Source organism: Mycobacterium sp. SM3041, from assembly GCF_039668335.1.
Taxonomy (GTDB): domain Bacteria; phylum Actinomycetota; class Actinomycetes; order Mycobacteriales; family Mycobacteriaceae; genus Mycobacterium.
In genome coordinates this window covers 1-115,343 of the sequence record NZ_JAYXBQ010000037.1, presented here as the reverse complement: position 1 = coordinate 115,343, position 115,343 = coordinate 1, and the positions used below count along the sequence as shown (strand labels likewise).

Genomic DNA, 115,343 nt, shown 5'->3' with positions numbered 1-115,343 from the left:
CGGTACGGCGACCGGTACTACCGCCCCCGCGACGACGGGCGGCACGAGCGCCCCCGCGACGACGGGCGGCACGAGCCAGCCGGAACCGGCTGCCGCTACCGGTCCGACGCCCGCGGCCGCAGCCGCGGCCAGCTTCCCCGGGATCCGGCTTCCCAGCCTGACCAGCCTTCCCAACCTGTTGGGTCTGCCCGCCCTCTCCGGCCTGCCCAAGCTGCCCGGCCTGCCGACGGTTCCCACACCGGGGGGCGTCAAGCCGGGAAGCGGTTCGGACAGCCCTGCCGCGCCGGCCACCTCGCCCACCAAGACGCCGGTCAAGGCGACCCCGGCCGGGGCGACCACCAGCATCAACTTGATGGGGCTGACGTTCTCCCTGCCGACCGCGGCCGTCCACACGACGTCGACCGGCGCCGTGCAGAGCATCGATCTGACGAAGATCCCCCTGGCGTCGCTGGTACCGCGACTGCCTCGGTGGGACCAGCTCCCGCAGCTGCCCGACATGTCGAACATCCCGGTGCTGGCGCAGCTCGCCGCGATTCCGGTGTTCGTCCTCGCCCACATCGAGCCGGTCTATGACTTCGTCGCAGGACTCACCAACGCGACGCTCGACGCCGCGACATCACTGCCGTTCATGCAGACGTCGCTTTCGATGCTGAGCGAGCAGGTCGTTCCGACCATGAACCTGAACGTCGGGCGTCCGAACCGCATGCCCACGGTCATGGCGAGCCTGCCGACAGCGCCGGTGCTGGAACCTCCGGCGTTCCCCGCGCTGAAACTGGACAACCCGGTCGTGGTCAGCGCGCCGGCGGAAGTGCCTGCGGTGCGGTCACCGCAGCCGACCACATTCGGCACCAAGAACGAGATCATCGCCGAACCCGCTTTCCGCGCCGGATATCCTGACTACCTGCGTGCGGCCGGTCTCAGTGAGGTGGCGGCGGTGGCCGTCCCCGGCTTCACCGGCATCCTCATCCTGACCGGCGCTGGTGGGTTGGTCGGGTACCGGCAGGCGCGCGCTGGTCACGTGGTCCGCCGCAGCGGCACTGCACGATTTATGACCTGACGGAATGGGTCTGCGGCACAATTGATGGCAACCGTGCCAATCGCAGTGAAAGGGGGTTCGGCATGCCCGCGAGCCGCCGTGTCACACGCGCAGTCAATTCGGTGCTGGATCTTGCCCCGCGACGTGGTGAAGTCTCACTTGCCCGTCTCGTCGAAGCGGTCAGTGAGGATCGTGGTCGCCCGATCGAGGTGACCATGGCCGACCTGCCGCCAGGGGTTTGTGGTCAGTGGCGCCAGTACAACGACCGCGATGTGTTCCTCTTGCAAAAGGGACTCCCGGCCGGGGACCGGACGCTCGCCCACGAGCTCGGCCACCTGGTTCTCGGTCATGAGGGTGTCTCCGTCGTCGAGGCCGCCAGGGACTCCATGGAACTGGCGAGTTCCGATCTCATCGGCTACATGCTGAATCAGCGGACCGGCTGTATGGGCCCGGCCGGCGAGGAAGCCGAACAGGAAGCCGAGGATTTCGCCGCGCTGCTGATCCATCGGCTCGGCCGGCTGCCTTCTGACCGCTCCTCGATCGTTCAGATCCGTCTCGGCGAGGCGTTTGGTTGATCATCTGGGTAATCGCCGGCCTGCTCGGCCTGGCGACCGGCCTTCGTATCGGTTGGGCACTGGTCAACAAGCAGTCGCTCGTCAGCGCGGCGATGATCGTCGCACTCGGCAGTCTGGGCTTGGTCGCGGCACTGAACTGGGAGCCGCTCACGCTGCTGCTCGACACGATCCTGCATTGGCCGAACGTGTCCAGCATGCTCAGCCAGGTCGCGCTGATCGCCTGCGCCGCCGGCAGCTGCGTCATGATCACGTCGGCGTCGTCGAGTCGTAAGCCGCTGGCGATCCGCCGAATTGCCCTGGCGCAGTACAGCGTTGCCGCGGCGATCGCGGCACTGACGCTGGTGCTGTTCTTCTTGACGCCGCGCCAGCCCGAGATGGCGCCCGAGGAGTACCTGCGCCGCAATCTCGGGTCGGGCGGCAACTCGCTGTCCTGGCTGCTGCCGTTGCTGTACGTGCTGCTGGCGCTGACGCTGGTCGCGTGGGCCGGCGTGCGTAACTCGAACCGCACCCGGCGGGGCCGGGCCCTGTTCGTCTTCAGCGTCGGCATCGTGCTGATCGTGTTGGCCAGCGCCTTCATCTTGTTGCGAGCCGTGGGCAGCACCCAGCTGATCGGCGTCGGCGCGGCGGCGACCATCCTCGGCTGCGCGATGCTCGTAGTGGCCAGCGGCTCGCTCCTGCCCAGCGTCGAAGACTGGTTCGGGGCGCGGCGCGAACTGCGGACCATCGCCCCGCTCCTGGCCGAATTGAGCCGTCGTCATCCGAACATCGGGATCGGCGTGCGGCCCCGCGGGCCGCTGCTCTTCCGGGTGGCCGAACAGATGTCACTGATCTCCGACGCGCTGTACCTGGAGGCCACCGCGGTTCTGGACGGTGGCGGCGCCGGTAGCAGTGACCGCGTCGACGTGGCGCCGGATGTGCAGGCGCGGCGGGTGGCCAGCTGGATTTACGACGGCCGCAGCGGCCGGCCGAAGGGCGGATCGCGAACGAAGTTCCCCGGGCCGAGCTGGCTCAGACAGCCCGCGAACTATTCGGACCGAGAGTGGATTCTGGCGATTGCCGCGCAGTACCGCGAACTGGATCGGCAGGGCAAGGCTGAGGCGACCGGAACCGCCGCCAAGGCGTCCGTCGGTCGGGTGAAAGCAGTACGACCAGCGGATTAACGGAATCCGCTGGTCGTAATGTGGTCGAGCCCGGTCGGGCTAACCGGGTCAGCTGTCGAGGTTCTCCTGGCGACGCAGCTCGTCAACCTTGTCGGCGAGGTCCTTCTTGGCTTCAGGGGACAGGCCGACGGTACGAGCGGCAATGCGGCGGATGCCCTCATCGCGCATGTTGGCCAGCCAGGTCAGTTCCTTGTCGAGCTTCTCGTAGTACTCGTCGTCGGTGAAGTAGGCCGGCTTGATCCGGAAGAAGTTGGCAAGCGCCGCCATGGTCGCGACGGACGGGTTGGTCCGGTTGCCCGAACGCAGCTGCGACAGGTAGGGGGCCGACATGGTCACACCCTCGGCCTTGAGTGCGGCGATGACCTCGGCAGATGTGTGAGCACCGCGTCCTGGCGGGTAGACGGTGTCAAACAGCCGGTTCAGCCGAGCGGCGAACGTCATGCTCATCGGTTATTCCTCCACTTAGCGATATCTGCAGGCGTCAGTGTCACTATTTGCTGACTATCGTAGCGAGAGTTGCGCCGAGAGCCAAGTGCAAACCACGGATAACTCGATCCAGCTACCAAATTTGTCGGTTCAAAAGGCTGCGAGCTGCGGTTCTAAGGGTGGATCCCGGCGCCCGCCCACGGCCTGATGAGGCAAATTTTGACGCGTATGCTATTTTGCCCGGACCTCGGCTGCAAGTCGCGTCACAGTCTCTGTCGGGCGGTGGACGATTCAGCAATCCGGGTGCGGGGCGGTCGGTGTCGTCCAAAGTGTTTGCCGTTAGCGTACCGGCCATTAACCGGAGCGGCAGGACACGGCAACCGCCCACGCTGCATGTGGAGCGCCCCGGCCCGCCGCCCGGTGACCTGGCGAAATCGCCTACTTCTTTGCTGTTAACCCACTGTTGGGTCAGGCGGCAAGCAGCATCGCCAGAATGGCGGTATCGGGGTGGCTGATGGGGTCGACGCCGACCCTGCTGACCATCGATGTGATGGTGCCGTCCGCTTCGGCTTCGACCCAGGCGGCCCGGTGATCCAGTCCCAGGTAAGGCAGTCCCGGTAGGAGCAGACATCCGGAGGCGGCGCCCCGGCACTCCGGGAGCGACGGCGTCGTCTCGGCCGGCGGGTGGAGCATCAGCAGTGCCGTCGGCTGGTGATCGGCGAAGTATCCGGGTGTCACTGCCTCTTCGCCAACAACGGGCCCTTCGGCGAGAACGAGACCGACGGTTCCGGGCTGTGGATGTTCTGGCAGTTCTTCACGCGTACCGAAGACGGTGGTCGTTGCCAGCAACCCGGGCAGTGAGGCGACCCGGACAGCGACCATCAGTAGCTGGGCCCATTCCTTGGTGGAGTCCGGCCACCGACCCGACACCACGAACCCCTTCAATGCGCCGCCGGAATGAAACGGTGCAATCTCGACCGCTTGCCCTGACCTCTCCATGGCTGCCCTCCGGTACCTCGATCAGCAATCTGTCGATACGGCAGTGGATCGCTGATTCCAGGGTGCGGCAGTGGCGGGTTAGCACGCAAGATGCCCCGAGTGCCAGAAGTGTCACGTGAGCCGAAAGTTGCTTCCGGCTCGCGCGGTGGGCGCATCGGTGATACGAGAACGGGGCGCCGCGCAGAAGCGCGACGCCCCGTTACCCGGAAAGCGCGAGATCAGCCGAAGATCAGACCGTTGGTCTTGGTGGTCGCCGCGGCGAAGCGCTCCTGGACGTCGGCCCAGTTGACGACGTTCCAGAAAGCCTTGACGTAGTCCGCCTTGACGTTCTTGTACTGCAGGTAGAAGGCGTGCTCCCACATGTCGACCTGCAGCAGCGGGATGATGCCGAGCGGCACGTTGGCCTGCTGGTCGTACAGCTGGAAGGTCAGCAGCCGGCCGCCGAGGCTGTCGTAGCCCAGCACCGCCCAACCCGAGCCCTGCAGGCCGTTGGCGGCGGCGGTGAACTGCGCGCGGAACTTGTCGAACGAGCCGAACTGGTCGTCGATGGCCTGCGCCAGCTCGCCGGTCGGCTTGTCGCCACCGTTGGGGGACAGGTTCTTCCACCAGATCGAGTGGTTGACGTGGCCGCCGAGGTGGAAGGCCAGGTTCTTCTCGTTCAGGAAGATCGCGGCGTGGTCGTCGCCGGCCCGCGCCTCTTCAAGCTTGGCCACCGCATCGTTGACGCCCTTGACGTAGGCCGCGTGGTGCTTGCTGTGGTGGATTTCGTTGATCTGACCGGAGATGTGCGGCTCCAGGGCGCCGTAGTCGTAGTCCAGTTCCGGCAGGGTGTACTCAGCCACAGGATTCCTTCCTTAGATGATCGCGTGCGGGATCAACGACCCTAGTTGGGGTTCGTCCACAGATCCGAGACCACATTGCTCCATCCCTGCGCGCACCGCAAGGACACCCCGTCAACGGCGGTGTGATCTGTGCCTGTTGGGCCTTTAGACCAGAACGATCAGAACGAGCACGACGAGCAGGAACAACGCGATGATGCCGGCGCGGACGCACGCGACGAGTTGGCTGTGGGTGCGCGACGGGAACGCGGAATGCCACTCCGGCGATGCGCCCGATCCCGGACGCAACGGATGTGCCGCCATTGCATACTCCCTGACCTGCCAGAACAATCCTGAGTTCCCGATTTCGAGCGGAGTGAGGATTGTCACAACCGGATGTTGTGACGCCGATCATAACCGTTTGCCAGCGAGACGGGGAAATCGGGCCCCATCGGCCGCGGGTCCGATCCGCGGTCCCAGAACTACTTAGCTCGGCAAGCTTTTTCGCTCACGCCGCGTGTCGCCCTGTTGATCAACGGGGACCAATGGCCCCTTGTTTATCCCCAGTCAATTATGCGTAAGGCGCGCTGTGGCCGGTACGGCCGTCATCGGCCTGCGCCTGGCCCTGTGGATGAACCTGTGGAAACTGTGGATAGTTCTCCGATTGCTGTCATGGCGTGCTGTGGTCGCGCGCACGCCGCCCGTGCCAGCATGTACGCATGGACGATGTGCACGTGCCACAGATTGACGTCGATCAGTTGCCCGCCGAGTTCGACTCGACGGCGGTCCTGCTCGACGTGCGAGAAGACGACGAGTGGGCCCGCGGCCACGCCGCGGGCGCGCAGCACATTCCGATGAGCGAGGTGCCCGCCCGGCTGGGGGAGATCGACGGTGATGCCGCGCTGTACGTCATCTGCCATGCCGGCGGCCGGTCGCTGAAGGTCTCGCACTACCTGGCGCGCAACGGGTTCGAGCCGATCAACGTCAACGGCGGCATGCTGGCCTGGTCCGGGGCCGGCCGCGCGATCGTCACCGACGACGGCGCCCCCGGCGCCGTCTGACGGGCCCGTAGGCTGGTTCCGTGATCCAGGTCTGTTCCCGGTGCTCGACGCGTTGGAACGTACGTGATCGCCAGCGCCAGTGGTGCCCGCGCTGCCGCGGTCCGCTGCTCGCGCCCGTCGCGCAGACGTCGGCCGCCGGGCAGACGAAATCGTCGCGCGGCTATCGCTGGATAGCCGTCCGGCCGGGTCCGGCACCGAAGCCGCGTCGGCACCAGCCGCCGTTGGGGCCGACCCCGCATTACGACCACATCCCGCGCTGGGGCCTGACCGAAGAGTTCGCCCAGGCGCCCGGGCAGCCCGCCGAGTCGGAGCAGACGCATCGCGGACCGTCGACCGCGGTGGTGCAGACGGTCGCGGCCATCACGATGATCGCGCTCGGCGCCGCGGCGCTGATGCACGTCGTGCGCTACATCCTGCTGCTGATCAACCGCACCGTGCTGCTCAACCCGTGGGTGGCGATCGGAGGCAGCTGGCTCGGCGTCGCGTCCAGCGTCGTCGCATTGTTCGCGGTGCTGGCGACGGCGATCGTGTTCACCAACTGGCTGATCGCCCGCCGCGCGGCGGCCTATCACCGTGCCGGCACCACCGAGCCGCGCCGCCGCTGGGTGCTGTGGGTCGGCTGCCTCGTCCCGGTGGTCAACATGTTCCTCGCGCCGGTGTTCGTCACCGAGATGGCCACGGTCGAGAACCGCATGAGCACGTTGCGCCGCCCGATCGGCATCTGGTGGGCGATCTGGGCCGTTTCGGGTCTGGTGGTCGTCTGGTCCATCGTGGGCATGTTCGCGACCGACCCGCAGGGCATCGCCGACAGCACCGAGATCACGATCATCGGGTACCTGATGGGCATGCTGTCGCTGGCGATGGTCCTGCGCGTCTACCACGCCTTCGAACGGACGCAGGCCGACGCACCCGCGCAGCGCTGGGTCGTCGTGGACGCCGAACAAGCCGAAGAATCAGGCGCCCAATCGGCGGTTCCGGTTGAGCCCACGCCGGAGGAACCGGCAGCATAGGACCATGGGCGTGGACGGCACTGGCGGGACGGACGGCACACGCAACAACTCTTTCGTGGTCGCACATCGTGGCGCATCGGCCGAGCGGCCCGAGCACACGCTGGGAGCCTATGAGCTGGCCCTGAGCCAGGGGGCGGACGGCCTCGAATGTGACGTCCGGCTGACGCGGGACGGACACCTCGTGTGTGTGCACGACCGCAAGGTGGACCGCACGTCGAACGGCACCGGGCTGGTCAGTGAGATGAGCCTGGCGCAGCTGCGCGAATTGGATTACGGCGCATGGCATCCCAGCCGGGCCGACGGCGGCCAGAGCTCGGCGGGCCTACTCACCCTCGACGACCTGATCCGGCTGGCGCTCGATTGGGGCCGGCCGGTGAAGCTGTTCATCGAGACCAAGCATCCGGTGCGGTACGGCGCGCTGGTCGAGAGCAAGGTGCTCGCACTGCTGCACCGGTACGGCATCGCGGCACCGGCTTCGGCCGATCTCGCTCGCGCCGTGGTGATGTCGTTCTCGGCCGCCGCGGTGTGGCGTATCCGCCGGGCCGCACCGATGCTGCCGACGGTGCTGCTCGGCGAGACGTCGAGGTACCTGGGCGGCAGCGCGGCGACGACGGTCGGGGCGACGGCAGTGGGCCCGTCCATCACCACGCTGCGTGAGCACCCCGAACTGGTCGACCATGCGGCCGCGCACGGGCGTGCGCTGTACTGCTGGACCGTCGACCATTACGAGGACGTGCGCTACTGCGCCGATCTCGGCGTCGGGTGGGTCGCCACCAATCACCCGCGCCGGACCAAGGACTGGCTGCAGAACGGGTTGACCGGCGCGGGCCGGGACTCCGGCCAGGACGCGGAGGCCTGACGGCTAGAGGTTGCCGCCGGCGGCCTCGGGTGCGGTCGGGTCGGCGGCACCCGTGCCGGCCAGTTCGCGGGCGACGAAATCCTCGAGATTGAACAGGTTTTCGCCGGCGCGGTCGGCGATCTTCACGAGCGTGGTGATGGTTGCGACCTCTTCGACCTGTTCCTTGAGGAACCACTGCATGAACTGCTCGCCGAGGTAGTCGCCCTCTTCGCGGGCGACGCTGGCCAGCCGGCTGATCTGTTCGGTGACCACGCGTTCCTGGGTGAGCGCGAGCTTGAGGGCCTCGGTCGGGGAGGCGAAGCTGTTGCGCACCGGGTCGACGCCCGGGATCTCGACGTCGATGTCCCGGTCGAGCAGATACTTCACCAGCATCATGGCGTGATTGCGTTCTTCGACGGCCTGCGCATAGAAGTGCTTGGCGAGCTGTGGGAGGTCTTCTCCATCGAAGTAGACGGCGACGGCAATGTATTGCTGAGACGCGCCGAATTCGCTCCGAATCTGTTCTTGGAGCAGTTGGTGGAATTTCGTCTCGAGGCGCGTCACGTCGGTCATGAAAATGAAGATAGTGCAGGTCAAATGGCCTTGTCATGCAAGGTCAACCTAATTCAGGAAAGCATATCCTTACCCGCTGTGACGTATGCAATATCCATTAATTCGAATTGCTGAATACGAATAGAGGTAAGGCTTGGCTGCCGTCCGGCGGAATTACGCGGGATGCAGCCAGCCCAAATGGCGGGCGGCCAAGGCATAGCCCACGAACGCCACGGCATCGATCACGCCGTGCCCGATGATCAGCGGCCACAGCCGGCCGGTGCGCCGCCAGGTGTACCCGAACACCAGGCCCATCGCGATGTTGCCCAGTCCGGCGCCGAACCCCTGATACAGGTGATAGGTGCCGCGCAGCAGAGCCGACAGGATGAGTGACTTGGTCGCGGAGACGTCCAGCTGGCGCAGGCGCGTCAGCAGGAACCCGACCACGATGATCTCTTCGGCCCAGGCGTTCGCGAACGCCATCAGCAGCAGGACCGGAATGCGCCACCAGGTGTCGCCCAGCGTGCTGGGGACGACGTCGACGCCGATGCCCAGCGCGCGGCCGGCGACGTAGAGACCGAGACCGGGCAGGCCGATCAGCGCGGCCAGTCCCAGGCCGCCCAGTAGGTCGGGGCGCCACCGGAAGCGCCCCAGGCCTATCGTCGCGGGCCGGAAGCCGCTGCGCCACAACAGGTACAGCGCCAGGAAGCCCCAACCGACCAGGGTGAAGACCGGGCTGAGATTGAGCAGGAAGTCGATGAAGTCGATCGGGGAGCGGCGGTGGTTGAGCGCCACCTTCTGCCCGGACAACCCGAGGATGACGGCCTCGGCCAGGCTGACGACGGCAGTGTAGGCAGACAGGCCGAACGTCACCGCCAGCACCACGACGATCTCGAGGCGCAGCGCGCGACGTTCGGTGTGCTCCTGCTGCGGCCCCGTCATCGCAGCTACGGTAACCGCGCCGGTCTAATGCTCTTCGCGCAAGCGGCTCATCGGCGCCCTCAGAGCTTGCGCGCGCGGAGCCCGTTGAGGAACGGGCAGCCCATCAGGATGCGGATGGCCCGGCTCAGGCTGGTGACATCGTCGACGGGCTTGGTGAACGGCAGCCGGACGTCATGGTCGCCGTCTTCGCGTTCGATGCGCAGCTGGACGCCGTAGCGGTCGAGGCCCAGCGGGCGCACGTGGCCGTGGCGCAGCGTCACCGGCAGCCGGCTGGCGAGCCGGTCGACCATGTCGCGGTGTGCGCTCTCCATGTGCTGCACCCAGTGCGACTCCATGGCGCAGAACGGATCGGGCCGGGCCGCGAGGAGCGCGCCGACGGGCACCGACTCGGCGCCGGTGGCGTCGGCCACCACGACGGACTCGATCTCGAGCCGGACCAGCGTGTGTGGGTCTTCGTGGTCAGCTCCGGCATTCACCTGGAGCAGTGCCGGGTGCGGATTCTCCGACGCGACGAGGTCGAGCATGGCCGGGACGCGTGCCGCGGGCACATCGTGCAGGCGGCCGCGGAACCAGACCAGTGAGCGCACCCGTTCGCGCAGCGGTAGGGCGGCCAGGTCGGTCAGCTCCAGCATGGCGGCGACGCCGCGCGCCCCGGCGGCCGTGACGGTGGCGGCGAGCAGGCCGGACGCCGGCACGGTCAGGACGACGGAGCCGTCGGCCAGCAGGTGGTGGACCGGCGTGGTGGTCGGCGTGACGCCGTCGGCGGCCAGCGTCGCGTCGGCGGCCCGGGCGCATGCGCTGCGGACGCGTTCTGCCGTGGTCGGTGCTGCGATTGTCGTCGTGAGGTCGCGCATGTCCCGCCTTCGCTAGTAAGTGAGGTAAGCCTAAGTTAACTAGTGGATGGTGTTGGCGCAAGGCCTCTCGAAAGGCCCGCGTCGCGGGCCTCGCCGGACCGGCAGCCAGTAGGGTTGCGGCGTGGCACGCATCGCCTACCTCGGGCCGCAGGGAACCTTCACCGAAGCGGCCATGCTGCAGTTGGTCGCCGGCGACCCGGATTTCGAACCGGTCGCCTGTGACAGCTCGAGCGCGGCTGTGGAAGCCGTCCGGGCGGGGGCCGCGGACTACGCGTGCGTGCCGATCGAGAACTCCATCGAGGGCTCGGTGCTGCCGACCATGGACAGCTTGTCGTCCGGCAGCGGGGTGCAGATTTTCGCCGAGCACACGCTCGACGTCGCGTTCAGCATCGTCGTCCGGCCGGGCGTCACCGCCGATGCGGTGTCGACCATCGCGGCGTTCCCGGTGGCCGCGGCCCAGGTGCGCCGCTGGCTGGCCGTACAGCTGCCCCACGCCACCCTCGTGCCCGCGATCTCCAATGCCGGTGCGGCGCAGCAGGTTTCCGAAGGTCTGGTGGACGCCGGCGTCAGTACCGCGCTCGCGGCGGTACGGTGGGAACTGGACTCATTGGCCGACGGTGTGGTCGACGAGCCCAACGCCAGAACACGTTTCGTGCTCGTCGGCCGTCCCGGCCCGCCGCCGCCGCGCACCGGCGCCGACCGGACGTCCGTCGTGCTGCGGTTGCGCAACGAACCGGGTGCCCTGGTGTCTGCGATGACGGAGTTCTCGATTCGGGACATCGACCTGACCCGTATCGAATCTCGGCCCACGAGAACGGAATTGGGCACCTACATCTTCTTCTTGGATTGTGTCGGGCACATCGACGACGCGCCGGTCGCCGAGGCGCTGAAGGCGTTGCACCGGCGAGTGGCCGACGTGCGGTATCTGGGGTCATGGCCGACCGGGGTGGCTGCCGGTGCGGCGCCGCCGGTCACCGATGAAGCGGCGCAGTGGTTGGCGGGGTTGAGAGAGGGGCAACGCGGATGAGTGGCCGTTTGGTTCTGGTGCGGCACGGGCAGTCGGAGGCGAACGTCGCCAAACGGCTGGACACCCGGCCGCCGGGGGCGTCGCTGACCCAACTCGGTCGCCAGCAGGCCCGCGACTTCGGAATCGACTGGGCGCATCCCGTCGGCCTGGTGGTCCATTCGGTCGCGACGCGCGCACAGCAGACCGCCGCCGAGATCGCCGACGGGCTGGGCCTCGATCCGGTCGAGGCACACGGTATCCACGAGGTGCAGGTCGGCGACCTGGAAGACCGTAGCGACACCGACGCCATCGAGCAGTTCGACGCCATCTACGAGGACTGGCAGCGGGGCAAGCTAGATGTCGCGATGCCGGGCGGCGAGACCGGCCGCGAGGTGCTGGACCGGTATGTGCCGGTGCTGACGAACCTGCGGGTGCGCAGCCTCGACGATCACGACTGGTCCGGCGACATCGTCGTGGTGAGTCATGGTGCGGCGATCCGCCTGGTCGCCGCCCACTTGGCCGGTGTGGACGCCGATTTCGCATTGGAACACCATCTGCTCAACGCCGAATGCGTCGTGCTCAGCCCGATCACCGACGGGCGGTGGAGTTGCGTGCAGTGGGGCGTGAAGACGCCGCCGTTCTACCCGGGCCACGACCCACTGGCGCCGCCGGCGCCCGACCCGATGGCCTGACTATCCCGCGGCGCGCAGACCCATCGCGGGTTCTGCGCAGCCACAACCGACCACGTCGCAGTCGATGCGCAGGGTGTGTTCGGATTCGGGCAGCGCGCACGTCTCGTCGGTGCATTCGGCCGGCAGGCCGACGTGCACGATGACCGTGCCGTGGCAGTGCGCCAGCCCATCCACGCAATTGCGGCAGGTGGTGCTCATGAACTCTGTTGTAGCACCGCGGTCCGACAATGCCGCGGTGCCGCGCGGCTCAGCCCCAGCCCAACTCGTGCAGCCGCTCGTCGTCGATGCCGAAGTGGTGGGCGATCTCGTGGATCACGGTGATGGCGACCTCGTCGACAACCTGCTCTTCGGAGTCGCACATGTCGAGCAGGGCGTCACGGTAGATCGTGATGGTGTCGGGCAGCGCGCCCGCGTAGAAGGAATCGCGCTCGGTCAGCGCGACGCCCTCGTACAGCCCCAGGATGTCGGGATCGTCCGGGTTCCGCGGCTGCACCAGCACCACGACGTTGTCGAGCGCCGCGGCGAGCCGGGGCGGGATCAGGTCGAGCGCGTCGGACACCAGTTCCTCGAACCGCTGCCGGCCCATGCGTACCGGCACGGCTACGGCGCGGGCGCCGGCACCACCGGTCCGGGCGGCGCACCCCCACCCACGGGCCCGGCCGGCGGCGGCGCGGGCGCCTCCTCGAGCGGCGGGCCGTCGAGCGGCGCACCCGCCCCGGGCGGCGGTGCGGGAGCCGGCGGCGGGCCGTTGAGGAACGTGTTGCCCTGCTGCTGTTGCGGAGTGCCGGGCGTGCTGCCGTTGGCGTTCTGGTTCGACGTGTCGGTCTGCCCCGGCATGTGCTGGTTGCCCTGTGGCGACTGCGAGGTCTGCTGGCTCCGCTGGTTCTGTCCCGACTGGCTCGACTGACCGGACTGCGAACCCTGCGACGACGACGATGACGACGAAGACGAGCCCTGTGACGACGTGTCCACCGGCGGCTCGACGACCGGGATGGGCGGCAGATTCAGCCGTTCCTCCGGGATGGCCGGCGGCGCGACGGGCGACTGCCCGTTGATCAGCAGCGGGCCCTTGGCGCTGTTGACCAGCGTCGACCAGCCGCCGTTGCCGAGCGAGGAACCGATGCTGCACGACACCTGACGGCTGCCCGCGGTCCAGCTGGGCAGCGCGATGGAGCTGTAGATCAGCGTCAGCGTGGTGGCGCGCAGCTGCACCGGGGCCAGGTACTCGTCGGTGGCCCTGGTGCAGTCGTCCTTGATGTACGCCAGCTGGTCCGGTTCCGCCGGCATGACGTCGTGGTACTTGTCGGCCAGGTTCACCGCGCCGGTGACCTCCATGGCGTGCGGCGCCGAGCAGTCGACCGGGATGTCGATGGGCTGGTTGGTCGCCGGGTCGATGCCGAGGCAGGTGCCGGCCGGCCACACCTTGGACTGGTCGACGTCCGCGACCTTGCCCTTGTAGGCCAGCTGCTGGCTGTTCGGGCCGAGCAGCTGCAGGCCGCACAGCATGCGGCGCTGGCCCTTGGTCTTCCAGGCCTTGTCGCCCGACCAGACCAGGCTCACCGCGAACTTGCCGTTCGGATCGAAGCGCGGGCCGAGGTAGTCGCGCGCCGCGTTCTGGCACTGCTCCTGGCTGATCTGCTTGATCCGGGCGTCCGACGGCGGCGCGGCGTCGGGGCCGTATTCACTGCCCGGGAACGTCCGCATGTCCAGCGACTCGGCGACCTCGAAGCGGTGTTCGTTCTTGCAGTCGACGATCTCGACGGCGTCCGGCGAGCGATCCGGCCAGTTGAGGCACTCGCCGGGCTTGGCGTGGTCGAGGGTGTCACTCACGCGGCCCGCGTTGACGCGGCCGGTGTTGAAGCCGAGCCCGGTCGGGCCCAGCGAGCCGTCCGGGATGACGGTGAGGACACCGGCGATGAGCAGTCCGCCGAGCGCGGTGAGGACGAGCGCGCGCTGCGTCCCGGTGGCATGCATGCCGTGCATGCGCTGCCGCCAGGTGGTCGTCGTCTTCGGCGCGTCTGCGGGCGTGTCCAGGCCCTGTTCGACTGCCGGGGGTGCGTCCAACATCGGTTCCATTGTGACAGCCGCCGTAGGAGCTGTGACAAGAGTTGCAGTTGTACCGTTATGTGGTTGTGGCCGGGCCCCGCTACGGGCCCTCGACATTCCACGGTCCCGGCGAGAAAAGTAGTCTGACGCCCGTGATCGACCTCAAGTTGCTCCGCGAAGATCCGGACCGGGTACGGGCATCGCAACGGTCCCGTGGCGAAGACCCGGCCCTTGTCGATGCGTTGCTCGACGCTGACGCGGCCCGGCGGGCCGCCATCGCCGAGGCCGACACCGCCCGGGCCAACCAGAAGGCGGCGAGCAAGCTCGTCGGCGCGGCCTCGCCGGAGGAGCGGCCCGCACTGCTGGAGAAGGCCAAGGAACTGTCCGAGGCGGTCAAGTCCGCCGAAGCTCGTGCGGGCACGGCCGAAGAGAGGTTCACCGCCGCGCACATGGCGATCGGCAACGTCATCATCGACGGCGTGCCCGCCGGTGGCGAGAGTGATTTCGAGGTGCTCGATGTGATCGGCACACCGACCACCATCGAGGCTCCGAAGGACCACCTGGAACTCGGCGAGGCGCTGGGCCTGCTCGACATGGAGCGCGGCGCCAAGGTGTCGGGCTCGCGGTTCTACTTCCTGACGGGCCAGGGCGCCCTGCTGCAGCTCGGCCTGCTCCAGCTGGCCGTACGGCTGGCCACCGAGAACGGGTTCACGCTGATGATCCCGCCGGTGCTCGTGCGCCCGGAAGTCATGCGCGGCACCGGATTCCTGGGTGCGCACGCCGACGAGATCTACCGCCTCGAAGCCGATGATCTGTACCTCGTCGGAACGTCGGAGGTGCCGCTGGCCGGCTACCACTCCGACGAAATCCTGGACCTGTCCGAAGGCCCGCTGCGGTACGCCGGCTGGTCGTCGTGCTTCCGCCGCGAAGCCGGCAGCTACGGCAAGGACACCCGCGGCATCATCCGGGTGCACCAGTTCGACAAGGTCGAGGCCTTCATCTACTGCAAGCCCGAGGACGCCGAGGTCGAGCACCAGAAGCTGCTCTCCTGGCAGCGTCAGATGCTCGCCATGATCGAGGTGCCCTACCGCGTGATCGACGTCGCCGCAGGCGATCTCGGTTCGTCGGCGGCCCGCAAGTACGACTGCGAGGCCTGGGTGCCGACGCAGCAGGCGTACCGCGAGCTGACGTCGACCTCCAACTGCACGACGTTCCAGGCCCGGCGCCTCTCGACCCGCTACCGCGACGAGAACGGCAAGCCGCAGACGGCGGCGACCCTCAACGGCACGCTCGCCACGACCCGCTGGCTGGTCGCGATCCTGGAGAACCACCAGCAGCCCGACGGCAGCGTCCGGGTACCCGACGCACTCGTGCCGTACGTCGGCACCTCGGTGTTACAGCCCAAGTAGGAACCACGTCGGCGGGGGCATGACGGTGGCACAACCGGTGCGGGTGACGGTGCTCGGTCCGGTGCGCGCGTGGGTCGGTGACGATCCGGTGGACCTGGGCGCGCGCATGCAGCGGGCGCTGCTGGCCCGGTTGGTGGCCGCGCGCGGGCACACGGTGTCCGTCGACCGGCTCATCCACGATCTGTGGGAAGGCGAACCGCCGCCCAAGGCGCTGTCCGCGCTGCAGGTCTACGTCTCGCATCTGCGCCGCGTGCTCGAACCCGGCCGGCAGCGCCGGGCGCCGGCCCGCATCCTGGTCAGCGCCGCGCCCGGATACTGCCTGCGGCTGCCGGACGACGCCGTCGACTCCTGGTCCTTCGAAGCGAAAGTGGCTGCGGCGCAGGATGAATCAGATCCGTTGCGGCGTGCGCAGTTGCTCGACGGCGCGCTCGCCGGCTGGGCCGGCGAGCCGTTCGCGGGAGCCGGTGACGCCTTGTGGGCGGTGCCGGAGGTCTCGCGGCTGACCGAACTCCGGTTGGCCGCGGTGGAAAGTCACGCCGCCGCGCACGTCGAGCTCGGGCGCTACGGCACCGCCGTCGCGGCGCTGGAAGGACACGTCGCCGCGCATCCGGGGCGGGAAGGCGCGGCCGCGGTCCTGGCGACCGCGCTCTACCGCACGGGTCGGCAGGCCGACGCGCTCGAGGTGCTCCGCCGCACTCGCGAGCACCTGATCGACGAGTTGGGGCTGGAGCCGGGCCGCGCCCTGCGCGATCTCGAGCGCGACATCCTGCGTCAGGCCGACCATCTGGAACCGTCACGGCCCGTGCCGCTCCCGTCGACCGCGACCGCGGTCCCGGACGCCGCGCCGCGCGAGCGCACCGGGCAGGCGGCATACGGCCGCGCCGAGGAGCTCGCGACCATCGACGCCGTGGCGCGCCGCGTCGCCGCCGGCGCCAGTGCGGTGCTGTGGGTCGGCGGTGAGGCGGGCTCCGGCAAGACCACACTGGCGGCGACCGCCGCGGCCCGGCTGCGCGCGGCCGGCTGGCGGACCGTGCACGGCCGGTGTCAGGAAGTCCACGGCGCGCCGGCGGGGTGGGCGTGGACCGAGGTGCTCCGCGAGCTGGTCGATGCGACGGATCAGGACCGGCAGGCGCTGGCCCCGCTGCTGCACGACGACGCCGCCACCGACCAGGGCACGTTCTGGCTGGGGCAGGCGGTCGCCGATGCGTTGAACGCCGTCGCCGACCGGCAGCCCCTTGCGGTCATCCTCGACGACCTGCACCGTACCGACGGCCTCACGCTGGAGCTGCTGCGCCTCGTCGCCGACCGGATTCAGGACCGTCGCGTGCTGGTCATCGCGACTTACCGCCCGTCGGAGGATCGCGGCGAACTCGAGGTGGCGCGGGCCGCGCTGACGGTCCACACGTCAGCGCACCTGATCCTGGGCGGCCTGGACGCGGCGGCCACCGCCGCCGTCGCCGCCGACTGCGGCCTGACGACCAGCGGCGAGGCGCTGCGCCTGCTGCGCGAACGGACCGGCGGCAACCCGCTGTTCGTGCGGGAACTGGCCCGGCTGATGGCCGCCGAGGGGCCCGACGCGGTATGGGCATCGGTGCCGGTGGGCGTGCGTGACGTGCTGCGGCGCCGGCTGGCCCGGTTGCCCGGTCCCACGGTGACCGCGCTACGCCAGGCCGCGGTGCTGGGCCGCGACATCGACGTAGACCTGCTGGCCGAGCTGGGCCGCAGTGACCCCGACGATCTGCTCGACGCCCTGGAACCGGCCGTGCTGCTGGGCCTGCTCGACGAGCCGACGCCCGGCCGGCTGCAGTTCGCGCACGGTCTGGTCCGCGACACCCTGTACGAGGACACCTCGAAACTGCGCCGGTCCCGGTTGCATGCCGCGGCGCTGGAGCTGCTGCGCGCACCGGGCCGCTCGGTCGACCCGGCTGCGCTGGCCCACCACGCCGTCGCCTCCGCGACCGCGGAAACCGCTTCGGCGGCAGCCGATTTCGCCACCACCGCGGCTCGCGACGCGAGTTCGGTCGGGGCCCATGCCGAAGCCGCCCGGCAGTGGCGGGCCGCGGTCCAGATGCTCGAACTCGCCGCCAGCCGGCAGCTGGCGCCGAGCGTGGCGATGCTGGATCAGGACATCGAGGTTCGCTGCGGCCTGATCGCCGCGCTCGCGCAGTCCGGCGACGCCGTCACCGCGCGCAGTGAGATGAAATGCGCGCTGCAGCTGGTGTCGGGCCGGTCGCGCGATGACCTGGTGGTGCGCATCCTCACCGCGTGGGACACCCCGCTGGTGTGGCGTGACCGCGAGTACGACGAATCCGACGGCCAGATGATCGGGCTGCTGCGGCACGTGCTGGCCGGCGACGTTTCCGCGGCGGACCGGATCCGGCTGCTCAAGGCGCTCTACGTGGAACTCGAGGGCAACGACCCGGACGGCGCGCTGGCTGCCAGCACCGAGATGCTCGCGCTGGCGCGTCAGGTGTACGCCGACGATCCCGGGGCCGGCCGCCTGTTGTGCACCGCGCTCAACGTCCACGCGTTCTGCGCCCTCGGACCGGACCTCGACGCCGAGCGCGACGCGCTCGCCGCCGAACTGCTGCAGGCCGCCGAAGCCGCCGAACAGGCCGACTATCAGGCGGTGGCGCACTGGCTGCTGTCGCTGGCCGCCGGCAACCGCTCCGACCTGGCGACGGCGAAGCGCCACGTCGATCTCGCGGTGGCGCGCGCGAGCACGGGCCAGCTGGTCCACCTGCTCGGCGTGCTCGGCCTGTTCCAGGCCCGGATGTACCTGCTCGCCGGCCGGCTCGACGAGGCGGTGAGCGCATACACCGACCTGGCCGCGCGGATGGCCGAGAACGGCGCCGCCAATGGCGCGAAGCTGGCGATGGTCGGCCGGGTGACGGGTGAGTTCTGCCTCGGCGACCTGGGCACGCTGGCCGACGAGCTGGTGTTCTTCTACCGCGAGATTTCGGTCGCCGCGTTGGACGCGGCGGTGCTGGCTCTGTTCGCCCGGGGCCGCGAGGCCGAGGCCCGGGCGCTGTGGCCGGACCGCAAACCGATCGAGCGGGCCTATTTCTGGGTGCCGTTCACGGTGTTGCGGGTCAATGCCGCCGTGGCGATGGGTGACCTCGACGAGGTGCGGGCCCGCGCTGCCGAACTCGAGCGCTACTCCGGCAGCATCGCCGGGCTCGGGGTCGACGGGCTGATGGTCGGCCCCGTCGACGACGCGCTGGCCGCGGCCGCCGAGGCGCTGGACCGTCCTGACGACGCCCGCCGGTACCGCAAGGCCGCCGAGACGCTGCGGGCGCGGCTCGCGGCCGAGGCCCGCAGCTTCATCGATTAGCCGGCCAGGGCCTCGAGCCGGCTCTCCGCGAGGTCGCCGAAGACGGTGCGCATCACGCGCCGATGCCGGAACATCAGCACCGCGAGGAACGCGCGCAGCCCGAGGCTCAACTTGCCCGCCATCGAGGCGCGCTCGTCGTCCGTCATCACCGCGAGCGAGCGCGGGCCGTCGAACGACATCCGGCTGCCGGCGCGGGCGGCCGCCTCCACGTCCTCCCAGTCGTCCACCGACACGTGCTCGGTGATCAGGGGGAACAGATCGAGTTCCTCGTCGTTGATGTGCTCGGTCAGCAGCGCGGTGAGTTCGGCCAGTTCGAACGCCATCAGGAACGCGACCTTGCGGTCGCCGTTGGACAGCCGGAACGCCGCGGCGCGGGCCCGCAGCTGATCCAGGCGCGGGTCGAGCGCCGCGTGGTCGTCGGTGAGTTCGCTCAGATCGAGGTGAGCGCCGACGCTGGCCTGGATGACCGGCCACAGCACGGTGTCCTCGGTGCTGTGGTGGTGATGGATCGAGTCGCACAGCAGCTCGATGTACTGAGAGATGGCGCGCGCCCGGGCGGGCGTGCAGATGACGTCGCGGTCGCGCACGGCCTTGGCGAGCTCGGTGAGCCGGACCAGGTCGACGAGCATGGCGCGGTGCGCCAGCGTGATGCCCAGGAGGTCGGGCTCGGGTTCGCCAGGCCGGCGGGGTGCGACGGTGACGGGGTGGACGGAGGTGGGCACGGCAGACTCCTCGTGATCGGTTGTGCACAGCCTGGTGCCCGTGACTTAAGCGCGACTTGGTTGTGGCTTGTCGGTGCTGGTCACGACCGCAGTAGGGTGGCAGCCATGATCGATCTCGACCTCGACGACATGCGTGGCTGGTTCGGCTTCGGGGTGGCGGGCAACTTCGCCGGACACCTCGAACAGGCCGGGGAGGCAGTCGATTTCGTCAACGTCCGGTCCGAGGGCGGGGCGCCGAAGGGCATCTTCCCCTGGTACGCGCCGGGCAGCGACACGTTCCTCGGCGAGTTCCCGCTGTCGACCGACGCGGTGATCCTGCCGGTGAGTGACACCCCGCTGAACCTGCAGATCGAGCCCGAGGTCGGGCTGGCGTGCGAGGTGTCGTGGTCGGGCGACCGGGTTGTCGGGCTGCGGCCGTTCGCGCTGGGCGCGTTCAACGACTGCTCGATCCGCCGGCCGAACGCACCGAAGATCAGCCACAAGAAGAACTGGGGTCCGGCCTCCAAGGGGGTGGCCCCGCGGTTCTTCGCGATCGACGACCTGAGCCCCGACGGACCGACGTCGTCGCTGCGGCTGGCGAGCTTCCTCGACGATGGCAGCGGTGTCGAGCAGGCGTACGGCCAGGACAGCCCGCTGCTGGGCTACTCGTACTACGGGACGCAGCTGCTGGACTGGATCGTCGACCGGCTGGCGAACCAGAAGGGTTCGGACGACACACCTTTGGAGGATGTCGGCGCCCTGATGGTGGCCGCGGGGCACCCGGCGCACCTGCTCGTCGGCATCGGCGCGACGCGCTACACCGAGCTGGGGGAGTCCACCTACCTCAAGCCGGGCGACCGGGCCATCGTGCGCGTGTACGACACCGCGTCCGACGACGTCTCGGAACTCCGGCAGACGGTGCGGGCCGCGGATTAGCCCGGCTCACCGCCCCGATCGAGGCGTACCATTGGGGCACGTCGGGGGCACCGGCCGGAGGTATCCATGATGTTCGACTCGACCCGCTCGCTCGTCCTGACGTCCGCCGCCATTCTGGTGCTGAGCTGCAGCAGTGCGGTGGCCGCAGCCGATCCTCCCGCTCCGGGAACCCCGTGCGGCCAGGACAAGGTGATCACGTCCATCAACACCTGCGAGCCGCTCAACGCGTCGTGCACCGGCTACGACGGCATGCTGATCGGCCGCGTCGCCGCCGACGGACGGTGCGTGATCCCCGGGCTCAGCGGCACCAGCTGGTAGGGGGCAGATCGCGACAAATTTCTGGGGCAATGAGGGTGGAGCGGTCCATGAAGGAGTCGAGTAACTCGGACTTGCAACCGCGGATCGCGCGCAGCTTCGCCCGTTGGATGTCGTAGCAGAGACATAACCTGTCGGCCATGCGAGTCGGCGTATACATCGACGGATTCAATCTGTACTACGGCGGTAAGTTCCTTTGTCGTGACCAGGGTGTATCCGGATGGCGGTGGCTGGACCTCCGAGCCCTCTCCGCGCGCCTGATCGCCCAGCGGTCGCCGTGGACAACTGCCGCCGTGGACCGGATCGTCTACTGCACAGCGCGAATCTCTACCGCCGACAACCAGATTGGCGCCGGCGAGCAAGATGCCTACCTGCGAGCTCTCGACCGAGCCAAAGTGGTTGACCATATCGAGTACGGCACGTATGTCAACCGGCTGAGCCGTGGTCCCCTCGCAACGCCCGGACGCCGCAATCGACCGCTGCTCACCAACCCTGGCGGGCCAGTCATGGTCAAGAACGCAGCCGGCCAAGATGAGCCGCAAGCCACCTTCATGGTCTCGGTCGCCCGACGCGAGGAAAAGGGCAGCGATGTCAATGTTGCCGCTCACCTGCTTTGGGATGTCCTCCGCGGTCAAGCTGGCCAGCAACCGATTGACGCCGCGGTCGTCATCAGCAACGACTCGGATTTGAAGTTGCCGCTCAGGCAGGCTCGCGAGTTAGTCCCCGTCGGATTGGTCAACCCCACCCGCAGCTACACAGCCGGTGCGCTGAGTGCATCGCCGACCAGCGGCGCAGGCAACCACTGGTGGTACCAAATGAACGACGGAGACTTCAGGGCGTGCCAACTCCCCGACCCGGCGGGCGGCGTCCCCAAACCTGCACCTTGGTGACTAGCTGGACTATCGCCCGGAAAAGAAAAACCCGCCCCTGCCGGGGACGGGTGGTATGCACCCAGTATGCAACGGAAGTTGCGGTGGCGCAATTCAAATCTCGTAGGTGTTAGTTCCGGAGGGTGGAACACGGTGACCGACCGAGTGAGTGGCTGCGGGCCGCGATTACTGCTGGGCAGGTGCGCGGTGCACCTGCCCAGCAGAACCAATCCAATCGGCTTAGTCACACCAACCGGCATATTTCCACTACGCCCGGCGGGCGTACGCCGCGAGCGCGTACTTGCGGATCACCACGACCCGGCCGCGGCTGACGCATGACGAAGATCGGGTGCACACCCAGTGCTCCTCGGCCCGTTCGATGTTGTCGCTGGATCTGAATGTCTGGACACACTCACACTTGCCGCAGCAATGGACACACACTGGCGGCGGTGCGCCTTCGCAGCTTGGTAGCACGTAGGGGCCGCAGTACCTCGGCGCGCACGGTCGATACCGACCACACGATTTCGCGCGGGTCGAGGTTGCCGACCGGGCAGGGATTCGCCCGGTAGCTCCGCGGCTCGCGCACGCGACAGCAGCACGATGGTCTGACCGGTGCACTACCTGGCCGATATTCGCCAAAGTGCCTTCTGAGGAACTGCGCATGTTTAGCCATCTCCTTCGCTGGTGGACGAAACAAAAGGTCCCGGTCACCAATCGGTGATCCGGGACGAGCACAACGGTGGCGGCATCGGCATGACGGCCGCTCGGTAAGTGGTGTAGCTGGCCTGCTCCAATCCTTCGAGGGACAGAAACGAAAAGAGAGCCCCCGGCGAGGACCCTCTATACAAGTTGTAGCACGAGATATGTGGAACAGCGGGTTGCTCAGAGATTTCTTAGTTTCGTCATCGCCGACTTGTTCTCGGCGGGGTGGTCGTTGCCGTCGTCTGCCAGTCAGATCAGTGATGAGCCAGCAACAAGATGAATGCCACGACAGTTGGCGTCACGGTGAAGATACAACTGAGCGCAGGCGTCGGCGTGGGTCGGAAACGAGGGCGTTCGGAGGGCGACTGCCGGACATCAGCTACGAGCGTGCAACCCCGCATACGTCGTACCACCACGCGGACGCGGAGGTGAAGTACACCAACGCCCTCGTGGCGGCACAACACGGGCATGGGATATCGGGGCCGCGAAGCCCACGCCGACAGCATTACGTATTCGATTGCGCCCTCGTCATTCGCAGCCGGCCCGCCCGGCCAACAACTGGTCCAACGTCGCCAGAAACTCCTTGGGCCGCAACGGGGTACAGGCCGGCGCGGGAGTGGTGCCGACGACGTCGAGCGTCACCAGCGTCGACTTGATGGGCCGCCAGATGTCCAGCGGCAGCCAGCGGCGTGGGTCGGTGCCGCCCCAGATCAGGAACCGGTCCATGATGAAGCCGAGCGACTCGGACTTGTAGCCACGGACCGCGCTCAGCGGGATGATCTTCGAGGTGCCCGACGGAAAGTGGTACCGGCGCAACGTGATCGCCTGCCGGTCGAGGAAGATCTGACCGTCGTCGTAGTGCGCGTCCGAGCGGGTCTCGCTCACCGCTTGGCGCTCCGCAACTCGTGGCCCTTGGAGGTCAGGCAGCGGCCGTTGTCCAGGTTCCACTGCCACCCGTGCAGGTTGCAGGTCAGGGTGTTGCCCTCGACGATCCCGAACTTCGACAGATCGGCCTTCAGGTGCGGACACCGGCGCTGAATCTCGTAGCCACCCATGTCGATTGACGCCGAGGTGTCGTGCGCCTCGGCGAACCAGCCGTCGGCGTAGGCGATGCGCTCGTCGGTGAGGCACTTGAAGAACGTGTACAGGTACTCGTTGTAGCCACCGACGCGCCACGCCTCGAAACGGGTGGACAGGAAGATGGTGTTGACCCAGTCCGGCTCGTCGTCGCGCAGCACGGTGCGCACCAGTTCGGGTGCTATCCCGAAGCCATAGCGGAACTTCTCGTCCGGAATCGCTTCCCGTACAGCCCGTTTCGGGAAGTCCAGCACCACGGTCTCGGTGCCGATGCGGAGCTCCACGGGATAACCGATGCCGTCGCAGATCTGGTCGCTCGCCGCCATGATCGGCTCGAACTTGGCGCGCAGCGGCTCGAGCAGCGAATCGCCGGAAGCCGTTGCCCACGACGCCTTTTCCGCGGCCAGCACCGGTGCCATGCGCTGCGCGTAGGCCTCGATGTAGGCGGCCTTGCCGGTCGTGAAGATCGCCTCGGCCTCGGCGTCGGGAATCGGGTGCACCAGCGAGTCCAGCGCCGGCCCGGTGAACGTGGCGACCGTGCCGGGGATCATCAGCAGTCCGCCGTCGTGGCCGTGGCTGCGCAGCTGGTCCAGGAACACCGCCTGGTCGGGGAAGATGTTGGCCGGATCGTCATGATCGTCGTTGAGCCAACGCAATTCGGGATCCAGGAAGCATGGCGGGCCGGCCGACGGCACCACCCAGGTGGCGCCGACCTGCGCGATGTACTGGCGACAGCGGTCCATCTGCCGCTGCCGCTTCTGGGTGCCGAAGGCCTCCTTGGCCCGGGCCGGCATGTCGTAGACCATGGGGTACCAGATGGCGCCCGAGTACTGCAGCATGTGCACGTCGACGTCGCCGAACTCGGTGGCCACCATGTCCAGGTCGATCGGGCGGGCGTCGTTCATGTTGAACGCGACGGTCTCGCCGTCGGACACCACGAGGCCCGAGTCGCCGATCGGACCGTCGGCCGGGGCGCGCAGGGCGATGATCATGATGTCGAGGTCGCCCTTGGGCCCGCTGACGCGGTGCTTCACCGAATCGGTGGTCTCGAAGAACGTGTGGAAGCCGAGGGCCTCGAGTTCACGACGCAGGTCGGGCACCGGGTAGTCGGGCAGCAGCACCGTCGCGTCCTTGTTGACGTGGGCGCGCAGGTGCTCCGGGTCGAAGTGATCCTTGTGCAGGTGACTGACGTATAGGTAGTCGCAGTCGCCGAGCGCGTCCCAGTCGAGCTGGCTGTTGTCCGGGAACGGGAACCACGACGCGAAGTAGGCAGGGTTCACCCACGGGTCGCACAGAATGCTGCCCGCGGCGGTATCGATCCGAAATCCGGCGTGCCCAACGCTTGTGACCTGCACAAATGCCCCTTTTGGCGGTGGAGAGTTCGCCAGCGAGTCTAGCCGGATTCCGGAGCGTCCCAGAGCGCGCGGTAGTAGGCGATGCGCTCGTCGTCGCGCGCCACCCCATAGGCGTCCAGCAATACGGCCTCGTAGCCGCCGGGGTGGTTCCAGTCCAGGGACATGGTGGCGATCGCCAGGTCGGCCCACCGGTCGGCCACCCCGAGGTCCCCGATGTCGACGTGCCCGACGAACGCGCCGTCGTCGCTCATCAGGGTGTTCGGCGAGCACGCGTCACCGTGACAGACCACGAGCCGGTCCGGATCGGGGACCGCCCCGACCCAGGAGGGCCGCCCGAACGGGCAGTCCGCGACGGGCAGTGCGTCGTGCATGGCCCGCAGCCCGGCCCCGATCGCGCGGGCCGCGGTCTCGGGATCGTCGGCCCAGAGCGGGTCGACGGCGGAGCGGCCGGGCAGGCCGACGGTGTGCAGCCAGCCCGCGCCCTCGCCGAGGACGGGCGGGACGGCGATGTACCGGCCGGCCCAGCGCAGCCGGACGGCCTCGTCGGTCAGCAACGGCGCGTGCTCGGCGGGATAGGTCTTGACGTACTCGGCGCCGGCGCCGATGGCGAACGTCACGCCGCCGAGTTCGTTCTCCCAGACCGCGGTCACGGGACGGCCGTCCGCCAGCGCGTGGACGACGTCGGGAACGGGGACGGGCCCGCTGGGGAAGGTCACCTGACCGACCTTTCCATGCTCAGTACCGGCGGTCCGCACTAGGCTGATCCCCGTGGAACCGGTATATGGCACCGTGATCAAGCTGGCGCGCACGGTGTGGCGGGCTCAGGGCCTGAAATTCACCGTGACAGGCGCGGAGAACCTGCCTGTCAGCGGCGGCGCGGTGGTCGCGATCAACCACACCAGCTACTTCGACTTCACGTTCGCCGGGTTGCCCGCCGTCATGCAGAAGCGGGGCCGCAAGGTGCGGTTCATGGCGAAGAAGGAAGTCTTCGACAACAAGTACGGCGGCTGGCTGATGCGCAAGATGCGCCACATCGCCGTCGACCGTGGCAGCGGCGCGGACTCGTACGCCGAGGCGGTCAAGCAACTCAAGGCGGGCGAGCTCGTCGGCGTCTACCCCGAGGCCACCATCAGCCGTAGTTTCGAGATCAAGGCGTTCAAGTCGGGCGCGGCCCGCATGGCCATCGAGGCCGACGTGCCGATCGTCCCGCACATCATCTGGGGCGCCCAGCGGATCTGGACCAAGGGCCATCCGCGCAACATGCGCCGCCCCAAGGTGCCGATCTTCATCCACGTCGGTGAGCCCATCTACCCGACGCTGCCCGCCGCCGAGCTGACGGCGCTGTTGCACGCCCGGATGCAGCACCTGCTGTCGGAGGTCCAGGACCGCTATCCCGAACATCCCGCCGGCGAGTTCTGGGTGCCGCATCGGTTGGGCGGCGGGGCGCCGACGCTGGCCGAGGCCGACCAGATGGACCTCGACGAAGCGCGCGAGAAGGCGGCACGCCGCGCGGCGCGGCAGGCGGAAGGTGCGCCGGAGTAGCGCCATGGAGCCAGTTTTCCGCGGCATCGAGATTGCCGCAAAGGCGGCGGTCGCCGCCACGGGAACCCGCATCACTTACCAAGGGCTGGAACATATTCCGGATATCGGCGGTGCGGTGATCGCGATCAACCACACCGCTTACGTCGACTTCCTGCCGGCCGGTCTGGCCGCCACCCATCGCCGCCGCCGGGTCCGCTTCATGCTCAAGGCCGAGGTGCAGCAGGTGCCGATGGGCAACTTCCTGGTCAAGCGGGCCGGGCTCATCCCCGTCGACCGCAGTTCCGGTGGCGACGCGTATCCCGTCGCCGTCGAGCGGCTGCGCGCCGGGGAACTGGTCGGGGTGTACCCGGAGGCCACGATCAGCCGCAGTTTCGAGCTCAAGGAGTTCAAGACCGGCGTGGCGCGGATGGCACTCGACGCGCAGGTGCCGATCATCCCGGTGATCGTCTGGGGTGTGCACCGGATGTGGACCAAGGACCACCCGAAGCGGTTGGGGCGCAAGAAGATTCCGGTCATCGTCCGGGTCGGTGCGCCGATCGCGGCGAACGGTCCGGTGGCCCAGGTGATGGCGATGCTGCAGCAGACCATGACCGATCAGCTCCATGCGGTGCAGGAGGAATACCCGCACCCGGCGGGTGAGTACTGGGTGCCGCGCCGGCTGGGCGGCGGCGCTCCGACGCCTGAGGAGGCCGAAGTGCTGGAGAAGGCCGAGCGGGCCCGTCGGGAAGCCGGGGGCCGGTGATGCTGCCCGCGCTGATCGCCACCGACGTCGACGGCACGCTGCTCGACACCCATGAGCGCGTGACGCCGCGGACCCGCGCCGCCGTGCAGGCCGCCGTCGCGAACGGCGCGAAGTTCGTGCTCGCCACCGGCCGGCCACCGCGCTGGATACCGCCGGTGGTGGACGCCCTGGGGCTGTCGCCGCTCGCGGTGTGCGCCAACGGTGCGGTGCTCTATGACTCCGCGACGGACCGCATCGTCTCGGCCCACACCTTGAGCCCGGATGCGTTGGGCGAGTTGGCCGAGATCGCCACCCGGGTTATCCCGGGCGTCGGGCTGGCGGTCGAACGCGTGGGCCGTACCGCATTCGACGAGTCGATGCCGCAGTTCGCGAGCTCACCCGGCTACGAGCATGCCTGGCACAACCCTGACAACACCGAGGTGTCGGTCGAGGACATGCTCAGCGTGCCGGCGGTGAAGCTGTTGATCCGCAAGGCGGGCGCGCACAGCGCCGATCTGGCCGCGGCGCTGGCCCCGCATGTCGGCGTCACGGGCGACCTGACCTATTCGACCAACAACGGGCTGATCGAGGTGGTGCCGCTGGGCATCAGCAAGGCGACGGGCGTCGCCGAGATCATCCGGCCGTTGGGCCTCACCGCCGAGGACGTCGTGACGTTCGGCGACATGCCCAACGACATCCCGATGCTGACCTGGGCCGGGCTGGGCGTGGCGATGGGCAATGCGCATCCGGGGGCCCTGGCGGCCGCCGACGAGGTCACCACGACCAATAGTGACGACGGGGTGGCCCGGGTCCTCGAACGCTGGTGGCTCTAGTCCGAGTCCGCTAGCTCTGCATCTCGATCCGGCTGAACCGCTCGAGCTGCACCGGCTCCTGCTTCGGCGGCGGCGGAAGTTCTTGCGGCACACCGTCGATGACGCGCGTCACGGTCCCGTTCTCGCGGTCGAAGTTGAGGGTGCCGTGCTGGAAGTTCTGCACGATCCACTGCGGTTCGGCGATCTCGCCGCTGGTGGGCAGTCCGAGGGCGCCGCGCTCGAAACCCAGTGCGCCCCAGGCGTCGTACAGCGCTCCGGTGAGCGGCTGGGCCCCGGTGTTCGGCGACCAGTACATGGCGCCGTGGTCGAAGGTCGCGTAGCGGGTGTGACCGTCGGCCGCGGCTTCCGGTGAGGTGGCGACACCGAGCGGGCCGGACGCCCCGCCCATCGCCTGCCACTTGTCGAAGATGGCGCCGCCGCGCAGCATGTCCATCGCGCTCAGGGCGCCGGGCGGCGCGGTGAAAGAGGCTGCGATGTCCCGCAATTCGCCCATGGCGGCGTAGGCGGCGTTGCCCGGGCAGTCGGTGTTGCCGACGTCGCGGTGGGTGAAGATCGTCGGCAGCGTCGGCGTCGCGCCGGCGGGGAAGTGGGTGAACGAGCCGCCACCCGACGTCAGCACCACGCTGCCGAGGGGGTTGACGTGGTCCAGGCTCAGCCGCCAGCCGATGAGCCGGCCGGTCATCTTGAGCTGCAGCGGCGTCGGGGGCACGGCGTCGAAGTCACCGAGCATGGCCACGCCCCAGGTGTCGACGTTGAAGCCACCGGTGTGCGAGCCCTCCACGGGTCGCGTCATGCCGCCGAACCGGCCCTCGAAGACCTGTCCGTACTTGTCGACCAGGGCGTTGTAAGCGATGTCGCACCAACCCAATTCGCGGGTGTGGTACTCGTAGATCGACCGGACGATGCCCGCGGAATCCTCGGGCGCGTAGTCGTTGCTGCCTGCGGTGTGGTGCACGATGGCCGCGCGCACACCCGGGTCGTAGACCGGTTGTCCGCAGCGGACGCTCTCGTTGGCGCCCCACTGGGCGCGGCTGATGATGTTGGGCGGCTGGTTGGGCGCCGACACCGCGGTCGGCTGGAACTGCACGTCCGCGGGTGCCTCCGGCGGGCTGATGAGCACCGCTTTCATGCTGGGGCCCAAGGGCTTTTCGACGTCGACGGGGCGGTAGCCCAGGCCGGGGCCCTGCGGCCGGTCGCCGGCCGGCGGCGTGGCGGCGGCTTCGGCGGGCCGGGTCACCGCGATCTGGACGGTGTTGGTGCGGCCGACGAACACGGGTTCGGTGCCGCGCGTGGTGGCGCGCGCTTCGCCGACACCGTCGGGCGCCTCGACCTCGTACCAGGGGCCCCAGGATCCGTCGGCCTTCTGGGCGCGCACGCGGGCCGAGGTCCCGGTGAAGTCCGACGCCGTGAGGGCGACCAGGGAGAAGGGGGTGTCCTGGTGGATTTCCCGGACGGTCTGTCCGCCGCCGACGCCGGCCAGCGGCTGCGTGTGGAGTTCGGGCGCGGACGGTTTGTCGTCCGTCAGACCGGGGATGCCGGGGATGCCGCTGACGGCCAGCGGCACCATCACGACGGTCGCCGCCAGGGCGGACAACAGTATTGACGGTGCGGGACGACGGCGCGGCACAGCGCGAATGTTACGTATGTGTCAGGTGTTACCCGTGTTTCGACACGGATTACTGGGCTGTCAATTCTCTGCAAGACGCCGCAACGGCACCGCAGAGCCTTGTGGCTTCTGCGGTGCCGTCTCGGTTACAGGTCTTCAGTTGTGTATGGCAGATGTCACGCGGGGGCCGGCAGTGCCGGTGCGGCCGCAGCGGCTGCCGCGGGGGCGGCCTGGGCGGACTTCACCGCTGACGTGATGGCCGGCACGACCATGCCCTTCAGCAGGTCGATCGCCTGCGTCGCGCCCAGCTGGTTGGCCGCACTGGTCAGGTCGCTGATCAGCCCGCCGCCACCGCTGCTCGGCGCCGCGCCGAGGCCGAGGCCGTCACCGCCACCCAGACCGACCGACGGGTCGCCGAGGATGGGGTAGCTGCCACCGAGGCCCTGGCCCGGGCCGAGGCCCAGGCTCGCGTTGGGATCGGTCATCGGCATGCCTGCGGTGCCGAGGCCCGCCGGGCTCGCGCTGATCGACGGCGTCGTCAGACCCGTGGCGTTCAGGCCGGGAGCGGTCAACCCGGGCGTGCTCACGCTCGGGAGGGTCGCGCCCTGGGTCGTCAGACCTGCGCTGGGCAGCCCGCCCAGGCCCGGGGTCAGCGATGACGGGCTGGTGGCGCCCAGGCCGGCCGGCGGGGTCAGGCCGGGTGCGGTCGCCCCGGTCGGCGGGGTCAGGCCAGGCGCGGTCAGCCCGGTCGACGGGGTGGTGCCCAGGCCCGGGGTCAGGCCGGCCGGCGGAGTGAGCCCACCCGCCGGGGTGAGGCCGGCCGGCGGGGTCAGGCCGGGGGTGGTGCCCAGGCTGGGGCTGGTACCGAGGCCGGGGGTCAGGCCGGTCTGCGGGGTGAGGCCACCGGTCAGCGGGCTGGGGGAGCTCGCGGCTCCGCCCATGAGGTTCGGCAGGTTGACGCCGAACTGGGACAGGCCCTGCGACAGCGCGGACATGACCTCGTTGGGCAGGTCGGTCACGAGCGCGGCCTGGACGAATTCCCGGTGCTGCGGTGTCGGGTTTGCCGGGGTCATCTCGGCGACCGCCACGAGTGCGATCGGACTTGCGACGGCCACGGCGGCGACTGCGCTCATGGCTGTCGAGAGCTTGCGTCGACGTCGGTTAGGCACGGAAGTCTCCTCAATCTGTGGGGTACGGCTCGAGCTGGCTTGCTGAGTCGTCGGTACTGACGCAATCGATGTTAAAGCTGTGATTAGTGGGATTAGAGTGACGATGCGGAATCGTGAGCGAATTGCGACCGGCCCGCGCACTGCCCGACCCGACCGGGTGTTTTCGGGCCGAACGGCCTCTGTCGGATACCCTGAACGCCGATGACCTCCGCTGATTCCCGGGGCGCTGCGACCCAGTCCTCCGGCCCTTATGACCTCATCGTCGTCGGCTCCGGATTCTTCGGACTGACGATTGCCGAGCGCGCGGCAACCCAACTCGACAAGCGGGTGCTGGTCGTCGAGCGCCGTCACCATCTGGGCGGCAACGCCTATTCCGAAGCCGAGCCCGAAACCGGCATCGAGGTGCACAAGTACGGCGCGCACCTGTTCCACAACTCCAATCAGCGGGTGTGGGACTACGTGCGGCAGTTCACCGACTTCACCGGCTACCAGCACCGCGTCTTTGCCATGTACGACGGCCAGGCCTACCAGTTCCCGATGGGACTGGGTCTGGTGTCGCAGTTCTTCGGGCGCTACTTCAGCCCGGACGAGGCCCGCGCCCTGATCGCCGAGCAGTCCGCCGAGATCAACACCGACGACGCGCAGAACCTCGAAGAGAAGGCCATCTCGCTGATCGGCCGGCCGCTCTACGAGGCCTTCGTCAAGGGCTACACCGCCAAGCAGTGGCAGACCGATCCCAAGGACCTGCCCGCGTCGATCATCAGCCGCCTGCCGGTGCGCTACAACTTCGACAACCGCTACTTCAACGACACCTACGAGGGTCTGCCGGTCGACGGGTACACCGCCTGGCTGGAGAACATGGCCGCCGACGAGCGCATCGACGTGGTGCTGAACACCGACTGGTTCGACGTGCGCGACCGGCTGCGGGCCGAGAGCCCCGACGCGCCGGTGTTGTACACCGGCCCGCTCGACCGCTACTTCGACTACTCCGAGGGGCGACTCGGCTGGCGCACCCTGGACTTCGAGATGGAAGTGCTGCCCATCGGGGACTTCCAGGGCACGCCCGTCATGAACTACAACGATCCCGACGTGCCCTTCACCCGCATCCACGAGTTCCGGCACTTCCACCCCGAGCGGGATTACCCGACCGACAAGACCGTCATCATGCGGGAGTACTCGCGCTTCGCCAACGACGACGATGAGCCGTACTACCCGATCAACACCGATTCGGATCGCGCGATCCTGGCGGCCTACCGCGCCAGGGCCAAGGCCGAAACCGAGGAGAACCGGGTGCTGTTCGGGGGCCGGCTGGGCACCTATCAGTACCTCGACATGCACATGGCCATCGCCAGTGCGCTGAACATGTACGACAACGTGCTGATGCCGCATCTTCGTGACGGTGTGGCACTCGCCGGTGCAGAAAGTAGCTGAAAGACCATGAGCGACATCCCATCCGGCGCACTGGCGTCGGGAGAGTCCCGTGCGGTGAGCCTGCTGTCGCGGGTCATCCTGCCCCGTCCGGGTGAGCCCCTCGACGTCCGCAAGCTGTACATCGAGGAGTCGTCCACCAACGCCCGGCGCGCGCACGCCCCGACCCGTACCACGCTGGAAATCGGTGGGGAGTCCGAGGTTTCGTTCGCCACCTACTTCAATGCGTTCCCGGCCAGCTACTGGCGGCGCTGGACGATCCTGACGTCGGTGGTGCTCCGCGTCGAGCTGACCGGCAGCGCCCGTGTCGACGTCTACCGCTCGAAGGCGACCGGCGCGCGAATCACCGTGGGCGGCAGCGAGATCGCCAGTGGCGAGGACGGCCTCCCGGCGGTGGTCGAGTTCGAGATCGGCCTGGAGCCGTTCGAGGACGGCGGCTGGATCTGGTTCGACATCACCACCGACAGCGCGGTGACGGTGCACAACGCCGGGTGGTACGCCCCCGTGGAAGCGCCGGGCCGCGCGAACATCACCGTCGGTATCCCGACCTTCAACCGCCCGGCGGACGCCGTCAACGCCCTCGCGGCGCTGACGTCGGATCCGTTGGTGGACAAGGTGATCGGTGCGGTCATCGTGTCCGACCAGGGTGCCAACAAGGTCAAGGACCACCCCGACTTCGCGGCGGCCGCGGCGCCGCTGGCCGACCGGCTGGCCATCCACAACCAGCCGAACCTCGGTGGCTCCGGCGGCTACAGCCGCGTCATGTACGAAGCGCTGAAACACACTGACTGCGAACAGATTCTGTTCATGGACGACGACATCCGCGTCGAGCCCGACTCGATCCTGCGGGCGCTGGCGTTCAACCGGTTCGCCAAGACGCCGACCCTGGTCGGCGGCCAGATGCTCAATCTGCAGGAGCCCTCGCACCTGCACGTCATGGGCGAGATGGTCGATTCGGCGAACTTCATGTGGACGCACGCCATCAACGCCGAGTACGACCACAACTTCGCGAAGTACCCCCTCGCCGACGAGGAGGAGTACCGCAGCAAGATCCTGCACCGCCGCATCGACGTCGACTACAACGGCTGGTGGATGTGCATGATCCCGCGCGCGGTGGCCGAGGAACTCGGTCAGCCGCTGCCGCTCTTCATCAAGTGGGACGACGCGGACTACGGCCTGCGCGCCGGCGAGCACGGCTACCCGACGGTGACCCTGCCGGGTGCGGCGATCTGGCACATGGCGTGGAGCGACAAGGACGACGCCATCGACTGGCAGGCGTACTTCCACCTGCGCAACCGCCTCGTCGTGGCGGCGCTGCACTGGGACGGCAACATCCGTGGCCTGGTTGCGAGCCACTTCAAGGCGACCATGAAACACCTTCTGTGCCTTGAGTATTCGACGGTGGCCATCCAGAACCGGGCGATGGACGACTTCCTCGCCGGGCCGGACAACCTGTTCACCATCCTCGAGTCCGCGCTGCCCGAGGTGCGCGCCATGCGTGCCGAGTACCCGGACGCGGTGGTGCTGGAGAGCGCGACCTCGTTGCCCGCGCCGTCGGACAAGAAGTGGCGCCGCAAGGTCAAGATTCCCACCAGCTTGCCCGCCATCGCGGTCCGGCTCACCCGCGGCGTCGTGAACCAGCTCAAGCCGCACGACCCGGAACACCATGTGCGGCCGCAGATCAACGTCGCGACGCAGGATGCCCGCTGGTTCTCGCTGTGCATGGTCGACGGTGTCACCGTCACCACCGCCGACGGCCGCGGTGTCGTCTACCGCCAGCGCGACCGCGAGAAGATGTTCGAGTTGCTGCGTGAGTCGCTCAAGCGTCAGGCGCTGCTGGTCCGCAAGTTCAACCGCATGCGGAAGGTGTACCGCAACGCCCTGCCGGAGCTGACGAGCAAGGAGAAGTGGGAGACCGTGCTGCTGGCCTCCCAGCCCGAGTCGGCTGGTGCCCGGTGAGCCTCGAAGGTATCGAGGGTGATGCCATCGCCAGTGCGCCGCGCGGCGAGGACGCCATCCTGGTCGGTGTCCAGTCCGCGCTGACCGGTCGTCCCGGCGTCCTTGCCGGTGCCCGGGCGCTGTCGTACTTCGGTGAACACAGCCTGGGCTGGTTCGCCGTGTGCGGTCTGGGCGCGCTGCTGCAGCCGCAGCGCCGCCGGGCCTGGGTGACGGCCGGTGTCGGCACGTTCTTCGCCCATGCGGCCGCCGTCCTGATCAAGCGGGTGGTGAAGCGCGAACGCCCGCAGCACCCGGCCATCGCCGTCAACGTCGGCACCCCGAGCCGGCTGAGCTTCCCGTCGGCGCACGCGACGTCGACGACCGCCGCCGCGATCCTCATCGGCCGGGCCACGGGCCTGTCGCTGCCGTGGTTCCTGGTACCGCCGATGGCGTTGTCCCGCTTGGTTCTCGGCGTGCACTACCCCAGTGATGTGCTCACCGGTGTCGTGGTGGGAACCGTGGTCGCCGAATCAGTCGGGGCGGTTTCGGAGCGAACTGCCAAGCGCGAACCGAAGGCTGGGGTATGACCGAACAGACGCAGGAGCTGGGGCCGCCGAAGAATCTGGCCGCCGGCATCGTCAAGGCGCTGCGGCCGCGGCAATGGGTGAAGAACGTCCTGGTCCTGGCCGCACCGCTGGCGTCGCTCGGCGTCGGGGCCCACTACAGTTACAGCGAGGTTTTCAAGGCCGTCGGTGTCGCGTTCGTGGTGTTCTGTATGGCCGCGTCGTGTATCTACCTCATCAACGATGCCCGTGACGTCGAGGCCGACCGGGTCCACCCGACCAAGCAGTACCGGCCCATTGCCGCCGGTGTCGTCTCGGTACAGCTGGCCTACTCGCTGGCCGTCGTGCTCGGTGTCGGGTCGCTGGCCATCTCGTGGTGGCTCACGCCCAGCCTGGCCATCGTCATGGCGGTGTACCTCGCGACGCAGCTGGCTTACTGCTTCGGTCTGAAACATCAAGCGGTGCTGGACATCTGCATCAATTCGTCGGGATTCCTGATCCGCGCCATCGCCGGTGGCGCAGCTGCCGGCATCCCGCTGTCGAAGTGGTTCCTGCTGGTGTTCGCGTTCGGCTCGCTGTTCATGTCGGCCGGAAAGCGTTACGCCGAACTGCAACTCGCCGAACGCACCGGCGCCAAGATCCGCAAGGCGCTGGAGTCCTACACCAGCAGCTACCTGCGGTTCGTCTGGACGCTGTCGGCGACCGCCGTGGTGCTCTGCTACGGCCTGTGGGCCTTCGAGGGCAACAAGGGCCCGTGGTTCGCCGTGTCGATGGTGCCGTTCACCGTCGCGATCCTGCGCTACGCCGTCGATGTCGACAGCGGGGCGGCGGGTGAACCCGAGGAGATCGTGCTGAACGACCGCGTGTTGCAGCTGCTGGGCGTCGCCCTGGTCGCAACACTGGTCGCCGCGATTCTGCCCGGACTGGTCCGGTGATCGACTCGCCCGCTCGGCAATTGCTGCGCGGGCCGGTCTTCCCGTATGGCCGGGCCGCGCGGATCAGCCTGTGGTTGAGCGTCGCGGTGTCTGCCGCGTTGTTCGGCTGGGGCGCCTGGCAGCGCCGGTGGATCGCGGACGACGGCCTCATCGTGCTGCGTACGGTGCGAAACCTGTTGGCCGGCAACGGCCCCGTCTTCAACGTCGGTGAGCGCGTCGAGTCCAACACCTCGACGCTGTGGACCTATCTGGTCACCCTCGGGGCGTGGATCGGCGGGTCGGTGCAGCTCGAATACGTGGTCCTGGCATTGGCGCTGACGCTGAGCGTGGCGGGCCTGGTGTTCGCGATGCTCGGCACCGGCCGGCTGTACGCCCCCGGACTGCGGGGGCGTCGCGCGCTGTTGGTGCCGGCCGGCGCCCTCGTCTACATGGCCGTGCCGCCGGCGCGTGACTTCGCGACGTCGGGCCTGGAGAACGGCTTGATCATGGCCTACCTGGGGCTGCTCTGGTGGATGATGGTGTGCTGGTCGCAGGCCTTGGCCGTGGCCCCGCCCGAGGCCCGTGAAGCCGATGCCAACGCCACCAGCGCCCGGTTCGACGGCGCCCTGGCCTGTCTGGCCGGCCTGTCGGTCCTGGTGCGGCCCGAACTCGCCCTGATCGGCGGGGTGGCCCTCGTCATGCAGCTGGTCGCGGCCCGGGGCCGGCGCCGCCGCCTCGTCATCGTGGTGGCCGGCGGCCTGCTCCCGATCGCCTACGAGATCTTCCGGATGGGCTACTACGGCCTGCTGGTGCCCATCACCGCGCTGGCCAAGGACGCCACCGGCTCCAAGTGGCAGCAGGGGTTCGTCTACCTCGGCAACTTCAACCGGCCCTACCTGTTGTGGATCCCCGCGGTGCTGACCGTGGCGCTGGCGATTGTGTTGTTCGTCACTCACAGCCGGCCCTGGTGGGGCCAGACGGCCCCGCGCGGCTACAGCTCGCTGGCCCGCCGGATTCAAAGTCCCACTGCCGTAGTGATTTTCATGGCCGGCAGCGGCCTGGTGCAGGGGCTGTACTGGCTGCGTCAGGGCGGCGACTTCATGCACGGCCGGGTGTTGCTGGTTCCGCTGTTCTGCCTGGTCATCCCGGTTGCAGTGATTCCGATCGTGCTTCCCGACGGCAAGAACATCGCCCGCGAGGTCGGCTACGCGCTGGCCGGCACGACGGCGGCCCTGTGGCTGGCGGTGGTCGGGTGGTCGCTGTGGGCGGCCAACTCGCCGGGCCTCGGATACGACGCCACCCGCGTGACCTACTCGGGAATCGTCGACGAACGGCGCTTCTATTCGCAGGCCACCGGGCATGCGCATCCGCTGACGGCCGCGGACTACCTGGACTACCCGCGCATGCGAGCGGTGCTGGCGGCCATCGACAACACCCCGGTCGGTGCGCTGCTGCTGCCGTCGGGCAACTACGACCAGTGGGACGTGGTTCCGGCCATGCCGCCGCCGGTTCCGGACCCGAAGTCGCCGCCACCACCGAACTGGTTCGAAAAAGGTCCACACACAGTCTTTTTCACCAACCTGGGCATGATGGGCATGAACCTGCCGCTCGAGGTCCGGGTGATCGACCAGATCGGGCTGGCCAACCCGCTGGCCGCGCACACGGCACGGCTGGACGACGCGCGCATCGGTCACGACAAGGATCTGTTCCCGGACTGGGCGGTGGCCGAGGGGCCGTTCCTGCGCAAGCGCCCGTGGATTCCGACGTATCTGGACGAGGACTGGGTGGCCCAAGCAGCGGTCGCGCTGACATGCCCGGAGACCGAGACGATGCTGAGCTCGGTGCGCGCCCCGATGGGCGTTCACCGCTTCATGTCAAATCTGGTACACGCGTTCACATTTACGCGTTACCGGATCGATCGCGTGCCGTTATACGAGTTGTACAGGTGCAAGCTCGATGTGCCTCCGAGGCTGTCGACCCCTTACACTGGCTTACCGGCTACCGGTCCGTAGTTTCAGCGCATGAGCGCTGGCACGGTCTGAAGCGTAGGTAACGCCGGGGAACCATGCGGCGATAACCACTCGGGCGTGTGCGCCCGGCCTGATCGTCACCTCAACGGCAGAGGCGGTGATGAGGGTTGTCCGTACGCCGTCATAGGAAAGATTAGGGAGCGGTATGAGTTTCGTTGGGAAGATGCGGTCGATGGCCAAGGCCATGCCGCGCCGGATGGCGGTTGCGGCCGTTGCCGCGGCAGCGCTGCCCGGTCTTGTCGGGGTCGTCGGTGAAACGGCGACTGCAGGGGCTTTCTCGCGTCCCGGTCTGCCGGTTGAGTACCTGCAGGTTCCGTCCGCGGCCATGGGTCGCGACATCAAGATCCAGTTCCAGAGTGGTGGCGCGGGCTCGCCGGCCGTCTACATGCTGGACGGTCTGCGTGCGCAGGACGACTACAACGGCTGGGACATCAACACCGCCGCCTTCGAGTGGTACAACGGCTCGGGCATCTCGATGGTCATGCCCGTCGGTGGCCAGTCCAGCTTCTACAGCGACTGGTACAAGCCGGCGTGCGGCAAGTCGGGCTGCCAGACCTACAAGTGGGAGACCTTCCTGACCCAGGAGCTGCCCGCTTACCTGCAGGCCAACAAGTCGGTCAAGCCGACCGGTGGCGCTGCTGTCGGTCTGTCGATGGCCGGCTCGGCCGCGATGACCCTCGCCATCTACCACCCGCAGCAGTTCATCTACGCGGGCTCGATGTCGGGCTTCCTGAACCTGTCCGAGGGCTGGTGGCCGTTCCTGGTCAACATCTCGATGGGTGACGCCGGCGGCTACAAGGCCGACGACATGTGGGGCTCCACTGGCGACCCGAACAACGCCTGGAAGCGCAACGACCCGTTCGTGAACATCGGCACCCTGGTGGCGAACAACACCCGTCTGTGGGTCTACTGCGGCGACGGCAACCCGAGCGACCTGGGCGGCGACAACGTGCCGGCCAAGTTCCTGGAGGGCCTGACCATCCGCACCAACCGCACCTTCCAGCAGACCTACCTGGCTGCCGGTGGCACCAACGGTGTGTTCAACTTCCCCAACAGCGGTACCCACGACTGGGGCTACTGGGGCCAGCAGCTGCAGGCCATGAAGCCTGACCTGCAGCGTGTGCTGGGTGCTTCGGGACAGGCGTAACAAGCTCATCCTGAGGTAAATCCTCTGGCAACAACTCGCACTGGCGGCGGCGACCTTCACGGGTCGTCGCCGCCAGTCGTTTACGGCGGCGTAGCCGAACATCACCCCATCCGCTGGCAACGTTCCCTCCCTTTGTCCGGGACAGCTGTCGAGGTGATGTGGTTCACTACAACGCGGGTTCAGGACGCTCGACGATCGCGACAGGTGAGGTTGGTTATGGGGCTGCAGGCAATGTTCCGGACGATGGCCGCGACGGCGGCGGCGGTAGTGCTCGCCGGCGGCCTCCTGACGGGCACCGGAACGGCCCGCGCAGCGGGCGTCGAGACGTTGATGGTGCCCTCGGCCGCGATGGGCCGGGACATCCCGGTGACGTTCCAGGCCGGTGGCCCGCACGCGGTCTATCTGCTCGATGCCTTCAACGCCGGCCCGGATGTGAGCAACTGGGTCACCGCGGGCAACGCCATGGGCACCCTCGCCGGTAAGGGCATCTCGGTGGTCGCCCCGGCCGGCGGCGCGTTCAGCTTCTACACCAACTGGGAGCAGGACGGCAGCAAGCAGTGGGAGACGTTCCTGAGCCAGGAGCTGCCGGACTATCTGGCCGCCACCAAGGGCCTGGCCCCCAACGGCCACGGCGTCGTCGGCGCGGCCCAGGGCGGCACCGCGGCCCTGACGCTGGCCGAGTTCCACCCGGACCGGTTCCGCTTCGCGGGCTCGCTGTCGGGCTTCCTGACCCCGTCGGCGACGACGTTCAACGGCGCCATCACCGCCGGCATGCGCGAGTTCGGCGGCGTGGACACCTACGGCATGTGGGGCGCCCCGCAGCTGGGCCGCTGGAAGTGGCACGACCCGGATGTGCACGTGAGCCTGCTGAACCAGAACAACACCCGGATCTGGGTGTTCAGCCCGTCGACGGTCACCTGCAGTGACCCGGCCGCGATGATCGGCTACTGCGACCAGGCGCAGGGCAGCAACCGCGCCTTCTACGCGCATTACCGCAGCGTGGGCGGCCACAACGGGCACTTCGACTTCCCCGACGGCCCGCAGCACGACTGGGGCAGCTGGAGCGGTCAGCTCGGTGCCATGTCGGGCGAACTGGTGAGCGTCATCCGCTAGCCCAACCGGAGTGATCTTGCCGACGGAAGGCGTCGGCGTGACCAGTCCGTGATGCCTGCTGACTAGATTCGGATGGCAACCGCTTGATTCAGCCCGCAGGAGACCTGACACCACATGGCCACCAACAATCGCCGCCGCCGCCATCGCATCCTCGCCATTGCCGCGGCGGGTGCGGTGGCACTGCTGGTCATCGTGGTCGCGTTCGCGATCGTGGTGTGGCTGCGTCAGCCCGGTGAGATCCCGGGGCCGACGCCGCCCTCGGCGCAGCCGCCGACGTCCGGTCCCAGCGCGAAGCCGTCCAAGCCGCGGCCGGCGTACCAGTCGGCCGACTGCCCCGATGTGCAACTGATCTCGATCCCGGGCACCTGGGAGTCCTCACGGGCGCTCGACCCGCTGAACCCGACGCCGTCGTTCCCGATCGCGCTGCTGCTGAACGTCAGCAACCCGCTCGGCCAGCAGTTCGGCGCCGACCGGTTGGCGCAGTACACGGTGCCCTACACCGCGCAGTTCCATAACCCGCTGGCCGCGGACAACCAGATGTCGTACAACGACAGCCGCGAAGAGGGCAAGAAGAAGGCCGTCGAGGCCATCACGGACATCAACAACCGCTGCCCGCTGACGAGCTTCGTCATCATCGGCTTCTCGCAGGGCGCGGTGATCGCCGGCGACATCGCCAGTGACATCGGCAACGGCCGCGGACCCATCGACCAGGACCTGGTGCTCGGCGTGACGTTGATCGCCGACGGCCGGCGCCAGCCCAACGTCGGCAAGGACATCGGTCCGAACCCGCCGGGACAGGGCGCCGAGATCACGCTGCACGAACTGCCGCTCGGCATGCTCGGGCTGAACATGACGGGACCGCGCGTCGGCGGCTTCGGTGCGCTCAACGACCGGGTCAACGAGATCTGCGGAAAGGGCGACCTGATCTGTGCCGCGCCGACCGAGGCGTTCAACGTCGTCAACCTGCCCAGCACGCTCGCCACGCTGTCGGGCAGCGCCGCGGGACCGGTGCACGCGCTGTACAACACGCCGCAGTTCTGGAGCCTTGACGGGCAGACCTCCACACAGTGGACGCTGAACTGGGCCAAGGACCTCGTCGACAACGCGCCGCACCCCAAACACGGCTGACATCGCTTGTTGGCTACTGGCGAGTACAAAACCGGCGGGGCGATTTGGCCTGCGAATTCGCGTCACCTAACATTAAGAGATAGCTAAGAGCACGGTCTTATCATTGACTGGGCATCTTGGGGTGGCATATCGCTACTGCCCGGTACCATTTGCCGGGATTTGGCGTGACTGGCCGCATACGACGTAACCAGCGCGGCAGGCTGTGAACAGGAGATTTTGATGGCGTTCCACAACCCGTTCGTCAAGAACGGGAAGATCACCTTCCCGGACGGCGCCGGCATCGTGAAGCACGTCGAGCGCTGGGCGAAGGTCCGTGGGGACCGGCTCGCGTTCCGGTTCCTGGACTTCTCCACGGAGCGTGACGGCGAGGCCAAAGACCTGACCTGGTCGCAGTTCAGCGCGCGCAACAAAGCCGTGGCCGCGCGGCTGCAACAGGTGACCCAGGTGGGCGACCGCGTCGCAATCCTGTGCCCGCAGAACCTCGAGTACCTCGTGGCGTTCTACGGCGTCCTGTACTCCGGCCGCATCGCCGTGCCGCTGTTCGATCCGTCGGAGCCCGGCCACGTCGGCCGCCTGCACGCCGTGCTCGACGACTGCAAGCCGTCGGCCATCCTGACCACGACTGCCGCCGCCGAAGGCGTCCGCAAGTTCTTCCGCAGCCGCCCGGCCAATGAACGTCCGCGTGTCATCGCCGTCGACGCCGTGCCGGACGAGGTCGCCGTCACCTGGATCCCATTCGACGACGTCGACGAGCACACCATCGCCTACCTGCAGTACACGTCGGGTTCGACCCGCATCCCGACGGGCGTGCAGATCACCCACCTGAACCTGGCCACCAACGTGGTGCAGGTCGTCGAGGCCCTCGAGGGCGAAGAGGGCGACCGCGGCCTGTCCTGGCTGCCGTTCTTCCACGACATGGGCCTGATCACCGCGCTGCTCGCGCCGATGATCGGCCACAGCTTCACGTTCATGACCCCGGCGGCCTTCGTGCGTCGGCCGGAGCGCTGGATCCGTGAGCTCGCCCGCAAGGAAGGCGACACCGGCGGCACCATCTCCGTGGCCCCGAACTTCGCGTTCGACCACGCCGCCGCCCGTGGCGTGCCCAAGGAGAAGATCGACCTCTCCAACGTCAAGGCCGTGCTGAACGGCAGCGAGCCGATCTCGGCGGCGACGGTGCGGCGGTTCAACGAGGCCTTCGGTCCGTTCGGCTTCCCCGCCAAGGCCATCAAGCCGTCCTACGGCCTGGCCGAGGCGACGCTGTTCGTGTCGACCACGCCGTCGGCCGACGAGCCGACCATCGTGTCGGTGGATCGCGACGCCCTCAACACCGGCACCTTCGTGGTGGTTCCGGACGACTCGCCGAAGGCTGTCGCCCAGGCCGGCGCCGGCAAGGTCGGTGTCGACGAATGGGCCGTCATCGTGGACGCCGAGACCGCCACCGAGCTGCCCGACGGCCAGATCGGCGAGATCTGGATCAGCGGCGCCAACATGGGCACCGGCTACTGGGGCAAGCCCGAGGAGACCGTCGAGACGTTCCAGAACACCCTCAAGTCGCGCACCAGCCCGTCGCACGCCGAGGGCGCGGCCGACGACGCCACCTGGGTGCGCACCGGCGACTACGGCGCCTACCACGACGGCGAGCTGTACATCACCGGCCGCGTCAAGGACCTGGTGATCATCGACGGCCGCAACCACTACCCGCAGGACCTCGAGTACTCGGCGCAGGAGGCCAGCAAGGCGCTGCGCGTCGGTTACGTCGCGGCGTTCTCGGTGCCGGCCAACCAGCTGCCCGACGAGGTCTTCGCCGACGCCCACTCGGGCCTCAAGCGCGATCCCGACGACAGCTCCGAGCAGCTGGTCATCGTCGCCGAGCGCGCCCCGGGCGCGCACAAGCTCGAACCGCAGCCGATCGTCGACGACATCCGGGCCGCCATCGCGGTCCGTCACGGCGTCACCGTGCGCGACGTGCTGCTGACCGCGGCCGGCGCCATCCCGCGCACCTCCAGCGGCAAGATCGGCCGCCGGGCCACCCGTGCGGCGTACCTGGACGGCACGCTGCGCAGCGGCAAGGTGGCCAACGCCTTCCCCGACGATCTGAACTGACCCACACCCGGCTCCCCTGTCCGGCGGCGAAAGTGAACAGTGAAAATGACTGACACCGAAGACAATTCGAACGAAATCGACACTTCGCCGCAGGAGGGGCAGGTTCCCGCTCGGGCTAACGGCATGTCCGTGCCGGAGATGCGGGAGTGGCTGCGCAACTGGGTGGCCAATGCCACCGGTCAGCCCGCGGACTCCATCAATGAGTCGGTGCCGATGGTCGAGCTCGGCCTGGCGTCTCGCGACGCGGTCGCCATGGCGTCCGACATCGAGGACCTCACCGGTGTCACGCTGACCGCGACGGTGGCGTTCCGGCACCCGACCATCGAGTCGCTGGCGCAGGTCATCGTCGAGGGCGAGCCCGAGGAGGACACGGACGCCGCGAACGCCGAGGACTGGTCCCGCGACGCCGACGACGACGCGATGAACATCGCGATTGTCGGCCTGGCCACCCGTTTCCCGGGTGACATGAACACGCCCGACGAGATGTGGCAGGCGCTGGTCGAAGGCCGCGACGCCATCACCGACCTGCCCGAGGGTCGCTGGGAAGAGTTCCTGTCCGAGCCCCGGATCGCCGAGCGCGTGGCCAAGGCCCGCACCCGCGGTGGCTACCTGTCGGACATCAAGGGCTTCGACGCCGAGTTCTTCGCGCTGGCCAAGATGGAAGCCGACAACATCGATCCGCAGCAGCGGATGGCGCTCGAATTGACCTGGGAGGCACTGGAGTTCGCCCGCATCCCGGCGTCGTCGCTGCGCGGCGAGTCGGTCGGCGTGTTCGTCGGTAGCTCGACCAACGACTACAGCTTCCTGTCGGTCTCCGACCCGTCGATCACGCACCCGTACGCCATCACCGGCACCGCGAGCTCCATCATCGCCAACCGGGTGTCGTACTTCTTCGACTTCCGCGGGCCGTCGATGGCCATCGACACCGCGTGTTCGTCGTCGCTGGTCGCGATCCACGAGGGCGTCAAGGCGCTGCGGTCGGGTGAAGCCGACGTCGTGCTCGCCGGTGGCGTCAACGCCCTGGTGACCCCGATGGTGACGGTCGGTTTCGACGAGGTCGGCGGCGTCCTGGCGCCGGACGGCCGCATCAAGTCGTTCAGCTCCGATGCCGACGGCTACGCCCGTTCCGAGGGCGGCGGCATGGTCGTGCTCAAGCGCGTCGCCGACGCCCGTCGCGACGGTGACGAGATCCTCGCGGTGATCGCCGGTTCGGCCATCAACCACGACGGCCGCTCCAACGGCATGCTGGCCCCGAACCCCGACGCGCAGGAAGCGGTGCTGCGCAAGGCGTACAAGGACGCCGGCGTCGACCCGAAGACCGTCGATTACATCGAGGCGCACGGCACCGGCACCATCCTGGGTGACCCGATCGAGGCCGACGCACTCGGCCGCGTCGTGGGCCGTGGCCGCGCCGCCGACAAGCCGGCACTGCTGGGCGCCGTGAAATCCAATGTGGGACACCTGGAGTCGGCTGCCGGTGCGGCCAGCGTCGCGAAGATGACGCTGGCGCTGTACCACGACAAGCTGCCGGCGTCGATCAACTACGCGGGCCCGAACCCGTACATCGACTTCGACAAGGAACACCTCAAGGTCAACGCCGAGCTGTCGGACTGGCCGCGTTACAGCGGTCACGCCATCGCCGGCGTCTCCGGTTTCGGTTTCGGCGGCGCCAACGCGCACATCGTCATGCGTCAGGTGCTGCCCAGCGACCTCGTCGAGCCGGAGCCGAAAGAGGTTGTGGCCGAGGAGAAGCCGGCCTCGGATGCGGGCGCCGTCTACGTCGGTGGCGTCAAGATGGACGAGTACGGCGAGTTCATCGACGACGACAACGACACGCGCGGTGACGCCGAGTTCTACGGCTACGGGACCGACGACGAGCCCGAGCTCCCCGGCCTGACCGAGCGGGCGCTGGAGCTGATCGAGGCCGGCTGCGCTGAACTGGAGGCGGCCGAGCCGGTCAAGCGCATTGTGCCGCTTGCGGTTTCAGGCTTCCTGACCTCGCGCAAGAAGTCGGCTGCCGCTGAGCTGGCGGACTGGATCGACAGCGAGGTGGGCCGGTCCTACTCGCTGGAGTCCATCGGCCGCTCGCTGTCCCGGCGCAACCACGGCCGTTCGCGCGCAGTGATTCTCGCGCACGACCACGATGAAGCGGTCAAGGGTCTGCGGGCCCTGGCCGAGGGCAAGCAGAGCCCGCTGGTGCTGGCCGCCGATGGCCCGGTCACCAACGGCCCGGTGTGGGTGCTCGCCGGTTTCGGTGCGCAGCACCGCAAGATGGGCAAGAGCCTGTACCTGAACGACCCGATCTTCGCGGAGTGGATCAACAAGGTCGACGCGCTCATCCAGGATGAGCGCGGCTACTCGGTCGTCGAGCTGATCCTCGACGACGCCATCGACTACACCAACGAGACCTGCGAATACCCGATCGAGGTCGTCCAGACCGTGATCTTCGCGCTGCAGATCGCGCTCGGCGAGCTGCTGAAGGCGCACGGCGCGAAACCCGGTGCGGTGGTTGGCCAGTCGCTCGGTGAAGCGGCCGCGGCCTACTTCTCCGGTGGCCTGTCGCTGGCCGACGCCACCCGCACGATCTGCTCGCGTGCGCACCTCATGGGTGAGGGCGAGGCCATGCTGTTCGGCGAGTACATCCGCCTGATGGCGCTCGTCGAGTACTCGGCCGAGGAGATCAAGACGGTCTTCGCCGACTTCCCGGGCCTCGAGGTGTGCGTCTACGCCGCCCCGACCCAGACCGTCATCGGCGGTCCGCCGGAGCAGGTCGACGCGATCATCGCCCGCGCCGAATCCGAGGGCAAGTTCGCCCGCAAGATGCAGACCAAGGGCGCCAGCCACACGCAGCAGATGGACCCGCTGCTCGGTGAGCTGTCCGCGGAAATCCAGGGCATCGAACCGCGCCCGCTGCAGACGGCCTACTACTCGACGGTGCACGAGGGTCAGCTGATCCGGGCCGGCGCGGAGCCGATCCACGATGTCGAGTACTGGAAGAAGGGGCTGCGCCACAGCGTCTACTTCACCCACGGCATCCGCAACGCCGTCGACAACGGGCACACCACCTTCCTCGAGCTCGCGCCGAACCCGGTGGCGCTCATGCAGGTTGGGCTCACCACGATGTCGGCCGGCCTGCATGACGGTCAGCTGATCCCGACCCTCGCCCGTAAGCAGGACGAGGTCGACTCGATGACCAACGCCATGGCCCAGCTGTTCGTGCACGGCCACGACCTCGACTTCCGGACGCTGTTCTCGCCGGCCGAGAACCCGGCCGTCGACTACGCGCCCATCCCGCCGACGCGCTTCAAGCGCAAGCCGCACTGGCTGGACGCGCACTTCACCGCCGACAGCTCGGCCATCGAGCCGGGCAGCCACGTCGCGACCCCGGACGGCCGGCACGTGTGGGAGTACGCCCCGCGCGGCGAGGTCGACGCCGCGGCGCTGGCCAAGCTGGTGAAAGCCGCTGCGGCGCAGGTGCTTCCGGATGCGGCGCTGACCGCTTACGAGCAGCGTGCCATCCCGGGTGAGGGCGCGCGCCTGGTCACCACGCTGACCCGGCACCCCGGTGGCGGCACGGTGCAGGTGCACGCCCGCATGGGCGAGTCCTTCACCCTGGTGTACGACGCCGTCGTCACCCGCGGTGGTGACGGTGCGGCCCTGCCGGTCGCCATGGGTGGTACGGCCCTGCCGGCCGCCGTCGGCGCATCGGTGGCCGAAACCGCCGCCGCCGCACCGGAACCCGAAGACGACGCCGCCATCCTGCAGGACAACCTGACCGCGGGCGCCGGGCTGGCCGCCGGTTTCAAGAAGTGGTCGCCGGATTCCGGCGAGACCGTCGCGGACCGGTTGGGTGCCATCGTCGGTGGCGCCATGGGCTACGAGCCCGAGGACCTGCCGTGGGAGGTCCCGCTGATCGAGCTGGGTCTGGACTCGCTGATGGCGGTCCGGATCAAGAACCGCGTCGAGTACGACTTCGACCTGCCGCCGATCCAGCTGACCGCGGTGCGTGACGCCAACCTGTACGCGGTGGAGAAGCTGATCCACTACGCCATCGAGCACCGCGATGAGGTCGGCCAGCTTGCCGAGGCGCAGAAGGGGCAGACGGCCGAGGAGATCGCCGCCGCGCAGGCCGAGTTGATGGGTGGCGCGACGACGGTCGCCGAGCTGGAGGCCAAGCTGGCCGAGGCCGGGCACCCGCTGGCCGACAAGGACGACGACAAGCCGGCGGCGGCCGAGATCGCCACGGACTCCGCTGTCGCGCTGGAGGTTCCGCCGCCCCCGACGAACCCTGCCGGCCCGGCGGCCGTCCCGCCGCCGCCGACCAACCCGTCGGGACCGGCCGGACCGAGCCAGGCGACCGCTGCGGCGGCTGCCGCCAAGGTCCTCACGCAGGAGGCGGTCACCGAGGCGCTCGGCGCCGACGTGCCGCCGCGCGATGCGGCTGAGCGCGTCACCTTCGCGACGTGGGCGATCGTCACCGGCAAGTCGCCGGGTGGCATCTTCAACGAGCTGCCGGCCGTCGACGACGCGACCGCGACCAAGCTGTCCGAGCGGCTCTCCGAGCGCGCCGAGGGCATCGTGACGGTCGAGCAGGTGCGGACGGCCAAGACGATCGAAGAGCTGTCCACGATCGTGCGTGATCAGCTGGAAGACGGCGTGGTGGACGGCTTCGTCCGCACCCTGCGGGCACCGAAAGAAGGTGGGTCGCAGGTACCCCTGTTCGTCTTCCACCCGGCCGGTGGCTCGACGGTGGTCTACGAGCCGCTGTTGAAGCGCCTGCCCGAGGACATCCCGGTCTACGGCATCGAACGCGTCGAAGGCTCCATCGAGGAGCGCGCCGCCGAGTACGTGCCGAAGCTGCTGGAGATGCACAAGGGCCCGTTCGTGCTGGCCGGTTGGTCGCTGGGTGGGGCGCTGGCGTACGCGTGCGCCATCGGGCTCAAGCAGGCCGGTGCCGATGTGCAGTACGTCGGGTTGATCGACTGTGTGCGACCCGGCACGCCGATCGACAAGAGCCAGGCCGGTATGCGAGCCCGCTGGGATCGCTATGCCCGCTTCGCCGAGCGCACCTTCAACGTCGAGATTCCGGAGATTCCGTACGAGGAGCTGGAGAAGCTCGACGACGAGGGCCAGGTGAAGTTCGTTCTGGACATCGTCGCGCAGAGCGGCGTGCAGATCCCGGGCGGCATCATCGAGCACCAGCGCACGTCGTATCTCGACAACCGCGCGCTGGACACCATCGACATCCAGCCGTATGACGGCCACGTCGTGCTCTACATGGCGGACCGTTACCACGACGACGCGATCGTGTTCGAACCTGCGTACGCGACCCGTCAGCCCGACGGCGGTTGGGGTGAGTTCGCGCCCGATCTCGAGGTCGTGAATATCGGCGGCGAGCACATCCAGGCCATCGATGAGCCGTACATTGCCAAGGTCGGGGCGCACATGAGCCAGGCCATCAACCAGATCCAGGCCGGGAAGTAGTAGGAGAACCGTGACTGAAGTTACCGAACAGCGCAGCCCTGCCACGACGGCAGAGAAGCTCGCAGAGCTTCGCCGAAAGCTGGAGCTGGCAGCCGATCCCGGTGACGAGAAGGCCAAGGCGCGGCGCGACAAGAAGGGCATTCCGTCGGCCCGCGCCCGCATCCACGCGCTCGTCGACCCGGGCAGCTTCTTCGAGATCGGCGCGCTCGCCAAGACGCCCGGCGACCCGAACGCGCTGTACGGCGACGGTGTGGTGACCGGCCACGCCACCATCGACGGCCGCCCGGTCGCGGTGTTCAGCCATGACCAGACGGTGTTCCAGGGCTCGGTCGGCGAGATGTTCGGCCGCAAGGTCGCCAAGCTGATGGAGTGGGTGGCCATGGTCGGCTGCCCGATCATCGGCATCAACGACTCCGCCGGCGCCCGCATCCAGGACGCCGTCACCTCGCTGGCCTGGTACGCCGAGCTCGGCCGCCGCCACGAGATGCTGCGCGGCACGGTGCCGGAGATCTCGATCATCCTGGGCAAGTGCGCCGGTGGTGCGGTGTACTCGCCGATCCAGACCGACCTGTTGGTGGCGGTGCGCGACCAGGGCTACATGTTCATCACCGGCCCGGACGTCATCAAGGACGTCACCGGCGAGGACGTGACCTTCGACGAGCTCGGTGGCGCCGACATCCAGGCGCAGCGCGGCAACATCCACAAGGTCGTCGAGGACGAGGCCGCCGCCTTCCAGTACGTCCGTGACTACCTGAGCTTCCTGCCCGCCAACACCTGGGACGACCCGCCGATCGTCAACCCGGGCCTCGAGCCCGAGCTGACGCCGAGTGACTTCGAGCTGGACAAGATCGTGCCGGACGCCGACAACGCCGGCTACGACATGCACGACATCCTGCTGCGCATGTTCGACGACGGCGACATCTTCGAGATCGCCGACCAGCGCGCTCCGGAGATGATCACCGCGTTCGCGCGGGTCGACGGCAGGCCGGTCGGTGTCATTGCCAACCAGCCGCTGTTCATGGCGGGCGCGATCGGCAACGAGGCCTCGGACAAGGCGGCCGGGTTCATCCGGTTCTGCGACTCCTTCAACCTGCCTTTGGTTTTCGTCGTTGACACCCCTGGCGCCCTGCCGGGTGTCGCCGAGGAGACCGGCGGCATCATCAAGCGCGGTGGCCGCTTCTTCAACGCCATCGTCGAGGCCGACGTGCCGAAGGTGACGTTCGTGATCCGCAAGGCCTATGGCGGTGGTTACGCCGTCATGGGCTCGAAGCAGCTGTCGGCCGACCTCAACTTCGCCTGGCCGACCGCACGCATCGCGGTGATCGGTGCCCAGGGTGCGGCGCAGCTGCTGGTGAAGCGCTTCCCCGATCCGAATGCGCCCGAGGTGCAGAAGATCAAGGCGGACTTCATCGAGGGCTACAACGCCAACATGGCGATTCCGTGGACCGCGGCAGAGCGTGGCTACATCGATGCCGTGATCCAGCCGCACGAGTCCCGGCTGCTGCTGCGCAAGTCGCTGAAGTTGTTGCGCGACAAGCAGAAGCACGACCGCATCGCCCGCAAGCACGGCCTGACGCCACTCTGATTCGCGCGAGCTGACTCAAATGTCCCCCGACACACAGTGTTTGGGGGACATTTGCGTCTGGTGGCCGATGTTTGCGATGGGGCCGTCGTGGGTAGTGCCAGACCGTCAGCGACGGTCGTCGCAGGATGACACTCTTCGTACCAAGGTGGTTGACGCATGGCATTGACGGAATCGCGTGCCGGTCAGGCTCGAAGCGGCGAAGCGGTGACCGACACCGATGCCGGTGTGCTCCCGCCGGTCCCGGCCCGAACGCGTCGGGCCTTCTGGTGGCTGGAGCGGTTTGCGCCCGCGATCGGAGCGCGCTGGGCCACCGAATTGTGGTGCACGGTTCCGGACGTCGACCTGAGCACCAAGATGCCGCCCGGTCTGCCGGACAGCGCGCCGTTTGAAGCGTCGTGGGACGGCCACCGCATTGCCGGGCAGTCGTGGGGTTCGGGCCCGTTGGTCTACCTGGTACACGGCTGGGGCGGGTGCCGGGCGCATATGGCGGTTTTCGTCAAACCCCTTGTCGCGGCGGGGTATCGGGTCATCGCGTTCGACCTCCCAAGCCACCACGATTCGGAGCCGGGGGCACTGGCGCCGGGCCGCACCACCATCGTCGAGTGCGCGGAAGCAGTGCGGGCCGTCATCGCTCAGCACGGGCCGGCGCACGCCGTAGTCGGTCATTCGCTGGGTGCAAAGGCGGCGGCGCTGGCCGCGGCGCGCGGTGCGCAGACGGGGCGCTTGGTGTTCCTCGCCCCGATGGGCGACTTCACCTGGTACCTGGACGCTTTCGCCGAACGCCACAACTTCGGGCCGCGGATCCGGGACCGCCTGCACCGGCGCCTGGACCGACGGCTCGGCATGCCGCTGCTGGGCACCGACATCACCGCGTCGGCCAAATACGCCGGCGACCGGCCGCTACTGCTCATCCACGATCCGGATGATCCGGACAGCCCCTACTCGTCCAGTGTCGAGATCGCAGAGGTGTGGCCTGGCGCGCGGCTCGAGACCACGAAGGGCCTGGGCCGGCTGGCCCACTACCGGATTCTGCGGCATCGCCCGGCGATCACCGCCGGCGTCGACTTCATCGGGACACCCTAGGCGCTGCCGAAATTGGCGAGCCGTGATGTTCGCGCGGCGGATGCGAATTCGACCCGCCGCGCGAACATGAGGGCCAGGTTCTCTATTGAGTTGTCAAGGTGCGCAATGCTTTGCGTGTTAGGCGGCTGTGTCGAGGTGCATGGTGCGGCGGTTGTATGCGGGGATGGGTTTTCGGTGTGGGTCGACGGCCGCGGGTGGGATGAGCCAGGGGTGTTTGTCCAGGCCCATGACGACGTCCCAGCCGTCGTGGTGGACGTTGGCGTGGCAGGCTGGGCACAGCAGGCAGCCGTTGGCTAGTGAGGTCTCACCGTGGTGGGTCCAGTGGATGATGTGGTGGGCGTGGGTGCGTCCGGGTGGGGCGCCGCATTTGATGCAGCATTCATCGCGGTGATAGAGCGCTTTGCGTAGGTGCGCCGGGAACAGGCGTTTCTCGCGCCCCATATCGAGGGGTACGTGTTCGCCGTCGACGATCATGGTGGTGACGGTGGTGTCGCAGCAGATTCGTTCCAGGGTCATGGTGCTGATCGATCCGATGAATTCCAGTGTGGCCAGGTCGGGGGCGTCGGCGGGCACGGTGATCAGCAGTTGGGTGCGCGGCGCGGACGCGGTGTCGCCGCCGCGGGCGGCGATGTCCAGCACCGCTTCCAGCGCGTCGGCCCGCCGCCTGCCCGCCGTGCGGGTGTCGGGGGTGCCGTCGGGTTCTGGCCGCGGTGCCGAGTGTTCCTCGATCGCTGCGACCAGCTTGGCGCCCACCTCCACGTCCAAGTCCGCGCGCACCTGCACCCGACCATCGGAGGTGACGCGGTGCTCGACGGTGTTGACCGACCGATCCTCGGCGGCCGGCAGGCCCCCTTCGGCGGCGGCGACCCGGTTGCCCAGCCGGCGGGCGCGTTTGTCGATGTCTGCGGGGGTGGCGCCGGAGAAGAACTGCCCCAACAGATCGGTCACCTGCGCGAACCGGGTCTCCTCGTCCACCTCACCGGGTGCGCGGGCTTGGATGTGGTTGATGCCTTTGACGATCGCATCCACATGCTCACCGGAGATCGCCCCATCGCGAGCGTGCGCAGCGAGGGTCGGCAACATTGGCAACGCGCCGCCGACACGCACCAGTCGCTGTGCCACCGACGGGGCACACCCCAACGCCATCAACACCTCCCGCGACGTCCGTCCCTGCGCGGCCGCGACCCCGCGGCGATCCAGCACCCCGGTCACCATCGCTGCCAGATGATCGATCACATTGCGCAGCTTCACCACGTACGGCAGCGCCTCCAGAATGTCGCCCGCGGGCATGTCGTCGGGGACCTGCACGCCGCGGAGGGTGTCGAGGCTGGTGGTGAGTTCCGGTGCGATTCCCATAACACACTATATCGAACATATGTTCGACTCGCAACGGTGGGTTTTCGCATTTTTGTGGTGAGGTCTCAGGACACCGGCGAGCGCGGCCGACGGTTGCCGGGCGTAGGCCGGGTGCGGGTCGGTGTATTCGGCGAGGACCTCACCGAGTAGGCCGGTGATGATGGTTGACTCGCCCGGCGGTGATGGCCAGAGCCCGTCCGAAGGCGTGGTGTACGTCGATTTTGTAGGCGGCGGAATCGCGCGTGAGGGTTGTCTGTGGAAGGGGATCTACCGTTCCGGGCACCGCCTCCGGTTTGTTACCGCGCTGATAAGAAATCCGGGGCGCACGGCCGCGGCAATGTGACGGGTGACGCACACCGGCTGCTGCGCGTCAGTCCTGACGGGCGAATCTTCGCAGGTAGAAACCACGATGCCGAAATCGCGTCTGTTTCAGGACATGACAGCCCTGTTAACGCGGTCGCACAGGCTCAGAGGGGTTCTGTGCGTTCTTTTGACAGTCGTTCGGCCGGTTCTAGCCTCATGTTTCGACGGCTCGAAAGGAGGGCTTTGTGGCCGAGTTGGCAGGAAGCCCGGCGACGTCCGGCGATGCGTTGTTGCGACTGTCCAAGTACTTTCACCGCGGCGAGATCTCCGGGGACCAGCGCACGATCCACAAGGTCGGCGGGCGCTCGGCGGACGACTTCTATCGCGACCGCTGGGCCCACGACAAGGTGGTGCGCTCCACGCATGGCGTCAACTGCACCGGTTCGTGCTCGTGGAAGATCTACGTCAAGGACGGCGTGATCACCTGGGAGTCGCAACAAACCGACTACCCGTCGATCGGCGCCGACAAGCCCGAATACGAGCCGCGCGGCTGCCCTCGTGGCGCGTCCTTCTCCTGGTACACGTATTCGCCTGCGCGCGTGCGTTATCCGTACGTCCGGGGTCTCCTGCTCGACTACTACCGCGAAGCCAAGGAACGGTTGCAGGACCCGGTGCTGGCCTGGGCCGACGTCGTCGAGGACCCGGTGAAGGCCAAGGCCTACAAGTCGGCGCGCGGCCGCGGCGGCTTCGTCCGCGCCGAGTGGTGGGAGGCCGCCGAGATCGCCGCGGCCGCCCACGTCTACACCGTCAAGACCTACGGCCCGGACCGTGTCGCGGGCTTCTCACCGATTCCCGCCATGTCGATGGTGAGTCATGCCGTTGGGGCACGGTTCATTTCGCTCATGGGCGGGTCGATGCTGTCGTTCTACGACTGGTACGCCGACCTGCCGGTGGCATCGCCGCAGGTGTTCGGTGACCAGACCGACGTCCCCGAATCCGCCGACTGGTTCGACGCCGGCTACCTCATCATGTGGGGCTCGAACGTCCCCGTCACGCGCACGCCCGACGCGCACTACATGACTGAGGCGCGCTACCGCGGCCAGAAAGTCGTTGTGGTGTCGCCGGATTACGCCGACAACACCAAGTTCGCCGACGAATGGCTGCCGGCCCACCCGGGCACCGACGCCGCACTCGCGATGTCGATGGGCCACGTAATCCTCAAGGAGTTCTTCGTCGAGAAGAACACCCCGTACTTCACCGACTACGTCAAGAAGTACACCGACCTGCCGTTCCTGGTCGCTCTGACCGAGCGTGACGGCCGGTTGGTGCCCGGAAAGTTTCTCACCGCAGCGGATCTCGGCGGCGAACACGCGGACACGGAAGCCGCGGTCTCCAAGCCGGTACTGCTCGACGCCGACGGCACCCCGGTGGTGCCGAACGGGTCCCTGGGCCACCGCTTCACCGCCTCCGGTGAAGGAAAATGGAACCTGGACCTGCAGGGGGTCGACCCCCTCCTCACGCTGCACGGTGGCGCCAATGATGTCGCTACCGTTGCACTCCCTCGGTTCGATACCGACCAGCCCGGCGTCCTGGAACGCGGGGTCCCGACCAGAATCGTTGCGGGACAGTGTGTCACCACGGTCTTCGACCTCATGCTGGCCCAGTACGGCGTGGCCCGTGACGGTCTGCCGGGCACTTGGCCCGCCGGCTACGACGACGCCACCGAGCCCTACACCCCGGCGTGGCAGCAGGCCATCACCGGCGTGCCGGCGCAGGCCGCGGAGCGTATCGCGCGCGAATTCGCCGACAACGCAGAGCGTTCCAAGGGCCGCTCGATGATCCTCATGGGTGCCGGCACGAATCACTGGTTCCATTCGGATCAGATCTACCGCTCGTTCCTGTCTCTTGTGATGCTCACCGGCTGTCAGGGCGTCAACGGCGGCGGCTGGGCACACTACGTCGGCCAGGAGAAGTGTCGTCCGGTAACAGGCTGGGGGACACTGGCATTCGGGCTGGACTGGCAGCGCGCACCGCGCCAGATGCAGGGCACCGTTTTCTGGTACCTGGCCACCGACCAGTGGCGCTACGACAGGTTCACCACCGAGCCGATGACCTCACCGCTCGCCACCGGCACGCTGGCGGGCCGCACCGCTGCGGACAACATCGCTCTCGCGAGCCGGCTGGGCTGGATGCCGAGTTACCCGACGTTCAACCGTAATCCGCTGGATCTGGCCGACGAAGCCGAGCGTCAGGGTAAGGACGCGGCGCAGCATGTGCTGGACGGCCTGAAGTCCGGGCACCTGCAGTTCGCCTGCGAGGACCCGGATGCTCCGGAGAATTTCCCGCGCTGCCTGACGGTGTGGCGGTCGAACCTGTTGGGCTCGTCGGCGAAAGGCAACGAGTACTTCCTCAAGCACCTGCTGGGCGCCGACAACAACGTGGCGGCCAGTGATGAGGACGGCGTACATCCGCAGGATGTGCGCTGGCGCGACGAGGCACCGGCAGGGAAGCTGGATCTGTTGCTGTCCTTGGACTTTCGCAACACCAGCACGACGTTGTACTCGGATATCGTGCTCCCGGCCGCGACGTGGTACGAGAAGCACGACCTCTCGAGTACCGACATGCATCCTTTCGTCCACGCCTTCTCGCCGGCCATCTCGCCGCCGTGGGAGACCAAGACCGACTTCGACGCCTTTCACCGGATCGCCCGCGGCTTCTCCTGGCTCGCCGAGAAGCACCTGGGTAAGCGCAAGGACATCGTCGCGATGCCGCTGGCCCACGACAGCTCCGACGCCACCGCCCAGCCCGGCGGAAGGGTCCTGGACTGGAAAGCCGGTGAATGTGAACCAATTCCGGGCAAGACCATGCCGCGCCTGGTGACGGTGGAACGCGACTACCCGGCGTTGGCCGACAAGATGGCCGCGCTCGGCCCCCTCGTCGAAACGCTGGGTCTGACGGTCAAGGGCGTCACCACCCACCCCGATGCCGAAGTCGAGTACCTGGCCGGCGTCAACGGAGTGTCCGATCGTGGCGTCGCGGCGGGACGACCGTCGCTGGCCAAGGACACGCACGCGGCCGAAGCCATCCTCGCGCTGTCCGGCACCACCAACGGCCGCCTGGCGGTGGAGGGCTTCGAGGCGCTGCAGCGTCGGACGGGAACCGAACTCGTCGACCTGGCCGCGGAGAACGAAGGCAAGCGAATCACCTTCGCGGACACCCAGTCCCGGCCCATGCCGGTCAACACCTCGCCGGAGTGGTCGGGGTCCGAAACCGGTGGCCGGCGCTATTCACCTTTCACCATCAACACCGAGCGGCTCAAGCCGTGGCACACCCTCACCGGGCGCCAGCACTTCTATCTCGACCACGACTGGATGGACGAGATGGGGGAGCAGTTGCCGACGTTCCGCCCGCCGTTGGACATGACCGCATTGTTCGACGAGCCGGCCGTCGGTGACACCAGTGGTGGCATCACCGTCCGCTACCTGACACCGCACTCCAAGTGGTCCATCCACTCGGCGTACCAGGACAACCTGTACATGCTCACGCTTTCCCGTGGTGGACAGGCGATCTGGATGTCGGATGTCGACGCCGCCAAGATCGGGGTGAAGGACAACGACTGGATCGAGTGCACCAACCGCAACGGTGTGGTGAACGCCCGCGCGATCGTCAGCCACCGGATGCCCGAGGGCCTGGTCTTCATGTACCACGCCCAGGACAAGGCGGTCGACGTGCCGCGTACCGAGAAGACCGGCAAACGCGGCGGTATTCACAACGCCCTGACCCGCATCATGATCAAGCCCACGCACTTGATCGGCGGCTATGCCCAGCAGTCCTTCGCACTGAACTACCACGGCCCCACGGGTAATCAGCGCGACGAGGTGACGACGATCCGTCGCCGTTCGCAAGAAGTGGAGTACTGACCTATGAGAGTCATGGCGCAACTTGCGATGGTGATGAACCTCGACAAGTGCATCGGCTGTCACACCTGCAGCGTCACCTGCAAGCAGGCGTGGACCAACCGCAGCGGTGTCGAATACGTCTGGTTCAACAATGTGGAAACCCGCCCCGGACAGGGCTATCCGCGCCAGTACCAGGACCAGGAGCGCTGGAAGGGCGGGTGGACGCTCAACAAGCGTGGCAAGCTCACGCTCAGATCGGGCTCGCGGTTCAAGCGGCTGCTGAACATCTTCGCCAATCCGGACCTGCCCACGGTCAGCGACTACTACGACCCGTGGACGTACGACTACGACAACCTGCTGTCGTCGCCATTGATGGACACGACGCCCGTGGCCCGGCCCAAGTCGCTGATCACCGGGCAGGACACCAAGGTCACCTGGGGCGCCAACTGGGACGACGATCTCGGCGGCGGACCCGAGCAGGTGGGCCGGGATCCGTTGCTGGCCAAGGTCGAAGAGGTCACCCAGAAGGTCAAGCTCGAATTCGAGCAGACGTTCATGTTCTACCTGCCGCGGATCTGCGAGCACTGTCTGAACCCGGCGTGTGCCGCGGCGTGCCCGTCGGGCGCCATCTACAAGCGCGCCGAGGACGGCATCGTCCTGGTGGACCAGGACAAGTGCCGCGGCTGGCGCCAGTGCGTCACCGGCTGCCCGTACAAGAAGATCTACTTCAACCACAAGACCGGCAAGGCCGAGAAGTGCACCTTCTGCTATCCCCGTGTCGAGGTGGGTATCCCGACGGTCTGCTCCGAGACGTGCGTCGGCCGGCTGCGGTACATCGGTGTGATGCTCTACGACGCCGACAAGGTGCTGGAAGCGGCGTCGGTCACCGATGACAAGGATCTGTATCCGTCGCAGCTCGGGGTGTTCCTCAACCCGCACGACCCGCGCGTGGTCGCCGAGGCCGAGCGCGCCGGCATCTCGCCCGAATGGATTGAGGCTGCGCAGAATTCACCGGTCTACCGGCTGATCGTCGATTACCAGGTGGCGCTGCCGTTGCACCCGGAATACCGCACCATGCCGATGGTCTGGTACGTCCCGCCGTTGTCGCCGGTGGTGGACATCCTCAAGGAAACCGGCCACGACGGCGAGAACAAGAACAACCTGTTCGGCGCCATAGACACGCTGCGGATCCCGATCGAGTACCTCGCCGAGCTGTTCACCGCGGGGGAGGTCGGGCCCGTCCGGGCGGCCTTGCAGCGACTGGCCGCCATGCGCGCCTACATGCGGTCGGCCAACCTCGGCGAGGAGTTCGACGAGACCATCCCCGAGTCGGTGCGACTCACCGGCGAGGAGATCGAGTCGATGTACCGGCTGCTGGCCATCGCCAAATACCAAGACCGATACGTCATTCCGAGCGGTGCGGGTTCCGACGCGCACCGACTCGACGCGATCGCCACCGGCTGCAGCCTCGACGGTGACGGTGGTCCGGGAATGTCGGCCTTCGACGCGATGGCCGACAAGTTCCACCTCGTCGACACCAACAGTGCTGTGCCGAAGGACGATCCGACACGGGTCAACCTGCTCAACTGGGACGGCCGCAGCCCCGACGGGCTGGTGCCGAGCCGATGAAGCTCCTGTCCCTGGGGCGCCGGACGGCGACCGGTCCGGACCTGTCCGAGCACCAGCAACGGCTGGTATGGCGCATCACGGCGCTGTTGCTCGACTACCCGACCGCCGAAACATGCGCCCTCACCGACGAACTGGCTGCGGCCGCAGGTGAACTGCCGGAGCCGATCCGCACTCACGTGACCGACTTCCTGTGGTACTTCTGCGAGACCAACGCCACCGAGCGCGCCACCCGGTACGTCGAGACGTTCGACATGCGCCGACGGGCGAGCCTGCACCTGACGTATTACGCCTACGGCGACACCCGCAAGAGAGGGATGGCGCTGCTGCGGTTCAAGCACGCCTATCGGCAGGCGGACATCACCATCGGTGACGAAGAGCTGCCCGACTACCTGCCGCTGGTGCTGGAATTCGCCGCCACCGTCGACCAGGCGCGCGGTGAACGACTCCTGGCCGAGCACGTGCCGGTTCTCGAGCTGTTGCGGCTGTCGTTGCAGGACAGCGGTTCTCCGTATGCCGACCTGCTGGCCGCGGTCCTGGCGACCCTGCCGCCGATCAACACCGCCGATCGTCGGCGCATCACTGAACTCGCCGCCGACGGCCCGCCAGAGGAGGACGTCGGCCTGGACCCGTTCGGCATCGATCCGATGATGATGGATCCCGCCATGACTGGAGGCAGACGATGACCAACCTCTTGTGGATGACGTTGCCGTACATCGCCTTCACGTCGTTCGTGTTGGGGCACATCTGGCGCTACCGGACCGACCAATTCGGCTGGACCACAAGGTCATCGCAGATCTACGAGAGCCGACTACTGCGGCTCGGCAGCCCGCTGTTCCACTTCGGCATCCTCGGCGTGCTGGGCGGACACGTCGTCGGCCTGCTCATCCCGGAATCGTGGACTTCGGCTATCGGCATTTCCGAACACACCTATCACTTGATGGCGATCGGGATGGGTGCGCCGGCGGGGTTCGCGGTGATCGCCGGCGCCGCCATCCTGCTGTACCGCCGTACGACGGTGCCCGCCGTACGCGCTGCCACCACCGTCAGTGACAAGCTCATGTACCTGCTGCTGGTCGGCGCACTGGTCACCGGCATGGTCAACACCCTGGGCAACGTGGTGTCGGCATACAACTACCGGGAGACCGTATCCCCTTGGCTGCGGAGTCTTTTCACTCCGCACCCGACGCCCGAATTGATGTCGACAGCGCCCCTGTCCTTTCAGGTGCACGTGCTCATCGTCCTGACGCTGTTCGGCATCTGGCCCTACACGCGGCTGGTGCACATGTTCAGCGCCCCGGTCGGGTACCTGGTGCGGCCGTACGTCGTCTACCGCAGCCGGGACCCGCAGCGCGCCAGCAACAGTCGCTATGCGAAGGCCTGGGTGACGCCGCAGGCGCCGCCTCCTCGCAGTCGCTGGGTCTAGGTCCTGCTGCTGCGTCGACGCCTCACACGATGACACGCCGGCGGGTGAGTGAATTGTCACCGCCGGGTCATCGCTCGGAGCCTCGGGGAAACATGAAAATTCTAGGTTTGCAACATGTTTCGATCTCGAACCATTACTGACTGGGACCCCGAAGACATCGTTGCCTGGGAGGCCGGTAACAAGAATGTCGCCCGGCGGAACCTGATCTGGTCGGTGATCGCGGAGCACATCGGGCTCTCGGTCTGGACCATGTGGTCGGTCATGGTGCTGTTCATGCCGCAGTCCGTGTACGGCTTCACCGCCGGGGACAAGTTCCTGATGGCTGCCACCGCGACTCTCGTGGGTGGCTGCCTGCGCATCCCGTACACGATGGCGACCGCGACCTTCGGTGGCCGCAACTGGACCGTCTTCTCCGCGCTCGTGCTCTTCGTTCCGACGCTGGGCAGCATGTGGCTGCTGGCGCATCCGGGGCTTCCGTTGTGGCCGTATCTCGTGTGTGCGGCACTCGCCGGTCTCGGTGGTGGCAACTTCGCGTCGTCGATGACCAACATCAACGCGTTCTACCCGCAGCGACTCAAGGGCTGGGCGCTCGGAATCAACGCCGGCGGAGGCAATCTCGGTGTGCCGGCCATTCAGGTGGTGGGCCTGCTGGTGATCGCCGTCGCGGGTAACCGCGCACCCCACTGGGTGTGCGCGATCTACCTGGTCCTGTTGGCTGTCGCCGCGATCGGTGCCGCGTTGTTCATGAACAACCTTGCGCAGCACCGAATCGACTCCGGGGCGATGCGTGCCATCCTGACCGAGCCGGACACCTGGAGCATCGCTTTCCTGTACATCGGGACGTTCGGCTCGTTCATCGGCTTCTCGTTCGCCTTCAGCCAGGTCCTGCAGATCAACTTCGTCGCCGGTGGCCAGAGTGCCGCGCAGGCGGCGCTGCACGCGGCTCAGATCGCGTTCGTGGGTCCGCTGCTCGGTTCGGTGGCCCGGGTCTACGGTGGCAAGCTCGCCGACCGCATCGGCGGTGCCCGGGTGACCGTGGCAGCCTTCGCCGGCATGATCGTGTTTGGCGCACTGCTGATTTCGGTGTCGACCTACCACGACCACACCGGCGGTGCCGTCGACGCGGCCAGCCTGACCGGTTTCATCATCGGCTTCGTCGCGCTGTTCATCTTGTCGGGTATCGGCAACGGTTCGGTTTACAAGATGATCCCGTCGATCTTCGAGGCCCGCAGCCACTCGGTGGTGGGCAGCAAGATCGACCGGCAGAACTGGTCCCGCGGGATGTCCGGCGCCCTCATCGGCTTCGCCGGTGCCATCGGCGCGCTGGGAGGTGTGGGCATCAACCTGGCGTTGCGGCAGTCCTACCTGTCGAGTGGTTCTGCCACCGCGGCGTTCTGGGTGTTCGTCACCTTCTACATCGCCGCCCTGACGCTGACCTGGACGCGCTACATCCGGACCCCGCTGCCTGTAATCGAACCCGCCCAGCCGGCCGAAGCGGTCGGCGTGGCCTGAGTCGGCCGTCCGGTCAGTTGCTGTGCGGGTCAGCAGAGTTGAGAACGGCCACCGCATGGTCGTACTCACCGCGCACTTCGGCATAGCGTAAGAACTTGACGTTCTCGACCTGGATCTCATCGGCAGCCGGCTGGTTCTCGAGGATCTCGACGACTTCGGTCACGAACTGCTCGAGCGGCATGGCCCACTCGCTGTCGCGCTGCCCGGGCACCAGGTCGGTCCGGACCGCGGGCGGCTGGAGTTCCTTGAATTCCACCGGGGAACCGGCGAATTGCAGCCGCAGCGTCTCGGTCAGCAGGTGGATGGCAGCTTTGGAGGCGTTGTAGCTCGGAGTCACCTTAAGCGGGGTGAATCCCAGCCCTGACGACACGGTGATGACAGTGGCAGCGGGTTGGGTCTGCAGATGTTCGATGAATGCGGCGATGAGCCGGATCGTGCCCAGCACGTTGGTGTTGATGGTCGATTCTGCTGCAGCCAGGAAGCTCTCCGGTGCGTGCCAGTCTTCGATCTTCATCACCCCGGCCATGGTGATCACCACGTTCAGATCGGGATGCTCGGCCAGCACCTGAGTGGCCACGGCCTGGATGCTGTCGGGGTCCGCGGTGTCGATACGGACCGCATCGATCCCGGGATGTTCGGCGGTGATCTGGCGGAGCAGCTGTTCGCGTCGGCCACCGATGATGACGTTGTTTCCTTTGTCCCGCAGAGCGATTGCCAACGCGAGGCCGATGCCGCTCGTGGCACCCGGGATGAAAATGGTGTTGCCGGAAATCTTCATGGCTCCAAGCCTGCTCGCGCGCCGCCCATTTGTCACATGCATATCTATGATGTTTGGCATGCTCACGACGCATACCGAGCGGGCAGACTTGAATCTGCTGACACCATTGGTCGCACTGCTCGAGGAACGGCAGGTATCGCGCGCGGCGTCCCGAATCGGGCTCAGCCAACCTGCCATGAGCCGCGCCCTGCAGCGGCTGCGCAGACTGCTCGATGACCCGCTGCTGGTTCGCGATCCGGACGGATTCCGGCTGTCGGCCCGTGCCGAGGACATTCACCGCCAGCTCACCACGCTGATACCGCTGCTCGAAACCCTCCTGGCGCCAGCGGAGTTCGATCCCGGCGCGTCAACGCAGCCGGTCCACATCGCCGGGAGTGACTACGCTGTCCACACCTACGGCCCTGCCATCGCACGCTTGATCCGATCGCAGTCACCTGGCACGACAATACGTTTCCGCAGCTGGCGCCCCGACGGGATCGAGGATCAGATCCGCCGTGGCGCGGTCGATCTGGGGCTCTACGGGGGCCACACGCCGGACGATCTGAACGCCACTCAGCTCGTCACCGAGCACTTCAAGTGCGTTGTATCCGAAGGGCATCCGCTGGCGGCGCGAGGCGCGATAACCCTTGAGGAGTATCTCGAGTTCGGCCACGTGGTCGTGGACGTGGCGGATGGGGTGCAGCCCGATATCGATTACCGCATCGCGGAGCTGGGCAGGGTCCGCCGGGCGGTGGTCACGGTGCCGTATCACACCGCGACGCTTCCGATGCTTCATGGAACCGATTTGGTGGCAACACTTCCCGGTCGATTTGTCGACGCTTGGATCGCCGGCTCTGAACTACGCCTGCTGCCCGCGCCGGCCGAGATCGCGACGATGCCCTACCGGATGATCTGGCATCCTGCGTTCGAACTCGATCGTCGCCACCAGTGGCTGCGGGAGTGCGTGCGCAGTGCCGTCACCGACCACGAGTGAGTTCAGTGTTCCCGGCGGTGTGGCGCTATTCCTATTCACCGCTCGCAGCAGCCAGTCCGGCGCGTCGGGCCTCCCGGCGCTTCGACGTACTCAGGTTTCCGGCCGCGCGCGGATCTGAAATACCCAGCGCAGCAAGACGTTCGGATTCAGATACGCCACCCCAGATGCCGTACGGCTCGCCGGACAGCAGTGCAAAGGCGGCGCACGGGGCCTTCACCGGACATTGGCGACAAATCTCTTTGGCGCGTTGTTCGCGTTGTCTACGCGCCCGGCCCCGTTCGTTGTCGGGGTGAAAGAAGACGCTGGAATCCATTGAGCGGCAACGGGCAGACTCCTGCCATTCCCATTCGTCGGCCACCGGCCGGATCGCCGGTGCGGGCAGTGGCAACGCGGTTCGCTTCCCGATCATGTTCTACCTCCTGCTTCCTACTCGGTTGTTGGTCATGCGGTGACCCGTTGGCCTTTACCGACGACCGTCACCCCGCCGTCGGAGATGACGAAGCCGCGTGCCCTGTCATGCTCCTTGTCGACGCCGACCTGGGCGCCGGCCGGAATCACGACGTTCTTGTCGACAATGGCGTTGCGGACCAAGGCATGTGCGCCGATCACGGTGTTGTCCAGGATCACCGAGCGGTCCACCGTGGCGTGCTCCTCGACGCGAACACCAGGTGACAGGACCGATTCTCGGACCAGCGCGCCGGAGATGATCACGCCGTTGGAGATGACGCTGTTGACGGCGCGGCCGACCCGGTCGCCATCATCGTGGACGAACTTCGCCGGTGGGTGGGGCGGAATGTGCGTCAGGATCGGCCACGCGCTGTTGTACAAGTCGAAAGCCGGGACCACGGCGCACAGGTCCATGTGGGAGTCGTAGTAGGAGTCCAACGTTCCGACGTCGCGCCAGTAACCGCTGTTCTCGGCATGGGTGCCCGGGACCTGGTTGCTCTGAAAGTCGTAGACCTGGGCGCGGCCCTGTTCGACCATCATCGGCATGATGTCGCCACCCATGTCGTGCTTGCTGAACTCGTCGGCGGCGTCGGCATGTAGCGCATCGATGAGTACCTCGGTCGAGAAGACATAGTTGCCCATCGAGACGAACGATTCGTCGGGGGCGTCGGGTAGGCCCGGCGGGTCGCTGGGTTTCTCCAGGAACGCCTCGACCTGCCGTCCGTCGCCCGCGGTTTTGATCACGCCGAAGGCACTCGCCTCGCCACGCGGCACCCGGATTCCGGCGACGGTGGCGCCGGCGCCACCGTCGAGGTGCTGCTTGATCATCTGCCGCGGGTCCATGCGGTACACGTGATCGGCGCCGAAAACCGCAACGAGATCGGGCTTTTCGTCGTGAATGAGGTTCAGTGACTGGTGGATGGCGTTGGCCGAACCCGTGTACCACTGCGGGCCCAGACGCTGTTGGGCGGGTACGGGAGTCACGTAGTTGCCGAGCAGGCTGCTCATTCGCCACGTCGTGGTGATGTGGCGATCGAGGCTGTGGCTCTTGTACTGCGTGAGGACGGCGATCCGCAGTACGCCGGCGTTGACCAGATTCGAGAGCGCGAAGTCGACGAGTCGGTACAGTCCGGCGAACGGCACCGCGGGCTTGGCTCGGTCGAGTGTCAGTGGGGACAGCCGTTTGCCTTCGCCTCCGGCCAGGACCAGACCGAGGATTTTCGGATCGGCCATGTGCATTCTCCTTCTGGGCAGCGGGCGACGGCTGGTGAACTCATGGATTGGCGAAAGTTGTTGCGTTGGCGGCAGATATCACGCCTGCTCCACGGTCACGCCGGCGGCGGAAAGCTCGGAGAGTTGCCGGCTGTCGACGCCGGTGTCGGTGATCAGCAGCTGGATGTCTTCCAGCCGGCCGTACTGGGCGCCGCTGACGGCCCCGAACTTGCTGTGGTCGGCGAGCAGGATGCGGCGGTGTGCGCACGCGAGCATGCGTCGTTTCACGGCGGCTTCAGACGGGGCGGGGGTGGTGAGCCCGCGGTCGATGCTGATGCCGTTGGCGCCCAGGAAGGCGACGTCGACGTTGATCTCGGCGAGCGCGCGGGCCGCCCAATCGTCCACCTCGGCAAAGGTCTTCGACCGGACCCGGCCGCCCAATGTGTAGACCGTCAGCAGTGGCCGGTTGAGCAGGGTCAGTGCCTGCGTCAACGAGTTGGTGTACACGGTGAGTTCGCGGTCGCCGGGAAACTGCTCGACCAGCTGCGCGGTGGTGGACCCGGCGTCGATCAGAACCGATCCACGTTCCGGAAGATGTGCGAGCGCGGCCTTGGCGATGCGGGCCTTCTCGGCGAGGAACTCGGTCCGGGTCTCGACGGCAGGTTCGTAGGGGAGGTAGTCGACGCGTACCGCGCCACCGTGCACCCGCCGCAACAGGCCCTGGCGCTCCAGCAGGATGAGGTCCTTGCGGATGGTCTCGCCCGTCACGCCGAGCTCCAACGCCGTCCGGGCGGCGTCGATTCGACCATCGCGGCGAAGCATCTCGAGTAGCTGCTGTTTGCGCTGGTCGGCGTAGAGAGCGCCCGCAGCATCGCGGGAGGCGGGTCCTGTGGATGCCACGACACCTCCCTCGATCTGTGATCTGCAACACTTGGATTTGATTGCTAATGATTGTGTTTTATTGGGAATCTGTCAAGGGCGCCTCGGCGCGCCATCAGACGGGCATACCCACAAACGCCGAATGGCCAGTCATCACAGCTTTCCGACGAAAGCGTGTGACAACTGGCCATCCGGCGCAGTGAGCTAGGGCTTGATCCGCATCTTCCCCGGTGACCACAACCCACTGTGGACCGCGGTGCCCAGGTCCAGCTCGGCCGTCGTCGCGTCGACGACCGTCGTGAACGCCCGCAGCGAGCCCCAGTCCCGGCCCCAGTCGTCGGACAGGTACGTCGACATCACGTGCGCCTTCAGCAGCACATCGGTGATGCCCAGCAGACCGCCGTTGATGCCGTCCTGCCAGGTATCGGTGTCCTGCTTCTTGGCGGTGTAGTCCGGGGTGATGCGGAACTTCGGCACCTCGGTCACGCCGTTGCGCACCAGCATCGGCTGCTGGCACGGGAACGCCAGGCCGACGGCCCAGTCCATCAATACCGGCTGGGTCTTGCCGATGAACTGCTCGATGGTCTTGAGTTCGGGCACCCGCGGCGGGGTGACGGCGATCCAGTCGCCCTCGTTGAGCGAGAGGTTCACGGCCACAACGCGGACGTACGTGGCGTCGGTCGGAATCTGACGACGGTCGAAGCGCAGGTTGCGCCACGACGGCGTCGGGCCGATGTCGTAGGGCACGACGCGCCCGCCCGCCACCGGGCGGCCGTCGGGCCCGGTGCGGCCGTACTCCAGCTCGACGGTCTGCCCCTCGGTGCGGCCCTTCAGCGAGCTGTTCCCGGTGATGGTGCCGGCGGCGGTGACGACGACCAGCGGATGCGCGGCATCAGCGGCGGGCAGGCCGTACCAGGCCGACGTCAGCTTGGCCTGCGAGTGCGGGCCGGTGGTGTACGTCCCGGCGACCGGCACCCGCGCGGGGTCCAAACCGTAGGGCAGCGGCACCGTCGACCCGTTGATGCCCGGGGTCGTCAGCTTGACTGCGGCATCCCAGTCGGCGTCGGTACCCGACACCGGGAAGTCGAGTCGAATTGCTTCGGCCACAATGCGATTCGGCACGCCATTGGGAGTGAAGCCAACGGGACCCACGCCGCCCAACGCGCCCAGCGGCCCGTAGTCACCGGCCTGCGGCGTCAGGAACCCGGCGTTCGAGTCAGGCTCCACCAGGACGTTGTCGGCGAGCCCGCAGCCGCCCTTCAGTGCCCGCAGGTTGCTCGCCAGGTTCGAGTACGTCGGGTATTCGCGTACCGCACCGATGGCCATCGACGCCACGCACACCACGACCATGAACGCGGCGGCCAGCGGAATGGGTGCCGCAGTGACCAACCGGGTGAGCCGGCCCTCTGGGCGGTCACTGTTGAAGTGCAGCCAGAACGCCCACACCGCGGTAATGACGAACAGCACCAAGAAGATCGTGCTGAGCTTGATGCCACCGACGGCGACCATGTCGTTGTTGAACGGCACGCCGTAGCTCGACACGTACCACCAGCCATTGGTGGTGGCCGAGACCAGCGCCAGTAGGAAGAGCACCGCCGAGGTGACGGCCATGCGGTTGCGCGCCGACTTCAGTACCGAACGCGACACCAGCACGGTGGCCACCGCCGCCATCGCGGCGCCCACGGCCGCGAAGAGGCCGAAGTGGTGCACCCACTTGGTCGGGGTGAACATCAGGCAGAACATGGTGGCGAAGATGATGCCCATCAGGCGCCACACCGGGCCGCGCGCGATGCCGGGAACCCGCTTGCGCCGGAGGATCATGAACATCGATGTGAAGAGGCTCAGCGCGGTCAGCAGGAAGCCGAAGCGCCGGGTCATCGAGCCGTCGACCGTCGGCAGGAACAGGTAGTAGTACCGCAGATTCTCGGTGTACCAGGCCTGGCTCGGGCCGATCGCGGTGCGAATCCTGGTGGCCTCCAACACCCCTGCCGCAGTCTGGTTGACGAACACGACCGTCAGGACCACGAAGCCGGCGGCCAGTAGCGGCATGATCAGTGGCCAGGTGCCGACCTCGCGGCGCCGCTTCACCAGGATGCGCAGGATCGGGCGGCCACCGGCGAGCAGGGCCGCCACGGCGATCAGACCGGTGGGCTGGATGCCCAGGGTGAACGCCGCGCTGATGATGGCCAGGGCGGCCGGGGTCAGCCGGCTGGTGCCGATGGCGCGTTCGATCAGGACGTAGGTGATCAGGGCGCCGGTGGCGATCTGGCCCTCGGGGCGCAGGCCGTTGTCGAACGGCATCCACGCAGCCATCAGAACCAGGCCCGCGGCCCACATGGCGGCCTTGCTGCCGGCCACTGCGGGTCCGAGCCTGGGGAGCACCTCGCGGGACAACAGCAGCCAGCAGATCAGCGCACAGATCAAGTCCGGCAGGCGAATCCAGATGCTGGCGTCGCTGACGTGCGTCATCAGGGCCAGCACGTTGTAGTACCAGCCGAACGGGTCCTCGGGGCTGCCGAACCAGCGGAAGTAGTTGATCATGTACTGCGCGTGCGGCGCGACGCGCGCCATCTGCAGGATGTAGCCGTCGTCAGATGACCCGGCGCCCAACACATGCCACAGCAGGAACCCGCCGATCACGACGCCGTCGACGATGTTGAAGGTCCGCCAACGGCTGGGGATCAGGCGCTGCATGCGGCGCCCGTCGAGCCGGTCCAGCCGCCAAAGGGCCAGCAGCGCAACGATGGTCGCCGCGATACCGCCGAACATGGCGGTGTACTTGATGATGGTCGGCCGGTTGATGAACCGGGTGTCGATCGTTGCGGACACCGAAAGCCCCTGCGGTGCAGCGCCCTTCAGGTCGGTGAAGATACCGACGACGGTGGGCCGCAGGTTCGGGTCGGCGAACCCGGTGCGCAGTTCCTTGCCGTCGGTACCGGTCAGGCCGACGAACGTCGCGAACGTCCCGTTCTTGTCTGAGATGATCTCGATGCGCGAACAACCTGGATTACCAATGGCTTTCAGCCGCGGCACGCTGGCGATCACCACATTGCGATCGGTGATGTCGACGCGGCTGCTGGACACGTTGACCAGCAAGCCGTTGAGCGCGGCCTGCTTGCCGTCCTTGGGTACCGTGCCGAACACCAGCCCGCCCGAGGGCGGCAGCGTCCGCAGCACGTCGCACGGGATGGTCGCCGTCATCGTCACCGGCGTCTGCGAGATCAGCGGCGCCGTCACGTTGCCGAACTGGCCCTGTTGCGGCCAGTTCAGCTGCGCTGTCGTCTGCACCACCGGCAGCAGCGGCGTCAGTGCCGACAGCACGAAGCCGATCAGGCCCGCGACGATGGCCACCCAGCGGGTGACCTTGACTTGCTGTGCGTTCATTCCCGTCCCGGTCATCGGAAGACCCTGATCGGGCTTCATGGCAGGGCCCTGATCGGGCCGCGGCGGCTCCAGCCGTTGACGGTCATGGTGCCTTGGTCAATCGCTGCGGGCGGCGCCACTGACGGCGGCACCACCGGGTCGTACCGTTCGATGGAGCCCCAATCTCGGTACCAGTCGTTGCGCAGGTAGGTGGGGATGGTCGACGTCCGCAACAGCGCCTGGATGAACAGGAACGGGCCACCCTTCTGCGCGGACTGCCACATGTTCGACGACACCACGACCTGCTTGGTGTTCGGCAGGATGCGGTACTGCGGCAGCTCCGCGACACCGAGATGCTCGGAGAACGGGCGCTGGCACGGGAAGTTCGCGGCGGTGGCGATGTCCATGAGGATCGGCGTCTGCGAACCCAGGAACTGCTGCGCGGTCTGCAGCGTCGGGACCCGCGGCGGCGTGAACCCGAACCACTGGTCCTCCGACAGGTTCGGATCGTCGGCCACGATGCGGGCGACGTTGGCCTCCGGCGGTGCCCACGCGAGCGGGAATCGCAGGTTGCGCCAAGCATATTGGGCGAAGGTGTCGATGGGCTGCACCTCGGCGAGGGCCTGGTAGCTGCCGTCCGGCCGGTGCACGCCCCACTGGAGCTTGAGCGACTGGCCGTAGTGGAACTCGTGCTCTTCGTCGTAGTACCAGATGGCACCGGCCGCGGCGACGGTCACGAGCGGCCGGTCCGCACTGCGCGGCGGCAGTTGGTACCAGGCGGAGGTGGCCTTGGCGGCGACGCCGTTCTCCTTGAAGCTGCCCATCACCGGGGTGCGGGCGGGGTCCAGGCCGAACGGCAGGAACACGTTGGAGCCGTTGACACCCGTCGGGCCGTAGCCGCCACCGGTGCCGGCCGCGAAGGCGACGCCGACGTTGGGCTTGTTGGGCGACCCGTCGGAGTTCACGGTGCCGGGGTTCGCGACCACCGGATGCGGCGGTGCGAGCGAGTCGCTGATCCCGTTCGGCGTGAAGCCGACGGGGTTCTCGCCGCCCAGCGGTCCGTACTTGCCCCACGTCTGGCCGGGCACCGGCTGCAGCGTGCCGGCATTGGTGTCGGCTTCGACCAGCACGTCGTTGGCCATCGCGCAGCTCTTGTCGGACAACCCGAGCGCATCCAGGTTGGCCCGCGCGGTCGTGTACTGCGGGTAGCGCTGCACGAAGCCCTTGGCCATCGAGCCGACCTCGAGCACGACCATGATCACCGCGACGATCAGCAGCGGCGTCGACGCCAGCGCCCGGTTGCGGCGGGTCTCCGCGACCTCGGTGTGCCCGGCGTAGTCGATGCGGAAGTGCAGCCAGCCCGCAAGCAGGGCGGAGATGATCGCCAGCACCAGGAACATCGAGGTGACGGGGTGGCCGGCCAGCACGGGCTGCCGGTCGAACCACGGCACGCCGTAGTTGCCGACGTAGAACCAGCCGTTGATCCCGGACGTCGCCCAGGCCAGCACGAACAGCAGTGCCGTCACGTACAGCGCCAGGTTCCGCCGGCTGTGCAGCCCGACCGTCGCGAACGCGAAGGCGATGATCGCCCCGAACGCACCGGAGAGGCCCGCGAACGCACCGAACTGCACGGCCCACTTGGTCGGGGTGAAGTGCAGGAGCAGCAGGCCGAGCATGGTGCTGCCGAGCAGGCGCCACACCGGACCGCTGGCCAGGCCGGGGACCCGGCCTTTGCGCAGCAGGAGGGCGAGGGTGGCGAACAGGCACAGCAGCAGGATCAGCACGGAGAAGCGGCGGGTCATGGAGCTGTCGACGCTGTCTTCGACCGTGAGGAAGTAGTAGCGCAGGAATTCCTGGTACCAGGAGATGGTCGGGCCGACGGTGTACTTGATGCGCGCCGACTCGGCCACGGTCGCCAGGGTCTGGTTCCGGAAGATCACCGTCAGGATCAGCGACGCCGAGGCGGCCAGCGTCGCGATCGGGGCCAGCAGGCCCGTCCCGGCCCGGCGGCTGCGGACCGTGCGGACCAGCGCGCGGGCGCCGACGAGCAGCGGGGCCAGCGCGATCAGGCCCTGCGGCGCCGTCGTCGCGGTGAACGCCGCCACGATGATCGCGACCGCCGCGGGCGCCAGGCGCCGGGTGGCGATGGCGTACTCGATGAGAACCCAGGTCGCGATGACACCGAAGGCGATCAGCGGCTCGGGGCGCAGGCCGTTGTTGAACGGGTACCAGGCCGCCAGGAAGACAGCCGCCGCGGTCCAGATCGCGATTGCGTTCGACGACACCCCGCGGGCGCCGGGGCCGAGCCGCGGCAGCACCCAGCGAGACAGCAGCGTCCAGGTCGCGATGCCGGCCAGCAGTGCGGGCAGCCGCATCCACACGCCGGCGGTGCTGATGCTCGCCATATGGGCGAGCACCGACTGGTACCAGTCGAACGGCGCCTCGGAGGTGCCGAAGTAGCGGTAGTAGTTGGCGACATAGCCGGCCTGGCTGGAGACCCGCGCGATGGTCAGGTTGTAGCCGTCGTCGGAGGAGATGGCGCCGATCAGGTGCCAGCCTCCGAGGCCGGCGAACACCGCGATGTCCGCGAGCCAGTGCCAGCGGCTGACCTTCCAGAAGCGCTGCCAGCCGTCGTGCACACGGCGGCCGTCCAGGCGGTCCAGCAGTGCCAGCGCGGCGATCGAGACCAGCGTCAGCAGCACACCGAGCGCCATGGCGGCCGACTTCACGAACGTCGGGACCACGATGAACCGGGTGTCGACGTCGACGCGCGCGGACAAGCCGGGCTGTGCGGGCACCTTGAGGCCGGTGAAGATGCCGGCCACCTGGGGCTTCTTCTCCACACTGCCGGTGCCGGCGGCTCCCGGCAGGCCGATGAAGTCGGCGCCGACGCCGCCGTTGGTCGCCCAGAGATGCAGGTTGCTGCACTTCCCGGCGGCGATGTCGGACCGCTTGGCGACCGCGGCGACGGTGTCCCGGAAAGCGACGACGACGTCCGCGGCGTTGGCGCGCACGAACAGGCCGTTGCGGCTGGCGTCGATGCCGTCCGGTGGGATCGTCGAGAACACCAGACCACCGGCCGCCGGCACGGTGGCGATGGCCGAGCACGGGATGGAGACATCCAGCGCCAGCGGCGCACCCGACACCAGCGGGGCGGTGAGATCGGAGACGTTTCCGCTGGCACCGGGGGCCTGGGGCCACAAGATGGTCGCGGTCGTCTGCTTGACGGGCAGCAGTGGGGTCAGCGCGCAGAGCAGCAGACCGGCAAGGCCCGCGATGATCGCGACGAGACGGGCAGTCCTGGCAGGCACGAGGCTCAAGACTAGGCGACAGTTATATGTGGCCTGGGCCACTGACGGGGAATGTCGAGCTAGTTGGCCGGAATGTGACCCTCAATAGAGCTTGCTGCCCTGGGCAGACAGCCGGACGGCGTACTTGTCGTGCGCCACTTCCGGGTGCGCACGATCGCGACAAATATGTCGGCGGCGAGACTGACGGCACGGCGATTTCTGGGCCGGTTCACCGCCACCTGGTCAGGAATGGCGTGCTCGCTCCCGGGACAGCTCAAACATGTGGCAGCAGAGCCGACACGCCCGGCGGCCATCCGGCGGCCACTGACTACGAGTGCCGCAGCGGCGCCGGGGCCCACAGCCCGCTGCGCGTGGCCTTCCCGAGGTCGATCTGGGCCGGCTGCGCGTCGGGGTAGTACTGCGTGAACTGCTGCAGCGAGCCCCAGTCCCGGAACCAGTCGTCCTTCAGATACGTCGGCACCGGGGTGGCCTTGAACAGCAGCTCGGTGATGCCGAGCGGCCCGCCGCCGAGGTAGTCCATGACGGGCGAGTTGGCCTCGGCGCCGAAGCGGTCCGGCAGGATGCGCCACTTGGGCACCTCGGTGACGCCGTTGTTGTGACCGAACGGCCGCTGGCACGGGAACGCCAGGCCGACGAGCCAGTCCAGCATCACCGGGTCCTTCGAGCCGACGACGTCCTGCAACGTGCGCAGCTTCGGGATGCGCGGCGGGGTCAGGGCGATCCAGTGCTGCGGCGCGAGGTCGTCGTCGGTGGCGACGATGCGGATCAGGGTGGCGTCGGCCGGGATGGCGGCCATCGGGGCGCGCAGATTGCGCCAGGCGGGTGCGGCACCGACATCGGCGAAGCCGACCGCGCCGGCGATCTTGCCGGCCGCGGCCTGGGCGTCGGTGGCGTACTCGACGCGTACCTCGCCCTGATTGAAACGGCCCGCAGCGGCGACGACGAGCAGCGGTCCGGCCTGATCGCGCGGCGGCAGTTTGTACCAGCCCGAGCGCATCCGCGCCGGGATCTGTACGCCGGGGCGCCAACTGCCGAGCACCGGGGTGGTGGCCGGATCGAGGTTGTAGGGCAGCCGGGCCTTTGAACCGTTCACTCCGGCCGCAAAGGTGGTGCCGCCTTCGGTACCCGGTTCCGCACCGCTGACGGGGCCGCCGTCGTTGTCGGCGAAGTTGGTGCCGCCGGGCGGTTCCATGACCGGGTCCGCGGAGACGTCGGCGGGAATTCCGTTGGGGGTGAAGCCTTCTGCGCTGCCCGCGCCGAGGGCGTCGCCGACCGTCCCGGACTGCGGCACGAGCTTGCCCGCGTTGGTGTCCTGTTCGACCATGACGTCGTCGGCCAGGCCGCAGGTCTTACCGGTCAGCGCCTGGAGGTTCGAACGACCCACCGACCAGGCCGGCCACTGCTGCGTCATGCCCAGGGTCAGTGACAGCACCTCGAAGAACACCACGATCCACGACGCAATTGCCAAGGGCGCCTGGGGAATCCGGCGACTGACCGGGCGCTCGGGATCGTGGTCGTAGAAGTGCAGCCACGCCGCCCACAGGAGCGTCAGGAACGACAGCCCGAACAGGAACGTGGTGAAGCCGAAGTGCCACTCGGGGAACTGATTCGACCACGGCACACCGAAGTTGGACACGTACCACCAGCCGTTCACCGTGGCGAACGACAGGGCCATGACGAACAGGACCGTCGCGGCGAACATCGCGCGGTTGCGGCGTGAGCGCATGGCCACGGTGCCGACCGCGATGGCGGCCAGTGCGCCCAGCGAACCGGCCAGCCCGGCGAACACGCCGAAGTGGTGTGTCCACTTGGTGGGCGTGAACATCATCGCCAGGAACGAGATGATCGTGATGCCGACGATGCGGCGGGCCGGCCCGGCGGCAGTGCCCGGAATTCGCCCCTTGCGCAACGACATTGCGAGCGATACCGCCAATGCCAGCAGCAGCGTCAGCACCGCGAAGCGGCGGGCCACCGAGCCGTCGGGGCTGGTGGTGAACAGCCGCTCGTAGCGGATGTGCTCGTCGAACCAGCTCAGCGCGGGGCCGACGGTGGTCTTGAAGGAGCTGGCGTCGAGCTCGGCGGCCAGCGTCTGGTCACGGAAGATCAGGATCGCCGTCACCGTGCCCGCGGCGAGGATCGGCGCCAGCAGAGCCAGATAACCGAAGCGCGAAGTATGCCGCGCCACAATCGTTTTCAGCGGGCCGACAGCGACCAGCAGGGCACCGATCGCGGCGATGCCCGTCGGGCCGGAGAACAACGTCAGGGCACCGATGATGATGGCGATGGCCACCGGCAGCAGCCGGCTGGTCGCGACGCCGCGTTCCACCGAGCACCAGGTCAGGAGGATGCCGAGCGCGATGATGGGCTCCGGCCGGATGCCGTTGTTGAGCGGCAGCCAGAACGCCAGGAACATCCCGGCGGCCGTCCAGGCGGCGGCGCGGCTGTTCTTGACCGCGTGGCCGAGCCGGGGGAGCACCTCGCGGCTGATCACCCACCAGCACGCCAGGGCCATCAGGAGCGTGGGCAGGCGCATCCAGATGCTCGATGTGGAGACGTGCGCCCACAGCGCCAGCAGGTCGTAGTACCAGCCGAACGGCGCTTCGGGGGTGCCGAACCAGCGGTAGTAGTTGGCCATGTAGCCGGCGTGTTCGGAGACGCGGGCCATGGTGAGGATGTAGCCGTCGTCCGAGGTGTTGGCGCCGACGAAATGCCACCACACCAACGTCGTGATCACGACGCCGTCCAGCGGCTTCACCGACCACCAGCGCGATGGCAGGAAACGTTTGTGCGGGACGCCGTCGGCGCGGTCCAGCACGTGCAGGGCGCTGAGTGCGACGACGGTGAGCACCACGCCGAAGATCATCGCCAGCATCTTCAGCAGGGTCGGGGCCGTGCTGTAGCGCGAGTCGACGGTCGCCGAGAACGTCAGCCCCGGCGGCGCCGCACCGGACAGGTCGGTGAAGACGCCGACGATCTGCGGGCGGAAGTCGTAGCCGGTGAGCTCACCGCGCAGTGGCTTGCCGGGGTTCTTGTCCTTCGGTCCCTGCACGAGGCCGACGATCTCGCCGGTGACCTTGTCGGCATGCGCAGTGAATCGCAGTTCCTTGCACGCGGGGCTGAGCACCTGGGTCAGCGGTGCGCTGACGACCGGGGTGTTGCGGACGATCACCAGCAGGTCGCCGCCGACGCGCTCGATCAGCAGGCCACGGTCGACGGCCTTGGGTGCCTGCTTGGGCACGGTGGACAGCAGCGTGGTGGCCGGGCCGGTGAGGCCGGCCGCCGCCGAACACGGGATGGTGATGTCGAGGTCGGTGGCCACATAGCCGATCAGCGGCGCGTCGACGCTCTTGAGGACGCCCGCCTGCGGCCAATTCAGCTGCGCCGTGGTCTGGGTGACCGGCAGCAGCGGCGTCGCCATCGCCAGGAACGCGCCGAGCAGTCCGGCCACGATCGCGATCCACCGCGCTGTGCGGTGATTGCGCTCTACCTCAGGTTCCCCGGCCACGGGCCTAGATGTTAGTGGCCGCTACGGATGGCCAGCACAAACGGGCCGATATCGGTGACCTGCCAGTGCTTGCTGTCGAACAGCCGCTCGTCGAGGGCCACCTGGTAGCGCCGCACGTTGGGCTGGTTGGGGTAGACGTCCTCGGCCAGGCGCAGCGTGTAGGTGCCGGTGCCGCCATGGCGCATCAGGAACACCGTCGGCGCCGGCCACGGCAGCGTGTCGAGCGCCTTGGCGAAGGCGTCGGGGTTGGTCATGGTCGCCCAGCTCTCGATGGCGCCGGAGCGTTCCTTGAATTGCGCCAGCGGGTTCGCGTAGTGCGACGTCAGGCCCTGGAACCCGTAGTAGGGGTAATAGGACAGGAAGCTGTAGTCGGCGGTCATCACGACGGTCTCGTTGCGGGGCCTGCCCGTCGCCGCGGTGATCTTGCGGTCGATCTCCTGGTAGTACCGCTCGGAGCCCGGGGGACGACGGTCGGCGCGCTGGCCGGAGCCGTCGGTGTCGGTGTAGGCGACGGCGATGTCGGCCCGCAGGATGTCCGGGATCGCCTGACTGAACGACACCGCGCCGATCGCGCCGATGACGGCGGCCACCGCGATGATCCGGTTGGTGGTCGGCTGCGCGTAGCGGTTCGCCAGCGCGCGGGCGGCCTCCAGGAAGCCGAAGGTGCCGGCCGCGACGAGCAGCACCAGCAGGGTGGGCTGCAGCCGGAATGACAGCAGCGTGGTGCGGGCCAGGGTGGCCAGCATCGACAGCAGCGACCACGCGTACACCGACACGACCGCCATGCCCAGCGCGGCAGCGCGTGTCGAGCTGCGGCCCTTGACCACCAGCCACAGCGTGCCGACGAGGCACATGACGCCCAGCAGGGTGGCGTCGAGCATCGGGAAGGTCAGCTGCGCGCCGGCCATCGGCAGGTAGTGCTGCGCGGTGCCCTTGTCGGCGGGGTGCCCCTTGAGCAAGGCGAGGTAGTACGGCGCCCAGTGGATGGCGGCGATGACGCCGGAGATCACGGCGATGACGGCCACCCGGATCAGCGGCTGCAGTTGGCGCCGGGACACCGCGAGCAGCAGCGCCATCAGCGTGAGAGTGAACGCCGCGTAGCCGAACAACAAGGTGTAGAACAGCGCGGCGATGCCGAGGAAAATCCCCGTGCCGATGATCGCGGCCCAGCCGCGGCGTCCGCCATCGCTCGCCTCCGGCGAGGAAGCCTTGAGCCCCGACCACGCCAGCACGAACACCGGCGGCAGCATGACGACGAGGACGGCCGAGTAGGGCTCGGTGGAGGAGTACGCCAGCGTGACGGCCGCGGTGGCCGTCGTCACCGCCAGGGCGTACTCGAAGCGAATCATGGCCGTCCACAACACGAATGCGGCCACGATCGCCGCGGTGATCGTGACGATCGCCCACGGCTTGAACATCTCCCACGCCGGCGTGCCGGTCAGCGCGGCCGCCCGGCCGCCGAGCCAGAACCAGCCCGACGGGTAGTACGGCGGCAGACCCAGGTACGTCATGTCGTGCGGCACAGCGGTATCCGTGAGCCGCGTCAGGTACTCGGTGCGGAACTGCTGGTCGACCGAGATGCCGAACAGGTACAGCTTCGTCGCGCCCAACGGCATGCCGAGGGTGACGACCGAGAACGCCGCCAGGAGCGACGTGGCCGCGACCTTGGCGCTCTTGCGCCAGCCGCGGCGCCACGCCCACCCCGCGAGCAGTAGCCCGATGAGCACGGCGCACTGGCCGGCGGTGGTCAGGGCATGCAACTGGTTCGACGAGTTGAACGCCGGCCATTGCACGCGCGCGATTGCTTGCAGCGCAATGACCGCGATGATCACCGCCAGTGCCATGGCGGCCAGCATCTGGCCGCTCACCCTGGCGCTTGCGGCCAGCGCGCTGCGCATCAGAGCGGGAGTTTGCGGAAGATCGACCGGGGGATGTGCCGGATGACGGCCATCAGGTAGCGCACCGGATTGGGCGCCCAGATGAGCTCCTTGCCCTTGGCGGCGGCAGCGACGGCCTGGTTGGCGACGTCCTCCTTGTCGACCGTGAACGGCGCCTCCTTGGCGCCGGTGGCCTTCCAGTGCTCCAGCGTCGTGGTGGTGCGCACCTGGCCGGGGCGGATGACCAGAACGCGAACCCCGAACTCCCGCAACGCTTCTCCGAGGCCCAGGTAGAAGCCGTCGAGGCCGGCCTTGGTGGAGCCGTACACGAAGTTGGAGCGGCGAACCCGTTCGCCGGCGACCGACGACATGGCGATGATCTGCCCGAAGCCCTGCGCCTTCATCTTGTCGCCGACCAGCACGCCGACGGAAACCGCTGCGGTGTAGTTGATCTGGGCGGTCAGCACGGCCTTGGACTGGTTCTGCCACAGTTCCTCGGCGTCGCCCAGGACACCGAACGCGACGATGGCGACGTCGACATCGCCCTGTTCCCAAGCGGATTCGATGACGGCCGGGTGCGACTTGGTGTCCAGCGCGTCGAAGTCGAGGTAGACAACCTCCTTGGCGCCGGCCGCCTCGATCTGGGCGATGGCCGCGTCGCGCTTGGGGGCGTTGGGCAGGTCGGCGAGGATCACGCGGGCCTTGGCGTTCTTGAGGTAGCGCTCGACGATGGCCAGGCCGATCTCCGAGGTACCGCCGAACAGCAGAATGGTCTGCGGGTTGCCGGTTGCGTCAATCACTGAGTCTCCTAGAGAAGTTCGAGGCGGCGGGCCATGTCGGAGGCGAACACGCCGTTCGGGTCGGCTTTGCGGCGGGTGGCGATCCACTCGTCGATCCGCGGGTACATCTTGTGGAAGCTCTCGGCGCTGACGCGGGAGTCCTTGGCGGTGTACACCCGACCGCCGAATTCCATTGCGCGCTTGTCGAGTTCGTTGAGGAACTCGTTGACGCCCGGCCGGTTCGGGAAGTCGAGGGCGACGTTCCAGCCCTGCATGGGGAAGCTCAGCGGCGCCTTGTTGCCCGGGCCGAACAGCTTGAAGACGTTCAGCGCCGAGTACTGCTTCTGCGTGTGCATCCAGCGGATGATGCCCTTGAACTCTTCGAGCGCGTCGGGCGGAACCAGGAACTGGTGCTGCGCGAAACCCGCTGGGCCATAGGCATATTGCCAGCCCGAGGTGATGTCGAGCATGTGGTAGAACTGCGTCAGGTTGACGATCTTGCCCTGGTAGTTGCCGCTCATGCGGTAGAACGCCTCGCCGATCATGGACAGCGAGAGCTTGTTCATGAAGCTGACCGGGAACAGGTTCGGGATCGCCGGCAGTTGGGGCGCGGTGAACTTCAGCGGGTCCTTGGCCAGCTTGGCGGGCAGCTGATCCACCTTGGCCAGGCTGCCGCGGCTCACCGCGGCGCGGCCGAGCTTGGGCTCCGGGCTGATGAGGTCGAACCACGCGCTCGAGTACGTGTAGTTGTCCTCGCTGCCGTCCTGGTGCACGGCGACGGTCTCTTCGAGATCGTGCGTCGCGATGCCGTCGGCGATGAAGTAGGCGCTCTCGGTGCGCGTCATCTTGATGCGCGCCCGGATCACGATGCCCGTCAGCCCGTTGCCGGCGACGGTGGCCCAGAACAGCTCGCTGTCCGGTCCGTCGGGCGTGATGGTGTGCACCTCGCCGTCGGCCATCAGCAGGTCCAGTGACAGCACGTGGTTGCCGAAGCTGCCCGCGCTGTGGTGGTTCTTGCCGTGGATGTCGGAGGCGATCGCACCGCCGACCGTGACCTGCCGGGTGCCCGGCAGCACCGGAACCCACAGCCCGAACGGCAGCGCGGCCTTCATCAGCTGATCGAGGCTGACCCCGGCGTCGACGTCGGCGATGGCGGTCTCGGAGCTGATCGAATGGATCCGGTTGAGCGCCGTCATGTCGACGACGATGCCGCCGCCGTTGCACGCCTGGTCGCCATAGGACCGGCCGAGACCGCGGCCGAGGATGCCTCGCCGCAGGTGGGCGGGGCTGGAAGAGTTTGCGTCCGCGACCCGCTTGACCGCCTCGGCGATCACTGACACATCGGGTGTGGACAGCACGTTTGCCACGGACGGTGCCGTGCGGCCGAACCCGGTGAGGGCGCGGCGCGTCAGGGGCAGCGTGGCGTCAGGCTGGGTAGACATAACGGTCAAAGGGTACCGGCCAACCTCACTTCAGCCGGAAAATCACGGTTCGCTGCACCACGAAGTTGATGACGGTCGCCGTCCCCTGGGCAATGACAAAGGCCACAGGCCGCCGCCAGGACTCGCCGGCGAATTGCAGATAGAACAGCTGATTGATGCCGACCTGCAGTCCGAAGGTGACTGCGTACAAGATCACAACGGCGATGAAGCGCGCCCGGCTCGGTTCGGCCTGGAAGGTCCAGCGCCGGTTGATCAGATAGGCCGTCGTCGTGCCGGCGATGAAGCTGAGTGTCTTCGCGATGAGGGTCGCCCGGGCATCGGGCATGCCGTTGGCGACGAAAACGGCACTGAGCAGCGCGTACAGCCCGTAGTCGACGACCGCGGACAGACCACCCGTGACGACGAACCGCCACGCCTGTGTCACCAGGCCTAGAGACGCCTCGACGGCCTTCTCGGCACTGTGTTCGGCGTTGTGTTCGGCGGGGATGTCCACTGGCTCGGCCACGCGGGCAGCTTACGTGCACCATGGACACGTGACCGATTTGCTCCAGGCATGGCACACCCTGTTGGCGCGGCATTCGTCGTCGCCGCGAGTCGACGACGTCGGGGCGGCGCTGCTGGGCCGGTGGGCCGAGCCGCACCGCAGTTACCACGACCTGAGTCACCTGCGTGGCATCCTGGCCGGAGTGGACGCCCTGGAGGAGTACGCGGACGATCCGGACGCCGTGCGTCTGGCGGCCTGGTACCACGACGCGGTCTATGCCGGGCAGTCCGACGACGAGGAGAACAGCGCGCGGCTCGCGGAGTCGGACCTCACCGATCTGGGTGTGGCCCAGGAGTTCGTGGTGGAGGTGGGCCGCCTGGTGCGGGTGACCATCACCCACGATCCCGCAACCGACGACCACAACGGCCAGGTGTTGTCCGACGCCGACCTGGCGGTGCTGGCGGTGCCGCCGGTCGATTACCAGCACAACACCGCCCGGGTGCGGGCCGAGTACGGCCACGTCAGCGATGCGGATTTCGCGCTGTGGCGTGGCCGGATGATCGCGGCGATGCTCGCCGGGCCGTCGCTGTACCGCACGGAGGCGGGGCGGCGGCTGTGGGAGGACGCGGCGCGGACCAATCTGCAGGCAGAGCTCGCGGCGCTCAGCGGCTGACGGCCCTCAGCACGTCGTGCAATGCGTCGAGCGCCGCGGTGAACTCGTGGTCCGCGGGCGTGCCGAAACTGACCACCACGCCGTCCTGCTGTGGCGTGTCGAGTGCGGCATCCGGATGGCGCAGCAGTGCCAGTCCGGACAGTGCGATCCCGGCGTCGGCCGCGCGCCGCATGACCTCGTGTTCGGTACCGTCCGGCAGCCGGATCAGCGCGTGCAGTCCGGCGGACAGTCCACTGATCTCGACATCGAGCCCGGATAGCTTGGCCGCCAATGCGTCGCGCCGGCGCCGGTAGCTGTTGCGCATCCGGCGAATGTGTTTGTCGTACTGGCCGGATTCGATGAAGTCGGCCATGGTCAGCTGGTCGATGGCGTTGACGTAGAACTGTTGCCCGCCCGCCGCCGCCAGTACCGGATCGATCAGGTTGTCGGGCAACACCATCCAGCCCAGCCGGAGCACCGGTGCCAGGCTCTTGCTGACCGAGCCGAGATAGGCCACCCGGTCGGGATCCAGCCCCTGCATCGAGCCGATCGGCTGCCGGTCGTAGCGGAATTCGCCGTCGTAATCGTCTTCCAGGACATAGCTTTTCGTACGGACGGCCCATTCGAGGGCGCGGGTGCGCCGCGTGGGATGCAGTGGTACGCCGTGCGGGAAGTGGTGTGCCGGGGTGAGCAGAACCGCTGCAGCGCTGGTCTTTTCGAGGTCATCGATGATGGCGCCGTGGTCATCGATCCGGATGGGCACGGTGCCGGCGCCGCTGCCGGCGATGGCGTCCCGGAACAGGAACAGACCGTAGTTCTCGACCGCAATGGTGCCCGGCGCAAAAACTTTCGACAGCAATTCGACGGCGTGCCGGGTCCCGGCGCAGATGACGATCGATTCGGCCGTGGTGCGCACGCCGCGGGCGCGGGCCAGATAGGTGGCCAGCGCGGTGCGCAGTTCGTGGCGGCCACGGGCGTCGCCCGTTCGCAGCGCTTCGGTCGGCGCGTTGGTCAGGGCCCGTCGGGCCGACGCCAGCCAGGCCTGCCGCGGGAAGGCCGCGACGTTTCCCGAACCGGGCATGAGGTTGTGAGTGGCGGTGCCCGGTTTGGCGCGCTGGGTGGCGGGCGCCGATTCGGTGTGCGAGCCGACGACCCACGTGCCCGCGCCCTGGCGCGAGCCCAGCCAGCCCTCGGCGACCAGTTCGGCGTAGGCCTCGGCGACGGTGTTGCGAGCCAATCCCAGGTCGATCGCCAGGGATCGGGAGGGCGGCAGCATGGTGCCGGCGGGCAGTCGGCCCGATCGGACCGCGTCTCGTACGGCCTGGATCAGCTGGTCACGGGCACCGCGCCGGCCCGGTTTGACGGTCTGGCCGAGATCCAGATGCAAGTCCAGCCCAGCGCTGCTCGCCGCAGAATTGGCCCATGAAACCACGCCCAAATTGAACCATGTTCACGGGCTTTTGGTGGCTAGCGTGGACGCCATGACCGAGACACTGAACGCACCGACCACCACCGACCACGCCAAGCGGATCGACATCTATGGCGTCGCTCCCGAGCTCTACGCGGGGATGATGGCCTTCAGCAATGCCGCGTCCAAGGAACTTGATTCGACCATCGGCGAGCTGATCAAGATTCGCGCCTCGCAGATCAACCACTGCGCCTTCTGCCTGGACATGCACATCCACGACGCGCGCCGGTCCGGTGAGACCGAGCAGCGCCTGGCCCTGGTTGCGGCATGGGAAGAGGCCGGTGATCTGTTCACCGAGCGCGAGCGGGCCGCGCTGGCCATCACCGAGGCCATCACCGACCTGAGTCAACGGTCGGTTCCCGACGACGTGTACGCCCGTGCTGCAGCCGTGTTCACCGAGCGCGAGCTTGCGCACGTCATCGGCATGGCCGCCGTCATCAACTCCTGGAACCGGCTGAATGTGGCTACGAAGAAGGCCGTCCCGCGCCGCCGCTGAATGTGCGGATCGCAGAAGCGAATTCGTCGGGGGCGTCGGACTCGACATAGGTTCCGGCGCCCTCGACGATGACGGTCGTGTGGTCGGGGAACGTCGCCTCCAGCCGTTCGCGCTCCTGGGTGCGGAAGGCGATGTCGGCGTCGCCCCAGACGATCAGGGTCGGTAGGTGGGCGATGTCCGGCAGCCCGCGCTCGACCTCCGCGAAGAAGTCCCGGCTCGCCAGCACGCGGCCGGGAAGCACGGCCGACGCCTGGCGCCGGTCCGCGGTGTCCAGCGCCCGCCGGTAGTGGTCCATCTCGGCGTCGGTGAGCTTCCGTCTCCGGTGGCCGGTGGGGATGAACGCGTTGACCAGCAGATTGAACTGGCGGACCAGGAAGCGCGTCGGCGGCCCGCCCATGATGCGGCCGAACGCTTCGAAGTGCAGCTCGCCGTTGACCGGCCAGGCCCAGGTATTCGCCAGCACCAGCCGATGGAAGACCCCCGGCCGCCGCTGGGCCACCGCAAGGCCGATCATGCCGCCCCAGTCCTGTCCGACCAGCGTGACGTCCTTCAGATCGAGAGCGTCGACGAACGTGGTGACGACATCCGCGTGCTCCTCGGGCAGGTAGCGATAACCGGGCCTGGGCGTCGACAGTCCGAAGCCGGGGTAATCGAGGGCAATGCACCGAAAGTCCTTGCGCAGCAAGCTGATCACGTCGCGGAAGAGGAATGACCAGGTCGGGTTGCCGTGCAGCATCAACAGCGTGGGGCCGGCTCCCTCGTCGACGTGGTGGACGGTGTGGCCGTCGATCTCGATGAAGTGGCTCTCGAACGGGAACAGTTCGTCGTCGACCCAGGCGGGCCGTGTGGTCTGTGCGGTGTTGGTCATGGCAACCCCTGTTGGATCGGCTTTCCCGGTATGCTTGAACATCTCACAGTCACTTGAGAAATTCAAGCAGAAGGATGGCGATGCGGAGCTACGACCAATACTGTGGGCTCGCCCGTTCGCTCGAAATCGTCGGCGACAGATGGAATCTGCTGATCGTCCGGGAATTGCTCATCGCACCCGCCCGCTATCGCGACCTGATCGACCATCTCCCCGGTATTGCAACCAACCTGCTCGCGGATCGGCTCCGGGACCTCGAGGCGGCGGGCGTCGTCGAGCGGCGGTTGGCCGGCGAGGGGAGTGCGGTCGAGTACACCCTCACCCCGTGGGGCGCGCAGCTGCGCCAGCCGATCGAGAGCCTGCTCCGCTGGTCCACGCCGCTGATGATCAGCGGTCCCGCGGGCGGTGACTCCTTCCGGCCCGAGTGGCTGACCCTCGCTGTCCCGGCTCTGCTCAACGGCCGGGTCAAGGTCCGCTCCGCCGTGACGATCGGCCTCGTGGTCGACGACCGGACCCTGCAACTCCGCGCGACGCGCTCCGGCTTCGAGGTCGGTCCGCACGACGGCCGCAAGCTCGATGCCACCGTGACGGCGATCCCCGCCTGCATCCTCGGTCTCGCTGCGGGCGCACTCAGCCTCGGTGATGCGCGTGCGCTCGGGCTGGTCGAAGTCGACGGCGATGAGGCTGTCGCCCGATCGGTCCTCGGTGCGTGAGTGGTGGGTCGGGCTGACCCGGTAGCAACTCTCATGCCCGGGGCCCGGCGGTGCCGCTGGGCTCGGGAACGCGCCTCGCGGGGAGCGTGGGCCCGGGACGCCGACGCGGCGTAGTCGGCGAATCGCGGCCATCTGCGAGCGCCGAGCCGAGCAGTAGCTTGCGCAATATTTCCAATTGGCAGCAATTGGCGCGGCGGCGGCCGGAGCCAGAGAAAAATAGACGTAATAGTCAATTATGAATGCATCTAACTCTGGTTTTCGAACGCCAAATCTCGGCTGACCAGCTAATAACCTAGGCGTAAATGGGCGCTCCGGGTGGCCATTTCGCGGAAAATGAAACACGTTCCATCCGTCGATTTCCGGCAACTGCGCGGCAATATGGATTTATGGTGCTGTGGTCAATATCACATCTACCTTCGGGGAAGCACCATGCAAATTGCTGTTCGCTCCAGCCTCACGACGGGCGTCGCACTGATGGGTGCCGGGGTCATCGCTCTGGCTCCGGTCACCCACCAGCCGGCGCCGGATCTGCACCTGCCGGCACTGCATGCAAGTGCGGTACAACTCGCCGCGCAGGTGAACCCGATCACCCAATGGGGACAGATCATCACCGAGGCGCTGCAGAACACCAAGGGCATCGTCACCGGCGTGATCGCAGACCCGGCGCCCGTCCTCGGCCAGGTGGTGCGGAACCAGATCGCCAGTGCCGTCGCGGTCGGTGGATCCGTGCGGGACTATCTGGTTGCGGTCGGGCAGCAGTTGGGCACGACGCCGGAGTCCTTGAAGCAGGCGTTCCAGCAGCTCGCCGCCGGGCATGTCGCTGACGCGGTGCAGACGTTGTACAGCGCGGTGCTCACGCCCTTTGTCCTGCCGATCCTGACCACGAGCATCCTCACCGATGTGCAAGCGGCATTCCGTAAGCCGGTGCAGAACATGCTGAACGTGATCGACACGGCGATCACCTCACCGACCGGCATGGGCTGGGTTCTGACGGCCGGATTGCCATTGCTTGCGGTGATGAGTGACGTCGTGACCGCCACCGGCGACGGACTGCAGAACGTGGTCAACGCGTTCAGCGCGAAGAATCTGGGTGCTGTCGTGAACGCGATCGTTGCGATGCCCGGATCCATCACCGGTGCCTTGCTCAACGGTTACAACGGCGACGGCGCGGGCATTCTCGGGCCGAACGGCATCGTGCAAGGGCTGCGAAATGCGTTGGGCATCATCGCAACCGCGATCAAGCCGGTGACCCCGCCGCCCGCCGCCGCAGTCAGTGTTCCGTCGCCGGCGTCGGCGACGGTCTCCGTCTCGATTGACGCGAAGGCGGCGCTGACTGCCAAGCCGGCCGCGGCGGCAAGTCCGCTCGCGGTGGCTCCGGCCGCGTCGCCGGACAAGACGGCCTCCGAGAAGACCGGTGCGGACAAGACCGGAGCCGACAAGACCGCGGCCGACAAGACCGGGGCTGACAAGACCGGTGCCGACAAGACCGCGGCGGGCGCTGACGACAACGCTGCGGCGCCCGCGGCCGGTGCCGGTGACGACTCCGCGTCGGAGACCAAGCCGGCCGCGTCCGACAAGGGCGAGGCTCCGGCGGCTGATTCGGGTACCGACTCCGCCGCGGCCGCGGTGAAGCAGGATCGCCGGACGCGCGGTGCCAAGTCGTCGAGCAGCGCTACCGGAGCGTCCACCGCAGACGGGACCAAGAGTGCCGACGACGGGACGACGACCCCCACGCGCAAGAGCACCCCGAAAACCAAGCGGGACGCGAAGGCGAAGGGCGCGGACAACGCCGCGTCGGGCTCCGGTACCAACAGTGGTCACTCGCGTGATGCGGCCGGCAAGTCACAGGGTGCCGGCAAGAGCGATCATGGTTCGGCCAAGGGCGGCGGTGAGTAACAGCCGACTGGTGCCCTGAATCTGGACGCGCTGGTGCTCGGGATCGGCCCGCACTCCGACCGATCCCGAGCGTCGCGGTGAATCAAGCAGTGGTGTCGAAAGCGTCCCGGATGCTCTCGCGAGAGGCCGAGACCTGCGCTTCGATGGCCTCGCGGGCCGACGACGCGGTGGTGCGCAGCTCGCCCCACTCGCGCGAGGCGACCTCGCGGACGTCCTCGACGCCCTGGGCCGCGGTCCCGGCCACGGTGAACAGGCCGTCCACCGCGGTCGCGGTCAGGGCGCCCTGGGCGCGGACCAGCGAGCCGGCCACCTGCGACGCACCGGCGATGATGGCGTTGGGGCCGACGGCGTTACGGCCGACGTATTCGCCGACGGCGCTGCGGATGTCGCGTCCCGACTCGGCCAGGACGTCCTGGACAGCCGAACCGGTCTCGCTCACCGCATCCGGCAGGGTGGCGCCGTCACGGATGGAGGAGATCACCTTGGCGGGCGACTCGACGACCGCCTCGGTGGCGGCGGAGGTCGCGCTGACCAGTTGACGGGTGAGGCTGTGGCCGGCGTCGAGCTGACGCTCCAGCACGCCGCTCAGCACCTCGCGGATGGCCAGGCCGGTGTTGGTCGCCTCTTCGGCGGCGGCCTTGGTGGTCTCGACGAGCTCGGCCTCGATGACCTGCCCGTTCGCGGTGTCGTTGGTGGTGGGAGTTTCGGTGATGGTCATGGTTGCTCCTGTTGGAACGCGGAAAGCCGGTCGCCCCAATTGAACTCCGCGCCACCGAACCCGAGGTGACGCTCAGGTGACCGGCCGGATCCGTGGGGACAACCAGCTAATCCCGGCGCAGTGACCTGCGCGACACGCGGCCGGTGGATAACGCCGCGCCGGATCGGCGAGGTGGCGAACTACACCCAGTACGGCACGCGCGCGCGGTACTGCCGCATCGCCAGCGCGGCGACGATCCAGCCCGCAACGGTCAAGGTGATCACCACGAGCCAGTGCCGCAATTCCTGGGGTTCACCGAGCAGCGGCGCCCGCACGATGTCCACGTAGTGCAGAAGTGGGTTCAGCTCAATGATTTTCGACCAGGTGCCCGCACCCTGAAGGCGCAGTGTCTGGTCGTTCCAGATGATGGGCGTGATGTAGAAAAGCAGCTGCACCAGGCTCGCCAGCAGCGGACTGATGTCCCGGTACCGCGTCGCCAGGATGCCGAAACACAACGCGACCCAGACGCAGTTGGCCACGATCAGCGCCAGCGCGGGGATCACCGACAGGTCGGCCCACGACCACGGCTTGGGGAAGATGATCGCGATGATCACGAAGATGATGATGTTGTGCGCGAACAGCAGCACCTGCCGCCACACCAACCGGTAGACGTGCACCGACAGCGGCGTCGGAAGTTGTTTGATGAGGCCCTCATTGGCGATGAACACGTCAGCGCCTTCGAGGATCGACGCGTTGATCAGGTTCCAGATGATCAGGCCCAACGTCACGTAGGGCAGGTGCTCGGCCAGCGGTAGGTGGAACAGCTGCGAGTACAGGCCACCCAGTGCCACAGCCATGGTGCCGGTGGCGATGGTGATCCAGATGGGGCCGAGTACCGAGCGCCGGTAGCGTTGCTTGATGTCCTGCCAGCCCAGGTGCAGCCAGAGCTCGCGCTTGCCGAAGCCGGTCACCAGGTCGCCCCAGGCGCGGCGCAGCGTCTTGGACTGCGCGGCCGCGTCGGTGAACGTCATCGCTGTCCTCCTGTCGTGGGTCCGCCCGCACCGGGCCTGCTGAACTTCTCGTCTCGTCCCAAGCGGCGCAACCGCATCCACTCACGCAACCCGGCCGGATCACGCCGGGTGATCAGGAAGTACCACCCGAATCGCACCCATTCCTGGGGAACCAGCTTGCGCAGACCTGGTTGGGACTGCAGGTAGCCGCGGTTGCGGTACGTGAAATAGCGCTTGGTGGCGTCGTCGGGGTACTGCGTGTGCATGCGGCCGCCGAGGATCGGCTTGAACTCGTCGGACCCCTGCGGGTGCAGGTACACCGCGTTCAGGCACGTCCCGAACGGCAGGCCGGAGCGGACGAGCCGGCGGTGCACCTCGACCTCGTCACCGCGGACGAACAGCCGGATGTCCGGTACGCCAACGGCTTCCAGCGTCGCGGCCCGGAACAGTGCGCCGTTGAACAACGACGCGATGCCGGGCAGCAGGTCGACGCCGGCATTCTTGTCGACCTGCAACTCGGACACATAACGCCGCCACACCAACCCGCGGCGCAACGGAAAGGCCAGGCGGGCAGGTTCATTCAGGTCGCACACCATGGGGGACACCTCGGCCAGGTCGTGCTTGGCCGCACAGTCCAGCAGCGTCGCGAGTATGGACGAGTCGGCGGGGCGTCCGTCGTCGTCGGCCAGCCAGACCCACTCGGCGCCGAGGGCCAGGGCATGCAGGATGCCCAGCGCGAAACCGCCTGCGCCACCGAGGTTCCGGACCGAACCGAGGTACGTCGTCGCGACCGGCTGCGATTCGACGAGAACCCGCACCGCCGGGTCGTTGTCGTTGTCGACGACGACGACGTGATCGGGCAGTCGCGTCTGCGAGCACACCACGGCAAGGGATTTCGCCAACAACTCCGGCCGCCGGTGGGTGACGATCACCGCGCACAACATGTCGGTCACGCCTGGCGCTCGCGCTCGTTCTCTTCGAGCACCTCGCGCACGTGCCGCGCCGCGTCTTCGCCCTCATAGGCGCGCACGACTTCCTCGATGCCGCCGGTCATGCGGATGGTGCCGTGGTCGACCCACATCGCGGTCTGACACAGCCGGGCCAGGAATTCGTTGGAATGGCTTGCGAACACCAGGATTCCGGAGCGTTCCACCAGGGCTTGCAGCCGGGTGCGCGCCTTCTTCAGGAACTCCGCGTCGACCGCGCCGATGCCCTCGTCGAGCAGCAGGATCTCGGGGTCGATGCTGGTGACGACGCCCATGGCCAGGCGCACGCGCATACCCGTGGAGTACGTGCGCAGCGGCATCGACAGGTACTCCCCGAGTTCGGTGAACTCGGCGATCTCGTCGACCTTGGCCAGCATCTGCTTGCGGGTCTGCCCGAGGAACAGGCCACGGATGATGATGTTCTCGAAACCGGAGATCTCGGGATCCATGCCGACACCCAGATCGAAGACCGGGGCCACCCGGCCGCGGACGGTCGCCGAACCGCGCGTCGGTTCGTAGATGCCCGACAGCAGGCGCAGCAGCGTCGACTTGCCGGCGCCGTTGTGCCCGACCAAGCCCACCCGGTCACCCATGTTGAGCGACATCGTGATGTCCCGAAGCGCTTCGATCACAACGACATTCGATTCGTTGCGGTTGATCCCGCCGCCGGCCTTGCCCAGGAAGGCCTTCTTGAGCGAACGGGACTTCGCGTCGAAGATCGGGAATTCGACCCACGCGTTCTGCGTGGAGATGTGCGGTTCCGACACGGTCTACAGGTACTGACCGGTGCCGGACTGGAACGGGCCGCGGCCGCCGTCGGCGCCGGGGGGCAGGGCGCCCTGGCGCATCTGCTCGAGCTGTGCACGGGCCGCCATCTGCTGCGCGAACAGGGCCGTCTGGATGCCGTGGAACAGGCCTTCGAGCCAGCCCACCAGCTGGGCCTGCGCGATGCGCAGCTCGGCCGCCGACGGCACCTTCTCCTCGGAGAACGGCAACGACAGCCGCTCCAGCTCCTCGGTCAGTTCCGGGGCCAGGCCGTCCTCGAGCTCCTGGATGCTCGACCGGTGGATGTCGCGCAGTCGGTTCCGGCTGGCTTCGTCGAGCGGCGCGGAGCGCACTTCTTCCAGCAGCTGCTTGATCATGGTGCCGATGCGCATGACCTTGGCCGGCTGCTCGACCAGGTCGGTCAGCGACTTGCCTTCGTCGCCATGGTCGGGGTCCTGTCCTGATTCCCCGCCCAACGCCAGGTCTCCGCCGATGACCTCGATGTTGTCGTCGTCGTCTTCTGGTTTCAGCGTCATGCCTGCACTGTTCCTATCTGTTCGCCGGCGCGGCGTCGCCGCGCCACTCGTAGATACGGGACCGCCCGTTGTCGTAGATCTTCGCCCACGACTTCGACCTATCCAGCGACACTAGTCCGTCGGGCATCACGAACCCCTTGACGATGGTCGAGCTGGTGATCACGTACCTGATGTTCAGGGCGTGCACGGCCTCCGCGATGCGCCGGTCGGTGTCGGCGTCGTCGGCGTACGCCCAGAAGATGAAGCGGTGGTAGCCCGGGCCCTGCTGCTGCGGATAGTCGTAGTGGGTCCACAGCGGGTGCAGCCCGGCGACCGCGTACATCCATGACGTGCCGTCGGTGTTCGCGTTGCCGATCAAGGTGTCCTTGGCGCCCGGCAGCGTCGCCAGATAGGCGAAGGCCTCGAGGTTCTTGTCGTTGACCATGATCTGGTCGTACTTCTGGCCGATCAGGTAGCGGTGCCGCGGGAAGTAGTGCCAGGCCAGTCCGACCGTCGAGAAGGCGAGCAGGGCCACCGTCACCACGGCCCAGAACCGTTCGGTGCGGGGTGCCCGCTTCCGCAGCCAGTCGACGACGAACTTGATCATCGCGAACAGCGCGATGCCGGCGAAGGGCGTGATCAGCAGGGTGACCACGGCAGACAGCCGGCGTGGGTCGCTGTAGTAGAGGTCGGCGTACGGCCCGATCAGCGCGCCGATCGGGCCGCCGAACGGCGCACCGGAATGCACGATCGCGACCATCAGCACCACCCAGACCAACGCCGGCCACCAGACGCGCTTGATCAGCAGGATCAGGCCGCCGATGCCACCGAGCGCGATCAGCATGTTCTGAATCGGATAGTCGTTGAGGTGACGGGTGTGCTGCACGATGGCGTTGAACAGCACCCGAAGCCGGGTCTGATGGGTGACGAAGGCGTGCCCGACGATGATGTCGGCCTGCGCGAGCACCCCGATGAACTGGGGAAGCAACAGCACCAGCGACGGCACGGCGACGGACAGCAGGGTCAGGAAGTCGGCGAGCCGGCCGCGCACCGGATTGCGCAGGGTGTCGCACAGCCACCACGCGCCGACGAACGTGACGACCACGACGCCGCCGGTGATGTGGGTGGAGAACACCCCGATCAGGGCAATGACGGCCACCGGGATCCGGTCGCGGTGCCGCAGGCACGACATGATCAGCACGGTCGTCGGCCCGGCGAGACCGTAGGCCACCAGGTTGGGGACGGCGGCGACGTCGAACTCGACGTAGGGGACCGCGGTGAACGACGCCGCCAGCGCACCCGCCGCGGCCGCGGCTCCGGCGCTCCAGCGCTGGCAGGCGTGGGGTCGGACCATGGCCCACGTCAGGCTTGCCGCGCTGACGGGGAACAGCCAGATCGAGGCCGCCAGGGAGTGCAGGGTGTAGGCCGTCGCGGGGGCGGCGCCCGTGAGCTGGCAGAAGACGGCGGCCAGGGCGTGAAAGGTCGACGGGTAGTACAGCAACGCGTGCGTCTCGACGTTACGAAGCTCACCCATGTGCGTCGGCGAGGCCTGACCGACGTCGAGGATCCAGCGGATGGTGTTGCCGTGCCAGACCGAGTCCCAGGTGCTTGGAATGGATTGCCAATGCGGCATGCCGAGGATTGCTGAAATTGCAATCGCCGTCGCACCGATGAGAATGCCCGCGGCGACGAACAGGGCCGGGCCGCGGGTGATCGCGAGGGCTTCGGCCGCGGTGTCCCGGTAGCGCCGCAGCGCACGACGAAGCCCGGCCACCACTGCGACCACGATGACGAACGCCAGCAACGCCGTCCAGCCGTTCCACGGGACGCCGATGGCCCCGAGTGGAATGACGGCCAAAGCTACGATGCCGTAGGTCACTGCGGGGCCGACTGCGACGGCAACGGGCCAGGTTAGCTGTGCTACACGAGCGGTGATTGCTCCAGGGACCACCATGATCAACAGGGCGACAAGGACGCCGGACGCCAAGCTCACTGCACTAGTATGGCTGTTCGGGTAGCCCGGCTTTCGCCGGTGTGCAGCGGGGCGCGCCCGCCGGAAAAATTTGGCTGGCAGGCCTGAATCGCTCGAAGGTTGGCATGGCATGGCATACGACGTCGCCCGGGTGCGCGGTCTGCACCCGTCACTGGGCGGCGGCTGGGTGCACTTCGACGCGCCGACCGGCATGCTGCTGCCCGACTCGGTAGCGACCACTGTCTCGACCGCCTTCCGCGGATCCATGTCGTCGGCCGCTGGGCCGCATCCGGCCGCGCAGCGCAGCGCCGCGGTCCTGACCGCCGCGCGACAGGCGGTCGCCGATCTCGTCGGTGGCGACCCGCGCGGCGTGGTGTTCGGCGCCGACCGTGCCGTCCTGCTGAACTCGCTGGCCGAGGCGTCGGCGTCGCGGTCGGGGCTGGGCTACGAAGTGGTCGTCACCCGCCTGGACGACGAGGCCAACATCGCGCCGTGGCTGCGGGCCGCGAATCGCTATGGCGCGAAGGTGAAGTGGGCCGAGGTCGACATCGAGACCGGCGAACTGCCCAGCTGGCAGTGGGAGACGCTCATCACCCGGCCGACCCGGCTGATCGCGATCACGTCGGCATCCTCGAAGCTCGGCACCGTCACTGATCTGCGGCCCGTGACCAAAATGGCCCGGGAGAACGGCGGCATGGTCGTCGTCGACCACTCGGTGGCCGCGCCTTACCGACTGCTCGACATCAACGACGTCGACGCCGATGTGGTGGCGCTGAACGCGATCGCGTGGGGTGGCCCGCCGATCGGTGCGCTCGTGTTCCGCGACCCCGCGATGATCGACACCCTGGCGGCGGTTTCGCTCGATCCGAACGCCACCGGGGCCGCGCGCCTGGAAGTGGGCGCGCACCAGTTCGGACTGCTCGGTGGCGTCGTCGCCAGTATCGAGTACCTGGCGAACCTCGACGACGCCGCGACCGGCTCCCGCCGCGAACGGCTCGCACGATCCATGCAGTCGGCCGAGGCCTACCTCAGCCGGGTGTTCGGGTACCTGCGTAACTCGCTGCGGTCGTTGCCGTTGGTCATGGTGCTCGGCGCACCCGAGGCCGCCATTCCGGTGCTGAGCTTCGCCGTCCAGGGCGTGCCCGCCGACCGCGTCATCAGCCGGCTCGCCGACAACGGCGTACTGGCCGTGTCGGACGGCAACTCCCGGGTGCTGGAGGCCATCGGCGTCAATGACGTCGGCGGTGCCGTGACGGTCGGTCTCGGGCACTACACGACGACGGCCGAAGTGGACCAGCTCGTCCGGGCGCTGGCGTCGCTCGGTTAGTTACGCGTAGGCCAGAGCGTCGAGCAGCAGCTGCGGCGGTTCGACCTTCCCGGAGCCGTCGGTCGCGATACAGACGTAGACGGTCCGCGCGGTGACGATGGGCCGCGCGGAATCGCCTGCGTGGATGAGGAATTCGACGGTGAACGAGGTGCGGCCCCGGGCCGGCACGGTGACGTCGACGTGAATCTGGTCGCCCCACTTCAGGGAGCCTGACCAGTCCAGTTCGGTGTGGACCACCTGGGCGTCGACGCCCGCCTCGAAGATGTCGCGCCATGACGCCGTCCGGGCGATGAACGCGCCGAAGGCCTCGTCCATGTAGGCCAGGTACCACATGTTGAAGACCACGCCCTGCTGGTCGACCTCGAGATAGCGGACCGGCGCGGTGTACGTGAACGTCACTCTGCCAACCTATCGGCCTCGGTTGATCCTGCGTTCAGGGCGTTGCGCTTTCGGTGAGTTCATCGATTCCGCTCAGCGCCGCGAGCGTGACCTGGTGGCGGAAAACCGGCCTCGAAACCGCCATGTGGTCAGTTTCGGCGAGCTCAATCCCTGACTTGCAGAAGCACTTTCCCGGATACCGCCCCCGCCTGCAGGAGCTGGTGGGCTGCCGCCGCCTGTTCGATGGGCAGCTCGGCGCCGATGATGGGCTTCACCCGGCCGTCGGCAATCATGGGCCAAACATGTTGCACCACTTCGGAGATCACCGCGGCCTTGCCGGACGGCCCGTCGAGCGGGCGGGAGCGCAACGCGGTGGCGATGACGCCGGCCCGTTTACCCAGCAGCTTGGCGATGTTCAGTTCGCCCTTGACGCCGCCCTGCATACCGATGATCACCACGCGGCCGTCGGGCGCCAGGGCGTCGATGTTCCGGTCCAGGTACGCCGCACCCATGATGTCGAAGATGACGTCGGCGCCGCCCGCCTCGGTGATCCGCTCGACGAAGTCTTCGTCGCGGTAGTTGATCAGGATGTCGGCGCCCAGTTCGCGGCACAGCTCCAGCTTTTCGAGTGACGCGGTGACCGCGACGCGGGCGCCCAGCGCGTGCGCGACCTGGATCGCATGCGTGCCGATGCCGCTGGCGCCGCCGTGCAGCAGCACCAGCTGGCCGGACCGCAGGTGGGCGGTCATGGACAGGTTGGACCACACCGTGGCGGCGACCTCCGGCAGACCGGCGGCATGCTGCAGGCTCACCCCCGCGGGGATCGGCATGACCTGGGCCGCTGGCACGGCCACCTTCTCGGCGTAGCCGCCGCCGGCCAGCAGGGCGCACACCTCGTCACCGACAGCCCAGTTCCCGACACCGGCCCCGACCTCGGAGATGACGCCCGAAACCTCCAGCCCGAGAATGTCGCTGGCACCCGGCGGCGGGGGATAGAGGCCGGCGGCTTGCAGCAGGTCGGCCCGGTTCACCCCGGCGGTAGTGACGTCGATGACGACCTCGCCCGCTTTGGCGGTGACGTCCGGGACCTCGGACCAGGCCAGCTGACCTGGGGATTCGACGACGATCGCGCGCATAGCCGCAACGCTACACACGGACCCTCTGAGCTTGTTCGGGCCCGGACCCCTTAGGCTGTTCGGCGGTGGCGTGGCAGAGCGGCCTAATGCACTCGCCTTGAAAGCGAGAGTTGGTTAAACCCAACCGGGGGTTCAAATCCCTCCGCCACCGCCAAATGTTCGCTTCTTTGCGTTGAAACTGATCAGGACAGCGTTCTGGCGTCGTTGTTGCTGTTGAGCGCTTCTCTCGCCGCGTGACAGCAACGCCCGGATCGTGACTGTGTCCACCGAAAACAACCACGGCTTGACCTCGCCAAACACTCGCTCGAGCGCGGCACCGACTGAACCACAACAGTTCACCAAAGATGGAGGAATTACCTTGTCCCGCAAGGATTTGGCCGACTCCTTTTCCTCGAAAATGCACGGCACACTGACCTTGGTCGACGAGATCGGCACGCTCACCCTCGAGGAGCAGCAAACAATACCTGCATGGTGGCTCCAGTTGGTGACCGCCGATCCATTGAGCGCAGTACAGATCGCCATTGAACACTGGCGCAAGGCGTTGCCGACGCAGTTGCCCCGCTTTCTGCAGGTGCTCGAAAGCGAGGGCATCGATGTTGTGTTGGTGAAAGCGACATCCGACTTGTACGACGGTCTGGGTTTGCTCTACGCCATTGAAACTGCGGGGCGGGGTCAGAAGTTCATCATTGGGTACCCACCGACGGCGCAGCTCACGCCTCCGGCGACGAATTTTTCGCCAGAATTCCAAACCTTCTACACGTCACTACACGACGGCATCGGATACCACCTTCAAGTACCGATGGGCATCATTCGGAGCGGGGAACTGATCGACTGGAAGTCATGGAGTACCCAAGACAGTGCTGATGTTCGGTTTCAGACTCCCACGCCAGTACGGCTGCCGAACACTGAAACGCTCTTCATCGTCTATGACGAAAACACCTCCGCCTGCATCCTTGTGGACACCGACCCAGAGGACACCGACATCTGGGCTACCGATTCAGGCGAGTTTGTCTCCTACGCGGGAAAGCGCAATTCGGTGTGGGAACTTATCGACGACTGGATGCGTCTTCGTCATACGCCGTAGTGGCGGCCAAGCTGTCAAGCCAGTGCTCGACATTGGTCGTCCAGGTACTGCTCTGCACACGCGGGCTACTTCTGGTGCACCGGCGAGTGACGGCGCCGACTCCTGGCTGAACGATGCTGTCAAGCCCGTCCACTCAGAGGCGTACGGCCGGTGCCGCCGCTGCTCACCAGCGGGCACCATCGACCGTGGGCTTGAGACGGGCAGCACTGGGCATGACAGGCGGAGACATCGGCGTGCAAACCCAGTTTGAACCGGCCATGCTGCTAAGGCTGGAGAGAGGGTTCGAAGAACCTCGCCTTCCTTCCGCCAAGTCTCACCCCACATTCAGCTGCGTGTGCACCGGCGTCGCGGCGGTGGTCAAGTCCAGCACCGGGCAGTGCGCATCCACCGCGTCCTGAAGCTCCCGGTACCGCTCGGCGGTCTCCGGGCCCGAGACGTTGACGGTCACCCGGATCTGCTGAAAGCCGGGGCGGACGTTGTCGTCCAGCCCGAAGAAGCCGCGCACATCGAGGTCGCCTTCGGCGCTGGCGCTGAGGGAGTCGACCTGGATCCCGAGCCGCTCGGCCCAGAACCGGTAGGTCACCACCTGGCAGGACAGCAGCGATGCCAGGTAGTACTCGACCGGATTGGGTGCCGTGTTCTGCCCACCGAGGGCTGGCGGCTCGTCGACGTGCACCCGGTACTTGCCGAGCGCGATCTCACTACCGACGGTGCCTTCCGGCTGCGCTGAGGCCTTGAACACCACGGCGGCCGCGGCGGGATTGCCGGCGACGGCTGCGCGGGTGGCATCGGTGATCGCGTTGAGGGAAGTCACGGAAGCAGTCATGCGCCGACGTTATTTGCGTCGGCGTCGGGGTTCGACCGTTGCGCCCACGATGAATTCAACTTCCGGATTAGGCTTTCGGTCATGACGGCTCAGTGGTTGCCGCGCTACCTGCTGATCTATTCGTCGACGGAGCAGGCACGCGCGAAGGTGCCCGAGCTGTTTCCGGCGCACCAGGCGCACGCCGATCGGTTCCGGAAGGAACAGCCGGGAGTCCTGCTGATGCTGGGGCCGGTTCAGGACGCCGCGCCGGGGGAGTTCGGGGCGCTGGGGGTGTTCACCGACAAGGACGCCGCCGAGCGGTTCGCGGCGGCTGACCCGTTCGTCGTCGGTGGCGCGATGACCGACTGGACGGTGAAGACATGGTTGTTGTCAGAGTGATCGGACGAGAAGATGCCCCGTAACGCGGTTTCGGCCATGAGCAAGTTGATGTTTCGGGGCATGGACAAACTGCGCCACCGGGAGGCCTTCGACATCGGGGAGCCGACGGCCGCCGATTTCGCGGGCTTCGAGCGGGCGCGGCAGATCGTGCTGGTCACGTTCAAGCGGTCGGGTGAAGCGATGCCGAGCCCGATCAATCACGGTGTCGCCGACGGGAAGTTGTACGTCCGCACCGACGCGTCGACGGGCAAGGTGAAGCGAGTGCGCAACGATCCGCGCGTGGTGGTGGTGCCGTGCAATCTTCGGGGTAAGCCGACGGGACAACCGGCGGCCGGCATCGCCCGCATCCTGCCGGAGGCCGAGCACGCGCACGCTGACGCCGTGATCGCCGCCAACTGGTCGCCGGCCATGAAACTGTTCGAGCGGACTCTCGACAAGAGCAGCTCCGCGTTCGATATTCCGATGGCCTACATCGAGATCAGCCCGGCGCCAACGATTGTCAGCTAATGTCCGTCCATGCGGGTGCTGCGGTTCATCTGGAGTGGGGTACTGGCGTTTGACCGTGTCGGCAAACGCATTCCGCAGCTGATTCAAATCTGGCTCGGAGAGCTGTTTTTCGTCGTTCCGCTGATGTTCTTCATCGCCAAGATCATCGACATCCGTGGCGGCTTCGGGGTACCGGGCACCGGCGGGTCGCTGCCTGCGGTGTTCTGGGGCGCGCTGGCCGTATCGCTGGTGGCGGGCTTCTTCTTCGTAAGGGGACTGGTCCGGCCCCGGATAGTGGACGGGAGTTGGACGCCGGTCTCGACCGCGGACATCGGTGACTTCACCGTGGGCGTCGGGGTCAAGAGCTGGACCGTCGAATACAAGTACCTGACGAGCCACCCGTCGTATGCCCTGCTGCTGCTCCTCACCCTGCCGATTCCGCTGGTGATGGTGCTGGCGACCATCGACCACGGCGGCAGTACGTTCTACTTCCGGGTGGCCGGCATCGTCGGGTTGTGCATCCTGGCCGCGATGGCACTGGCGCGCGTATTGGCTTGGTACGTCTTCCGATTCGGCCGCAAGCAGCTGGACAAGCAGGGGCCGCGGCAGGCGTGGGAGATCGCGTGGAAACCCGTGCTGATGCTGCTGGTGATGATCTACGCCATCATCGGCATCCCACTGGGCTGGATGTGGTTCCAGGAGCAGCGCACCATCGCCGCATTGCCGGTGGTCTCCGTGCAAGACGGTGTCGACCACGTCGGTCAGTATCGCCGTGTCGACGGCGAGGTCGTCTCCGAGCCGGTGTACTGGGCGCCCCGCGGGACGGGCCGCGGCGGCGACAACTACGCGGGTTCCGGTGTGCTGGTGAAACTTTCGTCCGGCGGTGAGGCGCTGCTGCTGGCCGAGTCGATGTCGGTGCCCGACTTCATCGGCGTGATGCGGGACGTCAAGGACGGCAAGCTGAAGGCGCAGGGCAAGGTCATCGACACCATCACCGACACCCAGTTGGAGTACTACGGCTTTCAGATGGATGCGTTTCCCGAGCCATCGCCGGACGGCCGGGTGATGGTCCTGCTGAGCTACCCATGACCGAGGACCTGCTGCGCTTCGTCATCGACCACCCCGAAGACGACACCGTAGTCGTGATCGAACAATATTGGTAAGACCACTAGACCTCTGACCTTTCGCGGGTTAATGTCGTCGTCATGGAGTTGACGTCGATCAAGCGGCGCTCGGCCGCCGACGAGGTGCACGACCAGCTGCTCAGGCAGCTCGTCGCGGGCGCCCAGCCGCCGGGGTCGCGCCTGCCGAGTGAGCGCAAGCTGGCCGAGGTGCTGGGCGTGTCGCGGCCGGTGGTGCGCGAGGCGATCCAGCGGCTGGTCGCGTCCGGTCACCTTGACGTCCGGCAGGGGGACGGCGCCGTCGTCAACGACATCACGCGTACGGGCGGGCTCGACCTGCTGCCCTACCTGCTGGTGGACGCGCCCGACGGGGCCATGGTGAACCCGTCGGTGGTGCGCAGCGTCCTGGAGGTGCGCGAGTACCTCGGACCGTGGATCGCCGAACGGGCAGCAGCGCGGTCCGGGAGCACGCTCGCCGAACCACTGGCGCGGGCCCTCGCCGACATCGAGCGCGCGCGGAGCGGCCAGACGCAACAACTGGCCGCGCTCGACTTCTGGGACTGCCTTGTCACCGGCGCGGATTCGATCGCGATGACGCTGATCTTCAACGGGATGCGCCGGGTGTACGAACCGATGCTGGCCGTGGTCGCCGACGCCGTGGCGGCCGCCGAGCCCGCAGCCGGGTACCGCAAGCTCGCCGATGCGGTGACGTCGGGCGCCGCGCTGAAAGCCCGCCGCGCCGCGTCGACGGTGCTCGGTGGCGCGACCACGGTGCTCACCGAATTTCTCGACCAGATGGAGGCACAGTGACGACCACCAGCACCCGGGGTGTGACCCTCGGCCAGGCGGCTCGCGAGTTCTGGCGCCATCCGACGCCGTGGATGATCCTGGCGCTCGTCATCGGAGCGGTCGCGGCGCGCAGCGTCGTCGGCGGTCTGGCGCTACGCGACCTGTGGGCGCCGCTGGTGCTGGCGCTGCTGTTTCCGTTCGTGGAGTGGGTGATTCACGTCTTCATCCTGCACTGGCGGCCGCGAAAACTCGGCCCTGTCACCGTGGACACCCTCGTCGCCCGCGACCATCGACGGCACCACGCGAATCCCCGCGACGTCGACCTGGTGTTCATCCCGACGCCGACGCTGCCGTGGCTGATCGCGGCGATCGTGGCGCTGCCGCTGGGCATCGGCGCCATCGTGGGTGCGCCGGTATCGGCCACGCTGTCGTTCATCGTGGTCGAGTCACTGATCCTGATGGGCTATGAGTGGACGCACTACCTGGTCCACACCGACTACAAGCCGCGCCACCGGTTCTACAAGGCGGTGTGGCGCAATCACCGACTGCATCATTTCAAGAACGAGCACTACTGGTTCTCGGTCACGACGTCGGGCACGTCCGACCGCGTGCTCGGCACCTACCCCGACCCCACCACCGTCGAGACCAGCCCCACGGCGAAGAACCTGCACGGGTTCCGGCCGTAGCTAGCCGCCCTTACACGAGATGTCCACCCACACAACGGTCATCTTCGTCCGGTCGATGATGGCGCCCGAGGAATCGACATTGTCGTTGCGCAGCCCCTCGATGCCGGTGACCTTGCATCCCGACAACGGATACACGACGGCGCCGTTGATCAGCACGGTGAACCCTTGTGCCTGAAGCGTATTGATGGTGTCCTGCGCATTGCCGAAGCCGCCGGGCCCACCCACCGCGCCGGCAGTTGCATCCGGGGCCAGCGTCGAAGCGGCGGCGATGCCCGCCGCGACGACGCCGGCCGAAAAGCGGATTCTGTTCATGCGAACAGATACGCAACGGGGTTACACCCCAAGGTCTTTCAGTGCAGCGTCAACCAGGCCAGACTGCCCAGACCGGCAACTACGCAGTAAATCGCGAACGGTGTCAGCGTGCGGGTCTCGAAGTACTTCACCAGGAACCGCACCGACAGATACGCCGCGACGAACGCCGCCGCGCTGCCGGCCAGCACCTGTCCGCCGATACCGTCCCCCGCGGGCCCGAACAGTTCGGGGATCTTCAGCGCCCCCGCGGCCAGGATCACCGGTGTCGCCAACAGGAACGAGAACCGTGCGGCGTCCTCGTGGGACAACCCGCGCAGCACACCGGCGACCATGGTGGCGCCCGAGCGGCTGATGCCGGGCAGCAGCGCGAGGATCTGGGCCGCGCCGATGCCCATGGCCTCCGGGATCGGCAGGCGGGCCAACCGCTCGTCGGAGTCGTTGAGGTTTTCCGAGTGCGCCGCGGCCGGTACGGCCGACGCAGTGCGGTGCCGAAGTTGTTCGCCCACAAAGAGAACGACGCCGTTGATCGCCAGGAAGGCTGCAGCCGGAATCGGCTTGCCCAGCGACGTGCGCAGCGCGTGATCCAGCGCCAGCCCGGCGATACCGACCGGGATGGTCGCCAGGATCAGCAGCCATGCCAGGCGCTCAGCGGAGGTGGTGATCTTCCGGTTCTTGATCGACGTCACCAAACCGCCGGCGACCGCCACCCAGTCCCGCCAGAAGAACACCAGCAGCGCCAGCGCCGTCGCGACGTGCACGGCCACCAGGAACGCGAGGTACGGCGACTTCTCGGCCGTCATGCTCAGATCCTGGGCCCATTGCCCACCGACCAGAGCCGGAACCAGGATCGAGTGGCCCAGGCTCGACACCGGGAACAGCTCGGTGACACCCTGGAACGCGCCGACTACGATCGCTTCGATGTAGTTGAGGCTCAAGGTGATTCGCCTTACTCGCCCTTGAACTCCGGCGCCCGCTTCTCGAACATCGCGGTGATGCCTTCGCTCAGATCCTTCGACGCGATGAACGCCGAGTTCCAGGCCGCGACGTACCGCAAGCTGGCCGAAACCCGTTCCGTGCGTTGCTCATCCAGTACGTCTTTGACACCGCGCACCGTCAGCGGCGGGTTCGCCGCGATCTCACGTGCGGTCTCGTGCGCGGCGGCCAGCGACGCGTCGGCGTCGGCGTAGACGTCGTTCACGAGACCGATCTTCTCGGCGCGGGCGGCGTCGAAGTCCTTGCCCGTCAACGCCAACTCGCGCAGATGACCGTCGTTCAGGATGAGCGGCAACCGGGCCAGCGAGCCCACGTCGGCGACGATGGCCAACTTCACCTCGCGCACCGAGAACTTGGCATCGGCGCTGGCGTAGCGGATGTCCACCGCCGAGATCAGGTCGACACCGCCGCCGATGCACCAGCCCTGGATCGAGGCGATGGTGGGGGTGCGGCAGTCGGCGACCGCGGTGATCGCCTGCTGCATGGCCCGCAGCGCGGTGTGGAAGTCGGCGCGTTCCTTGGCCAGTCCACCGGCCAGCAGCGGTGCCAGCAGGCCGCCCATGGCGGGCAGATCCAGCCCGTAGCTGAAGTTGTTGCCCGACCCAGTGAGCACGATGGCCCGCACGTCGGGGTCGGCGTCCAGGGCGGCGAAGGCCACCGGCAGCTCGGCCCAGAAGGCCGGACCCATGGCATTGCCCTTGCCCGGCCCGAGCAGCGTCACCTGTGCGACGTGGTCCTTGGTCTCAATGGAGAGCGATTCGAAGCTTCCCGAGGTTTCACCCATGATCGGCAGGCTAGCCGGTCAACCTGGGCGTAGCGTCTCGCCCATGACGATTCCGTCCGATGTTATCGAGGCCGGCGAGGCCAGTCTTGACGTGCTCGAGCGGGTGTTGGCCGGTCTCGGGCCTGACGATGCGACGCGGCAGACGCCGTGCACCGAGTTCGATGTGGCGGCCCTCACCGATCACCTGATGAACTCGATCACGGTCATCGGCGGGATCGCCGGCGCGAAGCTGCCCGAGCGCGACGCCGCGGCGCCGATCGTCGACCAGGTGACCGCCGCGGCCCGGCCCGCTCTGGCCGCGTGGCGCAGCAGGGGGCTGGAGGGCACCGTCGCGGCGGGGCCGGGAGAGATGCCGGCCGCGCAGATCGCCGGCATCCTGCCGCTCGAATTCCTCGTCCATGCCTGGGACTACGCGACCGCCGTCGGCCGTGAAGTGGACGCCCCGGACGACCTGGCCGAGTACGTCCTCGGTATGACCAGGGCTGTGATCAACCCCGCGGCGCGCGCTGCCGTCGGGTTCGACGACCCCGTCGGGGTACCGGCTGACGCGAGTGCGCTGGATCAGCTGATCGGCTTCACCGGCCGCCGCGCCACCTGACGGCGAAGTCCAGGAACAGATCGTTCTCGTACGGCACCGTGACGGTGACGCGGACGCCTTCGCCGCCGTAGGGCCGCACCAGCAGCTTGTTGTCGGCCGCGGCGTCGACGAAGTCGGCGGTGTCCGCCGGGCTCAACGGCAGCCAGACGAAGTTGGCCTGTGAATCGGGCAGCTCGAAGCCGGCGTCGCGCAGGGCGGCGCTGACCCGGGCCCGCTCGGCCACCACCGCGTCGGTACGCGCCAGTAGTTCGTCGGCGGCGTCCAGGCAGGCGATGGCCGCGGCCTGGCTGACGCTGGTCGCCGTGAACGGCACGTACACCTTGCCCAGCGCGGTGACGATGTCCTCGTGTGCGACGGCGTAGCCGATCCGCAGTCCGGCCAGGCCGTAGGCCTTCGAGAAGGTGCGCAGGACGACGACGTTGGGGTGCTTGCGCACCAGCGCCAGGCTGTCCGGCAGGAGGCCGTCGCGGATGTACTCGACGTACGCCTCGTCCAGGACCACCAGGATGTGCGGCGGGACCTTGGCGACGAACTCGGCCAGCTTGACCGGGTCGACGACCGTCGAGGTGGGGTTGTTGGGGTTGCAGACGAAGATCAGTCGCGTGCGGTCGGTGATCGCGGCCAGCATGGCGTCCAGGTCGTGCGTGTAGTCCGTCAGCGGGACGGGCACGGGCGTCGCGCCGGCGGTGCGGACCTGCAGTGGGTAGATCTCGAAGCTGCGCCACGCGAACAGCACCTCGTCGCCGACCGAGGCGGTGATCTGGATGAGCTGCTGGCACAGGCTCACCGATCCACAGCCCACCGAGATCTGGTTGGGCGCGAATCCGACGTAGGCCGCCAGTCGTTCACGCAGCGCCGCGTAGCCGTTGTCCGGGTAGCGGTTGATGTTGTCCATCGCTTTGACGATGGCTTCGCGGACGCTGGGCAGCGGTCCGTCGACGGTCTCGTTGCTGGCGATCTTGATGGCGCCGGGCACTGTGCGGCCGGGGGTGTAGGCAGGCAGAGCGTCCATCTCGGGGCGCAGGCGGGCGGTCACCCGGGACAGTCTAGGTGGACGGCAGATGGCGCTCTGGCGTCGCGCTTTGCCTTTGTGGCCGTTGACTGTGTACCGTATGCCCTCGGCGGTTCCGGGGTGCAAGAGTCCGGTACCCTCGGATCGTTCAGGAGGCGTGCCAGAGCGGCCGAATGGGACTCACTGCTAATGAGTTGTCCCCCTTACAGGGGACCGGAGGTTCAAATCCTCTCGCCTCCGCCACATAACTGAATAGTTGTACCCAATGCGCCCGTAGCTCAACGGATAGAGCATCTGACTACGGATCAGAAGGTTAGGGGTTCGAATCCCTTCGGGCGCACCACAAACAACAGGCCAGAAGCTCACGCTTCTGGCCTGTTGTCGTTGGCGGGCGAGTGCGGTCTCGTCAGCGCACCCTGAGGGCGCCCCTGATTGTCCCCATGACCGCCATTTCGAGTTCCTCGCGGGACGCCGGCCGGCCGATGGTGGTGTGCGTGACGAGCACGCCTAGGACGAGATGAAATATGGCCTGCGCGTCGCCATCTGGATCGCGCGATGAGACGCAGCCGGATCGGCAACCGTGCGCGATGGCCTCGCGCAGCGGCGCGACGAGTTCGTCGGACGGCGTCTCGATCATGGCGGCGATGCACGCGTGAATGCGCTCAATCGGGCTCTGTCCAGACACGTGTCGCTACTACCGGCCCGCGGGCAGCAGCACGGCTTTGACGACATCTCCGCGTTGCGTCGCCGCGATGGCGTCGTTGATCTCGTCGAGCCCGAACGTGGTGATCAAGCGGTCGACGGGTAGCGCACCGCTGCGGTACAGGTCGATGAGCGTCGGGATGAATCGGCGTGGCACCGCCTGGCCTTCGACGACGCCGCAGAGGGTCTGACCCTTGCCGACGAGCTTCGCGAGGTCGACCTGGATCGGGGTGCTCAGGCCCTGGAGGCCGACGACGGCGCAGACGCCGGGCGACGCCAGGCTGGCGATCGCGGCGCGCGCGGATTCCGGTTTGCCGATGCAGTCGACGGCGTAGTCGACGCCGGACCGGACGGCGCTTCGGGCGTAGGCGGGATCGACGGCGTCGGTGGCGCCCAACGACACCGCGAGCTCCCGCCGTTGCGGTTTGGGGTCCACGGCGATGATCCGTTCGCAGCCGGCCACCTTCGCGGCCATGATGGCCGACAGCCCCACCGAGCCCGCGGCGAACACCGCGATCGATGAACCCGGCTCGGGGCGCAGCGCGTTCAGTACCGTGCCCGCGCCGGTCTGGACGCCGCAACCGAGGGGAGCGAGTACGTCGAACGGCACGTCCTTCGGGACGCGTACCACGGTGTGAGCAACGGCGAGAGCGTATGTGGCGAAAGAGGATTGGCCGCAGAAGCGGGCATGCACCGGCGTGGTGCCGATCCGCATGCCACCGCTGCCGTCGAGCCGGGCGCCGGTGAGGTTGAGCATGTTGGACCGCGAGCAGTACGCCATCCGGTCGCGTCTGCAGTTGGTGCACTCGCCGCACCACGCGTAGCTGAGCACGACGTGATCGCCGGGCAGGAGGTCCGCCACGTCGGCCCCGACGGCCTCGATGACGCCCGCGCCTTCATGGCCGAGAACCATCGGAAGTTGTTGGGGCTGCGCCATTCCGGCGATCACGAGGTCGCTGTGACAGATGCCGACCGCCTCGATACGCACGAGAACCTCGTCGGGGCGCGGACTTTCGAGCTCGACCTGGGTGACCTCGAACGGTTGGCCCGGTGCGCGCAGGACAGCGGCGTCGGCGGTGCGGGCCGGTTCGCACGAGACGAACTCGGGATCGCGTGGCCGCTCGGTGGTGGCCATCCGAGTCAGGTAGAAGTAGCCGGCCCGGCTCTGCCCCGGCGCTTCCATCGCCCCGATGAGGATGGTGTCGGAGATCTTCCGGAAATGATCCGCCATCGGCAGGTCGTGGTAGGTCATCGTGGCGGTTGCGCTGCCGCGGTAGTCCGCCAGCCGCAGGCTCGCGCCGCCGAAGATGGGGTTCACGAAACGGCGTCCCGCGTCGTCGAAGCAGACGATCGGTGCGACGTCATCGGCGGCGCCGAAGGACTTGCCGGCCCACTTGATCGCCTCCAGCTGCGCTTCGGCGGGGTGGCCCAGGCCGAACACGCCGCCCGCCCATTCGCCGAGCACATCGTCGACGTCGACGGCGGACGCGTCGTCGTACAACGCGTCGAGCTGGTCGAGCGTCGGGGCGACGCCGCGGTCGATCAGGTCCTGGAATCGATCGGTGAGGTTCATCGGCGGCCTTTCTTGGCGTGCTGTGGATGGTGGCCGATCGGGCCGAAGTAGGAACAATAGTGTTCCTGGAACAGGGCTGTGTCAAGATTGAGATATGACGACCGTGACGCGGCCTTTCCGTGGTGTGAACGCCGATCAGCGCGTGCAGGACCGTCGGAATCGCCTGATCGCGGCGGGCCTGGACGAAGTCGCGGAGGTGGGCGTCGCCGGATTGCGGATGAACACCGTCTGCCGGCGGGCGCGGCTCAGCCAGCGGTACTTCTACGAGCATTTCGCGAACCGTGACGAACTGCTCGCCGCCCTGTTCGACGACGTGATGCGGGACGTTTTCACGCAGACGCTGGCGGCCGTGGACGCCTGCGGGCCCGACATCGTCGAGCGGGCGAGCGCCGCGCTGGCCGTGTTCTACGACGTCATCATCAGCGATGTACCCAGGGCGCGGTTGTACGCCGAATCCGCCGGCGTCGCGGCCGTCGCGGCACGGAAGAGGGTGGCGACCGATCAGTATGTCGCGTTCGTGACCGAGCAGGTGGCCGCCGTCGTCGGCCCCATGGACGACCGGACGACCGGCCGTCTGGCCATGGCGACACGGGTACTCGTCGGCGGCCAGGTGGACGCCGCGGTCGCGCTCGCTGCCGGCGACGTCGTCATTTCCCGCGCGGACTACATCGCGCTGTGCGCGCGCATGCTCAGCGACGCCATCGCGGCCGCGGCGGGCTGACTCAGCGCGCCCGCTTCGTGGGGGCGTAGGTCTCCAGATAGGCGGTACTCATCCGTCGCACTTCGTCGATGACGACCTCGTCGCCGGTCGGCGACTGTCGGAAGGCGACGTCGAGAAGTCGGTTGCCGGCCTCGAAGGTCAGCAGCACGACCAGGACCGGTGTGTCCGGATGCAACAGCTCGCGCTCGATGAGGTACCGCCAGAACTGTTCGGCCCACGCTTCGTCGGCGGCGCGGGCGGATTCACCGACGGCAGACGTGCGTTCGACGAACCACAGCGCGATCAGGCTGCGGTGCTCACGGAAGTAGTCGACCATGGTGTCGATCAGCACGTTGATGGCGCCGCGCAGGGTGCGGGCGCGGCTGCGCTCGAGCGCAGCCGTCAGGATGTCGTCGATCGCGGCGATATGCCGTTGCACGAGTTCGGCTTCGAGCTGATGACGGTCCGCGAAGTAGTGGTAGACCGACGCGGTCGGGATGCCGGCCAGCTCGCCGACGGCTTTGAGCGTGGCGGCCGCGTAGCCCTGCTCGCTGAGCAGCGTTTCGGCCGCGTCGAGGAGCGCCTGTGTGCGCTCCACGCCGCGGCGTTGAACTGCTGCCGGACGGGACCGGCCGGCGCTTGAAGGCGATGTACTGGGCATTGTTCGAGAGCTTAACCACTCGTGTCGTCGACGTGCTTCCGAGTATCGCGTGGACACGGTGCCGGATGGCAACGGTCTCGGAAAAGGCTATGCGACGAGCGCCGTTTCGGTTCGTGCGTGCGCGCTATGGCGGTCCAGGGTGCGATAACCGTAGTAGTACACCGTCATCTGAGCGGCCCAGGTGGTCAGCGCCAGGATGTAGAAGATCGTGTGGTGCTGATCGTCGCCGGGGATGCGGTAGAAGTCGTAGATTCCGGCGATCGCAGCCGCCGCAATGGTCACGGCGGCAACGGATATCGCGTTGCCGTGTGCGCCGACCTGCCACAGTCGCCAGGCGAAATAGAACAGGAACAGCGTCGTCAGGACATTCATGACCACGTAGAAGATGGCTCCGGCGACGCCGAGGTCCTCGGCGAACAACGACATCACGAGTCCACCGATGATCGCGAGCCCGAAAACACCGATGTCGACGGCAATCGACGGCTTGTACCCGTGCGTGACCTTCATGAGGCCGAGAACCAGGATCACGGTGATGCCGACAGATCGGGAGAAGGCGTCGAGGAAGAACGCCGCGTGGTACATCGGGCTGCTCTCATTCGCGCCGACCAGTCCGTACACCAGGAAGTTGGTGCCCGACGACGCGACGATGATCCACTCGAGGCCCAGCAGGTAATTCTGGTAGTTGCGAATGAACTTGAAGCCGTAGGTGAAACCGGCGACGATCATGAAGATGTCGGCGAGCGCGTACAGCGCGGTCTTCAGATCCATGACCAGCTCCTCTAGTGCGCGCCGACGGGAAGTTCGGCGGTCGGCGTGCCGACCCGCTCCAGCGCGGAGTAGAACAGTGCCGGTTCGGCCCATTCCTCGGGCGTGAAAACGCCGGCACGGCTGCCGGATTCGAGCGCCACCACCATGAACGCCGCGCAGGCGGTGCCCGTGGCGGCCGCCATGTCGGTGAACAGATACGTGCCGGGGCCCGCGACCGGCGTACGACGGCTGGCGACGGTGGGGATGCCGTCCTTGAGTCCGGTCACCTCCACCTTCAGTCCCGATTTGTACGGGAAGGTATGGCCCGCTGCAGCTTTGGCGAGGAACGTGAGCAGCTCGAGGCGCGTCGACTCACCGGTGTGCACCAGGTCCCACATTCCCGACAGACCGTGGCGCCAGCCTGCGACGCTGCCCACGCCGCCGGTGAGCAGCGATTCCATGAAGTCGATGGCCTTCTCGACGGGCATCTGGCCCTTCTGGACGGCCAGGCCGACGCCCCGGACCAGGCCGTTGTAGGGCGCCGGATCCAGGCCGCCGAAGCAGCGAATGTTCTTGGCGTCCGGGTATTTCCGCGGCAGCGTCACCGGTTCCGGATGGGCCGTTTCGTGCACGAGCGTCAGGCCCAGCCCACCGCCCAGGTCCGTCCAGCGGGTCTCCAGCCACGACTGGTGCATGACCGGTCCGCCGTTCTCCCATGTCATGCAGGGACCCGCGGCGACGCGCAGCATGTGGTCGAGTACCGCGCGACCGATCGAGCCGCGCTCGTCGCCGACCACCCAGTAGACGTCGATGTTCTCGACGGTGTCCAGTTCGGCGGCGGCGTCGGCCGCGAGCACGTTCGTGATGCCGGGCGAGGCGCCGCAGCCGATGTACATCGGAACACCGGCCGCCTTGGCCGCGTCGCCCAGAGTCAGTGCGTGCAAGGTGCTTTCGATGTCGTCGTCGAAATCGAGGTACGGCACCCCGGCTGCCAGACAGGCTTCCATCACCGGACCTGCGGTGCGGTTGTACGGGCCGGCGCCGAGCACGACGAGTGCCGCGCCGTCGATGGCGGTGTGCAGGCCTTCGCGGTCGTACAGGTCGAGCCGGGCTGCTGTCGCCAGCCCACTCGGCAGCTTCTTGATCAGTGGCTCGAGCAGTTCCGGCCGGATGTCGTAGAGCGCGAGTTCCCAATCGCCTGCGGCGACCGCGAACCGTTCGATGGCCAGGCGACACATCTCACCGGCCGCGCCGATGAAGACGACCCGCCGTCGGGTGTTGGCCATGATCTTCTCCTTCTGAGGGGTCATCTCGCATCGATAGAAATCAATATCGAATCGAGATCGAGTTTAGGTTTCGCGTGGATGCACTGTCAATGCCCCTCGTGACGTGCGCTTTCGGCGCTAGGCTGCCGGTCATGTCGCCGAGGGCTGCGTCCGCCGAGAGTCTGGCGCGTCGCCGACGGGTCCTCACGGTGGCCGCCAGGATCGGCTCTGTCGTCGCCGCCTTCCTCGGGACGCTGTCGATGTTCGCCGGTGAGGCGGGCGTCTGGATCGGCGCCCTCGCCGTTCTGTGCGCCCCGGTCTACCTCGTGATCCCCCGGTTGTACCGGTTCGGGGAGCTCATCGCGCCGCTGACCTTCATCGCCATCGCGTACTTCCTGACCACTCTCGTGACCACCTATGTGGGACGGGGGTCCGGCCAGCAGTTGTACTTCCTGGTCGCCGCCTCGCTCGTGGTGCTGGTCCTCGGCATCGAGCACATCGTGGTGGCATCGGTGGTGGCGGCGGTGGGCGCGGGCCTCATCATCGCGCTGCAGTACCTCGTGCCGATGGACACCGGGGCGCAACCGCAGTGGGTCACGACCGTCGGATTCCTCATCTCGGTGATCTCGTCATGGGTGCTGGTGGTTGCGACCATCTGGTACGCGATGCGCGAAATAGACCGTGCGGAAACCGCTTTGGCCGCCGAATACGAACGGTCCGAGTCGCTGCTGGCCAACATTCTGCCGGCGAAGATCGCGCAGCGACTGAAGGATCCGCACCGGGACGTCATCGCCGACCGCTACGACGACGCCTCGGTGCTGTTCGCCGACATCGCCGGATTCACCCAGCGCGCAAGCGATACCACGCCGACCGAGTTGGTCCGGTTCCTCGATGGCCTCTACACCGACCTCGACACCCTGGTGGACCGCCATGGCCTGGAGAAGATCAAGACGAGCGGCGACTCCTACATGATCGTCAGCGGGGTTCCCGAGCCGCGGCCCGACCATCTGGAGGCGCTGGCTGACCTGGCTCTCGACATGGTCGGCGCAGTGGCCGAGCTGACGGACCCCAACGGGCGGCGGGTGCCACTGCGCATCGGGCTGGCGGCCGGACCGGTGGTCGCGGGTGTGGTGGGCGCACGCAAGTTCTTCTACGACGTGTGGGGCGACGCGGTCAACGTCGCCGCCCGCATGGAAACCACCGATGTCGAGGGCCGAATCCAGGTGCCGCACAACGTCTATGAGCGGCTCAAGGACGCATTCGTGCTGGAGGAGCGGGGTGCCGTCGAGGTCAAGGGCAAGGGGGTCATGCAGACCTGGTATCTGATGGGGCGAATGTCGTCAGGTACGCGGTGAGCATGCGCCGGCCCTCGTCCATGGTGGCGTCATCGCCCTTGGGGGAGCGCTGGAACGCCACGTCGAAGAGCCGATCACCGACCTCGAACATCAACTGGACGGCGAACAACGGGGTCGCTGCGGTGATGAGTTCGTGCTCGATGAGGAAGTGCCACAGCTTTTCTGCCCAGGATTCGTCGAACAACCCGCCCAGCTCGGACAGTGTCGCGCTGCGGCCCGCGAACCACAGCTGCACGAATCCGGGATTCTCCCGGAAGTAGGCGAGCAGTGGGTCGATCATCGCGTCGACGCCGTCGCGCAGCGTCCGGATCTTGTTGCCGTACAGCGATGCCGCGAAGCGCTCGTCGATGACCGGGATGTGGCGCCGCACGAGCTCGGCCTCGACCTGCCCCCGGTCCGCGAAGTAGTGGTAGAGCGACGCCGTCGGGATGCCGGCATGCTCGCCGATCGCCTTGAGAGTGGCTGCGGCATAACCCTGTTCGGCGAGGATCGTCTCGGCGGAATCGAGGATCGCCTGGGTGCGTTCGATGCCGCGGCGCTGCACCGCGGTGCGAACAGCCGGCTGGCTCACCGACGAAGACTCGATCACGAATCGAGATTCTACCAGCGGCCTATGCGGCGGCCCGCTCCAATTCGTCGAGCGCCTCGCGTGAATAGACCGCCAGGCGCTGCAGGTGCGGCATGGTGTCTCGGCAGCCGACGAAGCCGAGGATGACCTTGTCGGTGTAGCCGACCAGGGTGATGTTCAGTCCGTAGCCGTCGCACAGGAAAGAGACCGGAGCGATCAATTCCAGCTGCGCGCCACCGAGGTACAGCGGTTCTCTGGTAAGGACCACGTTGGACACCGTGAGGTTGAACAACGGCGGAATCTTGGTGAGCGCACCGGTTTTCTGCCCGATCGTCAGTGGCAGCAGCCCCATCAACGTGTAGTGGTTCAGGGCATTCGGTGACATCGCGAGCAGTTCCTTCTTGCCGCGCGTGGTCGAGGCGTTGATCACTGCCAGCCGCTGCAACGGGTCCGATTCTGTTGTCGCCAAAGGGCAGACGAATCCCGCGGCCGCATTCAAGGTGTCCTCGTCGCGCTCCCAGCCCACCGGCACCGAGGCGGTCAGTGTCTGCTCGGGCAGCTCGCCCTGCTCGTCGAGGTAGCGGCGCAGCGCCGCGCCACACACGGCGAGTGTCACGTCGTTGACGGTTGTCTCGGTGGCCTTGGCGATGGCCTTGAGGCGGCCCAGTTCGAGCACCTCGACCGCGAGCCGGCGCTGCGGCGTGAGGGTGGCGTTGAACGGCGCGCGCGGCGTGCCCAGCGTGGCGCCGACGTGGCTGTTGTCGCCGCCGATCATGCCGACCAGGCTCTTCACCAACTCGGCAGAACCCGCGACGCCGTCCGTCGTCCGGTTCCACAGCTCGTAGGCGACCGACGCGACCCGGTTCCGGTCGGGCACCTCGGCCTTCGGTCCGGCCTCGGACAGCGGCACGTAGCGGTCCGGCTCGGTGCTCAACCACTTCTTGATGGTGTTGATCGCGCCCATGCCGTCCACCGCACAGTGGTGGGCCTTGAAGTACATGGCGAAGCGACCGTCGGACAGGCCCTCGATGAAGTGCGCTTCCCACAGTGGCCGGCGCATGTCGAGCGGGTGCGCGTGCAGCCGGGCGACCAGGGCGCCCAGATCGGCCTCGCTCCCCGGATACGGCAGCGCTGACAGCCGCACGTGGTACTCCGGGTCCGGGCGGACCTCGCGCCACTCGGGCAGCAGGCCGTCGACGACGGCGCTGTCGAACGGGAACGGCAGGAACGACAGCTCGGCGAATGCGTTGTACAGGGTGCGGACGTAGTCCGGCCCGGCGCCGTCGGGCAGCCGGAACGTCAGTAGGGCGCCGATGTGCATGGGCGTCCGGTCGGACTCCATCCGGTAGAACATCGTGTCGACAGCACTCAGCAACCGCATGGCAGCACTATGTCAGGCTCACCAGCTGGAATGCGGCGAAATCCGCGAGCAAGTCCACGCCCGACGCGAATTCCCGGTCGCGGTCGAACCGGGCGAGAAACGGTGCACACGCAACCACTTCCGGGAGCGCGGAATCTTCCAGTTCGGCCTGCCGGGCGGCGATGTCGGCGGACTTTCCGCTGCCGAAGGTGGGGCCGGCCGACACCTCGCGCAGCAGCATCCCGACGACGGCGGCCACCAGGACACGAGTGAGTCGCACGGCGAGCTCGGGGCCGGCGCCGGCCCGATGCAGGATCGACAGGAGAGCCTCGACGGGCGCGAGTCCGGCGAGCGTCGACATCTGCCGGGTCAGCACGAGCGTCGCGGCCTCCGGGTGGGCGAGGGTCACGCGCCGGAACTCGTAGGCGAGGGCCCGCAGGTCGGTCCGCAACTCGCCGGTGGGCGCCGGTGGTCGCAGCTGCCCGAGCAGATGTTCGGCGACGGCGTCCAGCAGATCGTCCTTGTCGGTGACATGGTGGTAGAGGCTCTTGGCGTCGACGCCGAGCAGGCGGCTGACGGACCGCATGCTGACCGCGGCGACGCCGTCCTGGTCGATGACGGTCAGCGCCGCTTCCCGGATCGTCGATCGCGTCAGCTGTGCCAGCGCCTTCGGCGGCCGTCCGCGGCGGGGAGTCGGGGTGGCCGCGTTCATGGCCTCATTCTGGCCCAGACCCTTGCAAATTTCCACACCGTGGGATTATCGTCAGGCTAATCCCACGGTGTGGAAATAGTTTGCAGTTCGAGGAGGACGCCATGACGCACCGCTTCGCCATCCCTTCCGTCGAGGTGTTGCAGGCTCGCGAAAAGCTCGTCCTCGACCACTTCCACGACGAGGTCCGACAGGACTGGGACGACGTGCTGGCCACCTTCCCGCATCCGCACTACGAGATCATCCCGACGCTCACCGTCCACGACGGTGACGCCGATGTGCGCGGCTACTATCACGACACCCGCGTCGCGTTTCCCGATCAGGACCACGAGATCATCGCGCTGCGACACAGCGCCGATGCTGTGATCGTCGAATTCTGGCTCCTCGGAACGCATCTCGGCCCGCTCGGTGGCATCCCGGCGACGGGCTCGCGGCACCGCACCCGGATGACCGCCTATTTCGTGTTCGACGAGAACGAGAACCTGGTCGCCGAACGCATCTACTTCGACACGCTGACGATGCTGAAACAGCTTGTGGGAGGCCTGAATCTGCGTGATCCGCGAAACTGGCCCACCGTCATCCGCGGACTGCGGGGGCTGCTGGCCATGTCCAGCCAACCCGATGCCCGGCTCATCGAGACGGCCCCGGCTGACCTGACATGAGGGTCCACCACCTCAACTGCGGCACCATGCACCCGCATTTCGTGCCCGACGGATTGGTCTGCCACGTGCTGCTCGTGGAGACACCGGGCGGTCTCGTGCTCGTCGACTCCGGGTTGGGCCTACGGGATGCCGAGTCGCCGGGCAGTCGTTTCGGTCCCGCGCGCTTCTACGTCCGCCCGGTGTTTGATCCTCGGGAAGCTGCGGTCCACCAGGTTCGCCGGCTCGGCTTCGAGCCCAGCGACGTGCGGCACATCGTGGTAACCCACTTCGATGCCGACCACGTGGGAGGTCTCGCTGACTTCCCTTGGGCGCAGGTGCATCTCACCGATGCCGAGGCATTCGCGGCACTGCATCCGAAGACGCTCGTGGAGAAACAGCGCTACCTGCCGGCCGGTCACGCGCACGGCCCGATCCTGGTCGAGCACTCGCCTGCGGCCTCGGAGTCGTGGCGCGGCTTCCCCGGCGCCAAAGAGTTGGCCGAGATCGCTGAAGGCATCGTCTTGATCAGCCTGCCGGGGCATACCCGCGGGCACGCCGCGGTCGCGGTCGACGCCGGGGACCGCTGGATCCTGCACGCCGGCGACAGCTTCTACCATCGTGGCCAGCTCGACGGCAGCAATACCGCGCCGCGGGCCCTGCGGCTGATGGAACGCTCAGTTGCCTTCGACTGGGCGAAAGTACAGGCCAATCATCAACGGCTGAGCGAACTTTGGGCTTCGGATGAACCTGATCTGTCCCTCGTCAACGCCCATGATCCGCAGCTGCTGCGGCAAGCGGTCGGCGGCTAGGCCGGTTGGGCGTCGCGATCGGCGCTTGCTCTCTCG

The 115,343-nt window shown here is 67.6% G+C and carries 101 protein-coding genes and 3 tRNA genes; 53 read left to right on the top strand and 51 right to left on the bottom strand.

The window, feature by feature from the left end:
• Nucleotides 1–178 precede the first annotated feature (178 nt).
• From VXD91_RS09745 to VXD91_RS09735, 3 genes are all read left to right on the top strand, one after another.
• Nucleotides 179–1,057, top strand: a complete 879-nt coding sequence (locus tag VXD91_RS09745; RefSeq protein WP_061006641.1) for a hypothetical protein — start codon at nt 179–181, stop codon at nt 1,055–1,057.
• 62 nt (nt 1,058–1,119) lie between these two features.
• Nucleotides 1,120–1,611 carry an ImmA/IrrE family metallo-endopeptidase gene (locus VXD91_RS09740; RefSeq protein WP_061006642.1) on the top strand — a complete coding sequence of 164 codons (492 nt, stop codon included), beginning with the start codon at nt 1,120–1,122 and terminating at the stop codon, nt 1,609–1,611.
• On the top strand, nt 1,608–2,771 hold the full coding sequence (locus VXD91_RS09735) for a hypothetical protein (protein WP_346415269.1): 1,164 nt from the start codon (nt 1,608–1,610) through the stop codon (nt 2,769–2,771). The genes VXD91_RS09740 and VXD91_RS09735 overlap by 4 nt, the downstream gene beginning before the upstream one ends.
• 48 nt (nt 2,772–2,819) lie before the next feature.
• On the opposite strand, the gene VXD91_RS09730 is transcribed toward VXD91_RS09735, so the two are convergent.
• The 4 genes from VXD91_RS09730 to VXD91_RS09715 form a co-directional block, all read right to left on the bottom strand.
• Nucleotides 2,820–3,218, bottom strand: coding sequence for a helix-turn-helix transcriptional regulator (locus VXD91_RS09730; protein ID WP_020099577.1), 399 nt, complete (start codon nt 3,216–3,218; stop codon nt 2,820–2,822).
• 447 nt (nt 3,219–3,665) lie between these two features.
• Entirely contained in the window at nt 3,666–4,196 is a 531-nt protein-coding gene (locus VXD91_RS09725; RefSeq protein ID WP_061006644.1) for a hypothetical protein, read from the bottom strand.
• A gap of 218 nt (nt 4,197–4,414) precedes the next feature.
• On the bottom strand, nt 4,415–5,038 hold the full coding sequence (locus tag VXD91_RS09720) for a superoxide dismutase (protein WP_043402473.1): 624 nt from the start codon (nt 5,036–5,038) through the stop codon (nt 4,415–4,417).
• A gap of 144 nt (nt 5,039–5,182) precedes the next feature.
• Nucleotides 5,183–5,338: a hypothetical protein gene (locus VXD91_RS09715; RefSeq protein WP_020099574.1), complete on the bottom strand. Its 156-nt coding sequence runs from the start codon at nt 5,336–5,338 to the stop codon at nt 5,183–5,185.
• 395 nt (nt 5,339–5,733) lie between these two features.
• Between VXD91_RS09715 and VXD91_RS09710 the strand changes: the two genes are divergently transcribed.
• From VXD91_RS09710 to VXD91_RS09700, 3 genes are read left to right on the top strand one after another with little or no spacing between them, the layout of a single operon-like run.
• Nucleotides 5,734–6,075, top strand: a complete 342-nt coding sequence (locus VXD91_RS09710) for a rhodanese-like domain-containing protein (protein WP_061006645.1) — start codon at nt 5,734–5,736, stop codon at nt 6,073–6,075.
• Between the two features lie 20 nt (nt 6,076–6,095).
• Nucleotides 6,096–7,085, top strand: coding sequence for a DUF4328 domain-containing protein (locus VXD91_RS09705; RefSeq protein ID WP_061006646.1), 990 nt, complete (start codon nt 6,096–6,098; stop codon nt 7,083–7,085).
• Nucleotides 7,086–7,089: 4 nt separating this feature from the next.
• On the top strand, nt 7,090–7,944 hold the full coding sequence (locus VXD91_RS09700) for a glycerophosphodiester phosphodiesterase (RefSeq protein ID WP_064861163.1): 855 nt from the start codon (nt 7,090–7,092) through the stop codon (nt 7,942–7,944).
• A 3-nt stretch (nt 7,945–7,947) separates the two neighbouring features.
• On the opposite strand, the gene VXD91_RS09695 is transcribed toward VXD91_RS09700, so the two are convergent.
• The 3 genes from VXD91_RS09695 to VXD91_RS09685 all read right to left on the bottom strand — a co-directional run bounded on the left by VXD91_RS09695 (nt 7,948) and on the right by VXD91_RS09685 (nt 10,271).
• Nucleotides 7,948–8,496: a ferritin gene (locus tag VXD91_RS09695; protein WP_064861164.1), complete on the bottom strand. Its 549-nt coding sequence runs from the start codon at nt 8,494–8,496 to the stop codon at nt 7,948–7,950.
• A gap of 153 nt (nt 8,497–8,649) precedes the next feature.
• Nucleotides 8,650–9,417, bottom strand: a complete 768-nt coding sequence (locus VXD91_RS09690) for a CPBP family intramembrane glutamic endopeptidase (RefSeq protein ID WP_346415268.1) — start codon at nt 9,415–9,417, stop codon at nt 8,650–8,652.
• Nucleotides 9,418–9,476: 59 nt separating this feature from the next.
• Nucleotides 9,477–10,271: a DUF2470 domain-containing protein gene (locus VXD91_RS09685; protein ID WP_133426197.1), complete on the bottom strand. Its 795-nt coding sequence runs from the start codon at nt 10,269–10,271 to the stop codon at nt 9,477–9,479.
• A gap of 121 nt (nt 10,272–10,392) precedes the next feature.
• Here VXD91_RS09685 and pheA point away from each other — a divergent pair, with 121 nt between their 5' ends.
• Together pheA and VXD91_RS09675 are read left to right on the top strand one after the other, a co-directional pair.
• Nucleotides 10,393–11,298, top strand: coding sequence for a prephenate dehydratase (gene pheA / locus VXD91_RS09680; protein WP_346415267.1), 906 nt, complete (start codon nt 10,393–10,395; stop codon nt 11,296–11,298).
• Entirely contained in the window at nt 11,295–11,969 is a 675-nt protein-coding gene (locus VXD91_RS09675; RefSeq protein ID WP_346415266.1) for a histidine phosphatase family protein, read from the top strand. Before pheA ends, VXD91_RS09675 begins: the two co-directional genes overlap by 4 nt.
• Here the strand turns inward: VXD91_RS09675 and VXD91_RS09670 are convergent, their stop codons facing one another.
• The 3 genes from VXD91_RS09670 to VXD91_RS09660 are packed head-to-tail and all read right to left on the bottom strand — an operon-like array spanning nt 11,970 to nt 14,045.
• Nucleotides 11,970–12,167 (bottom strand): hypothetical protein, encoded by a 198-nt coding sequence (locus tag VXD91_RS09670; RefSeq protein WP_061006653.1) that lies wholly within the window; start codon nt 12,165–12,167, stop codon nt 11,970–11,972. It lies immediately after the preceding gene.
• Nucleotides 12,168–12,216: 49 nt separating this feature from the next.
• Nucleotides 12,217–12,567 (bottom strand): metallopeptidase family protein, encoded by a 351-nt coding sequence (locus VXD91_RS09665; protein ID WP_064861169.1) that lies wholly within the window; start codon nt 12,565–12,567, stop codon nt 12,217–12,219.
• Nucleotides 12,568–12,569: 2 nt separating this feature from the next.
• Complete coding sequence (locus VXD91_RS09660; protein WP_135356677.1) at nt 12,570–14,045, bottom strand: septum formation family protein; 1,476 nt, start codon at nt 14,043–14,045, stop codon at nt 12,570–12,572.
• Between the two features lie 122 nt (nt 14,046–14,167).
• Between VXD91_RS09660 and serS the strand changes: the two genes are divergently transcribed.
• Entirely contained in the window at nt 14,168–15,424 is a 1,257-nt protein-coding gene (gene serS, locus VXD91_RS09655) for a serine--tRNA ligase (RefSeq protein ID WP_138251119.1), read from the top strand.
• Nucleotides 15,425–15,443: 19 nt separating this feature from the next.
• The gene (locus VXD91_RS09650; protein WP_346415265.1) at nt 15,444–18,758 is read left to right on the top strand and encodes a BTAD domain-containing putative transcriptional regulator; all 3,315 of its coding nucleotides are present in this window, start codon (nt 15,444–15,446) and stop codon (nt 18,756–18,758) included.
• Here VXD91_RS09650 and VXD91_RS09645 read toward each other — a convergent pair.
• Complete coding sequence (locus VXD91_RS09645; RefSeq protein ID WP_064861173.1) at nt 18,755–19,480, bottom strand: hemerythrin domain-containing protein; 726 nt, start codon at nt 19,478–19,480, stop codon at nt 18,755–18,757. The genes VXD91_RS09650 and VXD91_RS09645 overlap by 4 nt on opposite strands.
• Nucleotides 19,481–19,585: 105 nt before the next feature.
• Between VXD91_RS09645 and VXD91_RS09640 the strand changes: the two genes are divergently transcribed.
• From VXD91_RS09640 to VXD91_RS09630, 3 genes are all read left to right on the top strand, one after another.
• Nucleotides 19,586–20,395: a DUF5718 family protein gene (locus VXD91_RS09640; protein WP_135356680.1), complete on the top strand. Its 810-nt coding sequence runs from the start codon at nt 19,586–19,588 to the stop codon at nt 20,393–20,395.
• 69 nt (nt 20,396–20,464) lie between these two features.
• On the top strand, nt 20,465–20,713 hold the full coding sequence (locus VXD91_RS09635) for a hypothetical protein (RefSeq protein ID WP_346415264.1): 249 nt from the start codon (nt 20,465–20,467) through the stop codon (nt 20,711–20,713).
• A gap of 137 nt (nt 20,714–20,850) precedes the next feature.
• Entirely contained in the window at nt 20,851–21,600 is a 750-nt protein-coding gene (locus VXD91_RS09630) for an NYN domain-containing protein (protein ID WP_135356682.1), read from the top strand.
• A 1,209-nt stretch (nt 21,601–22,809) separates the two neighbouring features.
• On the opposite strand, the gene VXD91_RS09625 is transcribed toward VXD91_RS09630, so the two are convergent.
• Genes VXD91_RS09625 through VXD91_RS09615 form a run of 3 tightly spaced genes read right to left on the bottom strand, consistent with a single transcriptional unit; the run spans nt 22,810 to nt 25,429 of the window.
• The gene (locus tag VXD91_RS09625; protein ID WP_135356683.1) at nt 22,810–23,166 is read right to left on the bottom strand and encodes a hypothetical protein; all 357 of its coding nucleotides are present in this window, start codon (nt 23,164–23,166) and stop codon (nt 22,810–22,812) included.
• Nucleotides 23,163–24,713: a Rieske 2Fe-2S domain-containing protein gene (locus tag VXD91_RS09620; RefSeq protein ID WP_346415263.1), complete on the bottom strand. Its 1,551-nt coding sequence runs from the start codon at nt 24,711–24,713 to the stop codon at nt 23,163–23,165. Before VXD91_RS09620 ends, VXD91_RS09625 begins: the two co-directional genes overlap by 4 nt.
• A gap of 38 nt (nt 24,714–24,751) precedes the next feature.
• Nucleotides 24,752–25,429, bottom strand: a complete 678-nt coding sequence (locus tag VXD91_RS09615; RefSeq protein WP_346415262.1) for an aminoglycoside 3'-phosphotransferase — start codon at nt 25,427–25,429, stop codon at nt 24,752–24,754.
• 52 nt (nt 25,430–25,481) lie between these two features.
• On the opposite strand from VXD91_RS09615, the gene VXD91_RS09610 reads away from it, so the two are divergent.
• From VXD91_RS09610 to VXD91_RS09600, 3 genes are read left to right on the top strand one after another with little or no spacing between them, the layout of a single operon-like run.
• Nucleotides 25,482–26,255: a lysophospholipid acyltransferase family protein gene (locus tag VXD91_RS09610; protein WP_061002440.1), complete on the top strand. Its 774-nt coding sequence runs from the start codon at nt 25,482–25,484 to the stop codon at nt 26,253–26,255.
• A gap of 4 nt (nt 26,256–26,259) precedes the next feature.
• Nucleotides 26,260–26,997, top strand: coding sequence for a 1-acyl-sn-glycerol-3-phosphate acyltransferase (locus tag VXD91_RS09605; RefSeq protein WP_346415261.1), 738 nt, complete (start codon nt 26,260–26,262; stop codon nt 26,995–26,997).
• Nucleotides 26,997–27,809: an HAD family hydrolase gene (locus tag VXD91_RS09600; protein WP_346415341.1), complete on the top strand. Its 813-nt coding sequence runs from the start codon at nt 26,997–26,999 to the stop codon at nt 27,807–27,809. The genes VXD91_RS09605 and VXD91_RS09600 overlap by 1 nt, the downstream gene beginning before the upstream one ends.
• A 10-nt stretch (nt 27,810–27,819) precedes the next feature.
• Here VXD91_RS09600 and VXD91_RS09595 read toward each other — a convergent pair whose 3' ends face one another.
• Nucleotides 27,820–29,436 (bottom strand): N-acetylmuramoyl-L-alanine amidase, encoded by a 1,617-nt coding sequence (locus tag VXD91_RS09595; protein ID WP_318983990.1) that lies wholly within the window; start codon nt 29,434–29,436, stop codon nt 27,820–27,822.
• A 155-nt stretch (nt 29,437–29,591) separates the two neighbouring features.
• Entirely contained in the window at nt 29,592–30,584 is a 993-nt protein-coding gene (locus VXD91_RS09590; RefSeq protein ID WP_318983989.1) for a hypothetical protein, read from the bottom strand.
• A gap of 201 nt (nt 30,585–30,785) precedes the next feature.
• Here VXD91_RS09590 and glf point away from each other — a divergent pair, with 201 nt between their 5' ends.
• From glf to VXD91_RS09530, 12 genes are all read left to right on the top strand, one after another.
• Nucleotides 30,786–32,015, top strand: a complete 1,230-nt coding sequence (gene glf, locus VXD91_RS09585; RefSeq protein WP_318983988.1) for a UDP-galactopyranose mutase — start codon at nt 30,786–30,788, stop codon at nt 32,013–32,015.
• A gap of 6 nt (nt 32,016–32,021) precedes the next feature.
• Nucleotides 32,022–33,971 carry a glycosyltransferase gene (locus VXD91_RS09580; RefSeq protein WP_346415260.1) on the top strand — a complete coding sequence of 650 codons (1,950 nt, stop codon included), beginning with the start codon at nt 32,022–32,024 and terminating at the stop codon, nt 33,969–33,971.
• A gap of 26 nt (nt 33,972–33,997) precedes the next feature.
• Nucleotides 33,998–34,537: a phosphatase PAP2 family protein gene (locus VXD91_RS09575; RefSeq protein WP_346415340.1), complete on the top strand. Its 540-nt coding sequence runs from the start codon at nt 33,998–34,000 to the stop codon at nt 34,535–34,537.
• On the top strand, nt 34,534–35,448 hold the full coding sequence (locus VXD91_RS09570) for a decaprenyl-phosphate phosphoribosyltransferase (RefSeq protein WP_212807536.1): 915 nt from the start codon (nt 34,534–34,536) through the stop codon (nt 35,446–35,448). The genes VXD91_RS09575 and VXD91_RS09570 overlap by 4 nt, the downstream gene beginning before the upstream one ends.
• A complete protein-coding gene (gene zomB / locus VXD91_RS09565) occupies nt 35,448–37,439 on the top strand; it encodes a flagellar motor control protein ZomB (RefSeq protein ID WP_346415339.1) in 1,992 nt (663 codons plus the stop codon). Before VXD91_RS09570 ends, zomB begins: the two co-directional genes overlap by 1 nt.
• Before the next feature lie 163 nt (nt 37,440–37,602).
• Nucleotides 37,603–38,604: an alpha/beta hydrolase family protein gene (locus VXD91_RS09560; RefSeq protein WP_133426184.1), complete on the top strand. Its 1,002-nt coding sequence runs from the start codon at nt 37,603–37,605 to the stop codon at nt 38,602–38,604.
• A 216-nt stretch (nt 38,605–38,820) separates the two neighbouring features.
• Nucleotides 38,821–39,717: an alpha/beta hydrolase family protein gene (locus VXD91_RS09555; protein ID WP_212807534.1), complete on the top strand. Its 897-nt coding sequence runs from the start codon at nt 38,821–38,823 to the stop codon at nt 39,715–39,717.
• Nucleotides 39,718–39,831: 114 nt separating this feature from the next.
• Nucleotides 39,832–40,845: a cutinase family protein gene (locus VXD91_RS09550; protein WP_318983985.1), complete on the top strand. Its 1,014-nt coding sequence runs from the start codon at nt 39,832–39,834 to the stop codon at nt 40,843–40,845.
• Between the two features lie 219 nt (nt 40,846–41,064).
• Nucleotides 41,065–42,948, top strand: coding sequence for a long-chain-fatty-acid--AMP ligase FadD32 (gene fadD32, locus VXD91_RS09545; protein ID WP_212807530.1), 1,884 nt, complete (start codon nt 41,065–41,067; stop codon nt 42,946–42,948).
• 45 nt (nt 42,949–42,993) lie between these two features.
• Nucleotides 42,994–48,432 (top strand): polyketide synthase Pks13, encoded by a 5,439-nt coding sequence (gene pks13 / locus VXD91_RS09540; protein WP_346415259.1) that lies wholly within the window; start codon nt 42,994–42,996, stop codon nt 48,430–48,432.
• A gap of 10 nt (nt 48,433–48,442) precedes the next feature.
• Nucleotides 48,443–50,017, top strand: coding sequence for an acyl-CoA carboxylase subunit beta (locus VXD91_RS09535; protein WP_346415258.1), 1,575 nt, complete (start codon nt 48,443–48,445; stop codon nt 50,015–50,017).
• A 156-nt stretch (nt 50,018–50,173) separates the two neighbouring features.
• Complete coding sequence (locus VXD91_RS09530; RefSeq protein WP_346415257.1) at nt 50,174–51,100, top strand: alpha/beta fold hydrolase; 927 nt, start codon at nt 50,174–50,176, stop codon at nt 51,098–51,100.
• 117 nt (nt 51,101–51,217) lie between these two features.
• Here the strand turns inward: VXD91_RS09530 and VXD91_RS09525 are convergent, their stop codons facing one another.
• Nucleotides 51,218–52,456 (bottom strand): DUF222 domain-containing protein, encoded by a 1,239-nt coding sequence (locus tag VXD91_RS09525; protein WP_318983982.1) that lies wholly within the window; start codon nt 52,454–52,456, stop codon nt 51,218–51,220.
• A 548-nt stretch (nt 52,457–53,004) separates the two neighbouring features.
• On the opposite strand from VXD91_RS09525, the gene VXD91_RS09520 reads away from it, so the two are divergent.
• The 5 genes from VXD91_RS09520 (at nt 53,005) to VXD91_RS09500 (ending at nt 61,222) form a co-directional block, all read left to right on the top strand.
• Complete coding sequence (locus VXD91_RS09520; RefSeq protein WP_346415256.1) at nt 53,005–56,679, top strand: nitrate reductase subunit alpha; 3,675 nt, start codon at nt 53,005–53,007, stop codon at nt 56,677–56,679.
• A 12-nt stretch (nt 56,680–56,691) separates the two neighbouring features.
• Nucleotides 56,692–58,287 carry a nitrate reductase subunit beta gene (gene narH, locus VXD91_RS09515; RefSeq protein ID WP_346415255.1) on the top strand — a complete coding sequence of 532 codons (1,596 nt, stop codon included), beginning with the start codon at nt 56,692–56,694 and terminating at the stop codon, nt 58,285–58,287.
• Nucleotides 58,284–58,970 (top strand): nitrate reductase molybdenum cofactor assembly chaperone, encoded by a 687-nt coding sequence (narJ, locus tag VXD91_RS09510; RefSeq protein ID WP_346415254.1) that lies wholly within the window; start codon nt 58,284–58,286, stop codon nt 58,968–58,970. Before narH ends, narJ begins: the two co-directional genes overlap by 4 nt.
• Entirely contained in the window at nt 58,967–59,710 is a 744-nt protein-coding gene (gene narI, locus VXD91_RS09505) for a respiratory nitrate reductase subunit gamma (RefSeq protein WP_212807517.1), read from the top strand. Before narJ ends, narI begins: the two co-directional genes overlap by 4 nt.
• 114 nt (nt 59,711–59,824) lie before the next feature.
• Nucleotides 59,825–61,222 carry a nitrate/nitrite transporter gene (locus VXD91_RS09500; protein ID WP_346415253.1) on the top strand — a complete coding sequence of 466 codons (1,398 nt, stop codon included), beginning with the start codon at nt 59,825–59,827 and terminating at the stop codon, nt 61,220–61,222.
• Between the two features lie 13 nt (nt 61,223–61,235).
• Here the strand turns inward: VXD91_RS09500 and VXD91_RS09495 are convergent, their stop codons facing one another.
• Nucleotides 61,236–62,000 carry an SDR family NAD(P)-dependent oxidoreductase gene (locus VXD91_RS09495; RefSeq protein WP_346415252.1) on the bottom strand — a complete coding sequence of 255 codons (765 nt, stop codon included), beginning with the start codon at nt 61,998–62,000 and terminating at the stop codon, nt 61,236–61,238.
• A gap of 46 nt (nt 62,001–62,046) precedes the next feature.
• On the opposite strand from VXD91_RS09495, the gene VXD91_RS09490 reads away from it, so the two are divergent.
• The gene (locus VXD91_RS09490; protein ID WP_346415251.1) at nt 62,047–62,973 is read left to right on the top strand and encodes a LysR family transcriptional regulator; all 927 of its coding nucleotides are present in this window, start codon (nt 62,047–62,049) and stop codon (nt 62,971–62,973) included.
• 31 nt (nt 62,974–63,004) lie between these two features.
• Here the strand turns inward: VXD91_RS09490 and VXD91_RS09485 are convergent, their stop codons facing one another.
• The 10 genes from VXD91_RS09485 to VXD91_RS09440 all read right to left on the bottom strand — a co-directional run bounded on the left by VXD91_RS09485 (nt 63,005) and on the right by VXD91_RS09440 (nt 80,275).
• The gene (locus tag VXD91_RS09485) at nt 63,005–63,382 is read right to left on the bottom strand and encodes a WhiB family transcriptional regulator (protein ID WP_212807511.1); all 378 of its coding nucleotides are present in this window, start codon (nt 63,380–63,382) and stop codon (nt 63,005–63,007) included.
• 32 nt (nt 63,383–63,414) lie between these two features.
• Nucleotides 63,415–64,659 (bottom strand): glucose-1-phosphate adenylyltransferase, encoded by a 1,245-nt coding sequence (gene glgC, locus VXD91_RS09480; protein ID WP_244872733.1) that lies wholly within the window; start codon nt 64,657–64,659, stop codon nt 63,415–63,417.
• 72 nt (nt 64,660–64,731) lie between these two features.
• Nucleotides 64,732–65,532: a DeoR/GlpR family DNA-binding transcription regulator gene (locus tag VXD91_RS09475; protein ID WP_212807507.1), complete on the bottom strand. Its 801-nt coding sequence runs from the start codon at nt 65,530–65,532 to the stop codon at nt 64,732–64,734.
• 183 nt (nt 65,533–65,715) lie between these two features.
• Nucleotides 65,716–68,910 (bottom strand): arabinosyltransferase domain-containing protein, encoded by a 3,195-nt coding sequence (locus VXD91_RS09470; protein WP_346415250.1) that lies wholly within the window; start codon nt 68,908–68,910, stop codon nt 65,716–65,718.
• Nucleotides 68,911–68,930: 20 nt separating this feature from the next.
• The gene (locus VXD91_RS09465) at nt 68,931–72,185 is read right to left on the bottom strand and encodes an arabinosyltransferase domain-containing protein (protein WP_346415249.1); all 3,255 of its coding nucleotides are present in this window, start codon (nt 72,183–72,185) and stop codon (nt 68,931–68,933) included.
• 307 nt (nt 72,186–72,492) lie between these two features.
• Nucleotides 72,493–75,690 (bottom strand): arabinosyltransferase domain-containing protein, encoded by a 3,198-nt coding sequence (locus tag VXD91_RS09460; protein ID WP_346415248.1) that lies wholly within the window; start codon nt 75,688–75,690, stop codon nt 72,493–72,495.
• A gap of 11 nt (nt 75,691–75,701) precedes the next feature.
• On the bottom strand, nt 75,702–77,588 hold the full coding sequence (locus VXD91_RS09455; RefSeq protein ID WP_346415247.1) for a galactan 5-O-arabinofuranosyltransferase: 1,887 nt from the start codon (nt 77,586–77,588) through the stop codon (nt 75,702–75,704).
• Nucleotides 77,588–78,367, bottom strand: a complete 780-nt coding sequence (locus VXD91_RS09450; protein WP_064861198.1) for a decaprenylphospho-beta-D-erythro-pentofuranosid-2-ulose 2-reductase — start codon at nt 78,365–78,367, stop codon at nt 77,588–77,590. The genes VXD91_RS09455 and VXD91_RS09450 overlap by 1 nt, the downstream gene beginning before the upstream one ends.
• 8 nt (nt 78,368–78,375) lie before the next feature.
• Nucleotides 78,376–79,788, bottom strand: coding sequence for an FAD-binding oxidoreductase (locus VXD91_RS09445; RefSeq protein ID WP_020099515.1), 1,413 nt, complete (start codon nt 79,786–79,788; stop codon nt 78,376–78,378).
• Between the two features lie 25 nt (nt 79,789–79,813).
• Nucleotides 79,814–80,275, bottom strand: coding sequence for a GtrA family protein (locus VXD91_RS09440; protein WP_318984282.1), 462 nt, complete (start codon nt 80,273–80,275; stop codon nt 79,814–79,816).
• A 46-nt stretch (nt 80,276–80,321) separates the two neighbouring features.
• Between VXD91_RS09440 and VXD91_RS09435 the strand changes: the two genes are divergently transcribed.
• The gene (locus VXD91_RS09435) at nt 80,322–80,945 is read left to right on the top strand and encodes a metal-dependent phosphohydrolase (RefSeq protein WP_318983969.1); all 624 of its coding nucleotides are present in this window, start codon (nt 80,322–80,324) and stop codon (nt 80,943–80,945) included.
• Here VXD91_RS09435 and VXD91_RS09430 read toward each other — a convergent pair.
• The gene (locus VXD91_RS09430) at nt 80,935–82,356 is read right to left on the bottom strand and encodes a PLP-dependent aminotransferase family protein (RefSeq protein ID WP_318983968.1); all 1,422 of its coding nucleotides are present in this window, start codon (nt 82,354–82,356) and stop codon (nt 80,935–80,937) included. The genes VXD91_RS09435 and VXD91_RS09430 overlap by 11 nt on opposite strands.
• 49 nt (nt 82,357–82,405) lie before the next feature.
• Between VXD91_RS09430 and VXD91_RS09425 the strand changes: the two genes are divergently transcribed.
• On the top strand, nt 82,406–82,888 hold the full coding sequence (locus tag VXD91_RS09425) for a carboxymuconolactone decarboxylase family protein (RefSeq protein WP_318983967.1): 483 nt from the start codon (nt 82,406–82,408) through the stop codon (nt 82,886–82,888).
• On the opposite strand, the gene VXD91_RS09420 is transcribed toward VXD91_RS09425, so the two are convergent.
• Complete coding sequence (locus VXD91_RS09420; protein WP_318983966.1) at nt 82,857–83,756, bottom strand: alpha/beta fold hydrolase; 900 nt, start codon at nt 83,754–83,756, stop codon at nt 82,857–82,859. The genes VXD91_RS09425 and VXD91_RS09420 overlap by 32 nt on opposite strands.
• An 80-nt stretch (nt 83,757–83,836) precedes the next feature.
• On the opposite strand from VXD91_RS09420, the gene VXD91_RS09415 reads away from it, so the two are divergent.
• Nucleotides 83,837–84,466 carry a helix-turn-helix domain-containing protein gene (locus VXD91_RS09415; RefSeq protein ID WP_318983965.1) on the top strand — a complete coding sequence of 210 codons (630 nt, stop codon included), beginning with the start codon at nt 83,837–83,839 and terminating at the stop codon, nt 84,464–84,466.
• Nucleotides 84,467–84,895: 429 nt separating this feature from the next.
• Nucleotides 84,896–86,362, top strand: a complete 1,467-nt coding sequence (locus tag VXD91_RS09410; protein WP_212807495.1) for a hypothetical protein — start codon at nt 84,896–84,898, stop codon at nt 86,360–86,362.
• 82 nt (nt 86,363–86,444) lie between these two features.
• On the opposite strand, the gene VXD91_RS09405 is transcribed toward VXD91_RS09410, so the two are convergent.
• The 6 genes from VXD91_RS09405 to VXD91_RS09380 all read right to left on the bottom strand — a co-directional run bounded on the left by VXD91_RS09405 (nt 86,445) and on the right by VXD91_RS09380 (nt 92,289).
• Nucleotides 86,445–87,080 (bottom strand): hypothetical protein, encoded by a 636-nt coding sequence (locus VXD91_RS09405; RefSeq protein WP_212807493.1) that lies wholly within the window; start codon nt 87,078–87,080, stop codon nt 86,445–86,447.
• A gap of 179 nt (nt 87,081–87,259) precedes the next feature.
• Nucleotides 87,260–88,090 carry an ABC transporter permease gene (locus tag VXD91_RS09400; protein ID WP_212807491.1) on the bottom strand — a complete coding sequence of 277 codons (831 nt, stop codon included), beginning with the start codon at nt 88,088–88,090 and terminating at the stop codon, nt 87,260–87,262.
• Nucleotides 88,087–89,013 carry a glycosyltransferase family 2 protein gene (locus VXD91_RS09395; protein WP_305798841.1) on the bottom strand — a complete coding sequence of 309 codons (927 nt, stop codon included), beginning with the start codon at nt 89,011–89,013 and terminating at the stop codon, nt 88,087–88,089. Before VXD91_RS09395 ends, VXD91_RS09400 begins: the two co-directional genes overlap by 4 nt.
• 5 nt (nt 89,014–89,018) lie before the next feature.
• Nucleotides 89,019–89,822 carry an ABC transporter ATP-binding protein gene (locus VXD91_RS09390; protein ID WP_212807487.1) on the bottom strand — a complete coding sequence of 268 codons (804 nt, stop codon included), beginning with the start codon at nt 89,820–89,822 and terminating at the stop codon, nt 89,019–89,021.
• Nucleotides 89,823–89,825: 3 nt separating this feature from the next.
• On the bottom strand, nt 89,826–90,356 hold the full coding sequence (locus VXD91_RS09385) for a bacterial proteasome activator family protein (RefSeq protein WP_212807483.1): 531 nt from the start codon (nt 90,354–90,356) through the stop codon (nt 89,826–89,828).
• A 13-nt stretch (nt 90,357–90,369) separates the two neighbouring features.
• Complete coding sequence (locus VXD91_RS09380; protein WP_318984281.1) at nt 90,370–92,289, bottom strand: DUF6541 family protein; 1,920 nt, start codon at nt 92,287–92,289, stop codon at nt 90,370–90,372.
• Nucleotides 92,290–92,437: 148 nt separating this feature from the next.
• On the opposite strand from VXD91_RS09380, the gene VXD91_RS09375 reads away from it, so the two are divergent.
• The gene (locus VXD91_RS09375; protein ID WP_212807477.1) at nt 92,438–93,634 is read left to right on the top strand and encodes a cysteine desulfurase-like protein; all 1,197 of its coding nucleotides are present in this window, start codon (nt 92,438–92,440) and stop codon (nt 93,632–93,634) included.
• On the opposite strand, the gene VXD91_RS09370 is transcribed toward VXD91_RS09375, so the two are convergent.
• Nucleotides 93,635–94,033, bottom strand: a complete 399-nt coding sequence (locus VXD91_RS09370; protein ID WP_212807475.1) for an acyl-CoA thioesterase — start codon at nt 94,031–94,033, stop codon at nt 93,635–93,637.
• 143 nt (nt 94,034–94,176) lie between these two features.
• Nucleotides 94,177–95,148, bottom strand: a complete 972-nt coding sequence (locus VXD91_RS09365) for an NAD(P)H-quinone oxidoreductase (RefSeq protein WP_212807473.1) — start codon at nt 95,146–95,148, stop codon at nt 94,177–94,179.
• A gap of 64 nt (nt 95,149–95,212) precedes the next feature.
• Between VXD91_RS09365 and VXD91_RS09360 the strand changes: the two genes are divergently transcribed.
• Both VXD91_RS09360 and VXD91_RS09355 read left to right on the top strand, forming a co-directional pair.
• Nucleotides 95,213–95,302 (top strand) — tRNA-Ser (locus VXD91_RS09360).
• Nucleotides 95,303–95,407: 105 nt separating this feature from the next.
• Entirely contained in the window at nt 95,408–96,232 is an 825-nt protein-coding gene (locus VXD91_RS09355; RefSeq protein WP_346415246.1) for a hypothetical protein, read from the top strand.
• 313 nt (nt 96,233–96,545) lie between these two features.
• Here the strand turns inward: VXD91_RS09355 and VXD91_RS09350 are convergent, their stop codons facing one another.
• Nucleotides 96,546–97,058, bottom strand: a complete 513-nt coding sequence (locus tag VXD91_RS09350) for an OsmC family protein (RefSeq protein WP_212807469.1) — start codon at nt 97,056–97,058, stop codon at nt 96,546–96,548.
• Between the two features lie 81 nt (nt 97,059–97,139).
• Here VXD91_RS09350 and VXD91_RS09345 point away from each other — a divergent pair, with 81 nt between their 5' ends.
• The 5 genes from VXD91_RS09345 to VXD91_RS09325 all read left to right on the top strand — a co-directional run bounded on the left by VXD91_RS09345 (nt 97,140) and on the right by VXD91_RS09325 (nt 100,518).
• On the top strand, nt 97,140–97,436 hold the full coding sequence (locus VXD91_RS09345) for a YciI family protein (RefSeq protein ID WP_212807467.1): 297 nt from the start codon (nt 97,140–97,142) through the stop codon (nt 97,434–97,436).
• A gap of 36 nt (nt 97,437–97,472) precedes the next feature.
• On the top strand, nt 97,473–97,943 hold the full coding sequence (locus VXD91_RS09340; RefSeq protein ID WP_212807465.1) for a PPOX class F420-dependent oxidoreductase: 471 nt from the start codon (nt 97,473–97,475) through the stop codon (nt 97,941–97,943).
• Between the two features lie 9 nt (nt 97,944–97,952).
• Nucleotides 97,953–99,011 (top strand): hypothetical protein, encoded by a 1,059-nt coding sequence (locus VXD91_RS09335; RefSeq protein WP_346415245.1) that lies wholly within the window; start codon nt 97,953–97,955, stop codon nt 99,009–99,011.
• 116 nt (nt 99,012–99,127) lie between these two features.
• On the top strand, nt 99,128–99,853 hold the full coding sequence (locus VXD91_RS09330; RefSeq protein WP_346415244.1) for a GntR family transcriptional regulator: 726 nt from the start codon (nt 99,128–99,130) through the stop codon (nt 99,851–99,853).
• Nucleotides 99,850–100,518, top strand: coding sequence for a sterol desaturase family protein (locus VXD91_RS09325; protein WP_346415243.1), 669 nt, complete (start codon nt 99,850–99,852; stop codon nt 100,516–100,518). The genes VXD91_RS09330 and VXD91_RS09325 overlap by 4 nt, the downstream gene beginning before the upstream one ends.
• Here VXD91_RS09325 and VXD91_RS09320 read toward each other — a convergent pair whose 3' ends face one another.
• From VXD91_RS09320 to VXD91_RS09310, 3 genes are read right to left on the bottom strand one after another with little or no spacing between them, the layout of a single operon-like run.
• Nucleotides 100,519–100,830: a hypothetical protein gene (locus VXD91_RS09320; RefSeq protein WP_318983960.1), complete on the bottom strand. Its 312-nt coding sequence runs from the start codon at nt 100,828–100,830 to the stop codon at nt 100,519–100,521.
• A gap of 38 nt (nt 100,831–100,868) precedes the next feature.
• Nucleotides 100,869–101,771, bottom strand: a complete 903-nt coding sequence (locus VXD91_RS09315) for an undecaprenyl-diphosphate phosphatase (protein ID WP_346415338.1) — start codon at nt 101,769–101,771, stop codon at nt 100,869–100,871.
• A 5-nt stretch (nt 101,772–101,776) separates the two neighbouring features.
• Complete coding sequence (locus VXD91_RS09310; RefSeq protein ID WP_318983959.1) at nt 101,777–102,607, bottom strand: crotonase/enoyl-CoA hydratase family protein; 831 nt, start codon at nt 102,605–102,607, stop codon at nt 101,777–101,779.
• Between the two features lie 43 nt (nt 102,608–102,650).
• On the opposite strand from VXD91_RS09310, the gene VXD91_RS09305 reads away from it, so the two are divergent.
• Nucleotides 102,651–103,205 (top strand): TIGR03086 family metal-binding protein, encoded by a 555-nt coding sequence (locus tag VXD91_RS09305; protein ID WP_346415242.1) that lies wholly within the window; start codon nt 102,651–102,653, stop codon nt 103,203–103,205.
• Here VXD91_RS09305 and hisC read toward each other — a convergent pair.
• Nucleotides 103,183–104,241 carry a histidinol-phosphate transaminase gene (gene hisC / locus VXD91_RS09300; protein ID WP_346415241.1) on the bottom strand — a complete coding sequence of 353 codons (1,059 nt, stop codon included), beginning with the start codon at nt 104,239–104,241 and terminating at the stop codon, nt 103,183–103,185. The two genes, VXD91_RS09305 and hisC, sit on opposite strands and share 23 nt — an antisense overlap.
• Nucleotides 104,242–104,368: 127 nt before the next feature.
• Between hisC and VXD91_RS09295 the strand changes: the two genes are divergently transcribed.
• Both VXD91_RS09295 and VXD91_RS09290 read left to right on the top strand, forming a co-directional pair.
• Nucleotides 104,369–104,460, top strand: a tRNA-Ser gene (locus VXD91_RS09295).
• Between the two features lie 24 nt (nt 104,461–104,484).
• A tRNA-Arg gene (locus VXD91_RS09290) sits at nt 104,485–104,560 on the top strand.
• Nucleotides 104,561–104,623: 63 nt separating this feature from the next.
• On the opposite strand, the gene VXD91_RS09285 is transcribed toward VXD91_RS09290, so the two are convergent.
• Together VXD91_RS09285 and VXD91_RS09280 are read right to left on the bottom strand one after the other, a co-directional pair.
• Nucleotides 104,624–104,854, bottom strand: a complete 231-nt coding sequence (locus tag VXD91_RS09285) for a hypothetical protein (RefSeq protein ID WP_346415240.1) — start codon at nt 104,852–104,854, stop codon at nt 104,624–104,626.
• Between the two features lie 57 nt (nt 104,855–104,911).
• Entirely contained in the window at nt 104,912–106,492 is a 1,581-nt protein-coding gene (locus tag VXD91_RS09280; RefSeq protein WP_346415239.1) for an alcohol dehydrogenase catalytic domain-containing protein, read from the bottom strand.
• Between the two features lie 94 nt (nt 106,493–106,586).
• Here VXD91_RS09280 and VXD91_RS09275 point away from each other — a divergent pair, with 94 nt between their 5' ends.
• On the top strand, nt 106,587–107,213 hold the full coding sequence (locus tag VXD91_RS09275) for a TetR/AcrR family transcriptional regulator (RefSeq protein ID WP_212807448.1): 627 nt from the start codon (nt 106,587–106,589) through the stop codon (nt 107,211–107,213).
• A 1-nt stretch (nt 107,214) separates the two neighbouring features.
• Here the strand turns inward: VXD91_RS09275 and VXD91_RS09270 are convergent, their stop codons facing one another.
• From VXD91_RS09270 to VXD91_RS09260, 3 genes are all read right to left on the bottom strand, one after another.
• A complete protein-coding gene (locus VXD91_RS09270; protein WP_244872735.1) occupies nt 107,215–107,790 on the bottom strand; it encodes a TetR/AcrR family transcriptional regulator in 576 nt (191 codons plus the stop codon).
• Between the two features lie 150 nt (nt 107,791–107,940).
• A complete protein-coding gene (locus tag VXD91_RS09265) occupies nt 107,941–108,621 on the bottom strand; it encodes a transporter (protein ID WP_212807446.1) in 681 nt (226 codons plus the stop codon).
• Nucleotides 108,622–108,632: 11 nt separating this feature from the next.
• Nucleotides 108,633–109,910: a saccharopine dehydrogenase NADP-binding domain-containing protein gene (locus tag VXD91_RS09260; protein WP_318983953.1), complete on the bottom strand. Its 1,278-nt coding sequence runs from the start codon at nt 109,908–109,910 to the stop codon at nt 108,633–108,635.
• Nucleotides 109,911–110,017: 107 nt separating this feature from the next.
• Here VXD91_RS09260 and VXD91_RS09255 point away from each other — a divergent pair, with 107 nt between their 5' ends.
• A complete protein-coding gene (locus VXD91_RS09255; protein WP_212807444.1) occupies nt 110,018–111,220 on the top strand; it encodes an adenylate/guanylate cyclase domain-containing protein in 1,203 nt (400 codons plus the stop codon).
• Here VXD91_RS09255 and VXD91_RS09250 read toward each other — a convergent pair.
• Genes VXD91_RS09250 through VXD91_RS09240 form a run of 3 tightly spaced genes read right to left on the bottom strand, consistent with a single transcriptional unit; the run spans nt 111,171 to nt 113,860 of the window.
• Nucleotides 111,171–111,809 (bottom strand): TetR/AcrR family transcriptional regulator, encoded by a 639-nt coding sequence (locus VXD91_RS09250; RefSeq protein WP_244872736.1) that lies wholly within the window; start codon nt 111,807–111,809, stop codon nt 111,171–111,173. The genes VXD91_RS09255 and VXD91_RS09250 overlap by 50 nt on opposite strands.
• Nucleotides 111,810–111,831: 22 nt before the next feature.
• On the bottom strand, nt 111,832–113,169 hold the full coding sequence (locus tag VXD91_RS09245; RefSeq protein ID WP_346415238.1) for a wax ester/triacylglycerol synthase family O-acyltransferase: 1,338 nt from the start codon (nt 113,167–113,169) through the stop codon (nt 111,832–111,834).
• A gap of 7 nt (nt 113,170–113,176) precedes the next feature.
• Complete coding sequence (locus VXD91_RS09240) at nt 113,177–113,860, bottom strand: TetR/AcrR family transcriptional regulator C-terminal domain-containing protein (protein ID WP_346415237.1); 684 nt, start codon at nt 113,858–113,860, stop codon at nt 113,177–113,179.
• A gap of 101 nt (nt 113,861–113,961) precedes the next feature.
• Between VXD91_RS09240 and VXD91_RS09235 the strand changes: the two genes are divergently transcribed.
• Together VXD91_RS09235 and VXD91_RS09230 are read left to right on the top strand one after the other, a co-directional pair.
• Nucleotides 113,962–114,519 carry an ester cyclase gene (locus tag VXD91_RS09235; RefSeq protein WP_029104767.1) on the top strand — a complete coding sequence of 186 codons (558 nt, stop codon included), beginning with the start codon at nt 113,962–113,964 and terminating at the stop codon, nt 114,517–114,519.
• Nucleotides 114,516–115,307, top strand: a complete 792-nt coding sequence (locus tag VXD91_RS09230) for an MBL fold metallo-hydrolase (protein ID WP_346415236.1) — start codon at nt 114,516–114,518, stop codon at nt 115,305–115,307. The genes VXD91_RS09235 and VXD91_RS09230 overlap by 4 nt, the downstream gene beginning before the upstream one ends.
• Nucleotides 115,308–115,343: the final 36 nt, after the last annotated feature.

Coding starts and splice junctions, on each gene's coding strand:
- VXD91_RS09740 (WP_061006642.1), top strand. CDS start 1,120: ATGCCCGCGAGCCGCCGTGTCACACGCGCAGTCAATTCGGTGCTGGAT.
- VXD91_RS09240 (WP_346415237.1), bottom strand. CDS start 113,860: ATGAACGCGGCCACCCCGACTCCCCGCCGCGGACGGCCGCCGAAGGCG.
- pks13 (WP_346415259.1), top strand. CDS start 42,994: ATGACTGACACCGAAGACAATTCGAACGAAATCGACACTTCGCCGCAG.
- VXD91_RS09395 (WP_305798841.1), bottom strand. CDS start 89,013: ATGTTGTGCGCGGTGATCGTCACCCACCGGCGGCCGGAGTTGTTGGCG.
- VXD91_RS09500 (WP_346415253.1), top strand. CDS start 59,825: ATGTTTCGATCTCGAACCATTACTGACTGGGACCCCGAAGACATCGTT.
- VXD91_RS09550 (WP_318983985.1), top strand. CDS start 39,832: ATGGCCACCAACAATCGCCGCCGCCGCCATCGCATCCTCGCCATTGCC.
- VXD91_RS09275 (WP_212807448.1), top strand. CDS start 106,587: ATGACGACCGTGACGCGGCCTTTCCGTGGTGTGAACGCCGATCAGCGC.
- VXD91_RS09330 (WP_346415244.1), top strand. CDS start 99,128: ATGGAGTTGACGTCGATCAAGCGGCGCTCGGCCGCCGACGAGGTGCAC.
- glf (WP_318983988.1), top strand. CDS start 30,786: ATGACCTCCGCTGATTCCCGGGGCGCTGCGACCCAGTCCTCCGGCCCT.
- VXD91_RS09485 (WP_212807511.1), bottom strand. CDS start 63,382: ATGATCGGGAAGCGAACCGCGTTGCCACTGCCCGCACCGGCGATCCGG.
- VXD91_RS09730 (WP_020099577.1), bottom strand. CDS start 3,218: ATGAGCATGACGTTCGCCGCTCGGCTGAACCGGCTGTTTGACACCGTC.
- narJ (WP_346415254.1), top strand. CDS start 58,284: ATGAAGCTCCTGTCCCTGGGGCGCCGGACGGCGACCGGTCCGGACCTG.
- VXD91_RS09470 (WP_346415250.1), bottom strand. CDS start 68,910: ATGACCGGGACGGGAATGAACGCACAGCAAGTCAAGGTCACCCGCTGG.
- VXD91_RS09640 (WP_135356680.1), top strand. CDS start 19,586: ATGATCGATCTCGACCTCGACGACATGCGTGGCTGGTTCGGCTTCGGG.
- VXD91_RS09410 (WP_212807495.1), top strand. CDS start 84,896: ATGCAAATTGCTGTTCGCTCCAGCCTCACGACGGGCGTCGCACTGATG.
- VXD91_RS09660 (WP_135356677.1), bottom strand. CDS start 14,045: ATGGAACCGATGTTGGACGCACCCCCGGCAGTCGAACAGGGCCTGGAC.
- VXD91_RS09400 (WP_212807491.1), bottom strand. CDS start 88,090: ATGACGTTCACCGACGCGGCCGCGCAGTCCAAGACGCTGCGCCGCGCC.
- VXD91_RS09685 (WP_133426197.1), bottom strand. CDS start 10,271: ATGCGCGACCTCACGACGACAATCGCAGCACCGACCACGGCAGAACGC.
- VXD91_RS09495 (WP_346415252.1), bottom strand. CDS start 62,000: ATGAAGATTTCCGGCAACACCATTTTCATCCCGGGTGCCACGAGCGGC.
- VXD91_RS09260 (WP_318983953.1), bottom strand. CDS start 109,910: ATGACCCCTCAGAAGGAGAAGATCATGGCCAACACCCGACGGCGGGTC.
- VXD91_RS09380 (WP_318984281.1), bottom strand. CDS start 92,289: ATGGTGGTCCCTGGAGCAATCACCGCTCGTGTAGCACAGCTAACCTGG.
- VXD91_RS09605 (WP_346415261.1), top strand. CDS start 26,260: ATGGAGCCAGTTTTCCGCGGCATCGAGATTGCCGCAAAGGCGGCGGTC.
- VXD91_RS09600 (WP_346415341.1), top strand. CDS start 26,997: ATGCTGCCCGCGCTGATCGCCACCGACGTCGACGGCACGCTGCTCGAC.
- VXD91_RS09525 (WP_318983982.1), bottom strand. CDS start 52,456: ATGGGAATCGCACCGGAACTCACCACCAGCCTCGACACCCTCCGCGGC.
- VXD91_RS09695 (WP_064861164.1), bottom strand. CDS start 8,496: ATGACCGACGTGACGCGCCTCGAGACGAAATTCCACCAACTGCTCCAA.
- VXD91_RS09235 (WP_029104767.1), top strand. CDS start 113,962: ATGACGCACCGCTTCGCCATCCCTTCCGTCGAGGTGTTGCAGGCTCGC.
- VXD91_RS09650 (WP_346415265.1), top strand. CDS start 15,444: ATGACGGTGGCACAACCGGTGCGGGTGACGGTGCTCGGTCCGGTGCGC.
- VXD91_RS09630 (WP_135356682.1), top strand. CDS start 20,851: ATGCGAGTCGGCGTATACATCGACGGATTCAATCTGTACTACGGCGGT.
- VXD91_RS09375 (WP_212807477.1), top strand. CDS start 92,438: ATGGCATACGACGTCGCCCGGGTGCGCGGTCTGCACCCGTCACTGGGC.
- VXD91_RS09285 (WP_346415240.1), bottom strand. CDS start 104,854: ATGATCGAGACGCCGTCCGACGAACTCGTCGCGCCGCTGCGCGAGGCC.
- VXD91_RS09320 (WP_318983960.1), bottom strand. CDS start 100,830: ATGAACAGAATCCGCTTTTCGGCCGGCGTCGTCGCGGCGGGCATCGCC.
- VXD91_RS09365 (WP_212807473.1), bottom strand. CDS start 95,148: ATGCGCGCGATCGTCGTCGAATCCCCAGGTCAGCTGGCCTGGTCCGAG.
- VXD91_RS09445 (WP_020099515.1), bottom strand. CDS start 79,788: ATGTCTACCCAGCCTGACGCCACGCTGCCCCTGACGCGCCGCGCCCTC.
- VXD91_RS09310 (WP_318983959.1), bottom strand. CDS start 102,607: ATGGGTGAAACCTCGGGAAGCTTCGAATCGCTCTCCATTGAGACCAAG.
- VXD91_RS09305 (WP_346415242.1), top strand. CDS start 102,651: ATGACGATTCCGTCCGATGTTATCGAGGCCGGCGAGGCCAGTCTTGAC.
- VXD91_RS09530 (WP_346415257.1), top strand. CDS start 50,174: ATGGCATTGACGGAATCGCGTGCCGGTCAGGCTCGAAGCGGCGAAGCG.
- VXD91_RS09405 (WP_212807493.1), bottom strand. CDS start 87,080: ATGACCATCACCGAAACTCCCACCACCAACGACACCGCGAACGGGCAG.
- VXD91_RS09570 (WP_212807536.1), top strand. CDS start 34,534: ATGACCGAACAGACGCAGGAGCTGGGGCCGCCGAAGAATCTGGCCGCC.
- VXD91_RS09635 (WP_346415264.1), top strand. CDS start 20,465: ATGTTCGACTCGACCCGCTCGCTCGTCCTGACGTCCGCCGCCATTCTG.
- VXD91_RS09455 (WP_346415247.1), bottom strand. CDS start 77,588: ATGCGCAGCGCGCTGGCCGCAAGCGCCAGGGTGAGCGGCCAGATGCTG.
- glgC (WP_244872733.1), bottom strand. CDS start 64,659: ATGCACATGGCCGATCCGAAAATCCTCGGTCTGGTCCTGGCCGGAGGC.
- VXD91_RS09350 (WP_212807469.1), bottom strand. CDS start 97,058: ATGACTGCTTCCGTGACTTCCCTCAACGCGATCACCGATGCCACCCGC.
- VXD91_RS09700 (WP_064861163.1), top strand. CDS start 7,090: ATGGGCGTGGACGGCACTGGCGGGACGGACGGCACACGCAACAACTCT.
- narH (WP_346415255.1), top strand. CDS start 56,692: ATGGCGCAACTTGCGATGGTGATGAACCTCGACAAGTGCATCGGCTGT.
- VXD91_RS09490 (WP_346415251.1), top strand. CDS start 62,047: ATGATGTTTGGCATGCTCACGACGCATACCGAGCGGGCAGACTTGAAT.
- VXD91_RS09555 (WP_212807534.1), top strand. CDS start 38,821: ATGGGGCTGCAGGCAATGTTCCGGACGATGGCCGCGACGGCGGCGGCG.
- VXD91_RS09340 (WP_212807465.1), top strand. CDS start 97,473: ATGAGCAAGTTGATGTTTCGGGGCATGGACAAACTGCGCCACCGGGAG.
- VXD91_RS09280 (WP_346415239.1), bottom strand. CDS start 106,492: ATGAACCTCACCGATCGATTCCAGGACCTGATCGACCGCGGCGTCGCC.
- fadD32 (WP_212807530.1), top strand. CDS start 41,065: ATGGCGTTCCACAACCCGTTCGTCAAGAACGGGAAGATCACCTTCCCG.
- VXD91_RS09560 (WP_133426184.1), top strand. CDS start 37,603: ATGAGTTTCGTTGGGAAGATGCGGTCGATGGCCAAGGCCATGCCGCGC.
- VXD91_RS09580 (WP_346415260.1), top strand. CDS start 32,022: ATGAGCGACATCCCATCCGGCGCACTGGCGTCGGGAGAGTCCCGTGCG.
- VXD91_RS09725 (WP_061006644.1), bottom strand. CDS start 4,196: ATGGAGAGGTCAGGGCAAGCGGTCGAGATTGCACCGTTTCATTCCGGC.
- VXD91_RS09420 (WP_318983966.1), bottom strand. CDS start 83,756: ATGACCAACACCGCACAGACCACACGGCCCGCCTGGGTCGACGACGAA.
- VXD91_RS09385 (WP_212807483.1), bottom strand. CDS start 90,356: ATGACGCTGAAACCAGAAGACGACGACGACAACATCGAGGTCATCGGC.
- VXD91_RS09710 (WP_061006645.1), top strand. CDS start 5,734: ATGGACGATGTGCACGTGCCACAGATTGACGTCGATCAGTTGCCCGCC.
- VXD91_RS09415 (WP_318983965.1), top strand. CDS start 83,837: ATGCGGAGCTACGACCAATACTGTGGGCTCGCCCGTTCGCTCGAAATC.
- VXD91_RS09255 (WP_212807444.1), top strand. CDS start 110,018: ATGTCGCCGAGGGCTGCGTCCGCCGAGAGTCTGGCGCGTCGCCGACGG.
- VXD91_RS09425 (WP_318983967.1), top strand. CDS start 82,406: ATGACCGAGACACTGAACGCACCGACCACCACCGACCACGCCAAGCGG.
- VXD91_RS09335 (WP_346415245.1), top strand. CDS start 97,953: ATGCGGGTGCTGCGGTTCATCTGGAGTGGGGTACTGGCGTTTGACCGT.
- VXD91_RS09265 (WP_212807446.1), bottom strand. CDS start 108,621: ATGGATCTGAAGACCGCGCTGTACGCGCTCGCCGACATCTTCATGATC.
- VXD91_RS09690 (WP_346415268.1), bottom strand. CDS start 9,417: ATGACGGGGCCGCAGCAGGAGCACACCGAACGTCGCGCGCTGCGCCTC.
- VXD91_RS09675 (WP_346415266.1), top strand. CDS start 11,295: ATGAGTGGCCGTTTGGTTCTGGTGCGGCACGGGCAGTCGGAGGCGAAC.
- VXD91_RS09715 (WP_020099574.1), bottom strand. CDS start 5,338: ATGGCGGCACATCCGTTGCGTCCGGGATCGGGCGCATCGCCGGAGTGG.
- narI (WP_212807517.1), top strand. CDS start 58,967: ATGACCAACCTCTTGTGGATGACGTTGCCGTACATCGCCTTCACGTCG.
- VXD91_RS09670 (WP_061006653.1), bottom strand. CDS start 12,167: ATGAGCACCACCTGCCGCAATTGCGTGGATGGGCTGGCGCACTGCCAC.
- VXD91_RS09345 (WP_212807467.1), top strand. CDS start 97,140: ATGACGGCTCAGTGGTTGCCGCGCTACCTGCTGATCTATTCGTCGACG.
- VXD91_RS09230 (WP_346415236.1), top strand. CDS start 114,516: ATGAGGGTCCACCACCTCAACTGCGGCACCATGCACCCGCATTTCGTG.
- VXD91_RS09245 (WP_346415238.1), bottom strand. CDS start 113,169: ATGCGGTTGCTGAGTGCTGTCGACACGATGTTCTACCGGATGGAGTCC.